General features: G+C 49.2%; 91 protein-coding genes and 1 other annotated feature (2 of these 92 cut by a window edge). Of the genes, 23 read left to right on the top strand and 68 right to left on the bottom strand.

What is annotated here, in order from left to right:
• The 9 genes from leuA to GGC63_RS07270 all read right to left on the bottom strand — a co-directional run.
• Positions 1-649: the start of a 2-isopropylmalate synthase gene (gene leuA, locus GGC63_RS07310; protein WP_192701724.1), read on the bottom strand. The gene continues 1,022 nt to the left of window position 1, outside the view; 649 of the gene's 1,671 nt are visible here — the first part of the coding sequence; it begins with the start codon at positions 647-649; its stop codon lies beyond the left edge, outside the window.
• 83 nt (positions 650-732) lie between these two features.
• Positions 733-997: a binding site (T-box leader), on the bottom strand.
• Positions 998-1,083: 86 nt separating this feature from the next.
• On the bottom strand, positions 1,084-1,617 hold the full coding sequence (locus tag GGC63_RS07305) for a DinB family protein (protein WP_192701723.1): 534 nt from the start codon (positions 1,615-1,617) through the stop codon (positions 1,084-1,086).
• 94 nt (positions 1,618-1,711) lie between these two features.
• The gene (locus tag GGC63_RS07300) at positions 1,712-2,578 is read right to left on the bottom strand and encodes a tetratricopeptide repeat protein (protein WP_192701722.1); all 867 of its coding nucleotides are present in this window, start codon (positions 2,576-2,578) and stop codon (positions 1,712-1,714) included.
• A gap of 21 nt (positions 2,579-2,599) precedes the next feature.
• Positions 2,600-3,556: an ATP-binding protein gene (locus GGC63_RS07295; protein WP_192701721.1), complete on the bottom strand. Its 957-nt coding sequence runs from the start codon at positions 3,554-3,556 to the stop codon at positions 2,600-2,602.
• 166 nt (positions 3,557-3,722) lie between these two features.
• Positions 3,723-4,421, bottom strand: a complete 699-nt coding sequence (locus GGC63_RS07290) for a hypothetical protein (RefSeq protein ID WP_192701720.1) — start codon at positions 4,419-4,421, stop codon at positions 3,723-3,725.
• A 35-nt stretch (positions 4,422-4,456) separates the two neighbouring features.
• Positions 4,457-4,750, bottom strand: coding sequence for a hypothetical protein (locus GGC63_RS07285; RefSeq protein ID WP_079909336.1), 294 nt, complete (start codon positions 4,748-4,750; stop codon positions 4,457-4,459).
• Between the two features lie 158 nt (positions 4,751-4,908).
• The gene (locus GGC63_RS07280; RefSeq protein ID WP_264082016.1) at positions 4,909-6,366 is read right to left on the bottom strand and encodes an MDR family MFS transporter; all 1,458 of its coding nucleotides are present in this window, start codon (positions 6,364-6,366) and stop codon (positions 4,909-4,911) included.
• Positions 6,367-6,575: 209 nt separating this feature from the next.
• Entirely contained in the window at positions 6,576-7,493 is a 918-nt protein-coding gene (locus GGC63_RS07275) for an NAD(P)-dependent oxidoreductase (RefSeq protein ID WP_192701719.1), read from the bottom strand.
• A 172-nt stretch (positions 7,494-7,665) separates the two neighbouring features.
• Entirely contained in the window at positions 7,666-9,096 is a 1,431-nt protein-coding gene (locus GGC63_RS07270; RefSeq protein WP_192701718.1) for a serine hydrolase domain-containing protein, read from the bottom strand.
• 309 nt (positions 9,097-9,405) lie between these two features.
• Between GGC63_RS07270 and GGC63_RS07265 the strand changes: the two genes are divergently transcribed.
• Together GGC63_RS07265 and GGC63_RS07260 are read left to right on the top strand one after the other, a co-directional pair.
• Positions 9,406-11,190: an ABC transporter ATP-binding protein gene (locus tag GGC63_RS07265; protein WP_192701717.1), complete on the top strand. Its 1,785-nt coding sequence runs from the start codon at positions 9,406-9,408 to the stop codon at positions 11,188-11,190.
• Between the two features lie 17 nt (positions 11,191-11,207).
• Complete coding sequence (locus tag GGC63_RS07260) at positions 11,208-12,923, top strand: ABC transporter ATP-binding protein (protein ID WP_192701716.1); 1,716 nt, start codon at positions 11,208-11,210, stop codon at positions 12,921-12,923.
• A 196-nt stretch (positions 12,924-13,119) separates the two neighbouring features.
• On the opposite strand, the gene GGC63_RS07255 is transcribed toward GGC63_RS07260, so the two are convergent.
• The gene (locus tag GGC63_RS07255; protein WP_179135907.1) at positions 13,120-13,287 is read right to left on the bottom strand and encodes a hypothetical protein; all 168 of its coding nucleotides are present in this window, start codon (positions 13,285-13,287) and stop codon (positions 13,120-13,122) included.
• Positions 13,288-13,384: 97 nt separating this feature from the next.
• Here GGC63_RS07255 and GGC63_RS07250 point away from each other — a divergent pair, with 97 nt between their 5' ends.
• Positions 13,385-13,555, top strand: a complete 171-nt coding sequence (locus GGC63_RS07250) for a hypothetical protein (RefSeq protein WP_179135906.1) — start codon at positions 13,385-13,387, stop codon at positions 13,553-13,555.
• A gap of 104 nt (positions 13,556-13,659) precedes the next feature.
• Here GGC63_RS07250 and GGC63_RS07245 read toward each other — a convergent pair whose 3' ends face one another.
• Positions 13,660-15,618, bottom strand: coding sequence for a heavy metal translocating P-type ATPase (locus tag GGC63_RS07245; protein WP_192701715.1), 1,959 nt, complete (start codon positions 15,616-15,618; stop codon positions 13,660-13,662).
• Positions 15,619-16,162: 544 nt separating this feature from the next.
• On the opposite strand from GGC63_RS07245, the gene GGC63_RS07240 reads away from it, so the two are divergent.
• The 3 genes from GGC63_RS07240 to GGC63_RS07230 are packed head-to-tail and all read left to right on the top strand — an operon-like array spanning position 16,163 to position 19,877.
• On the top strand, positions 16,163-17,257 hold the full coding sequence (locus GGC63_RS07240; protein ID WP_192701714.1) for a GerAB/ArcD/ProY family transporter: 1,095 nt from the start codon (positions 16,163-16,165) through the stop codon (positions 17,255-17,257).
• On the top strand, positions 17,254-18,732 hold the full coding sequence (locus GGC63_RS07235; protein ID WP_192701713.1) for a spore germination protein: 1,479 nt from the start codon (positions 17,254-17,256) through the stop codon (positions 18,730-18,732). Before GGC63_RS07240 ends, GGC63_RS07235 begins: the two co-directional genes overlap by 4 nt.
• The gene (locus GGC63_RS07230) at positions 18,729-19,877 is read left to right on the top strand and encodes a Ger(x)C family spore germination protein (RefSeq protein ID WP_318780997.1); all 1,149 of its coding nucleotides are present in this window, start codon (positions 18,729-18,731) and stop codon (positions 19,875-19,877) included. Before GGC63_RS07235 ends, GGC63_RS07230 begins: the two co-directional genes overlap by 4 nt.
• A gap of 93 nt (positions 19,878-19,970) precedes the next feature.
• Here the strand turns inward: GGC63_RS07230 and GGC63_RS07225 are convergent, their stop codons facing one another.
• The 14 genes from GGC63_RS07225 to GGC63_RS07160 form a co-directional block, all read right to left on the bottom strand.
• Positions 19,971-21,368: a S1C family serine protease gene (locus GGC63_RS07225; protein WP_192701711.1), complete on the bottom strand. Its 1,398-nt coding sequence runs from the start codon at positions 21,366-21,368 to the stop codon at positions 19,971-19,973.
• Positions 21,369-21,699: 331 nt separating this feature from the next.
• Positions 21,700-22,251 carry a GNAT family N-acetyltransferase gene (locus GGC63_RS07220; protein ID WP_192701710.1) on the bottom strand — a complete coding sequence of 184 codons (552 nt, stop codon included), beginning with the start codon at positions 22,249-22,251 and terminating at the stop codon, positions 21,700-21,702.
• A complete protein-coding gene (locus GGC63_RS07215) occupies positions 22,251-23,858 on the bottom strand; it encodes a sensor domain-containing diguanylate cyclase (RefSeq protein ID WP_192701709.1) in 1,608 nt (535 codons plus the stop codon). Before GGC63_RS07215 ends, GGC63_RS07220 begins: the two co-directional genes overlap by 1 nt.
• A gap of 208 nt (positions 23,859-24,066) precedes the next feature.
• Positions 24,067-24,813: a Cof-type HAD-IIB family hydrolase gene (locus GGC63_RS07210; RefSeq protein ID WP_192701708.1), complete on the bottom strand. Its 747-nt coding sequence runs from the start codon at positions 24,811-24,813 to the stop codon at positions 24,067-24,069.
• A gap of 42 nt (positions 24,814-24,855) precedes the next feature.
• A complete protein-coding gene (locus GGC63_RS07205) occupies positions 24,856-26,034 on the bottom strand; it encodes an ROK family transcriptional regulator (protein ID WP_318780996.1) in 1,179 nt (392 codons plus the stop codon).
• The gene (locus tag GGC63_RS07200) at positions 26,012-26,644 is read right to left on the bottom strand and encodes a YdcF family protein (RefSeq protein WP_192701707.1); all 633 of its coding nucleotides are present in this window, start codon (positions 26,642-26,644) and stop codon (positions 26,012-26,014) included. Before GGC63_RS07200 ends, GGC63_RS07205 begins: the two co-directional genes overlap by 23 nt.
• Before the next feature lie 104 nt (positions 26,645-26,748).
• Positions 26,749-29,937, bottom strand: a complete 3,189-nt coding sequence (locus tag GGC63_RS07195) for a phosphodiester glycosidase family protein (RefSeq protein WP_192701706.1) — start codon at positions 29,935-29,937, stop codon at positions 26,749-26,751.
• An 85-nt stretch (positions 29,938-30,022) separates the two neighbouring features.
• Positions 30,023-31,369 (bottom strand): ABC transporter substrate-binding protein, encoded by a 1,347-nt coding sequence (locus GGC63_RS07190; RefSeq protein ID WP_192701705.1) that lies wholly within the window; start codon positions 31,367-31,369, stop codon positions 30,023-30,025.
• A gap of 54 nt (positions 31,370-31,423) precedes the next feature.
• The gene (locus tag GGC63_RS07185) at positions 31,424-33,919 is read right to left on the bottom strand and encodes a phosphodiester glycosidase family protein (protein WP_192701704.1); all 2,496 of its coding nucleotides are present in this window, start codon (positions 33,917-33,919) and stop codon (positions 31,424-31,426) included.
• Between the two features lie 90 nt (positions 33,920-34,009).
• Positions 34,010-35,134, bottom strand: coding sequence for an SGNH/GDSL hydrolase family protein (locus tag GGC63_RS07180; protein WP_192701703.1), 1,125 nt, complete (start codon positions 35,132-35,134; stop codon positions 34,010-34,012).
• 298 nt (positions 35,135-35,432) lie between these two features.
• The gene (locus tag GGC63_RS07175; protein ID WP_192701702.1) at positions 35,433-36,746 is read right to left on the bottom strand and encodes an ABC transporter substrate-binding protein; all 1,314 of its coding nucleotides are present in this window, start codon (positions 36,744-36,746) and stop codon (positions 35,433-35,435) included.
• A gap of 288 nt (positions 36,747-37,034) precedes the next feature.
• A complete protein-coding gene (locus GGC63_RS07170) occupies positions 37,035-39,353 on the bottom strand; it encodes a chondroitinase-B domain-containing protein (protein WP_192701701.1) in 2,319 nt (772 codons plus the stop codon).
• A 106-nt stretch (positions 39,354-39,459) separates the two neighbouring features.
• Complete coding sequence (locus GGC63_RS07165) at positions 39,460-41,289, bottom strand: glycoside hydrolase family 97 protein (RefSeq protein ID WP_192701700.1); 1,830 nt, start codon at positions 41,287-41,289, stop codon at positions 39,460-39,462.
• A 109-nt stretch (positions 41,290-41,398) separates the two neighbouring features.
• Positions 41,399-42,763 carry an MATE family efflux transporter gene (locus GGC63_RS07160; RefSeq protein ID WP_192701699.1) on the bottom strand — a complete coding sequence of 455 codons (1,365 nt, stop codon included), beginning with the start codon at positions 42,761-42,763 and terminating at the stop codon, positions 41,399-41,401.
• A 244-nt stretch (positions 42,764-43,007) separates the two neighbouring features.
• On the opposite strand from GGC63_RS07160, the gene GGC63_RS07155 reads away from it, so the two are divergent.
• Positions 43,008-43,922, top strand: a complete 915-nt coding sequence (locus GGC63_RS07155; RefSeq protein WP_192701698.1) for an aldo/keto reductase — start codon at positions 43,008-43,010, stop codon at positions 43,920-43,922.
• Positions 43,923-44,100: 178 nt separating this feature from the next.
• Complete coding sequence (locus GGC63_RS07150) at positions 44,101-44,991, top strand: cation diffusion facilitator family transporter (RefSeq protein WP_079909313.1); 891 nt, start codon at positions 44,101-44,103, stop codon at positions 44,989-44,991.
• Positions 44,992-45,303: 312 nt separating this feature from the next.
• Here the strand turns inward: GGC63_RS07150 and GGC63_RS07145 are convergent, their stop codons facing one another.
• From GGC63_RS07145 to GGC63_RS07080, 14 genes are all read right to left on the bottom strand, one after another.
• Positions 45,304-46,437 carry a glycoside hydrolase family 88 protein gene (locus GGC63_RS07145; protein WP_192701697.1) on the bottom strand — a complete coding sequence of 378 codons (1,134 nt, stop codon included), beginning with the start codon at positions 46,435-46,437 and terminating at the stop codon, positions 45,304-45,306.
• 11 nt (positions 46,438-46,448) lie between these two features.
• A complete protein-coding gene (locus tag GGC63_RS07140) occupies positions 46,449-48,311 on the bottom strand; it encodes a heparinase II/III family protein (protein ID WP_192701696.1) in 1,863 nt (620 codons plus the stop codon).
• A gap of 79 nt (positions 48,312-48,390) precedes the next feature.
• Positions 48,391-50,004, bottom strand: coding sequence for a response regulator transcription factor (locus GGC63_RS07135; RefSeq protein ID WP_192701695.1), 1,614 nt, complete (start codon positions 50,002-50,004; stop codon positions 48,391-48,393).
• Positions 50,004-51,827, bottom strand: coding sequence for a sensor histidine kinase (locus tag GGC63_RS07130; RefSeq protein ID WP_225948009.1), 1,824 nt, complete (start codon positions 51,825-51,827; stop codon positions 50,004-50,006). Before GGC63_RS07130 ends, GGC63_RS07135 begins: the two co-directional genes overlap by 1 nt.
• A gap of 110 nt (positions 51,828-51,937) precedes the next feature.
• On the bottom strand, positions 51,938-53,311 hold the full coding sequence (locus tag GGC63_RS07125; RefSeq protein ID WP_079909308.1) for an ABC transporter substrate-binding protein: 1,374 nt from the start codon (positions 53,309-53,311) through the stop codon (positions 51,938-51,940).
• A 135-nt stretch (positions 53,312-53,446) separates the two neighbouring features.
• On the bottom strand, positions 53,447-54,280 hold the full coding sequence (locus GGC63_RS07120) for a carbohydrate ABC transporter permease (protein WP_079909307.1): 834 nt from the start codon (positions 54,278-54,280) through the stop codon (positions 53,447-53,449).
• Between the two features lie 40 nt (positions 54,281-54,320).
• Positions 54,321-55,259 (bottom strand): carbohydrate ABC transporter permease, encoded by a 939-nt coding sequence (locus GGC63_RS07115; protein WP_079909306.1) that lies wholly within the window; start codon positions 55,257-55,259, stop codon positions 54,321-54,323.
• A gap of 172 nt (positions 55,260-55,431) precedes the next feature.
• Entirely contained in the window at positions 55,432-56,118 is a 687-nt protein-coding gene (locus GGC63_RS07110) for a class I SAM-dependent methyltransferase (protein ID WP_192701694.1), read from the bottom strand.
• 170 nt (positions 56,119-56,288) lie between these two features.
• On the bottom strand, positions 56,289-57,623 hold the full coding sequence (locus GGC63_RS07105; RefSeq protein WP_144027800.1) for an Nramp family divalent metal transporter: 1,335 nt from the start codon (positions 57,621-57,623) through the stop codon (positions 56,289-56,291).
• Between the two features lie 265 nt (positions 57,624-57,888).
• Entirely contained in the window at positions 57,889-58,161 is a 273-nt protein-coding gene (locus GGC63_RS07100; RefSeq protein ID WP_306293512.1) for a hypothetical protein, read from the bottom strand.
• A 103-nt stretch (positions 58,162-58,264) separates the two neighbouring features.
• Positions 58,265-59,578 (bottom strand): DUF4129 domain-containing protein, encoded by a 1,314-nt coding sequence (locus tag GGC63_RS07095; protein ID WP_192701693.1) that lies wholly within the window; start codon positions 59,576-59,578, stop codon positions 58,265-58,267.
• On the bottom strand, positions 59,575-60,684 hold the full coding sequence (locus tag GGC63_RS07090; protein WP_192701692.1) for a DUF58 domain-containing protein: 1,110 nt from the start codon (positions 60,682-60,684) through the stop codon (positions 59,575-59,577). Before GGC63_RS07090 ends, GGC63_RS07095 begins: the two co-directional genes overlap by 4 nt.
• Entirely contained in the window at positions 60,681-61,646 is a 966-nt protein-coding gene (locus GGC63_RS07085; RefSeq protein ID WP_192701691.1) for an AAA family ATPase, read from the bottom strand. The genes GGC63_RS07090 and GGC63_RS07085 overlap by 4 nt, the downstream gene beginning before the upstream one ends.
• A gap of 204 nt (positions 61,647-61,850) precedes the next feature.
• The gene (locus GGC63_RS07080; protein ID WP_192701690.1) at positions 61,851-62,393 is read right to left on the bottom strand and encodes a YhcN/YlaJ family sporulation lipoprotein; all 543 of its coding nucleotides are present in this window, start codon (positions 62,391-62,393) and stop codon (positions 61,851-61,853) included.
• Positions 62,394-62,590: 197 nt separating this feature from the next.
• On the opposite strand from GGC63_RS07080, the gene xerS reads away from it, so the two are divergent.
• A complete protein-coding gene (xerS, locus tag GGC63_RS07075) occupies positions 62,591-63,676 on the top strand; it encodes a tyrosine recombinase XerS (protein ID WP_079909299.1) in 1,086 nt (361 codons plus the stop codon).
• A 99-nt stretch (positions 63,677-63,775) separates the two neighbouring features.
• Here xerS and GGC63_RS07070 read toward each other — a convergent pair whose 3' ends face one another.
• The gene (locus GGC63_RS07070; RefSeq protein WP_192701689.1) at positions 63,776-64,858 is read right to left on the bottom strand and encodes a rod shape-determining protein; all 1,083 of its coding nucleotides are present in this window, start codon (positions 64,856-64,858) and stop codon (positions 63,776-63,778) included.
• A 336-nt stretch (positions 64,859-65,194) separates the two neighbouring features.
• Between GGC63_RS07070 and GGC63_RS07065 the strand changes: the two genes are divergently transcribed.
• From GGC63_RS07065 to GGC63_RS07055, 3 genes are all read left to right on the top strand, one after another.
• Positions 65,195-65,530 carry a hypothetical protein gene (locus GGC63_RS07065; protein WP_192701688.1) on the top strand — a complete coding sequence of 112 codons (336 nt, stop codon included), beginning with the start codon at positions 65,195-65,197 and terminating at the stop codon, positions 65,528-65,530.
• On the top strand, positions 65,517-65,984 hold the full coding sequence (locus GGC63_RS07060; protein WP_079909296.1) for a hypothetical protein: 468 nt from the start codon (positions 65,517-65,519) through the stop codon (positions 65,982-65,984). The genes GGC63_RS07065 and GGC63_RS07060 overlap by 14 nt, the downstream gene beginning before the upstream one ends.
• A gap of 422 nt (positions 65,985-66,406) precedes the next feature.
• Positions 66,407-67,480 carry a glycosyltransferase family 61 protein gene (locus GGC63_RS07055; protein ID WP_225948008.1) on the top strand — a complete coding sequence of 358 codons (1,074 nt, stop codon included), beginning with the start codon at positions 66,407-66,409 and terminating at the stop codon, positions 67,478-67,480.
• Between the two features lie 125 nt (positions 67,481-67,605).
• Here the strand turns inward: GGC63_RS07055 and GGC63_RS07050 are convergent, their stop codons facing one another.
• The 7 genes from GGC63_RS07050 to GGC63_RS07020 all read right to left on the bottom strand — a co-directional run bounded on the left by GGC63_RS07050 (position 67,606) and on the right by GGC63_RS07020 (position 79,042).
• Positions 67,606-69,393 carry a hypothetical protein gene (locus tag GGC63_RS07050; RefSeq protein WP_192701687.1) on the bottom strand — a complete coding sequence of 596 codons (1,788 nt, stop codon included), beginning with the start codon at positions 69,391-69,393 and terminating at the stop codon, positions 67,606-67,608.
• Positions 69,394-69,667: 274 nt separating this feature from the next.
• Positions 69,668-71,719: an acyltransferase family protein gene (locus GGC63_RS07045; protein ID WP_192701686.1), complete on the bottom strand. Its 2,052-nt coding sequence runs from the start codon at positions 71,717-71,719 to the stop codon at positions 69,668-69,670.
• Between the two features lie 306 nt (positions 71,720-72,025).
• Positions 72,026-73,705: an ABC transporter substrate-binding protein gene (locus tag GGC63_RS07040; RefSeq protein ID WP_192701685.1), complete on the bottom strand. Its 1,680-nt coding sequence runs from the start codon at positions 73,703-73,705 to the stop codon at positions 72,026-72,028.
• 108 nt (positions 73,706-73,813) lie between these two features.
• Positions 73,814-74,710, bottom strand: coding sequence for a carbohydrate ABC transporter permease (locus GGC63_RS07035; RefSeq protein WP_079909291.1), 897 nt, complete (start codon positions 74,708-74,710; stop codon positions 73,814-73,816).
• A gap of 19 nt (positions 74,711-74,729) precedes the next feature.
• Positions 74,730-75,698 carry an ABC transporter permease gene (locus GGC63_RS07030; protein WP_225948007.1) on the bottom strand — a complete coding sequence of 323 codons (969 nt, stop codon included), beginning with the start codon at positions 75,696-75,698 and terminating at the stop codon, positions 74,730-74,732.
• A gap of 196 nt (positions 75,699-75,894) precedes the next feature.
• Entirely contained in the window at positions 75,895-78,207 is a 2,313-nt protein-coding gene (locus tag GGC63_RS07025; protein WP_192701684.1) for a helix-turn-helix domain-containing protein, read from the bottom strand.
• Between the two features lie 265 nt (positions 78,208-78,472).
• Complete coding sequence (locus GGC63_RS07020; protein WP_192701683.1) at positions 78,473-79,042, bottom strand: FAD-dependent oxidoreductase; 570 nt, start codon at positions 79,040-79,042, stop codon at positions 78,473-78,475.
• A 183-nt stretch (positions 79,043-79,225) separates the two neighbouring features.
• Here GGC63_RS07020 and GGC63_RS07015 point away from each other — a divergent pair, with 183 nt between their 5' ends.
• Positions 79,226-79,711 carry a hypothetical protein gene (locus tag GGC63_RS07015; RefSeq protein WP_192701682.1) on the top strand — a complete coding sequence of 162 codons (486 nt, stop codon included), beginning with the start codon at positions 79,226-79,228 and terminating at the stop codon, positions 79,709-79,711.
• Positions 79,712-79,868: 157 nt separating this feature from the next.
• On the opposite strand, the gene GGC63_RS07010 is transcribed toward GGC63_RS07015, so the two are convergent.
• From GGC63_RS07010 to GGC63_RS06980, 7 genes are all read right to left on the bottom strand, one after another.
• Complete coding sequence (locus GGC63_RS07010) at positions 79,869-80,855, bottom strand: zinc-dependent alcohol dehydrogenase family protein (protein ID WP_192701681.1); 987 nt, start codon at positions 80,853-80,855, stop codon at positions 79,869-79,871.
• A 90-nt stretch (positions 80,856-80,945) separates the two neighbouring features.
• Entirely contained in the window at positions 80,946-81,212 is a 267-nt protein-coding gene (locus GGC63_RS07005; protein ID WP_192701680.1) for a YciI family protein, read from the bottom strand.
• Between the two features lie 98 nt (positions 81,213-81,310).
• A complete protein-coding gene (locus tag GGC63_RS07000; protein ID WP_192701679.1) occupies positions 81,311-82,195 on the bottom strand; it encodes a helix-turn-helix transcriptional regulator in 885 nt (294 codons plus the stop codon).
• 695 nt (positions 82,196-82,890) lie between these two features.
• Positions 82,891-84,117, bottom strand: coding sequence for an MFS transporter (locus tag GGC63_RS06995; protein WP_225948006.1), 1,227 nt, complete (start codon positions 84,115-84,117; stop codon positions 82,891-82,893).
• Between the two features lie 125 nt (positions 84,118-84,242).
• On the bottom strand, positions 84,243-85,409 hold the full coding sequence (locus GGC63_RS06990; protein WP_192701678.1) for an iron-containing alcohol dehydrogenase: 1,167 nt from the start codon (positions 85,407-85,409) through the stop codon (positions 84,243-84,245).
• Between the two features lie 333 nt (positions 85,410-85,742).
• Positions 85,743-86,510 (bottom strand): metal-dependent hydrolase, encoded by a 768-nt coding sequence (locus tag GGC63_RS06985; protein WP_192701677.1) that lies wholly within the window; start codon positions 86,508-86,510, stop codon positions 85,743-85,745.
• Positions 86,511-86,673: 163 nt separating this feature from the next.
• On the bottom strand, positions 86,674-88,065 hold the full coding sequence (locus GGC63_RS06980) for an MATE family efflux transporter (protein WP_192701676.1): 1,392 nt from the start codon (positions 88,063-88,065) through the stop codon (positions 86,674-86,676).
• Between the two features lie 246 nt (positions 88,066-88,311).
• Here GGC63_RS06980 and uraA point away from each other — a divergent pair, with 246 nt between their 5' ends.
• Entirely contained in the window at positions 88,312-89,580 is a 1,269-nt protein-coding gene (uraA, locus tag GGC63_RS06975; RefSeq protein ID WP_192701675.1) for a uracil permease, read from the top strand.
• Positions 89,581-89,695: 115 nt separating this feature from the next.
• Here uraA and GGC63_RS06970 read toward each other — a convergent pair whose 3' ends face one another.
• Positions 89,696-90,931, bottom strand: a complete 1,236-nt coding sequence (locus GGC63_RS06970) for an S-layer homology domain-containing protein (protein WP_192701674.1) — start codon at positions 90,929-90,931, stop codon at positions 89,696-89,698.
• Between the two features lie 483 nt (positions 90,932-91,414).
• Between GGC63_RS06970 and GGC63_RS06965 the strand changes: the two genes are divergently transcribed.
• On the top strand, positions 91,415-92,395 hold the full coding sequence (locus GGC63_RS06965) for a metallophosphoesterase family protein (protein ID WP_192701673.1): 981 nt from the start codon (positions 91,415-91,417) through the stop codon (positions 92,393-92,395).
• A gap of 27 nt (positions 92,396-92,422) precedes the next feature.
• On the opposite strand, the gene GGC63_RS06960 is transcribed toward GGC63_RS06965, so the two are convergent.
• A complete protein-coding gene (locus GGC63_RS06960) occupies positions 92,423-92,815 on the bottom strand; it encodes a hypothetical protein (protein ID WP_079909277.1) in 393 nt (130 codons plus the stop codon).
• A 212-nt stretch (positions 92,816-93,027) separates the two neighbouring features.
• Between GGC63_RS06960 and GGC63_RS06955 the strand changes: the two genes are divergently transcribed.
• Entirely contained in the window at positions 93,028-96,321 is a 3,294-nt protein-coding gene (locus GGC63_RS06955) for a DEAD/DEAH box helicase (protein ID WP_192701672.1), read from the top strand.
• Positions 96,322-96,414: 93 nt separating this feature from the next.
• Here GGC63_RS06955 and GGC63_RS06950 read toward each other — a convergent pair whose 3' ends face one another.
• On the bottom strand, positions 96,415-97,230 hold the full coding sequence (locus GGC63_RS06950) for an SDR family oxidoreductase (protein ID WP_079909275.1): 816 nt from the start codon (positions 97,228-97,230) through the stop codon (positions 96,415-96,417).
• A gap of 231 nt (positions 97,231-97,461) precedes the next feature.
• On the opposite strand from GGC63_RS06950, the gene udk reads away from it, so the two are divergent.
• Positions 97,462-98,091 (top strand): uridine kinase, encoded by a 630-nt coding sequence (gene udk / locus GGC63_RS06945; protein ID WP_192701671.1) that lies wholly within the window; start codon positions 97,462-97,464, stop codon positions 98,089-98,091.
• On the opposite strand, the gene GGC63_RS06940 is transcribed toward udk, so the two are convergent.
• The 7 genes from GGC63_RS06940 to GGC63_RS06910 all read right to left on the bottom strand — a co-directional run bounded on the left by GGC63_RS06940 (position 98,048) and on the right by GGC63_RS06910 (position 105,630).
• Entirely contained in the window at positions 98,048-98,341 is a 294-nt protein-coding gene (locus GGC63_RS06940; protein ID WP_192701670.1) for a hypothetical protein, read from the bottom strand. The two genes, udk and GGC63_RS06940, sit on opposite strands and share 44 nt — an antisense overlap.
• 94 nt (positions 98,342-98,435) lie before the next feature.
• A complete protein-coding gene (locus tag GGC63_RS06935) occupies positions 98,436-100,742 on the bottom strand; it encodes a thiamine pyrophosphate-dependent enzyme (protein ID WP_192701669.1) in 2,307 nt (768 codons plus the stop codon).
• Positions 100,743-100,790: 48 nt separating this feature from the next.
• A complete protein-coding gene (locus GGC63_RS06930) occupies positions 100,791-101,801 on the bottom strand; it encodes a 2-oxoacid:acceptor oxidoreductase family protein (RefSeq protein WP_192701668.1) in 1,011 nt (336 codons plus the stop codon).
• Positions 101,802-101,906: 105 nt separating this feature from the next.
• On the bottom strand, positions 101,907-102,464 hold the full coding sequence (locus GGC63_RS06925) for an NUDIX hydrolase (RefSeq protein WP_192701667.1): 558 nt from the start codon (positions 102,462-102,464) through the stop codon (positions 101,907-101,909).
• Positions 102,465-102,604: 140 nt separating this feature from the next.
• Positions 102,605-104,128 carry a flotillin family protein gene (locus GGC63_RS06920; protein WP_192701666.1) on the bottom strand — a complete coding sequence of 508 codons (1,524 nt, stop codon included), beginning with the start codon at positions 104,126-104,128 and terminating at the stop codon, positions 102,605-102,607.
• A 14-nt stretch (positions 104,129-104,142) separates the two neighbouring features.
• Entirely contained in the window at positions 104,143-104,676 is a 534-nt protein-coding gene (locus GGC63_RS06915; protein WP_192701665.1) for an NfeD family protein, read from the bottom strand.
• Between the two features lie 72 nt (positions 104,677-104,748).
• Positions 104,749-105,630: a LysR family transcriptional regulator gene (locus GGC63_RS06910; RefSeq protein ID WP_318780995.1), complete on the bottom strand. Its 882-nt coding sequence runs from the start codon at positions 105,628-105,630 to the stop codon at positions 104,749-104,751.
• A gap of 227 nt (positions 105,631-105,857) precedes the next feature.
• Here GGC63_RS06910 and GGC63_RS06905 point away from each other — a divergent pair, with 227 nt between their 5' ends.
• A complete protein-coding gene (locus GGC63_RS06905) occupies positions 105,858-106,469 on the top strand; it encodes an ankyrin repeat domain-containing protein (RefSeq protein WP_225948005.1) in 612 nt (203 codons plus the stop codon).
• A 39-nt stretch (positions 106,470-106,508) separates the two neighbouring features.
• Positions 106,509-106,964: a nucleoside deaminase gene (locus tag GGC63_RS06900; protein WP_192701662.1), complete on the top strand. Its 456-nt coding sequence runs from the start codon at positions 106,509-106,511 to the stop codon at positions 106,962-106,964.
• 23 nt (positions 106,965-106,987) lie between these two features.
• Here GGC63_RS06900 and GGC63_RS06895 read toward each other — a convergent pair whose 3' ends face one another.
• The gene (locus GGC63_RS06895) at positions 106,988-107,881 is read right to left on the bottom strand and encodes a LysR family transcriptional regulator (protein WP_144027773.1); all 894 of its coding nucleotides are present in this window, start codon (positions 107,879-107,881) and stop codon (positions 106,988-106,990) included.
• A gap of 114 nt (positions 107,882-107,995) precedes the next feature.
• Between GGC63_RS06895 and tkt the strand changes: the two genes are divergently transcribed.
• The gene (gene tkt, locus GGC63_RS06890) at positions 107,996-110,014 is read left to right on the top strand and encodes a transketolase (RefSeq protein WP_192701661.1); all 2,019 of its coding nucleotides are present in this window, start codon (positions 107,996-107,998) and stop codon (positions 110,012-110,014) included.
• 76 nt (positions 110,015-110,090) lie between these two features.
• Here the strand turns inward: tkt and GGC63_RS06885 are convergent, their stop codons facing one another.
• Together GGC63_RS06885 and fucU are read right to left on the bottom strand one after the other, a co-directional pair.
• On the bottom strand, positions 110,091-110,900 hold the full coding sequence (locus tag GGC63_RS06885) for a hypothetical protein (RefSeq protein WP_144027772.1): 810 nt from the start codon (positions 110,898-110,900) through the stop codon (positions 110,091-110,093).
• 79 nt (positions 110,901-110,979) lie between these two features.
• On the bottom strand, positions 110,980-111,414 hold the full coding sequence (fucU, locus tag GGC63_RS06880; RefSeq protein WP_079909263.1) for an L-fucose mutarotase: 435 nt from the start codon (positions 111,412-111,414) through the stop codon (positions 110,980-110,982).
• 177 nt (positions 111,415-111,591) lie between these two features.
• Between fucU and GGC63_RS06875 the strand changes: the two genes are divergently transcribed.
• From GGC63_RS06875 to GGC63_RS06865, 3 genes are all read left to right on the top strand, one after another.
• The gene (locus tag GGC63_RS06875; RefSeq protein WP_192701660.1) at positions 111,592-112,824 is read left to right on the top strand and encodes an NAD(P)/FAD-dependent oxidoreductase; all 1,233 of its coding nucleotides are present in this window, start codon (positions 111,592-111,594) and stop codon (positions 112,822-112,824) included.
• A gap of 79 nt (positions 112,825-112,903) precedes the next feature.
• The gene (locus GGC63_RS06870; RefSeq protein WP_192701659.1) at positions 112,904-113,485 is read left to right on the top strand and encodes a class I SAM-dependent methyltransferase; all 582 of its coding nucleotides are present in this window, start codon (positions 112,904-112,906) and stop codon (positions 113,483-113,485) included.
• A gap of 86 nt (positions 113,486-113,571) precedes the next feature.
• Complete coding sequence (locus GGC63_RS06865) at positions 113,572-114,558, top strand: YpdA family putative bacillithiol disulfide reductase (RefSeq protein ID WP_192701658.1); 987 nt, start codon at positions 113,572-113,574, stop codon at positions 114,556-114,558.
• 182 nt (positions 114,559-114,740) lie between these two features.
• Here the strand turns inward: GGC63_RS06865 and GGC63_RS06860 are convergent, their stop codons facing one another.
• On the bottom strand, positions 114,741-115,343 hold the 3' portion of the coding sequence (locus GGC63_RS06860; protein WP_192701657.1) for a phosphonate ABC transporter ATP-binding protein. Its footprint extends 126 nt past the window's final position; the window shows 603 of its 729 coding nt (coding positions 127-729); the start codon falls outside the window, past its right edge; its stop codon occupies positions 114,741-114,743.

The following is a 115,343-nucleotide window of genomic DNA, read 5'->3' as shown; positions in this document are numbered from 1 at the left end:
TCGACATGGATACCGTTGCAGGAAGATTAATAATAACCGGGTTCTTCGCTGTTGGCTGCCATACATCGAGTACGCTATTGCAAATGTCCAGCGCAAAATCAATTTCTGTACCTGTAAAGCTTTCCGGCGAGTACTGGAACTGGAAGTTCCCCTCGGTTTCCTCCGCACACTGCTTCAACAGCTTGGCGCCGGTCAAAGCGATATCGATAATTTCTTCCTTGGATTTGCGGAATACCTGCTCCCGCTGTGCCACGGATGTCGAGTTGTACAAATGGACTACGGCTTTTTTCGCGCCCTTCAGCGCTTCAAAGGTTTTGCGGATAATATGCTCTCTGGACTGGGTAAGCACCTGGATGGTTACATCGTCAGGAATCAATTCCTGTTCGATCAAGGTGCGCAAAAAGGTAAATTCCGTTTCCGACGCTGCGGGAAATCCGACTTCGATCTCCTTGAATCCGATATCTACAAGCAACTTGAAGTATTCCAGCTTCTCCTCCAAATTCATCGGAACGATCAATGCCTGATTCCCGTCGCGAAGGTCGACGCTGCACCAGGTCGGCGCCTCCGTAATATATTCCTTCCTGGTCCAATTCAAGCTGGTTACCGGCGGCATAAAATATCCTCTAGCGTACTTTTCAACATGTTTCATGGTTTATCCTTCCCTTCATCCATTTCTGCGCTGATTTGTCAAATAATCGGACGGAATGCAAAAAAAGCCTTTCGTCTCCACTAAACAGAGACGAAAGACTTTGACATCTTACGCGGTACCACTCCGAATTCATGCCATAGTCGGCATGCCCTCTACGGATACGGGTTCACAAGCACGGATAACCCTTGTATCCTCCTGATGATAACGGTCAGGCTCCGGCTCCACCTACTGAACTGGTTCAGCGAGCAACTCCAAGGCGAGTTCCGATATTCCCCACGGCTGTTTCACACCATCCAACAGCTCTCTGTTCGCTAAGAAAATCGTACTATTCCTTTTCAACGTATTTGTAATGTTAGGAATAATGTTATATCACCTATACTATTTGTGTCAAGTGTAATCTGACGTATCCCCGTTCTATTGGATAAACAGGATATTTAGACACGCGCCAGATAGGCTTTCAACCGGTCTTTTTGAAGCAGATGATGGCGGTAGTGCATCTCGACAAGCGCGAACCATTCACGAGCATTTAATGCGCCAAGTCTTGGATGCTGCGCAGTGTGACTTAGATTAGCATCTGCAAGCAGCGGCTCCAATTCCTTCATTCGACGGATCACAGCGCGCATCCCATCCACGATTTGTTCCTTACTTTCCGGCTGGGAAGGCGTATACTGCGGGGATGCCGGAGCCTTAATCTGAATAGGGGGAAATCCGCCCAGATCGAATACCGCCTTGCCGGCGTCCGTTTTCCCCTCGACCGTGTGAACCGGTTCCTTGCTTGTCAAACATGTATCAGCATTTCGAAGCTGCATGTAGAGAGCGGAGTTGATCAAATGTACGTACATTTGTCCGAGAGACCATTCCTCTTCACCTGGTTGCTGCTTCAGCTGCTCCAAGGGATAGCGCTCTAATTCCTCCAGATAGTGACCGGTTAACGTTTCCATGCTATTTACAATCTCATTTGCGCTCATATGATTAGACAGCTCCTTTTCACTAGTTAATGCCATTGTACAAGATGATTACTGACAACAGTATGTCAGTTGTATGAAGGCATATGACAGGAGCTCAGCTTCGTCTCTTCCATCCGAACACTCGCACATGAACGATCCCTTTGGTAAGCCAATGCGTGACTATATAAAGAATGATAAATACGAGTAAAAGCGGTTTAAATAACAGCCAGGCCAAGGCCCAGCACAGCCAAATTTGCCAACTCTTCATCCTGCGAAAAAGTTTGCCGGGCCAGAGGAAAATACGATAAAGCAAATAGCGGTGCTGTAGAGCCTCCAGATACTCATCTTGAAATTGCTTCGATTCAGGATTCATCCGTACCGCATTGCGCATATACGCCTCCTGCAGGTCATAATCCCCGCGTTTGGATGCCGCCCAACCCAGATATAGAAGGACATAGGCATTTTCCGTATCATATTGAATGGCCTGCCGGTCCAATTGCCTTGACATTTCATCGTTGCCGAGCAGGGCTTCTACATAGCTCAGCGTGGCCAAATAAAGCGGAGATTCCGGTTGAAGCTCCAAGGCGGACAGCAATTGCTCCTTTGCTTCCTGGTATTTGCCCTTTTTATTCAGCCGATTTGCATGCAAAAAATAATAATGCGCTTCATACGGATCAATGCGCAAGGCTTCCTGAAGCGCTTCGTGAAATTCCGCTTCTTTCTCCGTTTCATAAAAGACGCCGACACGCACGTACCAGGCCAGCTCGTGCTCCGGATCCCGTTGAATCGCCTGATTCGCCCAATGAAGCGCCTTCTTATGATCGTCCATCAGAAGGTAGATTTGGGCATTCAAAGCGTACGCGTCCGGATTATCCGCATCCTGCTGAAGCACTTTTCCTACTTCATTCAATGCTTCCTTATATCTCTTCCAGGCTATTAATTGATGAGCCGAAGCAAAGGCGGCTTGAATCGATGGTTCCAAAGCTAGTGCCTCCCCTCGTCCCTACTTGATGCCCGTTTTTTTGATGTAGTCCAGAATGACTTGATAATCCTGGTTGACATCGCTAAAGGTCGCGTAATTTTTGGCGGTTGCGAACCATTCCAGCGTTGTTGCTTTTCTAGATTTTACTGACCTTCTTAGATCCTCCTGTGTGATAGGCTGAATCTCCCCGGTCTCGAAGGTCCGTTCCATAGCGGAATCAACCGCATCCTTGACGATTTGCTCCAAATCCGCACCGGAAAACAGCTTCGTTTCAGCGGCAATTTTGGCTAAATTCAGGGATTCGGCCGGTTTTCCGGATAATTTTAGCTGAAGTATCGTCTGCCGTTCCGCTTCCTCCGGAGGAGGTACGAAGACAAGGTGATTGAATCGGCCCGGGCGGCGCAGGGCTGAATCCAGATACCATGGAGTGTTGGTTGCTCCGATCACGAATACGTTGTCGTTATTGGCTTGTAACCCGTCCAGCTCCAATAGCAGCTGATTCACCAGCATACGATCATGATGCTGCCTCATTTGATGGCGGCTGCCGCCCATGGCATCCAGCTCGTCAATAAAGATGACGCAAGGCTTGTTTTCCCGCGCCTTCTGGAATATATCATGCAGGTTATGCTCGCTCTGACCGACATACATCGAAAGAATGGCCTGAAGCTCGATATGCATGAAATTGGCATCGATTTCACCCGCCACCGCCCGGGCGAGGAACGTCTTGCCGCATCCCGGAGGGCCGTACAGCAGCAAGCTTCCTCCCGCTTCCTTCCCGTACGCGGCGAATACCTCCGGCTGCTTCAAAGGCAGAATGAAGCTCATGCGGATTTTCTTCTTTACTTCATCCAATCCGCCGACGTCTTCAAATGTTTCTTTCGGCTTCTCAGACTCTACCAAAGAGTGGCTATCGTTATTAAATTGAATGAGTTTTAATTTATTGCGGCGCCTTTCATTCACTTCATCATGGTCTGACATAGTTTCCCTCCTATTATCAATGATGATAATTTTACCATATTTCTACCTGTTGTCGACTAGGTCTATCTGCAGATTTCTCAATAGCAAAATAGGAGCATGCGCTTATGGCATCCTCCTATAATCAGCAATTCATTACGATGAAGTACTCAGCAAGAAGTACTTTTCGTCAGGGTAGCTTGCGGTCCAGCCAGGATAAGATCGGACGAAGCGTCATGGTCATGTTCGTATCGCCAGTCTCATTCACATAAGGGGCTTGCGTACGAAAATAATCCGGGTGGTTCCCGACTAGAGGGATCTCAACAATCTCGCCTGGCGAATAAGCAACCGATTTCCAAAGCTTGACGCGTCCAAACTGGCGCACCCAGCCGCCCCAGCGTCCCAATCGGGAGACCGGATCTTTCTTCCCTCCGCTTCCCATGGCGGACAGATAAAGCACACGGTCCTTCAGCTCGGAGGAAACAGGGCATTTGGGAGAGCCGATCTGAACGACAAGCGGTGAACCGTAGCCTGCCTTCGTCAGCTGACGTGCGAGCTGAACGGCACTCACGCCACCGCCGCTATGCCCGACTAACAACACGGTACAGCCAGATTGTGCCGCTTCCCATACGGCCTCCCGGACAGCTCCCGCTCCGATCGAGGACCACAATCGCTCCTGAATATCCGTCAAATCGCGAAATATCGCCGCCAATTGACGCACCAAACGCTGCGACCAATCTCCGAATGGGTAGACGGACTTCGATACGACGCGATAACCTCGATTACGCAGCTCAGAGGACAACTCCTCGCGGAAAGGGTCCATAAACCCGGGGGCTGTCGCGATGCCTGCCAATGTGAACAGCGCAATACCGGCAGCAGCTTGTTTCATATGACTGCCCCCTTATGATGATAAGAGCCCTGTTCTTAGCATTCACTAAATTCTATAGCATTAAAGTCCGAAACATACACCAGCGCACTGTCCGGGCGATGAAAAGCAGTGGAATACAGATCCTTAAAAGGCGTATCGGTCACAGCAATCCGGTTATCCCTCTGCTTCCATTGTTCAAGCACTTCTTTGGATATTTCAAACGGCAGCAGCGGCTTCACGGAACGTTTACTATGTACGACAATCATTTTGTTCCCATCCATCGCTATGACCACATTATTTTTATAAGTCATTTGTAAATGCTTCTCTTTTTCTGTTTGATATACGCTCATACGTTCCCCTCCAATTGTATTGCTATTATAAAGCATCGCGAGAGGAGTAGCAATGTATTTTCGCGAATTAGGTACTTGGACATGGGCAATTAGGTGCTGCATGACACAAAAGAGAAAACCGCTTATCGACGTCCTTCCGTAAGAAAAACCGCTGCGCATTATGCGCCCGCGGTCTCCTTTTCTTTTTTGGATAAAACCTCTTTTTTCAAAAACCAGCAGACAAAAAATGCAGCTATGACGAAGCCGAAGGAGATGGAGAACATGTGCTGAAATGCATGAGCAAAAGCTTCCTTCACTTGTGTCACCAGTGCCGGTGAGATTCCCGCCGGAATACCCCCCGTTTCGATATGCTCGGCAGTACCCGGGGGAAGCTGATCGCTAAGTCCGGCAACGCCGTTCTTAATATTTCGGGACAACATACTGCCAAAAACGCTCAATCCAATCGTCGCGCCCAATGATTGAAACAGCTGAACTGTCGATAGTGCAATTCCGCTATCTCTGGAATCTACCGATTCCTGAACAATAAGGTTATCTCCGCCGAAAAGCGCTCCTAGACCCACACCAAGAATAAAGAAGCTGACGATGATGAACCATACGGTCGTACTGACCTGAATCTGCATCAGCAGAAAGAAGCCGATAACCGGAAGCAGGAACGATACGATAAATAGCTGACGATAAGCGACCCGTGTAATCAGAAACCCGTTCACAATGCTGGACGGAATGGCCCCCGCCATGAAGGCCAGAGTTAAATAACCGGAAGCCGTCGGCGAAAGACCCATGACATTCTGGGCGAAGAACGGGAAGGACGCTATGCCGCCCATGATTCCCATCATCAGGATAAACACGAGTATTGACAGGACGACCACATTTCTATTGGTAAACAAACTCAGCGGAATCATAGGCTCTTGAACTCTTGATTCGATCAGGACAAACAATCCGAACAAGAGCAAGGACAGCGACAATAAACCGATGATGACCGGCGAAGACCAGGTGTACCCCTGATTATCAATCAATACCGGGGCAAGCAGAAGCGAGAATAGTCCGAGCACAAGCGTCGTCGCTCCGAACCAATCTACGGAACGCTTCTCCTCTCCTCTTGATTCCTTCATTCCAATCGTCAGCACCGCCGCAGCTAACAATCCGACGGGAATGTTAATCAGAAACACCCAATGCCAGCTCATGTTTCCAACCAGATAACCTCCCACGGTAGGTCCCAGAAGCTGCGGAAGAATCATCAGAGGGCCGATGAGACTTTGAATCTTGGCTCGCTGCTCCAACGGATAAGTCTCTCCGAGAATGACCAGGGCCAAAGGCATGAGCCCTCCGGCGCCGATTCCCTGGATCCCTCGTCCTATCAGGAGCCAAGTCATGGAAGCCGCCATACCGCTTACAATGGACCCAGTGATAAATAGCCCCATGCAGATCAGATAGACCCTTTTGCGTCCGTAAATATCGGCCAGCTTGCCTATTATGGGCATGAACATGGTAACGGCAAGCATATAGATTCCCGCCACCCATCCATACAATGATAACCCGTGCAGCTCACGAATAATCGTCGGCATGGCGGTCGATACGATGGTTTCATCCAATTCCGCAAAGATTAGTCCCAGCATCAAACCGACCAGTACCAAGGTTTTGTTGTTTGATTGTAAAATGGCAAATCACCTCAATTCAAGAATTGCCTTTATCTTACATTGCTATTTTAAACTGAATGTAAACGGAAATTAATTTTCATTTTATGCAGAGAACCACGAAAATTATAAAGCCTGTAATTCAAACAGGACCGCAAAGCCAATGGCCCTGCGGTCCTTTATTTCTCCATTTATTATGATTCCCGGCTGCCAATCGTTGAATGGGTCCATGCCTCGTAGCATTTGGCAATCGCGCTCATATCCTCCGCTCCCCAGCCGCTGTTGCAAGCAATTTGGAAGATTTGCTGAACAGAGGCTTGCATCGGTACCGGCACCTGAAGCGACTCGGCGAGACGACCGGCCAGCTTCAAATCCTTAAACATCAGCTGCGTCATGAATTGGGCGGAAAAGTCTCTTCCCAATATTTTCGGCCCCTTCATCTCGGCCATTCCGCTTCGTCCTCCTCCGCCAGCCAAGACCTCGAGGAACAGCTCCGGGTCGCCGCCGGATTTTTGAACCAGCATCAAGCTTTCCGCCAATGCCGTCAAATTCGCTGCAACGAGCATATTGTTGGCCAGCTTGGCATTCGCCCCTGCCCCGCTTGCTCCCATGTAGACGGCTTTTTTGCCCATGGCGTCGAACAGCGGTAAGCAAGCCTCATAGGCTTCGCGCTTGCCGCCGACGATAAATGTCAGTACGCCGTCGATAGCTTGCGGTTCACTGCCGGTAACGGGAGCATCCAGCATGTCGACGCCAGCTGCGGATAGCTTCTCAGCCAGCATTTGGCTGGTCACCGGATAAATCGTGCTGCAATCCATAACGATCCGCGGCTTGGTGCCGGAATTGGATTGGCACACGGACAGAATTCCGTCCTCGCCCAGGTAGACTTGCTCTACCGCCGAGTCGTCGGTAAGCATGGTGATAACGATATCGGCCTGCGCCGCTGCCTCCGCCGGAGAAGCTGCGATGGTCACCGCATCCAGCCCCTCAAACGACGACGCCCGCTCCCGGTTCCTATTATAAACGATCAGCGGGAATCCCGCTTTATGTAGATTCATGCTCATTGGCTTCCCCATCGTGCCAAGCCCGATAAATGCAACTTTCATAGTCATAATATGCACTGCCTCCTATTGTAACTTGTCGTCTGCCTCTTCATTATAACACGATTTAACTACCAGGTTTTACCCGCTTCTCCTTCACTCGGGACCCAAAAAAACGCCCTTGCAATCGCAAACAGCGTTTCTGAAGGAGAGGGCCGCTTTGCTTCATGCAGCCCAAACCCCTTTATATGGAGAACCGTTCATTCAAATACTCGACCTGATCTTTATAATAAAAGCCCGCAGGCACCACTTGTATGCTCAAAAGCCCCTGCTCCCATCCGCAGGTAAGAGTAAATTCCTGTGTCAATTCAAATAGGGTCGTCTGAATGACTAGGGTCTTCTCGTCGGTCCAAGCTCCTGCGCTAAAGCCTTCCAGTCCCAGGAACGGGTCCTTTCCGCTTCGCCAATCCATTAAGCCAAAATCCAGATCGAGACGCTGCCCCTTGCCATAAAAGCTCAGACAGCCGCTTTCCTCTGCAAAATGAAATTCGCATGCCTCGAAATCAAACGCGTTGCTGTCAAGCTCGATTTGTTTGCCCGATAACGCCTCCATCATTGGAGAGCTTATCTTGCCCCTTGGCATCGTCAGAGTTAACTTGTCCAATTTTGTGATTAGTGACGTATAAGTACTGCCGTTTTCCGGAAGCGCCTCATCTTGTATCGCAGGATACAGCGTTTCCCATAAGCTATCGAGTACTTGCTGCTGACCGTCACGGTATTTCATCGTATTCGCCGTCGATACGAAGACAGCCTCCTTCTCGGGAATCACTACGACAAGCTGGCCTCCGGCACCGAACGCACTATAGGAATTGTAACGGGTCCGCCAAAACTGGTAACCATACCCCAATGGCCCGTCCAGAAGCATTTTGGCGTTATTCGTATCAGCATGTTTGGCGGTGCTAAGCTCTACCCAGCCTTCAGGGAGTATCCGCTTATCCTCCCAAATTCCTTGCTGCAAATAAAGCTGGCCGAATCTGGCCAAATCTTCCGTTGTGCATTTGATGCCGCTTCCCCCTTTGTTGATTCCCAGAGGGCAGCTCTCCCATTCAATCTCCCCTATGCCGATAGGGTCAAAGAGTCTTGTTCTCAAATAATCGTGGACCGTCATTCCGGTCACTTTTTGCAGGATGGCACACAAGGTATGCGTCCCCGTCGTGTCATATGCAAAGCTGGTCCCTGGAGGATGGCTCGGCTTGGTGTTTAGAAAGGATTCCACCCAATCCTGCACCTGGGTATTGGTTGATTTGGCATGAGCGGTCTGCATGGCCAACAGATGCTTGATCCGCATCATTCTTATGTAAGGATGAACCTCACCTGCCAGCTTCTCGGGAAAATAATCGGCAACAGCATCCTCCAAAGTGAGGAGCCCTTCTCCTATGGCGATGCCAATGGAGGCCGACGTTACGCTTTTGCTTACCGAAAAAGCTTGATGAAGCTGCCTCGCGCTGTAAGGCTTATAATACCCTTCCGCCGCTACCTTCCCATATCGCAGCACAGCAAAGCTGTGAAGATGAATTTGTTTCTCCTGAATGCTATCTATAAAGTCGATAATCGCCTTGGAGCGAATGCCAACCGACTCCGGTTGAACCCTTGCCAGCTCCGTTCTGTTCTTCATACCATCTTCCCCTTTCATTGTCCCGGTTCCGGTTTTTCATTATACTACGGAAAAAGTGAAGAATCTTTAGTCCAATCCGCTGGAAAACGTGAAAAATTTCGTGTAATTGTTCATTCCTCTTCTCTATTCCGCCTGTTCACCCCCATTATGGTGAAATATCCCATTAAATTACTATACAATAGGGATGATGTATGAAAACGGTCTCATACGGCCTGTCACAGGTAATTCCTGATAAATTATAAGATAGACAGTACAGACAAAGCCAACGATAATAAGAATGGATAACGTTTACAGAAAGAGGGAATGGGATTGGAAGCATTGGAGGATCAGCGGGGTAAGGCTGAAGAGAAGAAAAACGGCAGGTATTATTTCGGTGTTTATATGTGGCTGCTATCCTATATGAAGCCTTATGCTTGGCAGATGACCTTATTCATTATTTGCGGCTTGATTATCTCCCTGTCTCAGATGGGGATATTCCGTGTACTGCAGTATATTATCGATAATATTATTATGGCCAGGGACTTGGAGAGATTCCGGTACATCGTGCTGGTTCTGGTAGGCGTGCTCATCTGCATGTTCGGCGCCATGGCGGCTAACAACCTGCTCTCCAGGCTTGTGCGCGAGAAAGCATCGAGGGATTTGCAGTATGCTTGTATGAAGCAGCTGCGTCGGCTCGGCTTTTCCTATTACGAAAAGCATGGCGTGGGAGAAACCCTGTCCTTGCTCAATACGGACGTACAATCCGTTCAAGGAATTTATCAGCGGCACTTCCCCAATCTGGTTAACAGCGGGCTTATGATGCTGGTAGCCTTCGGCTTTGTCATTCATACCAACGCAATTCTAATGCTTGTCACGATGCCGTGTTTTTTTCTGTATTATTTGATCGGACCTTTTTTGCAAAAGAAAACGGCTTATTGGGGCAAAATCGCCAGGGAGCGGCGTACCGACTGGAACCGGAAAATATACGAGAGTATTTCCGGGCTGACCGAGATGCGCGCTTACCAGCGCGAAGCTTGGGACTTGGAGCGTTACGACGAGAAGCATGAGCATTTTAATACCAGTCAAAAAAAGCAGTTTATTTTTCGAGGCGCCCGCGCCTTATCCCGGCAGCTTTCCTCGTTTGCCGGCATGCTCGTTATGTTTATTTGCGGAACTTATCTGAACCGAAACGGAATGCTGACGGTCGGTGAATTTGTCGCCTTCGTCATGTATTACCAGATGATGAATCAGAACTCGGCGCAGATCGTTCAGATCCTGGTGGATCAAAGCCTTGTTCTTCATCAAGGCGAGAAAATTAAAGATTTCATGGCGCTTCACCCCGATGTAGAAGACCCGAAGGAGCCCGTCATCCTTCCTTCCGTTCGTGGAGAGCTCAAGTTCCGGGATGTCCATTTTGGCTATGGCAGCAGGGAAATACTCAAAGGCTTCTACCTCCATGTTCAGGCCGGCGAGCGGATCGCCTTTGTCGGACCGACAGGTAACGGCAAATCCACCCTGCTCAAGCTGATAGGAAGGTTCTATGATCCCACCGGCGGCGAGATCTACCTGGATGGCGTACCGCTGCACCAGCTTTCGTTATCTCAGCTGCGGGATTCCATCGGATATGTATTTCAGGAAACTTATTTGTTCGGGTCTACAATACGCGACAATATCCGCTTCGGCTCCCCGGAAGCTACTGACGAACAGGTTGTGGAAGCCGCTCAGGCAGCCAATGCCCATGACTTCATCATGCAGCTGAAGGATGGCTACGATACGCCGGTCGGTGAAAGAGGCGTTAAGCTGTCCGGAGGCCAAAGACAGAGGATCTCCATAGCGAGGATGTTCATTAAAAATCCGAGGATTATCTTATTGGACGAAGCGACCTCAGCGCTGGACAATGTGAGTGAAATTGAAGTGCTGAAAGCGCTGGATACTTTAATGCGGGGACGCACAACTGTAGCTGTTGCCCATCGTCTATCAACCGTTCGTCATTATGACCGGATTATCGTGATCAAGGACGGAGTGGCCGCGGAATCAGGCACCTATGACGAGCTGGTCGGCAGCAAGGGCTGGCTCTACGAGCTTGAATCCCGTACGGCGGCCGGAAATCCGTAGAGAAAGGAGGCTTGCGAATGACAACTATCAAATGGATATGGGGATATATTTACCGAAGCCGCAGGATGGTGCTGATCAGCATCGCTGTCCTTGCCCTGCAGCAGTGTATACAGCTGATGTCACAGGGATCACAGAAATTTTTCATAGACGACATCTTGGTGAATAAGCACTATGACAAGCTGCAATGGGTGCTTTACTATTTAACGGCTACGAGCCTGGCGGCATACAGCTTGAATTGGATCGGGAATTACTTGACGAGGGTTAATCAATTAAATATTCATCGCATGATGGGAACCAGTCTGATGGCGATCATTCAACGCAAGCCCGTAGCTGAAATGCAGAACCAGCGGACAGCCAAATGGGTTCAATATTTTACAAGCGATATCCAGCAGGTTTCTGATTTTATCTCACGTGACTTGGCCAAAGGGATTCAGCAGGTAGCGGGAACTGTATTTCTGATCGGCGTCATAGCTTGGGCGAGCCCCCTCATCCTGCTTCTTGTCGTCTTTTTTAGCGCCCTTTATATCGCTCTTGGCCGCTATTACGGCCCCATTATGCGAAATCAGACCAAAGAAATGCAGGAACGCCGCGGCGATCTGCTGGTTAAGATCGAGGAAGGTATTTCCTCTACCCGAGAGATCATTGCTTACAACCGGCTGGAGTGGGAGGAAAAGCTGTTCCGCAATACGTTCCAGATTTTTTACGACAAGGTTATGCAAAATGGGAAATCGACCAACTCGCAGCTCCTTCTTAGCAATACCGTACAGTGGCTCGGGAGACTTGGCGTACTTGTAATTGGCGGCTATGAAGTCATCCAGGGTCATACGACCCTCGGCACTTTCGTCATCGTATACCAATATTCCAATCAATTGTTCCAAAACTTCCAGAATGTATTCAACTTCTTCATGAATATGTCCAGCCGGCTCGCTTTCGTAGACCGGGTTCGCGGACTTTTCGAGCAAGAACAGGCTTCGGAAGGAACGAAGAACTTGACGGGAGCCGTGCGCAGCATTCGATTTGAACAAGTCTCCTTTGCTTATTCAGATGAGGGACAGCAAGTATTGAACCATTTGAATATGGTTATGGAAACGGGAGGCAAGATAGCGATCGTCGGAACGAGTGGCGGGGGCAAATCCACCATAGCGCAGCTCCTTCTCCGGTTCTATGAGCCTACCCAAGGTACCATACGGATCAATGGAACCCCTCTGTCCGAGATTCGGTTGGAGCAATGGATGAGCAGAATCTCCGTCGTGTTTCAGGAGCCTTTCCTGCTCCCGGACACGATTCGCAATAATCTGCTGCTCGGCCGGGATTTAACCGATGATGAGCTGTACGAGGCTGCCCGTATTGCGCAAATTCATGACTTTATCGAATCTCTGGAGGAAGGTTACGAGACCGTCATCGGAGAGCGCGGCTACACCCTTTCCGGAGGTCAGAGACAGCGGCTTGCCATTGCGAGAGCCATCATCAGCGACCCGGACATTCTGATCCTGGACGAGGCAACATCAGCGCTGGATATGGAAACAGAACGAGTGATGCAGGAAGAACTCGATCACCTTCGCAAAGGCCGCACCACGATTATAATCGCACACAGGCTATCGACCATTCGCAACGCGGACATCATTTTCGTCATGGATCAAGGAAAGCTGGCGGAGAAAGGCACGCATGAGGAATTGATAGCGAATGGAGTGATTTATAAGCAGCTCGTCGCCTCCATGGCGGAAGCGTCCTAATGAAGCGGGAGGCGTCATATACTTTGTATATGCATGCCTCCTCCTATTATATTAGGCTCTAACGTCGACATAAGCTGAGTGAATGGGAAGGCGAGTCTCCCTCCCCATACCGGAACGCCGCTCAACGACAAAAAAGAACAGGCATAAAAGCTCCCTGCTCAAGTGTCAACAAACCAAATCCTTCTTCTCACCTGCGCTAATGAATGCCAAGAATGACATTTTTCAAGCGCTCCAGCTCCTCCCTCTTCGTCCTGGCGTTCATTCTGCCGTTAATATTTCTTTTCCTCCTGCATTCATCCTCGATCATTTGGAGCTCTTTAATCCGGGATTCAATCTCCTCTAACACATCATGTACGGTATTCATTTATGCAGCCTCCCTAAAAATGATCTTGATCATTTGGATAAATAGGTTATAATCATGATAATGATTATCATTAACTTTTGGCTAAGGAGTCGTGACGATGAGTCTTCTGCTTCCGGTAACTACTCTCATTCTCATTGGGATAGGCGCATTCTGTATCTTCGTCTCCATGGAAAATGACCGTCTCATTCGGGAGTCGACCCGAAGAAAGCGTCAGGCGCTGCTCTCAGCCACAGCATCCCTCTCCTTCAACGAGAGCGCTGAACGCTAACGGAAGATTGCATTCCAGACAGGATACAGCGTCGGCTGCTATGAGAGCCCGGTAAAGAAGGCGCCCTATACAAGGATAAGGACGCCATTAAACTTCTCCCTACTTCATTGCGGAGAAGAGGATCTTAATAACCGAAGTCCGTTCAATATCACAAGGATCGTGCTTCCCTCGTGGCCGACGACACCTAGCGGAAGGGCAATACCTTGCAGGAAATTGGCGGCTATCAATACACAAATGACGGACAGAGCAAATACGATATTTTGCTTAACAATGGATAAAGTTCGCTTGCCAAGAGTGATCGCGTTGGCAATTTTATCGATATCATCACTTAACAATACCATATTGGCCGTCTCCAAGGCCGCATCGCTGCCTGTCGTACCCATCGCAATACCGACCGTCGCCGTTGCCAGGGCCGGTGCATCGTTGACGCCATCCCCAACCATCGCAACATTCCCGTAAGCTTGCCTTAATTCCTTCACCAAGCTCACTTTATGCTCGGGCAGGAGCTCGGCATATACTTTATCGATACCCGCTTGAGAAGCGATAGACTGAGCCGTTTGCTGCTGGTCACCTGTCAGCATAACGACTTGAACGCCATGTTTTTTCAAGGCGGCAATGGACTGCTTCACATTCGGACGTAGCGTATCCTGCAGTGCAATGATCCCTGCGGCGCCTTGTGAATTATGCATGACGGTCACGGTCTTGCCTTCCCGCTCCAATCGATCTATGGTCTCCGAGATCATATCGGTCAACATGCTTGCATCCAAAAAGGCGGGCTTGCCGATTTTCCACTGCTCCCCCTCCCATTGAGCCTGAACCCCCCACCCCGTATAGGTCGTGAATTCCGACGGCCGCCGGATCTGCAGCTCCATCTCCTGCGCTTTTAATACAATTGCCTTCGCTAGCGGATGCTCCGACAAGCTTTCGAGACATGCAGCAATATGAAGCACCTGGGTTTCGTTATACCCTGGAAGCGGAATAACATCTGTAACAACCGGACGTCCCATCGTCAGTGTACCTGTCTTGTCAAATGCAATAACTCGAGTGCGTGCCAGATTCTCGAGATGGGCGCCGCCTTTGAATAACACCCCTTTACGGGCACTGTTCGAAATAGCGGAGAGCATGGCCGGCATGATCGAAGCGACTAAAGCGCAAGGCGACGCCACCACAAGAAATACCATAGCTTTGTATAAGGACTGACTCCACGTCCCGTGGAATACAAGCGGCGGAACAACGATCAGCAGCACGGATAGACCAATGATGGCTCTGGCGTAGATCCGTTCGAACTTTTCAATAAAGCGTTGGGAGGCCGGTTTCTCGCTTTGTGCCTCTTGGACAAGTCGGATAATCTTCGAGAACAACGTCGATTCGCTCGGTTGTCTAACTTCTATAAATAATGCGCCTTGGCCGTTCAGCGTGCCAGCGAATACTTCATCCCCCGCCCCTTTGTCTACCGGAATCGATTCTCCCGTAATAGAAGCTTGATTAACAGAAGAGGTTCCTTCCGTCACCATGCCGTCTGCCGGAATGCGCTCTCCCGGTTTGACGACCACAAGATCGCCAACCTTCAAATCCTCAATCGCTACCACATGTTCTTTCCCATCACGATACAACACAGCCATCTCCGGCTTCAAATCCATTAGGGCGGATATATCGCGGCGGCTTCGGTCCATCGTATAGCTTTCCAGCACACCGCTGAGGGAGAAAATAAAAATAAGTACGGCTCCTTCCGCCCAGTAACCAATAGCTGCCGCTCCGACTGCAGCAACCAGCATTAATAAATTGACATCCAGATCCCGTTCTGCAAACAGCGTATGCAAGCCTTCCTTGGCCTTGACATACCCCCCCACCACAAAGGCCAGAGAATATAATACTATGGCTGCAGTATGGGACATACTATCTATCCCCCAAGCGGCTGCAATGAGGATCCCGCTGGTCAGTGCGGCGAGAGCTTCGCCGTATCGGCTTAACCAGCTTTCCTCGTTAGCCAGGCGCTGTGCTTTCTGTTGGGATAACTCCTGTTCATTGGCTTCGTTGTTGGCGGATGAATAAGCTGTAATCATTTGAGTCACTCCTTCTCATTGAGAATGAATTCCATTATTACTGTCCTTAAAATGGCACATGCTGCTCCTTGTGGGGGAGCAGCATGTGGACCGAGGGAAACCTCGGATTCTTTCTATGCAATTGGCTGGTAAAAATGTTTTATTTAGAATTATTATAATCTGTAACAAAGCAATTGTAAATGGGCTAATGCCCATGGGGTCTGTTAAAAAACCTATCGGACTTGAGCTAATGCCAATATACTCCGGTGGAGTATTCCCCTCCAGCCACTATTTAAACCCGTGAAATGGGATTATATTAGCGGTAATTTCACAGGTTTCAAAGGTGGACGTAAACTCCTCCGAGGCATACCCCACCTCCATATGTAGCATAATTCACGCAAGCCAGGGTTTTTCAACAAACTAAATGGGCTGATGCCCATGCCATGCTTCGTTTTTCGTACATCCTGCCAACGCATACCCCTTCCCACCATTGGACATTATAAGGAACATATTCCAGTTTAGTTCACCGCTCTACTAACGTTACCAACGAAATGAGATATAGGATATGGATATGTCGAATACGAAGATCAGTCTTTTGCAAGCCTTCATGATCTTGATGCTCATGAATGGCCTCACGAATCATGTCATCGTCAATCCCATGATCCTGGATGCCGCAGGAAGAGATTCCTGGTTTTCCGCGGTACTTGCCGGCGGACTCTTTTTCCTCTGGTGTTTGATCCTGCTTTTTATTATCCGTAGATCAGGACACCAGAAGCTTCGGCCTTGGCTGGCTTCTCAGACGAACACCTTCCTGTCCTGGGTCCTCATCTCGCCTATTGTGGTTCAGCTCTATCTGATTGGAAATACAACTGTTGTCCATACCTCGATCTGGACGGTGACGAATTATTTGCCGGCAACGCCCAAGATCATCCTAACAAGCGCCTTAACTCTCGTATGCTTTTATTCGGCGATTATGGGGATTCGAACGATCGCCATTTGCTCGGGCATTCTTCTGCCATTTGTAGTCATATTAGGAATATTCGTCGCTGTAGCCAACGCGCCGGAGAAGGACTACCATTTGCTGATGCCTTTTCTGGAGAAAGGAATGGAGCCTGTAGTTCAGGGGATGGTATACGCAGGCGGAGGTTATGTTGAAATGATCATCATTCTACTGCTGCAGCACCATGTAAAGCAGAAGATCAAGCTCTGGAAGCTCCTTTTGTTTGCAATCATCATGGTATACATAACGATAGGTCCTTTGATTGGCGGCATCGTGGAATTCGGGCCGGATGAAGCGGCCAAACAGATGATTTCGCCCTATGAACAATGGCGTCTTGTACGGCTGGGCGATTATGTGGAGCATGTCGATTTTTTATCCGTATTTCAATGGCTCTCAGGGGCTTGCATCCGGATAAGTCTTGCTCTATTTTTGCTTGCCGATATCCTTCCGACCAAAAATGCCAAGATGAAGCATCTTCTCATTCTGATCGTTGCACTGAGTTATGTCGCCACTTCCTTTATTCCTATCAACCAAAACGAATATTACTTGTGGATGTACCATCACTATTTTCCTGCCTTCTTAGTCGTATCATTCTTTACTTCACTGGTATGGGGAGCTGTTTCCCTGATCAAAAGAACCAGAAAGGAGGAAGCCACATGAACGAGAACCGATCCCGGACCCCTTCGTGGAATATCCACGCTTTAAAGGAATTGTTCGTTCGTTCCTCTGACGTTCAATTGCTGGAGCACCATTTTTCCGAAGCGGATGATTCGGTAGTCTGGCTAATTTATGCTGAAAGTCTCTGCGACTCCAAGCAGCTTGGCACCGACATCCTTCCGGAATTAAAAGAAATCTATTCGTCCAAAGGCTTTGCAAATTTTACCGAAACCAATTATTACGGTACGCTGCCTTTTATTCCTTTCTCGCAAAAAGCTTCCGGGGAGTTTATCGTGGAGTCCGTATTTCAGGGCGACCTTATCCTTTTCTTCCCCCAGACGAATTCCTTATTCAAGCTGAATATTTGCAACGTACCTGGCCGAAAACCTGAAGAGTCGTCGGTAGAAATCTCTATCAAAGGGCCCAAAGATGGATTTACCGAAGAAATCTCAATGAATATTGCTCTGATTCGCAAAAGAATCCGAAGCAACAGCCTGTGCTGTGAAACCATGATTTTGGGCCGAAGAACACGAACGAAGGTCGGGATTATGTATATCGATGATATACTCTCTCCTCAAGTGCTTAGCGAAATCCGCAAACGCCTGAAAAAAACCGATGTGGACGGGATCTACAGCATCGGGCAGCTTGAAGAGCTCCTTGGCGACGTGAAATATTCACTGTTCCCTTTGCTCGACTTCAGCGGACGTCCCGATTATGCGGTTGCGTCTCTGTTGGCGGGCCGTTTTATTCTTCTTGTTGACGGGAATCCGTTTGTTCTTGTTGCTCCCGCTACATTCTCATTGATCTTAAAATCGCCTGAAGATATTCATTTCAACTTTCAATATGTTTCGTTTGCAAGATTAATCCGGCTCTTGAGCTTTTGGCTCTCGGCCTTTCTGCCGGGCTTTTGGGTCTCTATTGCCGCATTTCATCAGGACCAGATTCCGTTCCGGCTGATGGCTACCATCTCGGTATCCCGTCTGGGGCTCCCTTTTACCGCGCAGATTGAGATGCTTATCTTGCTCATTCTCCTCGAGATATTCAGGGAAGCAGGAGTTCGGTTGCCTACCTCCATCGGGCAAACCTTGACCGTAGTCGGAGCCCTTGTAATAGGTGATGCTTCTATCCGAGCCGGATTGGTATCTCCTTCAGTAGTCGTTGTGGGTGCTGTAACCGCGGTAACCGGCGTAACCCTGGTCAATCAGACCCTGAGTACCGCTCTCAGTACGATCAGGTTGTCGGTATTCATTGTTTGCTCCGTACTAGGTCTGTACGGTTTTATACTCAGCATCATCCTGCTTACCTTTTACATGTCCAAGCTTTCATCCTTCGGCGTCCCTTATTTGTCACCGCTCTCCCCTCCAATACCCAAGGACATCTTGAAGTCGTTCTTAAGAAGTCCATGGAGCAAGCTGAGAGGAAGACCCCGTGTTCTCAACACCGTGGATCCGGATCATCAGGGGGAACAGGAACCGTGAAGCTTAGAAAAGTACTTCTCATTATTCTCGCATGTCTATTGCTGCCGGGATGCTGGAATTCGAAAGATATTCAACGGATGGCCTATGTTACGGCTCTGGGGCTCGATTATAAGGATGGCAAATATATTTCTCACGTCCAAATATTGAATTTTGCCGGCGTCGCCAAAGTCGAATCTACCGAGATTGGGAAAAATATCCCGATTTGGGTAGGAAAAGGCGAAGGGACGACCGTTACCGAATCGTTCAATTCCATCTATGCCACATCGCAAATTCGTGTGTTCTGGGGGCACGTCAAAGCGCTTATCATTTCGGAAAATTTACTGAAGCACGGTGATAAAATTAAAGAAGCCTATGATATGCTTAACCGTTACAGAGAAGTTCGATACAATATTCTTCTTTATGGAACCAACGATCCGCTTGAAGAGATACTGTATCAAAAATCCATTCTTAATTTCTCGCCGCTGGATTCCATTATGGATACTCCTTCCCAAACCTTTTCACAGCGCTCTTTTATCGTTCCTCAATACGGTTATAAGTTCATAGCACATATCAACGAACCTGGTAACCCGGGGTTCCTTCCTTCCTTGTCCATTGACAGGCAAAGCTGGCAGGAGGACAATAAGCCAAAGTCGCTATTGAAAATCAATGGGGCGTATTTTTTTCGAGAGGGAGACATGATCGGTTGGCTTTCGGAAAACGACCTAACCGGCTACCGATGGCTGCAGAGAAAGCTGGAACGCTCCCCTATCAATATCCCTGATGATAAAAATCCAAAAGCAGCTGTCGTAATGCTTAATCCCAAAGCGAAAATTCAGTCTGTATTTCAGAACGGAAAACCCAAGTTCAACATTTCTGTCAAAATTGAATCCTACATAGACGAGATGATCACGGATATTTCCGAGCAGGAATTGGAGGAGCAGGCGGCCAAAGTCATAAAAAAGGAAATCCGATACTCCTTTACTAAAGGAATAGAAAAAAAACTCGATGTGCTTAGGCTGGATGAAGCTTTGTACCGTTCCAATCCGAAACAGTGGCGGGAGGCTCACCAAAATAAGGAATTCATTCTTGACGAACAATCACTGAATCGTATTGATGTTACGGTGAAGCTGCTTCACACGGGGAAATATAAAGGCAGGGTCAGCTAATACTTGTTAATAAGATTAATAATTAATTATATTAATTTTCTGCATAAGCAAAAAAGCCCTTTTCGAGGGCTTTTTTGTAAGAAAGACGGCCTGTTATTTTTGTTGTTGAGCGTTTTTATCACCGACTGTGACGGTTACTTCCTGCTTATTTCCGTTACGCATAATCGTTACTTTAACCTTGTCTCCGACTTTGGATGCCTGGATGATTTTGGTCAAATCGTCCTTGTTTGCAATCTCTGTGCCGTTTACGGCAATAATAGCATCATAAGGTCTTAAGCCTGCTTCAAAGCCTGGAGTTTTGGGCTGGACATCAGCGATTAACGCGCCTTTTGTGCTGGTCAAGTTCAGGTCGGACAGCATATCATCTGTAATATTTTGAACACTCACACCCAGATATGGCGCCGGTTCTTTTGGAATTTCCACGTTGTTTTTCAGATTTTCCAGCACAGAGCTGATTGTGCTTGTAGGAATGGCGAATCCGATGCCTTGTGCTTCGGCGCTTACCGCCGTATTAATTCCGATAACCTCACCGTTCATGTTCAATAACGGACCACCAGAGTTCCCCGGGTTAATAGCGGCATCCGTCTGGAATAAATGTTTATACTCGCGGGTACCTTTTTCATCCGGAATACTGATTGGACGCTCTTTAGCGCTGATTACGCCGGAGGTTACCGTATAATCAAAATCATAAGGGTTGCCGATTGCTACTACCGAATCCCCTACCCGAGTGTTATTGGAATCACCGATAGGCAACGTTGGGAACTCTTTGTCACCCTCGATCTTCAGAACAGCCAGGTCAAGATCATAGCTGTTACCAAGCAATGTGGCCTTGAACGGCGTATCGTATCCTTGTACAGTGACTTCAATCTCATCCGCACCGTCGATGACGTGTTCATTAGTTAAAATATAGCCGGAGGATTGAAAAATAAAGCCGGACCCCATACCGCTGGACTGCAGAGCACCGTCATTCGATTGTGACTGTCTGTCGCTTCCGCCTCCATTATAGCCAAAGAATTGGCGGAACAAAGGATCGTTATACATCGAATTGGTTCGGGAATTGTTAACCTTGACCTTCGTTTCAATCTTGACGACTGCCGGACTCGCTTGTTTGGCAATGTCCGCGATACTGCCTCCTGCAATCGAATTGGAATAGGCTGCGGTTTGCGCCGACCCGCTCGACGTTACGGAGGAGCTGGCTCCGCCCGCCGCGGCAATATTCTGAGTGAATAAGTTATATTTATCCGAGACGAACATCAAACTCCCAACAACCACTGCACCGGCCAAAAAAGCCGCCAGACTGCTTTTCAAAGTGCTGCGTTTCTTCGTATCATAATGCCCTGCCGAGTTCAAGGTCACTTTACCGGAATTAAAAAACGGGCTTCGAATTGTTTTTTCTGGCTGGATCCACTCCGTAACAGGCTCTTCAACGGGTGATTCCATTGTCTCTGCCTCAGGTTGAGCTTTATATTCTTTATCGTAATTGTTTTCCATTGTAAAATACCTCCCATATGTCCGTGATATGAATTCGTTCACTAGCCATCGGCTATGAATTTATAATAGAATTCGTACCTTAAACGCACTTTAAAATTAGTTAAATAGGAGGTAAAAGCCTGCAAGTGGCGTCGTTACTGAAAAAAAGCTTGTTTGAGCCTCTCATTTGCTAGACGAGGCTTGTCTATCAGACGCTATTTTTAAGCTGGGATTAATCCTCAAAAGTACCGGTAGGACAAAATAAATAGGGCATTGCTGCTCTCTAGCATAAAAAAATCCCCCCTACTTCCTGCAAAAAAGAAAGTAAAGGAGATTCATAGGGCTGCTATATTTACTTTTTAAAAGTAACGGACTTTTCATATTTGCTGAAGCCGTCTTGTTCCCCTTTATAGGTGTAGCCGTTTCGGCTGTAAAATTGGTTTAATTGCGGACTGCTGGCAATGCAGTCGAGCCGAACAATGGTTTTCCCATCAAAATGGATTCCTGAATCGCACCATTGCAGGATAGCTTGTCCGAGGCCTGAATTTGCAAATTCGCGTTTGACCGCAAGCCGATGGATATAAACGGCACGATCCTCCGGGTGCGCTTCAGCGCCCCAAAGCTTATAATCCCATTCACTAGGCTTCTGGAGCAGCATGACTACACCTGCGATACTTCCCTCTTTCTTGCAGACGAATACATCGCCGCGCCGTACTGCTTCCACCGTATTGTGGGAGTCATGACCTTCCAGCAGCCCTCTCCATTGGGATGATCCTTTGCTGCGCAGCCATTCCGCAATCTCTATAAGCAAAGCCATGATAGCCTCAGTATCTTGGGGTTGAGCCTGCACCATTATGCTATTTTCGCTGATTAGATGATCATGAATAGTAAAAGCTTGGTTCATTAGCGCAAACCTCCTTCTTGGTTGACTTCCGTTCGATTTCTCCCTTTCCGTTTCGCCTCGTATAGAGCCTGATCGGCCAAACCCAGCAGCTCGGAAGGCTCTTGGGCCTGGGAGGGATACTGGGCCAGACCGATGGATAGAGTGCATGTCCTTCCAATAGGGTTCTCGGTTGTCTCAAAAGCAAGACGTATCCGTTCCGCCGTGGCGTAAGCATCTGACAGGGATGTCCCCCTCAGCAGCACGACAAACTCTTCACCGCCATACCTGCAGCTAATATCCTCTTGGCGCAAATAATGATGCAATAGTTCTGCAAGATGATTTAATACAGCATCCCCTGTCTGATGGCCGTAAGTATCGTTTATCATTTTAAAACGATCGATATCCATAATCAACAGAGAGAAGGCCGTAGTCTCCTCTACCCATTGCTTCATAATTTTCTCAAGCGATCTGCGGTTCATTAGTCCTGTAAGCGGATCGATGGATGCTTCCCTCGCCAATTGATCTGTATGCGCCTCTATATGCTTCAGGGCGTTCCCTAACGACTTTGCCAGCAAATCGGCCTCAAAGTTCCAATAACTGCCGAAGGAGGGAGCGCGGCTTTGTCCGCTTTCATAATCACTGACCTTCCTTGCCAGGGATACGAATGGGCGCGTCAAGCGGCAGGAAAACCAGATGGCAATTAAAAGCAAAAGAAAAGTCGACGGCACAAAGTAGATTAGAAGCTCCTTCGTATAGTACTGAAGCTGATTATCGACGGCCTGCTTGGGGGAGACGACGACAATCCCCCATCCATTCGAGGGAACTACGGAATAACCGGCTAGCTGAGACACCCCCCGCGTGTTCGTAACCTGCTGCTTGCCACTCCGTCCTTGGGTAATTTGGTTTACGACCGGATTGGCAGATACCAGCTCCCCTACTCGGCCCAATTCGGGATGAAATAGCAGATACCCATCCGAACTGACCACATAGTAGTAGGAGCCGTACTCATCAATGGAAGAGCTGCCGAAAACCTGGCTGATCACATTAGGCTCCTGAAGGTAGATCGTCCCTAATAAGTAACCCCGGAATTCGCCCTGCTGATCGAAAATTGGTTCGCTCATCGACACGATCAATCTATTCGTAACCGAAGTGACGTAAGGCTTGGACAGGTACGGCGTCCTCAGCCTTATCGTACTCCTTGCTGCCTCGGTCAATACAACCGTTCCTTCGATCCTGCTGAGCGACGACGGTGTCGCCGCATGAACGCGTCCCGTCTCCTCCACCAGTACGATAGAATTGAAGAACCGGCTGCTATTTCTCAGCAATTCCAGCTTTTGATTAACATCTTGAACGGTCATATCCGGATAGTTCCGAAGGGTTTCAGCCGAATAATGCAAGCTCTCTTTCATGGTTGTGAAAATGCCGTCCATGGACATACTCATTTTGTTCGCAGTGAAGGAATTTAGATTCAGAGTGGTTTCTGTTAAAGATTTTTTCTTGGAATGAAAGGATAGAACCAGGAGAATCGTTGCGGTAACCAAGATCGTTAAACAAACCATTCCCGTGACGAGCGTAGTCAAGCTCACCTTTTTTTTCTGGCTGATTTGAAGCTCTCGAAGAAGGGACATGTATCCTCACCAGTAGTTAGATTAATAGAACAACATGTGTATTATACAATAGATAGGGATGAGGTACACAGATCTAAACAGGACTTAAGATAAAATTAATGTGACGATTCCTTTGAAAATCACGTTGCTCAGCCCCCAGAGAATGGTAAAAGCCCCCAGACCCAAGAAATCCTCTTAGGCTGAGAGCTTTTTGACATCACCTTATGGATTAGACCGCTAATTGAAAAATATGTTTCTGAATCGCTTTGGCAACCCCATCCCGCTCATTCGTGTCCGTTACCGCATGGGCCGCCCGCTTCAGCTCCTCGTCCGCGTTGCCCATAGCAACCCCGAGGCCGGCCGCCTGGATTAACCGGAGATCATTCATATTATCGCCAATGGCCATGACCTGCTCCATTCCAATGCCCAGCTGCTCGCATACGATGCGGACGCCGGATTCCTTGGAAATCCCTTTGGGGGAGATTTCAATATTTACCGCCGCGGAGCGCGTAATCTCCAAAGTACCCCAGCTCTCAATAATATCGCGAAGCCGCTGTATTGTGTCCAGATCATCATGGCGAATGCCGAACTTCATCCAGTCGCGTTCAAACATTTGCTCCGTCCAGTTCCGCTTGCTCGTCAGGCTCTCTACGCTGTAGCCCCAATAATGGGCACCCCATTCAACCGCTAATTGCTGGAGCCTAAGCACATGATCACGATCGATATATACCCGCTTAGCGAGCACCTCAGGACGTTCCCATACCTCGGCTCCATTGACAAGAACCATTGGGGTCTGCAGTTCAAGCTCCTCCCAGAATGACTTGGCTGTCTGTGTGCCGCGGCCAGTCGCGAAGATCACCTTCACGCCTGCCTCGACCGCCCTATGAATCCAGGCCTTCGTTTCTTCCGTTATCGTCTTGTCCTCCGTTAATGTCGTTCCGTCTAAATCCAGTGCCAATAATCGGACTTGCGGCATTTCCGCACCCTCCCAAATCTTATTTGGATCAACCGTCTTACTCTATAGAGATAAGCTTTCGAGCGGCACATCAAAAAAATGATTCACGACAAGGCCGCCGGCCGATGTGGATTCATTCGGGGTTTGCGGCAAGTAAACCAGCTTGACTCCCCGGCATGATTCCGGAATGGTAGAATAAATCCGCTTCTCTAGCGGAGTGAGAAGCCGTGTCCCCAGCACATCTATCATCTTGCCGGTCAGCAGCACATGATCCGGATTGAAGAACGTGATTACGTTGCTTATCGCCGTTCCTATCGCGGGCTCAATCTTATTCAGCAGCGCTGCGGCTTGCTCCTCCCCCGCATCCAGCTGCTCCGCAAAGCTCTCCGGCGTATATCCGGCGTTGCGCTTCAACCCGCTGACCGAAGCTAAGGTGGTTAAGCAACCCCTGGCTCCGCAGTGGCATACGGGCGTTTCTTCGGGTGCAAACGCCTTATAATGGCCGAATTCACCTGCGACATGCGAGGAACCCGTACATAGCTGTTTATTCAAAACAAGAGCCCCGCCAATGCCATAATCCAGCTTGATCGTCACATTATTAGCCGAATCCGCCAAACGCCCTTTGAGATTCTCCACGATGGCCAGCAGGTTGGCGTCGTTCTCCAAATATATAGGAACATTGTATCGCTCTTCCAACCGTTCCTTCAGAGGGAACTCCTTCCAGCGGAGACCCGGGGAATAAATGACCACTCCTTGTTTGGAGTCGACAAGTCCTTGAATGCTGCAGCCGATGCCTTTGAGCTGGTGCGGCTTCGGAACTCGTTTCATCAGCTCATCGACGATTTGGATGATGTACTCAAGGGGATGCTCCACATCACGATAAGCCTGAACCTGCTCCTTGATTTCGTGAATCGTATGGTGCTGGAAATCAATCAAGGTTCCTCTGACGTATTTCACTGCAAGCTCAATCCCAATGGCGTACATCTCCCCGGTCTTGACAACGAGCGGGATTGGCTTTCTTCCGCTATTGCCGGCAATAGGGTCGGTTTCGAGCAAATAATCGTCCTCAAGCAGCCGGTTCACAATATTGGTGATCGTTTGTTGGGTAAGACCCGTTTTCTCCGCCAGCTCCACTCGCGAAATGGGGCCTTCAGTATAAATCAGACGCAGCACTTTCTGCTGGTTGATGGATTTAAGAAGTTTGTTGCTAGTCGTTCTTTCAGGCTTCACGGGATGCAGCACCTTTCTTGCTCCCCATCATCTGGGGAGATTTCATATTCACCGCCTTTTCCAGCCATGGAAGGGTAAGGCGAAACGCCCGGATTTCTTGAAATGTCAGCCTCCACTGAAGCCGCAGAATGCTGCTCCAATTCCGCTCCGCGTACAGTGAAGCCGTTAATCCAAGCGTCTTCATTATATACCGCATTCGCCGCAAATGAAAAGAATTGGAAATTAACACAAACGTACTTAAATTTCGCTCTGTAAGGATCAGCTTGCAGTTCACGAGATTGTGGACCGTATTGCGGGAGCGGGATTCCAGGATCATTCGTTCTACGGGAACCCCTTGGTCCAGCAAATAACCCCGCATAATCTCGGCCTCTGTCCTATTGGATTTCACGGCCCCGCCGGATAGTACCAGATAACGGTAATGATATTCGCGGTACAGACGCAGAGCCGCATCCAGCCGTTCCTTTAGCAAGGGATGAATTTGATTGCCATCGCATCGGTACCCTAGAACAATTAATGCATCTGCAGACTCCTTGCTTCTTCTGCAGGAGTGCATCCACACAAAATACGTCAAAGGCACAGCCGCAATGATGCACAGCATCGTCATTAGTGCTATTTCCCACATCCTGCTGTTCCTTTCCGATTGATTAGTGCCTCAATGTGATTATAAATCAAATTGATTAATTACATAATACGATAAAACCATCCCTTCGACAATCCCTTATTTACCTAGCTCTGCTGTTCCCTTCCCTCGTTCAATTTCACCTGCTTGAGAACGCCGGTTGATAGATTGCCGCTTGTATCCAAGGCTTGCACGAGAACCTCATAGAACCCGTGCTTTAAGCTGCTTGCCTCCACCCTGGTAACACCTGGAGGAGCGAACAGTTCAACGCTCCGTTCCTTCTTGTCATTGCCGCCTTTGGGTGAAATGACAACACGCGTTCCAGCATAATCCTTATCCTGTGGCGGTACGAAGGTCACCTGAATGGTATGACTGTGACCATATACTTGTAACGAAACCGTATCCCCCGGCGGAAGAGTATCTTTGGCAGTTAGCAGTGGTACGGCACCGCTGCGTGCTGAGTTCCCCGCTGCATCATACGCTTCAACCTCGACCCTATACGAAGTGTAGCCGACCAAGTCATCCATCCTATAACTGCATTCTTGCTGGCAGCGATCTGACAGGATAGTATCTACCGGCTGGTCATTACGGTAAATACGATAACCTTGCACACCTATATTATCTGACGCCTGATTCCAATGGATCGTGGCAGTATGGTAGGTTACATCGGTTACCGTAAGTACAGCCCCTCCGTTCCAAACAGGAGGCAAATGATCCGGTGCTTTAACCCGGAATGACCATTCTGCAGCAGGGATTGCGTATGTTCCCGCCTTATCCGCCGCCTCGATTTTGATATGATGATCCCCTTCCGACAGATCGGAGCCCGGTAAGACAAGAATCCGTTTACGCTCCGGATCATAAGTCGCGTTCACCGAAACACCATCCACTACCGCAATGATAGAAGACGGATCGACGCCGCTTCCCTCATCCGTCACTTTCACGCTAATGGAAGGACTCAGTCCTGTAACCTCCGCCCCCGGTGCCGGTGTCAGATCACTGAACACAGGACCTGTTACATCTTCGCCCAAGTCCATATATTCCGCTCTCAGATTGTCCAGATATACTGCGCCTTTATTTTTGTTTGCCGGGTCTGATTCACTGACAACGATGTATCGAACCTTCAAAGGATATATCGTATTCTCCGGTACCGGAGCCGTCACGTATTTCCAGCCGGTCCAATCCAGCGCTCCAGGCTCAGTAAGGTCAAAAATCCTATTGGTTCCGCTGCCGTCGGTGACGCCAAGTCTCAAATAATGGCGATTCGAATCGCCGTAGACCCACAATCCAAACCGGTAAGGCTTCCCTTCCACTTCTCTTCCTATTTCTCCATTCTCATCTAGCAAGTTGACATAGGCATTGGAAGTACCGCCTTTTCCCATGAAATCATAAGTGAGCTTTAAGGATTTCGTCCCGTAGCGAACGGGATTAGGCCTGGCTACAGCATTAATTGTTACGGAGCCTGCTACGGCATTCGCATCCTTGGTTTGCATATGATCCGTGCTTTCGAACGGCTCTAGCAGCTGCGGAAGCTTGCCTACCTGAACGACGGCTTCAGCACTCACCTGACCGAATGAGGCGTGAACTTTGCCGTCTGCAGTTCCATAGACTGCCTGCAGCCTCCCGTCGCTTGTCACCGTTCCTATTGCACCCTCCACGGACCAAGCTAGCCTCTCCGGAGAGATCCAGACTCGCTGGCCTTCGGTATTGAAGGCTTGAGGTTGAAATACGGCAACAGCTCCCGGCTCAATTACGGTCGGATTCGGTTCAAGAACGAGTCGATCCAAGGCATCGACTACGGAAACATTGATCTGCTTCATTACGCTTCCGCTCTGAACCGTCAGATGCCCGGTGCCTGGCGTCAACGAGGCCGTAAAGCTTCCATTGCGGTCCACGGTTCCTACAGCTCCCTGGACTGACCATTGAAGCTCCTCCCTGGAAACAGGTACGCCATTCCCATATGCGTCCCGGCCTTTGACCTCGAACTCCACCCTGCTTCCTGCGGCAACTTGAAGCGGAGCTTCAGGGTTCACAACAAGCGTATTCAACGGACCTACCGGTGCGGTAGTGATAATCGCAATAGCATTGCCTACCGCACGGTCATGACCATCGGAAGGCCGGTTTAACAGACTGGGGTGCATACCCCCCGGCTGCCGGACGTAATAAGTTGTCGAGCCCCCGCCATCGATATTGATTGCATTTTCCATCCCAAGGCTTTGTAAGTAATAAGCGCCTTCGGCCATCGTGATTCCATCGGAATGTCCCGGCTGTCTTCCGTCCACCGTTAGAAGATACAGCTTCCCTTGCTTTGTGGCGACCATTGTTCTGGGGTGTCTATCGCTGGTATTGGCATCGGCGGGATCAAGCACGGTTGGAGACACGACCCCGTTCTTCAGAAGAACATACCCCAAGGTTGAATTTCCCGAAATGACTTGTTCCGCTTCCCCGAAGCCTTTGGAGAACGAGATGTCCAACCGCAGCCGTGTACCGACCGCGAGCTTCTGCCGTACCCAATCCGCCTTGGAGCCGGTAGCGGACAAGACGAATGTCCCCGGTTCAATCGGTGTATCCGAGGCTTCCGATATCGACTCCACTACACCGCTGACCGGCTGCCCCGGAATCAGCTTATTGGCGGGGTCATCCGCACGAATGACCGCTTCGATGCCGCCGTCCGAAGTTCTGGTGGAGCTCCCGAATCTCCAGTTGTACAAAAAAGCGTGATTGGTATGCGTCGCAACACGGGTCCGGTTAATCATCGTCAAGGTAAGCGACTCTCCATTATCCTTGGTCAGCTTGGAGGTCATCGTTACATTCTCTTCAAGCTTAACCGAATGATCCGGCATAATGGCCATGGCAATCTTGCTCGTCGACGGTGAGCTTACCAATTCTCCATTCGAAATCATCAAGCCCGAGGGTACGCCTACCGTACTGAAAAAGTCCCCGTTCGTACCCGCTACGGGACGCTCTCCCTGCTGTTCAAGCTCCCCCAGCATTTGGCTGACGGTTGCGGCTGCGGATACCTCTCCATGTGACGAAACCGCTTCCACCTTGGCATAAGGGTTGGCAGGATCAACTTCAAGCAGATGAACTGATTCCCGCAAGCCATTCCCAATCAAGGTACGGCTTGTATGGAGGACGCCTGGTGCAACGCTATACTGCTTCTCGTCCAGAGTTTGCCATTGGACCGCTTCTGCATGTACTATTCCGGCATCCATCCGTACATTCACCGGTGTCGCCAATACGGCCGCTGTAATGAAACCTGTAACGAGATAACGCCATACTTTGCTCGTTCGCTTCATGCGATGAATCTCCCTTCGATTACTTAAGTTGGGTTGACGAAGCCGATTCGCCGGAATCGGCCTCGCAGTACCTGGGGCTGCTTAGCTATTTCTTTCTGGCCTGCTCACTCTGTATATATTTGGCTGCTTTCTCGTTAGCCTCACGAAGGACGGTGTTGATGTCTTTTTTGTCAAAGATCATTCCAGTTAAGGCTTCACGCAAATATTTATAATTCTCATTGTCATACTCCGAGTTAATAGGAGCGATTGCCGGCTTCACCTTAAAAATGCCTTCCAGATTCTTTCCCTTATAAATATCGGTGTTGGAAGCGAACTGCTTTTTCAGCTCAGGATCATTTAATATCGTTAAATTGTTTCCTTTATTCATTTCCTTTTGCGATTCTTCACTGATCATCGTCAAAATAACGCGGTACGCCGCTTCCTTGTTTTTACTAGTCGGCGGGACCATCAAAGATTGGAACTCAATCTCCCTGCCCACCCCCGGCTTGTCGTCGAACACCGGATGACCGACCACATCCCAATTGAACCCGTTGCCTCCCTCATTCAGCTGCGGAAGACGGCTCGTAATGGCTGCAAGCCAGGAAGGGAACATCGCCAGCTTCTGGTCCTTCATGAAGTAGTCCACGCCGTACTGGAATTTATTTTTGGGGTCGATATAGCCGGGAATCTCGTACATCTGCTTCAGCAGGCCGAACGTTTTCTTGTAGCCCTCCGTATCGAATATCGGTGCTCCCTTATCATTCACAGTTCCTAAGGAGTACCCTCTGGAGAAAGTACGCTCCGAGCCGGGATCGAAGCCAAGGTATTGGATACCGTTTTCTTCGCGCGTCAACCGCTTGGACAGCTCGGTAATTTGATCCCACGTCATGCCGTCAGTCGGATACGGGACCCCGAAGCGATCAAAAATATCTTTGTTATAGATAAGAACGCCGTAATTGAGTGTGTACGGGATGCCGTACAGCTCGCCGTTTTTGCCGTAGGATTTGATCGCGTTAATGGCTTGAGGCTCAAATTTGCTTAGATCAACCCGATATTTTTTCACAAAATCATTCATATCGCTGGCAACACCGAGCGGGAGCAGATCATTCATATAAAAATGCGTTGTGGCAATCAGGTCGGGAACTTCCCCCGCTGCAATCATATCCGAAAGCTTCGTCCCTTTTATGAGCTCAATATTAATGTTCGGATGCTTCTTCTTAACCGTACCGAACAGCGCATCGACATCGTTGGGCGTATTGATAGCCGCATAATGGGAATACAGCTTAAGGGTGACCGGCTCTGTAATCGTAAGCTCTTCCGGCGCAGTGCTGCCGGGTTTGGCGGGATCGCCGGTCTGCGGGGATTGTGCCGGCTTGCTGGAACAGCCCGTGGCTGCTGCAAGAGCGGACAGCAGGATCAGAATAGCTGCTGATACACGTTTTCTTTGCTTCATGATCAATCTCACCTTCACATTGGATTTTATTAATGGAATTAATAATTAATATCATTAGATGATTTGAAAGCTCCAAGTTGCAGCTGGAAGAGCCGCATTACGCATCATGTCTGCCGCTTCGACAGTCACCCGGTGAACTCCCTTTTCCAGCGGTTCCAGCGGCTTGCACTCTAATATCCCCGTATCCTTGCAGAAGGTGTGCGGAAGGACAGCATCATTCAACCATACTCGGATCGATGCGGTATCCACGCCGCTTTTGCTATCCTTCACCGTTACTTGAATCAGCGGGCAGCAAGTTGTTACTACCGAATGGTCTGAAGGCCGCATACCGGAGAATTCCGGACCTTCCACATCCTCATCAAAATCAACATACTCCGCCCTGAAATGATCTAAATAAAGCACTCCTTTATTCTTCTTGGCGTCATTCGCTTCCTCTAGAACGATCGTATGTACACGTATGGGAAGCCTGGTGTTCTCCGGGACCTCCGTACAGACATATTTCCAGCCCTTCCAATGCAGGCCATCGGAATCTGTGAAATTCAGGAAGCGTCTAATGCCGTCTGCATCCTCTATTTCCAAACGCAGCCCATGGCCGCTGCCATCTCCGTTAACCCAGAGCCCGAAGCGGTAAGGGGCTCCCTCTATCTCGTGCCCTCGGTCTCCAGTTCCCTTCACAAATGTCATCCGGGCCTCGGATATTCCCGGCTTGCCTGTAAAATCATAGGTCCACCTGCCTGAGAAGGTGCCGAATCTTACGGGAGAGGGTCTTGCCGCCTTCGTTATCGTGACGGATCCCACGACCGTATTTACCTCCTCGGTTCCGATCCCGATCAAGCTTTCAAAGTCGGCAATCATGTAATGAGATTTGCCAACGTGGACATCGGCAAACGTGTGAATGCCACCCAGACTCGCCTTCACGCGGCCTCGGCCGCCAACAGGGCCAGCAGCCCAGTAACCCGGCTCCTCCCACTTCCCAATCTCGCCTTCCGTCGAACAGGACAACAGCTCATTGGATACGAGGACCTCATTTCCATCCGCATCAAAAGCCTCCACACGGAAAGTCAGATTACCTCCCGGCTCCACTTCAGCTGATGAGGGCACCAGCTTTAAACGGGCCGCCTGATTCGTAATGAGTACCGGAACGGATTGAACGACATTGCCGTAACGGACGATGATTCGGCCATCGGCCGGCACCGGACCGACCATCCATACGCCTTTTTCAAGGATGGATCCTATGCAGCCCTCCAACGACCAGTGCAGCTGTTCTCCATCCACGGGTGATGCATTTCCATAACGGTCTTGGCCTTTTACCTGAAACGCGACCTTGCTCCCCGTCATAGCACGTACAGCAGACGGAATTACAATAAGGGTATCCAGCTCTCCCTTTGGTGCCTTAGTAATGATAGCCAACGCATTGCCGATTTCCCTCTCAAAGCCGTCCGACGGTTGATTCACCAGCGTTGCCCGCTCATCTCCGGGCCGACGAATGTAGCAGGTGGTTGAACCTCCCCCATCCAGATTTATCGCGTGCTCCATCCCCTGTTCCTGAAGGAAGCAAGCTGCTTCCAATAGTGTCATCCCGTCGGAATGACCCGGCTGTCGGCCGTCAATAGCTGCAAGATACAATTTTCCTTGCTTGACAGCTGCAATAGTCCTTGGATGCCTGTCGCTGTTCAACCGTATCCGCGAGTCCAGTAAGACTTCCGGAATCTTTCCGTCTTTAAGCAGCATGAACGCCAACGTAGAATTGCCGGACAGCACCTGTCGGGCATTCTGAATTTCTTTGTCATATTGTATTGATAGTGTAAGCGCCGTTCCTGGGGCAGCCTGCTCCAGAAAGGCTCTGGCCTTCCAGCCCGTTAGAGAGAGAACCCAACTCTTGGCTTCCATCGGGGAATCGGCAGCTTCTCCAATGGATTGCACAATCCCCCGAATGGGCACCCCCGGATACAGGTTAACTTCAGCCTCATTCGCTGCTACTATGGCTTCGATCCCCCCGGCCGGCGTCCGGGTTGAATCGCCGTAGCGCCAAGTGTACACGCAGGCTTGATCGGTCTCGCCAGCCTTTCTGGCACGATTCACCATATCGACCGACATGTTGTATCCGCTTTCACAATGCACCAAGGCACTCATCCTGACCGACTTTTCGAGCTTTATCGAACCGTCGTTCATCATAACCAGTATGACCTTGGTAAGCAGCGGAGAGGTAATGATCTCGCCATCGACCATATGCAGTCCGGATGGAACCCCTGCATAGCTGAAAAAATCTCCGTTAAATCCGGCCACACATCGTTGTCCCTGCGTTTCAAGCTCATGTAGCAGATTTCCTACCGTCTCCAAACGGACAACTTTTCCTTGGAAAGACACTGGTCTAAGCTGTACCAACTCGTGGGACGGGTCCACTTCCACCATGTGTACGGCTTCCCTCAATGTCCCCTTGCTTACTTGCTGTCGCCAATAACGAACTCCCGGTGCTGTGCTCTCCTCGATTTGATCGATCCGCCAAGCCTGTCGTCGCCTCTCCTGCATCATCTCTACATCTTGAGACAAGGAATCGCCTCCTGTTCCGTTGAATCGAATTCGGAATTGATTATAAATCAATTTGATTAATTATAATAGTACGACAACAGGCTCGAATGTTCAATCCTTATTTTCTGAATTAACAGGCTTTTCAGATAAGATTTGCTTAAGCATGGGATAGATTCCTTGTGCCATCCTTGTAAATCCGAGATCATTGGGATGGACTCCATCAACGGTGCATTCGTCATAGGATCTTCCCAGCAGGCCCGAGCCGTCTCCAAAAAACAGCAGTGAGTCCCCTTCCTGGTTTAATCGCTCGACTACATGGCGCGCAAAGTCGCGTTTGACTATTCGCTCCTTCCGTTTGGACGGATCGTAGCTTTCCCTGGCATATGGAATTCTGGACAGGACCAGGATAGGCACCTCCGGCTGCATCTCCCTGTAGAGTCGTATAAACGGCTCTAAGGTTTCACAGTATCTGTCCGTACTGCAATTGGCCTCATAATCCAGAACGAAAGCATCCACCCGCTCTATACTGCGAATGATCCTCGCGAGCTCAGGCTCTCCTTTGCCATTGCCGGAAAATCCAAGATTGACGACCTCACGCTTCAACCGTCTGCCCAGCTGTTGGGTGTAAGCAAGCCCGGGTCTGCCGGCACAGCCTCCCTGGGTGATGGAGGTGCCATAGAATACGAGACGGCCCTGGCCATCATAGGATGCGTCGTACTCCACCAATGCTTCTGGAGGAAGTCCAATCTCTACTTCCAATACGCTTTGATAGAGAGGAAAATGAAGCGCCACAGGACGAAGCTTGCCACCTTTGGCTCCTTCAAACAGTATGCACTCATAGGATGTATCGCTCAGCTTCATCCGGCTAGTCCCAGCATAACGTTCCCGCCCAGCCTCACCAATATATGCGTCGAATCCATTCTGTCCGGTAGCAGGCATATGATCCATGGATGCAGGGCCTCCGAGACGCACATGGATCGCAAGGCGGTCCGCATTGGTCCGAAACCGGATTTGACCGCCCGCCGTACAATTAGCCAGACGGTCGACTGCAGCAGGGAGCGGTTCAACGGGACGAATCGGCAGCCGCCGAAATAACCCTTCCTCCCGGAGCCATGGAAAGCCCAGAACTTGAAACGGCAGGGCAAGCGGTGTGTACCAGCTCCATTCTCCCTCCGCCTTTCTGACCGCCATATTTGCGTCAAGCTGATGGGCCCGAAACGGTTGATTCCTTGTCATACCCTTCACTTCCCTTTCACATAAGGATTTGGCGCCCCTTGATGCACCTGATTATTCCTTATCATACAATAGGTATTCTCCTATGGCATCACTCTTTCATGAATTTAATCAAATTGATTTATTAAATATAAGATACCTTTCCTTTGTTAATTCCATGTTTTCCCGGTTTGAAGATTTTGTTAATCTACTACAACCGCCTTATCTACTAGGTAATCTTTGTCCACCTTCCGCCATATCACTAGTACTAATCATAGAAAAAGACCAATCAGCACGGGTCTGATTGATCTTTTGGGCTTGGTTATTTTTTCATCAATTGCTCGATATTTTTATTAATGGTCTCTTCCGCTGTCCGCAGCGCCGTATTAATATCGACGTTGTTTTGAGTTACTGCCGTTACCGCATCGTTCATCGGCTTGCTGACCGCACTGCTGTCCAATACATGAAATTTCGGCAGCGGGGCCATTTTATTCTTGAAGATGGCATCCAGATTTTTGCCTTTCAGGCTTTGATAGTTTTCACCCAGATGCTTGCGGATGTCTTTGTTGGTTTGAACGGGGATTCGGCCTGTTTTGGCTACTTCCGTCTGCACCTCCGGAGAAGTCGTCAAAAATTTAATAATCTCAAACGCCTCATTCTTGTACTTGGTTTGTGAAGATACCATAAGAATGTGTGCGTCAACCTTGGCTCCAACGCCCGGTTTGTCCGGGAATGACGGTGTGCTCACGATATCCCAGTTGCCGGGGTTGCCCGCTTTTGCAGCCTCCTCCAGCTTGGTGACGACATCCGTCCACCAGAAGTTATACATCGCCAGATTGCGATCTTTGGTAAAAGCGTCCATCGGCTTCATCTTCGGGTCCATATTAGGAATAGAGCTGACATCCTGCAGCACGGACAGCACCTTGCGGTAGCCGTCGTTGTTCACCAGCGTTTTGTTCGTTGCCGTATCGATCTTCTGCAAGCTCAGCTGGCTTCCTAGCGTATCCCAGCTCCCGGGGTTCAGGCCCTGATAATTCACTCCGCTGTCGCTGCGTGTAAGCTTGCGTGCCAGCTCTACCGCCTCATTCCATGTCATTCCGTCCTTGGGATAAGGTACGCCGAACCGGTCAAAGATGTCCTTGTTGTAAAAAAGGGCCGTTGTTCCCATGTAAAACGGGAGTGCTACCAGCTTGCCGTCACGGAATCCCTTTAATGCATCGATTACAACAGGCTCGAAAGCCGATAAATCAACGTTATTTTGTTTGATACGATCATCTATTTCCAGCAGCATCCCCGTATCCGTAAGATTAGGGATAAAGTAAAAGCCCGTTAACAGGATATCTGGTATATTCCCGGCGGCAATTCTGTCGGTGATTTCATTGCCCTTCGCCTTCTCGCTGCGCTCCAAGGTTACATTCGGGTACTTCGCTTTCACCGGACCGGCGATCAGCTTCTCAAAATCGTCCTGAAGCATAGGCACCTCTGTAAATACGGTAAGTGTGATCGGATCGGTACCGATACTGTTCTTGGCCTGTCCTTGATCATCAGGAGCGGCCGCCTCTTGTTTGGCGCAGCCTGCCCCAACCCCCATAGTGAGCACTAAGGCCAGCATACTTGCAGCCCATTTGTTATTCATGTCTTATTCCCCTTCCGTTTTCTGCTGTGTTCTCTATTTTGGGGTACAGCAAAGCAAGCGTTTGCATGTACAAATGAAAACACTTTTCCAATCATAAACATCATTCAGTAAAAAAAGATACTTCAGAAAAATGCAACCACAACAGGCATTTTCCTTTGTGCCGTTTGCACTTACATCATTCTACATGAAGTTTCCTATCTTTAAGAATGTACAAAGTTAACTATTATTTATATGAAACTAACCTATCAGCAAATGAAACGAATATCCCCGGAATTCCGGGGATAACCGTTATAATAAAATGCTCTCGCCCTGCTCGGAGTACCACTGCACATGATAAATTCTTATGGCATGATTTCGCTCATTCCCATGTCCAATGATCCGCACATAACGGGCGTGTACCGACTTGAACCGGACGGATTCCTGCTCACTGCAGCTGATTCCGCGCACAAGCTCCTTCCAATCCCACCCGTCCTGAGAGGCTTCAACCGAGAAGGAGTAACGTTCGTCGCCGCCTCTTGTGAAGCCAATGTCCACTCCCCCAACCTCAACAGCTCGTCCCAGATCGTATCGGATCCATTCGCCATCACCATAGGATATCCATTGTAACGCAGGGTCTTCGTGTAAAGTATGGCGAGGAACATGACCATGCAGATGTCCTTCCGGGGGAATCGTCATCAGCTTATGAAACCGGCTCGCCGTTACTTTGAACAGCTGTCTTGTTTGATCCAGGATGAGTTCCTGGTTGAAAGCAGTCAAATCCTCACTATTGTCCGATAACGCAACGATGCCCTGTTCATGCTTGTACAGGCTTTTGCCCATCAGCTCAGCTGCCTCCCTGACGTCAATGTATAGAGCCCCTCGTCTTACCCTGGAGTGCAGCGGAACCACTCTCATGCTCTCCCCGCTTCTGACAACACAGCCGTCCGGTCGAATGGTCAGTGCTCTGTCTTGCCCCCGAATTTGAATTTCGTTGGTTTCAACGTTTTGTGAAGCCTCAAAGCCTAATCGGTGAGCCAAAGACAGGACAGGAATGTACAAGATCTCCTCACGTTCAAATGGACATTGCTCACGCTCGATGACATGGAGCTTCATTCTCCAATTTCGGACAAATATATCGCTGCTGCCAGCGCACAATACCCATATATTTTTGCTCGCGTCCCAAGGAACGGACTCCACGGTGGCAAACTGATCTCTCGGCTGAAACAGCGGACTGCCTTCCTTACGCTTCGACTCGGCCCAATCTGGGCCGACCTCATCGGCGCTTAGCGGAGCCTGGCCACCCCATACCCCCTCTTTCCCCCGATCCACACTGCGTACGTATCCGGTGTTGCCCAAGGCCTCAGCCTGCAGCTCTTGATGAACAAAGCCAGGTGGTAGCAACGCCGCCTTATCAGGTACATTCATTTGGTTATTGGCGTAATAGTTCGGGGCAAACGTAATCTCCATAACCTCAGGATCCTGATCAGCGAAGGTAAGGGATTCCCCTCGTTCCTTGACGATCACATTGTCCGAGATTTCATTCCGCTCGGGCAGCAGTATCCGTTGTTTGGACGGCCATGCGGTTTTGTAGCCGATGCCGATGTCCATATCGAAGCCTTGATTATGGATCATCTGATTATGACTAATCGTGTTATTCCGGGACCAGTTATATACAGGCACGCGACCCAAAGGTGTTCCTTCGCGCAGAATCGGCTGCCAATCCGGCGTTAACGGTTCATCTATGTACTCCCCTGACATGACACTAATGGCGAACCCTTGGAGTCCGGATAAATAGTTATGACTTATCACATTATCTTCGCCTGTGATGCGAATTCCTTTGGTTCCACCCACATTACCCCCAAGAAACCAATTCCCTTCCACTACCGTAGTATGGCCGCTTCGGATGACAAGCCCGCCGATGGAATCCTTAAATGTATTGTTCCGGATCACATCATGGTTTGACTTGATCGAGATAACCTCTTCACATTCGCCGTCTGCCCTTTCGAATAAGTTGTTTTCGATGACGACATGCTCACCGCCTGCGCTTCCCGGCTCTCCATCGCTTCCTATGCCCATCACCTGAATGATCTCCAGCCCATTGATCCCGTACGCGGGGACATCGACAAAATAATTCGTGTGGATCCGGTTATAGCTTGAATATTTCATGCTTCTCATGAGCTGGCCCGCATGCAGCTTCCCTTTAAAGTAGCAATGGTCCACTTCGTGGTGGGAACCGTCGATAGTGACCCAGAACGTTTTGATATCTGGCTGGCTCGGAACGAAGTCTATGATAGCCGTATTGGTTAATCTGCAATGATGCGAGTTTTTCATAAATCTTATGATCGTATGACTTCCGTTGTTCCCCGGCTGAAGCCCTTCTTTAAAGAACAGCCCGTCGACCACCAGATGCTCTCCGGCAAAGGTTAATGTTGAAGCCCCGGTCACGATGACTTCTCCGGCTGTTTCCGCCTTCAAGGTAATCGGCTGTTCCCGGGTGCCGCTTACGTCTAGTTCCAGTTGAATATCATCCCAAATCCCATTAGCCATGACGATCGTATCGCCCGGTACTGCCGTTTGAATTGCTTTACAAAGACTATCTTTATCGGTAACAAGCATTTGTCCTCTCACCCTGTATCCTCCTATTACATTGACTTCCAAGCTGGTTCAACCACTCTTCGGGGAGCCCGTTAATAAAAAAAGGGCGCCTGGTTTGATCCCGGCCCCCCCGCCGATGTTATACTTTCACCAATCGGATTACGGCGCCTCCGTTGACTCTTAACGGCAAGTGCAGCGAATCGGCATTCGTTACGATAACCGTACGAATCGTAATATCGGTAGAATGCTTAAAGCGGTAATGATCCAGATTGCCAAATACTTCTTCATAGATTTCGGCCTTATACGAGGCAGTTTCATCCAGGAAGCGAAGCTCTACATGGGCTGTTCTTCCTCCGGCAGCACAAATCGCACCGACGTACCAATCTTCACCGCTGCGTCTAGCCATAGTGACATAACGTCCGGGATATCCTTCAAGCAGCAGGGTTTGGTCCCAAGCAGCAGGTACTTGTGACAGGAATGGCTTGCCTCCGCTTTCCTGATAGGCTTCGACGGAATCGGCAAAGTTTTGCACTGCAGATTCAAAGATGACGGATAAAGCCAATTGATGACAATGTCCGGTCCGGGTTAGTCTCGACAAGGTTACAGGCGTATAATCCATGGAGCCTACGACATTTCGGGTGAAGGGGACCGTACAGTTATGAACCGCATTCGGCCCTTCGTTCAGATCATTCTTCCAATATTCCGCACCGAAGATGCCTTCCCGCGTCATGACATGCGGCCAGCGCCTCTGCTCCCCTGATGGTTTCGTGGATCCGTGATAGTTAATCATCAAACGGTGGTCCATGGCAGCCTTCGCTATCATATCGTAGACCTGGATTCTCTCTTGGGAGTCGCTGTCAAAAAAGTCGACTTTAATCCCCTTGACCCCCCAACTGGCCCATAACTCCAGCTTGCTGCGGCATTCCTCTTCTTCCTTAATTCGCTTGTAGTGCGTCCATAACCATATGCCCACCCCTTTGGACTCGGCATATTTGACCAGCTCAGGCACATTGGTCGTGCTTTCTTCCCGGTCCCATCCGCCGTCGACAAGCGAATATTCCCAGCCCATTTCCGCTGCAAAATCTACGAATTGGACCTGTTTCTCATGATCCTTGCACGATTGGCTGTCGGAATGCCAGGACCAAGCGGAGCGTCCCGGACGAATCCATGACATTCCCTCGATTTCGGAGGAGGGGTTCAGGTGAAAAACCAGATTGGATTCGACAATCTCCGAAAGCCCGGTCCCAATAATGGCAGTCCTCCATGGCGTTGCCAACGGCGCTTTCGCAACATTAGGTCCCGGCTGGTCCGGAGCAAATGCAAGCTCCAATGTACGCGCTTTCAATTTGCTCACCTTCACATGCGAGGCACAATAGCTTCCATACACGGCAGCCTCCGTAAGAAGCATCCAGGCCGCATTCCCCACCTGAAACAGCATCGGGAAGGCATAGTCGGACTCGTCCATCGTCTCCAGCATGCCAAGATCGTAGGTCCGTTCGTAGCACTCCATCCATTTCTGCGCCCAGACATTGACTAACGGCCCCTGTGGAAGAACGAAGGCGGTAGGTTCTGACAGAATCTTCACTTCTTCGCTTCCGGGCAGCTGATAGCGAAAAGCGATACCGTCATTGTAGGCACGACATACGATTTGAAGCTCATGCCCCATTTTGTTGAAGAACAGTGTGAGCTCATTCGCATGATTCACATACCGGCTGGTTTTCCCGTGGGGAAGCGTATACTGATCGTTGATAATTGCCGATACTTTCCGGCTGAAGGACAGCTCCGCGGTGAAGTCCACATCCTGCGTAACAAGACCTAGCGGAGAGCGGTCCAGAATGACGCTGTGTTCATGGATCACATGATAGTACAGCGCTCCCTGCTCGGTCATCTCGATGTGAAAGTGAATGTTGGCGTCTGGTGAACTAAGCACCCAGCTTTGCTTGGTTATACTTTCGATTGATTGTTTCATTATTGAGCCCACTCTCCTCTAGAAATAAATCCATCTTTTCTTTTAAACCAAAGGGATGCAGCATTAACCATTAGTCTCATCCTATGTCAAATGATGCAATGGTTCAATGCTACAAACTCACTTGTTTTTGTCCCAGACTAACGTTTTCTGCAGGACTTTTGAGCCTGCCCCTTTTCTTCCAGCGGACAGCGACCAGAATCCCGCGGATGGCTTCATCTAGAATCATGGCCGTATAGATGCCCGTAATCCCCCAGCCCAAAGCAATGCCGAAGTAATAGGAGCAGGCGGCGGCAACGAGCCACATGGAGGCCATATTCGTCGCTGCGGTAAATCTTGTATCCCCCACCGCATTAAGCGAGAATGAAAACGCTTGGTTGACCATCTTCAGCGGCTGCAGCAGGACATTCACCGCCAGCAAGGGCACTGCAATCTTCAGCACTTCAACATCCGATGTAAACCAGCCAAGAGCAGTCCGACCGGCGAGCCACAGGACCAAGGAGGTCATCACTACGTAGGCAAGCCCCGACCATAATGCCGTATAAGCGCTCCGATAGCATGCTTCGAAGCTGCGTGCACCATACAAATGACCGACGCGGATTTGCGAAGCCATGGCCACCGACATCCCGACAAGCCAGGGCAGCGATTGAATGGTGTTCATATACGTATACGAAGCTAGGCTGGCGGCACCCATGGAAGCCACCATGGCAAAAATTATGGCTTGGGAATAGTTCCAGGACGCTGCATTAATAGACATCGGCCAGCCGATTCGCCATACTTCCTTCACAAGCGCCTTGTCGAACCCTTTCCAATCGCTTTTTACAAACCCGGGTTGAAATGCCTTGAACATTACGGCAAGGCTGCAGATGAGCGCAGCGGTACGGCTGACGACGGTAGATATCGAGACTCCAAGAATCCCCCACTCCGGAAAACCGAAGGCACCATAAATAAAAGCGTAATTCAAGACCAGATGAATAACGTTCATCCCCATCACGATAAGCATTGGCGCCCTTGTATTTCCCGTATTTCGAATGATAGCCGAAGATGCCGCATACAAGGAAAGGACGATCGTATTCGACCCTACGATGCTTAGGTAAGTGCCTGCCAGCGGAAGCACCTGCTCCGGCGCTTGCATGAACCCCAGGAGCCAGTCAGCATAGTAAAATATAAACAAGCTTAAGATGGCTCCGACTGCGAGATTGGCTTTTATCGTAATGGCCGCCGTTCGCCGGGCATGCTCCGCCTTCCCCGCCCCCAGCTTTTGAGCGATGACGATGCCGGCTCCGGAATTGATCAGCATAAACATGACGCTGGTCGCATTCAGGACCTGATTGGACAAGCCGACAGCCGAAGATGCGTAATCCGAAATATGGCTAACCATTAAGGTATCCACACTGCCCATTAAAAATTGAAGAAGCATTTCGATTGCGATAGGCCAGGCCAAAGCCCATAACGACCACTTTTTCTTATCTGTCATCCCTCGACTCCCCTTTCGCTGCCCGCCGATCATTCTAAGAATCCGCTTGATCCGTATGGGCTCCATGCTGCAAACCACTACAGTATAATGAGGCACGTTTCGTTATCCTATAGCGAGAATTCACGAGTTTTTGTCGAAAACTCGGCAATTCCATGCCGCTTTCCTACAGCAGCACAGCTTTCGTGTATAATAGAAAAGCATAATGATTCGGCATGGCATGATTATTTCAAAGGAGTGATATCGAATGATTTACCGCAATTTTGGCAGCACGGGCTGGCAGGTGTCCGCAGTTGGCCTCGGTACTTGGAATATTGGCAATCAATGGGGAGACGTAGACGACGCTACCGCATATGCAACCATTCGCACTTCCATAGACCATGGAGTGAACCTGTTCGATACTGCAGAATCCTACGGTATTCCCAACGGGCTATCCGAGCAGCGGCTTGGCAAAGCATTGGGCGGGGACCGGCATAAGTCTTATGTCGTCTCCAAAATAGGACATTTCGGCAAGCGCACGGGACAAGGGGTTCCGCTGACGACCCCGGATATGATCCGTCTTTGCGCCCACGCCTCCTTGCACCGGTTGAGAACGGATTGGATCGATGTCATGCTCTGTCATGTCGGGGATATTCAGGACCCTTCCGTGTTTCTGGAAGGCTTCGAAATCTTGAAGCAGAACGGGGAAATCAGAGAATACGGAATATCTACCAATAGCCTGGAGGTACTGAAAAGATTCAACGTCAACGGAACCTGCCGCGTTGTAGAAACCGATTACTCTTTGTTGAACCGGGAGCCGGAGAAGGAGTTCCTCCCTTATTGTGAAGAGCACGGAATCGCGGTGCTTGTTCGCGGGCCGTTGGCGATGGGATTGCTGTCCGGGAATTATACCGAGGATTCCGTCTTCACGGATAGCGTACGGAGCTCGTGGAATGAAGGCGAGGCGGGACGCAAGCAATTCGTGGAACGAATCCGCAAGGTAAACGAAATCCGCAGCGTCCTGGATAAGGACGAAGATATGGCCGAAGCCGCCCTGCGGTTTGTGATCTCTCGACCGTCCGTTGTTGCTATACCAGGTGCCAAGTCGCCGCAGCAGGCAAGCCTTAACGCCATGGTAGGCCAACGCTTATTCACACAGGAACAGATGAACAGATTCAGATAAGGAAAGCGCCCTTTGCATCTTCCTTCGCAATGATGATATAATTGGTAAATGCTGATGATTAGCCTCAGCTGATAAGCAAGGAAGTATGTTATTTTCAAAAAAATATCCAACCCTTGCCCGATTTCGGTCAAGGGTTTTTGTTTCCTTCGGGAAAAAGTTCTGGTGGGGGTCACAACGGATGTCTAAAGGTAACCATTCTTCAATTATTGCGGCCTGGATCAGCCTGGTGAGCAACGTCGCCCTGACACTGCTCAAAATTATTGTCGGGCTCTTGACCAATAGTCAGGTGCTCCTGGCCGACGGGATTCACAACGCGGGCGATGTCATCGCTACTGCCGCTTCCCTCACATCCATGAACATTTCGAAACGGCCTGCTGACGAGGATCACCCTTACGGTCACGGCAAAGCGGAGGTGCTGAGCTCCGCCTTCGTATCCATCATTTTGGCTATCGCCGCCTTATACATTGCTTATGAAGCGGTGATGGCCTTCTTCGAGGAGCCGCGGCCGGCCAGCTATATTGCCCTTATAGCGGCCGTAATCTCCCTGGTCTGGAAGCAGCTGCTCTATGCCTACACCATCCGGATAGGAAAAAAGGTGAACAGCAAAGGCTTGATCGCTACGGCCTATGATCATCTTGCGGACGTTTATGCCTCCATCGCGGCGGTTGCCGGTATCGGGCTGGCGCTGATCGGGGAAGCCTATGACATTCATTATCTCGCCTACGGCGATCCGTTGGCGGGGATTATCGTCTCCATACTGGTGCTGAAGCTTGCCTATCACATGGGCCTGGAGTCGTTCAACATCTTGATGGAAAAGGCGGTGGATCAGGAGCAGCTGGATGAGTACATTGCATTGATCTGGTCCGTTCCCGAGGTGAAGCGCATCGATCGCATTCGTGCGAGGGAGCACGGGCACTATGTCTTGGTCGATGTCCGGCTCAGTATCCCAGGCGAAATGACCATCCAGCAAGGACACGATATCTCGCGGCAAATCAAGCAGGTGATTATGAGCAAGCATCCTGATGTGGATGAGGTGCTGATTCATATCAATCCATGGTATGCTTCCTGAAAAAGGAAAAGAAGCTATCCTCAGAGTCTTCCTGAGGATAGCTTCTTTCTGTTGAAAAACCTGAAAAGCTGGAAAATAGGCATGGTACCCCGGTGGGGTATTCCCCTCCGGCCGCTGTTGTTCTTGGGAAATTTTGATTATACTCGCATTATAGCGGGGATTTCCCAAGAACAAAGGCGGACGCTATCGCTCCTACAGGGAATACCCCACCTATCACCTTTCGCATTTTTCCATAAGATAGGGCTTTTCAACATGGAAGCCATCCGCGGAGTCCTTCCGAGAATGGCTTCTTTTTTGCGCGAGAAGCGCTTTTTACCAGAATTGCACCGTATGCCCTTTTAACCGGCTCAATCCTTCCACATAGAAATAATCACCGTAAATAAGAGGAACATCCATATTTTTTTGCTCCGGATAATGGCTTGTACCGTGAAGGATCAAGCCTTCTTCCTTCTCGTTATCCCAAGCTCCGTAATTGGTATATAAGGATTCTAGGATCGCTTCGCCTGCTTTGAAGTAGGAAGAGCCTTCAAGCGGTGAGACCAGGTCCGCCAGCAGGAGCAGTCCGCAAGCCGCACAAGCCCCCGCGGAGGAATCGCGGTACTTCGCTATTCCCTCCGGCAGACGGAAATCCCATAAAGGCACATGGTCCTCGGGAAGCTGGGAAATAAAATAATGCGCCACCTGCTTCGCTGCATTCAGGTACTTCTCTTCGCCCGTATGCTGATAGCTTAAGGCCATGCCGTACAATGCCCACGCCGTGCCGCGGGACCACCCGGATTCAGGCGCAAAGCCCTGCCCTCCCAGCGCCTCAATGCGTTCGCCTGTGTGCTCATCGAATCTAACGATATGGTATACCGAGCCGTCCGGGCGGATGAAATGTTTCAGAACCGTATCCGCATGCTCCTGGGCCAGGTGCTTGTACCTTGGATCACCGCTGACTTCGGATGCCCAGTACAGGAGCGGCAAGTTCATCATGCAATCGATAATGACCCAGCCTGCATTGTTCTCCCCTTCCCGCCAAGGGTTCCAAGCGCGGATAAAATTGCCTTTCACATTGAAGCGTGCCGCAAGCAAATTGGCCGCTAATAATGCGCGGCGCTTGGAATTCTCCTCCTGAAGCAGCTTATAGCGCGCAACGCTGGTCAAAGTCCACATAAAGCCGATATCATGATCCAGCTTATAATAATCGGTCATCACCTGATCTAATTGATCCTCGCATTGCTCTGCGATCGTTTTAAACTGCTCATTCTTCGTGTCGCGGTAGAGCAGCCACAGCAAGCCCGGCCAAAAACCCGCCGTCCACCAATAAGCCGGCTCCAGTACATAGGTTCCATTCACGCTGGCATGGGGAAAATGAGCCCCGATTCTCTGGCTTGTTCTGCCCACTTTGTCAACAGCAGCCTGCCAGGCTTCCTCTACCCAAGGACCTTTCACAATAACGGTCATCTCTAGTCCTCCTATAATGATAAAAGTTCGAATTCAAATTGTACCGAGCTCTGCTGCTTCGGCTGAAGAAGCTTGAAGTCGATGGCGTACACCTTGCGTATCTCGCCAAAATGATCCGTGTACTCCAACTCCTCGATTGTCGGCTGAGCGGCAGCCGCGTCATATCCGACATGAAGACGAGCCTGATTCCCTTGAATATACAGATGGCTGCCGTCCATAACGGGTTCGATCATTGTGATAAACCTTTCTACAATCTCCTCAGGCATCTCCTTAAACTCATAGGAATCTTCCAGCACCAGCCTAGGCTGTTCGGTCTTATGCCAAGTGAGTCTGCGAATCAGGCTTTGGAGCCCCGGCTCATCATACGCGCCGGATAAGTCCATTGTCAGCTGTTCTCTGTCGACACCTGACACAGCCTGCAGATCAGAGGCGCGGTGCTCCGCTCCCGGCTCCTGCATCCGACCGTTAATGATCGGAACCGAATGGCCAAGAGAGCTGTTGCACAAATACGAGTAACGATCAGGTCCAAAATATTGCTTCGTATACATGCCGCAGCCAAGGTCGGCCAGGAACGTTTCCCCTTGCGAATGAATAATAAAATGTCCTATATCGTTATGATTATGAGGCTCATCGTTATGTCCGCCCTTGGCCGCAAAGCTGAATGAGCCATGCTCATTCACATATCTCGAGACCAGCCACTGTGCATCCTGTAAATAATAGGACGCGTTCCCCCATGGTTCGCCGGCAACCGCCTTGTCCTCACGAAACCATAGCAGATTGCGCAGCGCGGTCGGCCAGCGGTTACAGTGGTCCTCCGTATAGCTGGTGCGCAGCGACAATTCCGGAATTTCCACATCCGGATAAATCCGGTTTAAATAATGGGTCAGCCCCATATGAATTCTCGCTTGAGGCATCGAATCCGAGAAATTGACGACGGAGGTTCCGCTTAGGAAGCATTTTTGCTGAAACAAGGCGATCCTGTGGATCTTCTCATCCGAGAACAAATGCATCGCTCCGGCCGTTCTTTTCTTCAGCAAATCGGCGAAAAATACAAAATAGCCGAAGCCGTAGTACCAGTAGCCGTAGCCTTCCGTCGTGGCTCCGTCCTCCTTGAACCCCTGCATATAGGAATCCATCGTCTGCAGTACCCGTTCCAAAATCAGAGACAGGTCTTCATGATCCTTCATTAAATGAAGGGCCGCTGAACCGACAGACCCGGCGCAGACCGCCGCCCAGTTATGGGTCGCCTTCTCCCAATGAAACGGTCCTTGATGAATATATGGCCAAAAAATACGCCTATATACCTCATGAACGATGCGGTTGCGAAGCAGCCGCGGCAATCTGTGCTCCGTCAGCTTCAGAATCTCGCTAAGAGCAAACCCGGTTTCAGCGGAAAATAGATCGATGACATGGGCGTTCCCCTGCAAGTCTGTCAACGGTTGGTGCAGGGAATAGGCGCTTTCCCCTGTCGTTTCGGGCGTATTGCCCACATGGGCAGGCAAGCACCACGTATACTCATTGCATATAGACCAAATCGTTTCTTCCAGAGCTTGCTGATAATCGGAGCGCTCCGGCTCGAGCAGCGACATGATGGCGAATGTGTTCAGTCTTTTTCTAACCTCAAAATAGACCTGTTCATATTCCAGTCTCGTACCGCTCTCCGTAAAAATGCGAAACAGCTGGTACGACCGTTGAGGCTCCTGCTGCTCCAGCAGCTTCTCGGCTTCATCGCGGACCTCATCCAGCATAGGCCGGTAGATCCCGGATGCTCGGACCCGGCTCCACCAAGAAGCCTGTTCTTCATCGCAAAACAACAGAGAAGATGTCTCTGACGATTGATTGTCCAGTACTTGTTTGATCTCATTACGGTTCATCGGGCGCCTCCGCAGTATTAGATTACTGTCTCTATCATACTACCGATTCGCCATACATAATGAAATTATTTTGACTAATTCAGGATGATTTTTGACCTCTATATTCCATAGGGGTGACACCGACGGAATTTTTAAATATTTTAATAAAATAGCTCTGATTGTCATAGCCCAGCATCTCGCATATTTTGCCCACCGGATGGTTCGTTTGATCCAGAAGCTCCTTGGCGCGGTTCATCTTCATACGCGTGACGTACTCGATGAAGGTCTCCCCCGTTTCCTTCTTAAACAACCGGCTGAAATAGCTGCTGTTCAAAAACAGATGGTCGGCCACCTCCTCCAGGCTGATCCGTTTGTCCAAATGAAGCGAGACGTAATGACAGGCCTGAACGACCTCCGATCTTTTGCGCTGGTCACCGATGTCGACTGCTAGGGCAATCACGGATTGAAAATGCTCCACCAGCCACTGCTCCAGCTCAAACAGCGAGTCGATCTCCAATATTTCTTTATGAAGCACATCGACTTCATACGTCGATCGAAAGTACTGCAGGGATTGAAGCTTCAGCTTCAGATCCAGCAGCAGCTTCAGCACCCAGTCCTTTACCTTCTCCGGTTCAAAGGCATGCTCCTTTAAAAATTCCATCCAATGCCTGACCGTCGGAACGATCGTATCCGTATTTTTCTCAAGAATCATTTCCTTGAGCTCCGTACTGGCTTGATCATACCAGGAGAACAGATCAATATTGCCCTGAGATAATGTTTTTTTCTTGGCAATGCTGCCTTCTTCCATATAAAACCGCTGGACGGAGCTGGACCTGAGCTGAATTAGCGCCGCCTTGATCTCCTCCGGGCTATGACTGATATCGCCAATGATGAATGACATCGATATTTTCAAAAATTTGCGCAGTGCATCCTGAATCCCTTTCATTCTTATCGCCGCTTCATCGAACGGATTGACCTTCAATGTGGATTGGAACGGGAACAAGAAGAACGATTCCCTTGTCCCGTAGGCAAAATGGACGGCAGGCTGCGTCTCCCTCCCGCTCACTTCATCGATCACATTATCAATGGCAAACCGCAAAATATCGTCGGACATAAACCTCTGTTTGGCCGTACGGTATGCGTCAATATAGCCTATAATCGGCAGGCAGGCCATTCCCTTCAAGGAAAGCTCCAACGAACGGGCCTCCTCAAGCCAATCCTGGGGATCAAGAATCGGCTGCTGCAGGGTACGCCGTATGAACTTTTCCTTCAGCAGCTCCTTGTTGCGGTCTACCATATGCTGCAGCTGATGCTGATGCGTTTGTACACGTTCCTCTTGATCGAGGCTGGTTTTGAACTGCTGCAGCAGCTTCTCGAGGTCGGCAGGGTCCAGTGTATCCTTCAGTACATAATCCTGTACATTGAGCTTAACCGCCTGCTGGGCATAATAAAATTCATCATGGCAGGATAAAATAGCGACGCGGAGGTTGGGCTTGCGCTCCTTCAGCTTTCCGATCAATTCCAGACCGTTCATCTTAGGCATCCCGATGTCCGTAATCAGAATATCCGGCATTCCCAGCTCCGCCTGCTCCAAGGCAACTGCCCCATTCTCATAACAGCCCTGAAGCTTGAGACCAAACTCATCCCAAGCTATGGTCTCCGATAAAAATTCCAATACAGGGTAATCGTCATCCACAAGCATGACTTTGTACATTACTCTTTCGCCTCCAAGCTTGGAATGAACATCGTGATTCGGGTCCCTTTCCCCGGTTCGCTTTCCATCTTCATTTCAAACGCTTCGCCATACGTGATGCGCATACGTTCATAGACATTGGATAAGCCGATACTGGAAAAGCCCTTGTGCTTCTCCATTTCCATATGCCCTTGTTCCTTCGTTTGTCTGATTCTTTGCTGAAGCCTGTTCAATGTCATGGTGTCCATCCCCGCTCCGTTATCCTCTACATACACGATAAGCGTAGTATCCTCCATCCAGGCTTTTACTTTAATGATGCCGCCGGATTGGCTCAAGCCATGAATCAATGCATTCTCGATCAGCGGCTGAAGAAAAAATCTCGGCACCTTCTCCAGCAATGCGTTAGCGGATATATCCGTCTGGAGCAGCACCTTCTCCTTCTGGCGCATATTCATGAGCTGGGTATAATCCATAACGATTTCAACCTCTTCATGCAGGGAGATGAGTCCCTTATCCTGATTGATCGTCATCCGAAGCAGCTTGGACAAGGAACCGATCATCTCCGCACTTTCCTTATCCCCCTTGAACATCACCTTCATCCGAATCGAGTTCAGTACGTTGAACAGAAAATGCGGGTTGATCTGCGCCTGCAGCATGTCCAGCTCCGCTTTGCGCTTGCGCGCCTGGGTATCGGAGATCTCTTCTATCATTTCATTGATTCTGTCCAGCATCTGGTCGAATAAGTAGCCCAACCTTCCGATCTCGTCTCCTCCGCGAATTTGGGAACGGACATCCAGGTTCCCCTTTTGCACGCTTAGAGCCACCTTCCCTAAACCGACTAGAGGCTTGGTGAACGTTCTCAGCAGATATAGAAGCAGAAGCAAGAAAACGACAAATGAAATCAGCTGAAGCGTCAGCACATTGGTAAAGATGGATTTAATCTTATCAATGGCCGACTTATAAGGAGTCAGAGACACCAGCTTCCATCCCGTGAATAAGGGCTCCTGGGTCAGCAAGTAATCCTCCTTATCCCCGTTTACTATGTGGGAGGTGATTTGCTTGCTTGTCTGGTTATTCATTGGAAAAGGGAACGGTTTGCCGATTTGGTTCACATCATTGTGGGATATGATCACATTGTTGGCGTCAACAATCATAAATTCCTGGCTATCCGACAGCTTTTCAAAGTTTTGCTTCATCTGATTTTCCATGATGGTCACGATCACATAGCCGTAGATTTGAAATCCTTCCTTCTGCCGTAATGTCCTTACGACCGACAGCTGATAAGGATTGGTTTCTTTCTCCGAAATAAATACGGTCGGGGATGCGCCTACCCAATACGAGTTAAAGCCATAAAGCTTATCCAGCTGAGAAAACCAAGGCTCTTTAGTCATATCAATTGGATTATAGTCATATACAGAATAACTCGAGTAATAAGCCCCGTTGGACAATATAATGGTGACGTAGCAATGTTCCCCGCCGATAGTAATGTTATCGATCGCATTTCTGATTTTGCTTTGGTCATTGAACTCCTCATATTCCGCATTAGGCCCGGTATACGAGATTCCGCTGGCTTTGCGCTTCATGATGGAGCTCAATTCCGAGTCATTCTGGATCATGTTCGCTACATTGAGCATATATTTGAGCGAGTTGGTCACATAATTGTTAACCAGCTGCATCGATTCCTGCGAGTTGGAGATGGCCTGCTGCTTCACCGCATCCTGCGTTACATAATTATATAGGATGAGAGAAAAGCAGCCGGGAATCAGGATGCAGATGATCGAGGTGAACATCAGCTTATAACGAAACGAGCGGGATGAAAACCATTGACGTATCTTTTTTCTCATATCGCAGTCACCCGCTCCTTCTTGAACGTTTTCGCAAATCTTATGTACAACGAACAAAAGAAGAGGTAGGCTTGGAGCCACCCCTCCTTTTCTTAATATGACCTTAATACTTACTTTTTATTGGAAGCAATAATGCTATTTACCCGTTCTTGAGAAGCTTTAACCGTTGTATCGATATCCTGCTTGCCCAGGATCAGCTTCTCGAATTCTTCGTTAACGGCTTTATATACCTCTGCTTGGTAAGATACAGGAGGTACAATTGCCGAAGATTTCGCATTGGTCAGAACGCTGATCAAGGAAGCTTTGTCTACTTTCTCAGGGTTCTTCGTGCCGCTAAGAATCGTATCGATAATTTTGCCAAGGTCTTCTTGCTTCACTTTGGACCAGGACGGTACGTTTTTACCTTGCACCAATTGGCCGTCTGTTGTTAACCAACGAATGAACTTGTAAGCTTCATCTTTATGCTTGGAAGCTGCTGCAACGGACATGTAGTCTGTAGTTACCGTAGCATATCCGCTAGGATCGCCAGGGTTGTTTTTAGGGAATGGAGCTACAGCAACGTTAAAGTTCAACGGAACTTGCTCCGTACCGCCCAACTCCGTATTCATCCAGCTGCCGGTTACGATCATAGCAGCTTTTTGATTAAAGAATTGCGTACGGTAATTCAATTTTTGGGAAAGCATGTCCGCATAAGGAGTAGCGGATTTATCTTCTTTCTCCATTTTAACACGAATTTCTAGAGATTTCTTGAACAATGGGCTGTCCATGTTGGAAGTTCCGTCCGCTTTGATGAACTCCGGATTTTCCGCTTGGTTTTCCATTGCCAATTTGGCGTAATCCAGCCATCCGCCGTTTTGCGGGCCATGGAAGTAAGTACCGTACACTTTATTAGCGCCTTCACCTTGGGTCATTTTCTTAGCATAATCCATGAAATCATCCCAAGTCCAGTCGGTCGGAACCTTCAAGCCGGCTGCATCCAGCATGGTTTTGTTAAGAAGCACGTACCAAGGATTGAATTTGCCTGGCAAAGCGTAGTATTTACCGTTCAGCTTCGTGTCTACCTTGTACTCTTGATCGACTTTGTAGCCATCTTTAGTGATGTAATCGTCAAGCGGAGCTACCATGCCGAGAGCTACACGCTGTGCATAGCTGGCTGCGTCACTGAACATCAATACGTCCATATCTTCGCCTGAAGCGGCTGCCAAGTCAAGCTTCTTCAAGGCTTCCTGGGTATCGCCTTTTTCACTCAACCCGATGACATTCACTTTAATACCCGGATTTTGCTCCTCATATGCAGCAATCGTTTTTTTCCAGTTGTAGTTAGCTTCCGTACCATACGTATAAAAACGCAGCTCCGTTGTTTTGCCTGCCGCGTCTCCGCCCTGAGCACCCTTCTGGTCTCCGGCGCCGCCTCCGCAGCCTGCCAATACGCCTAACGCCATGACGCTAGTCAATACGCCTGCGCCTACTTTTTTCTTATTCATCTTCTAAGTACCCTCCTCGTTGGAAACTGCCTGGTTGTTTGCATCAAGCTTACACAGTGATTGTACCAATTCCTGTAGGTCGAGCCATGCGCGAATTTTGACTTATTTACAATTTTTTTGACTTTTCTTGTCGAATTATCCCTTAACTCCGCCCATTGCGATACCTTCAATAACACTTTTTTGACCAATGATGAAAATAATCAGCAGAGGCACGATCGCCGACACAGCTGCAGCCATGATAAGGGAATAGAACTCGCCGCTTAACGATGTGAACTTTTGCATGGCCAATTGAATCGTGAACAGCTTGTCCGTACGCAGGAAGATCAGAGCGTTCTGGTAATCGTTCCAGGTCCAGATAAAACGCAGGATCGCGTACGTTGCAACCGCCGGACGAACGAGCGGCAGAGCAATATTCCAGAAGATTTTCCAGTGGCCTGCCCCGTCGATCTTGGCGGACTCAATAAAATCATTATGAAGCCCCATGAAAAACTGACGCAGCATAAACGTTCCCAAGACGCTGAAGCTTCCGATAAGAATAAGTCCGATGTGATTATCAAACAATCCGATCCAACGGTACAAAATAAACTGCGGAACCAGAACGGCTTGCGATGGTACCATGTACGTAGTTAATACAATAAGGAACAGCCATTTGCTTGCTGCAAACTGCACTTTAGAGAACCCGTAGGCAGCCAAGGCCGATACGGTAACGGAGATCAGTGTAGTGACGACCGTAATCTTGATGGAGTTCCAATAATATAGATAGAACGGATATTGCCCGAACCAGACTTCTTTATAGTTATTGATAGCATTCCATTGCTTAGGAATCCAATCGATTGGGAAGTTAAATACATCGGATTCCATTTTGAAGGATGCGGAAAGCATCCAAATGAACGGCATTAGAAATAATATACTGATAGCGAACATGATAATTGTAAAAATCAATTTTTTGGGGCTAAACGGTTCCCTCATAGTATTCCCACCTTCTTTTCGTTCAGTTGCCTGTAGACGATTAGTAATTTACCCATTTTTTCTGGCCGATCCACTGCAGGAACGTGATAATCAATACGCAGAAGAACAATACCGTTGCCATAGAGGATGCGTACCCGATTTTCAAATTCGTAAATGCGGTGTCATACAAATACCAAACGATCATACTCGTGGATTGAATAGGTCCGCCTTGCGTCAAGACAGCGATCAAGTCAAACACCTTAAAGGTTGAAATGATACCGGTAATGAGCAGGAAGAATGTAGTAGGCGACAGCATAGGAACGGTGATGCTTTTGAACTTGACCCAGCCCGAAGCTCCGTCAATGTCGGCCGCTTCGTACAAATCCTTAGGGATCGATTGCAAGCCTGCAATGTAGACAATCAAGTTAAACCCGATGGAAATCCAAACGGAAATCATCATCACGGAAATAAGTGCATAGTTCGGATCGGCAATCCATTTGGGCGGATCCGAGATTCCGATCGACATCAGGAACTGGTTCACAGGACCGGAAGACGGGTGAAACAGAACTTGCCATACGATAGCGACAGCAACGACACTCGAAATATAAGGCATGAAGTAAGCGACTTTAAAGAAGCCCTTCCAATAAACCTTCTTGTCGATGATAATAGCGAGTACCAGCGATATGATTAAATAAATAGGAACCGTAAGCAAAAATATAGCGTTGTTGCGGAATGACTTCAGGAACGTCGTATCAGTAACGAGCTTCTGAAAATTATCCAGTCCCGCCCATTTAAACCCTTTGAAGCCCATGATAAAGTTCCAATCCGAAAAGCTCAGCACGAATGTTGCCAAAATCGGAAGCAGTACCAGGATCGTTACCCCGATGAGCATTGGACTTACGAATAAAAATCCTGCTAGCGTTTCCCGATTCTGAAGACCTCTCTTGCGGCGTTTCGTTATTTGCTTATCTGCCGCTGCAGAAGGCGAATTTGTATTCATGATGCTATCACCTCAACTTCAATAATGTTGAATTTATTATAATCAATGCCTTGGCGATATATTTAACGCTATTTTGATTACCTTGTTGACGATTTTGACTTTTTGCGACAGGATTCGTGTTTTGCGGCTAAAAAAAACCGCGAGGTTCCCCTCACGGCCCAAATGCTTCCTATTAAGCCTTCGCAGGCTTTCTTGCATGAAAAACAGCGAACTCGTTGTATTTATAAACACAGTCCGCATCGGCGAAGCCGGCTTCCTGCAGCCACTTGATTTGCTCATAAACGGCGGCGTTCCGATCCAGCTTTCTTCGCTCGATGGCCGCCTCCACCGCATCTTGGGACAATCCATTGGAGCGAATCCAGCTCTCCCATTGTCCTTGATATGCTTGCTCCATCCAGGGTGTCTCCCCTTTGGCCTGATCCGCGTTCACAAAAACACCGTTTGTTTCCAACAATCCAAACAATTTGTGGAATAACACCTGCTTCTCCGGATGAGTCAAGTGGTGAATCGATAAGGAAGAAACGACGACGTCATAGCTCCCTTCGAAAGGATATTGCGTATAATCGGCTGCGATATATGCTATCCTATTGTTTCCCGCAAACCTCTGCCGCGCCAGCTCCAGTATCTTTTCGCTTACGTCGATCAACGTGACCTGGGCCTGCGGGAATTTCAGAAGCATTGCTGCCGTAAGAAGCCCCGTTCCAGCCCCGAGATCAAGGATGCGCGGTGCTTCCTTCGAGCTCTCTGTCCACCGCACCGCTGTTTCATAGAAATCGTCAAAGCAGGGAATCAATTGTCTTCGCTGCTGGTCGTACTCTCGTGCAGCCTCATTAAACTGCTGCCTAATGCTCTCATTCATCCTTATTCCTCCGATCTTTCGTTGTTACTCTCATTATAAAGGCAAACAGCTCGATTGTGAAAATATATAAATACTATAGATTTAATAGTTTATACCTATTACTATGATGTAAAAAAGGACCAGGTTCATCCAGAAAACGGGATGTCACTTGATCCAGTATGAATACTCAATTATTCCAGAAAAAAGGTTTGGAATAATAAATAGGCATTTAATACGGCAATAATACCGGTAACAATCCAAGACAACCATTTAACCCAACCGGCGTTTACAAACTCGCCCATCTTCTTCTTATCATTCGTAAACTTCACCAACGGTATAACAGCGAAGGATAGTTGAAGGGACAAAATAACCTGACTAAGGATCAGCAATTGAGCTGTACCCTTCTCCCCGGCTATTGCAGTCACGATGACGGCCGGGATAATGGCAATCAACCGGGTAATAAGCCGGCGGAGCCAACCGGGCAGCCGAATGTTCAAGAAGCCTTCCATAACGATCTGCCCAGCCAAAGTACCGGTTAACGTCGAGTTCTGCCCGGATGCGAGTAGAGCGACTCCGAACAGGATACTGCCAAGTGTTGTACCGAGTAATGGTGTCAGCAGCTGGTATGCATCCTCAATATCTGCAACCTCCGTCAAGCCGGCTCTATGGAAAGTAGCCGCGGATAAGATTAGAATCGCCGCATTAATGAATAAAGCGAAGAACAAGGCGATCGAAGAATCCCAGGTAGCATATTTAATCGCCTGGCGCTTCCCTTCCCGTGTCTGATCGAATTTACGGGTCTGGACAATCGAGGAATGCAGATATAAGTTATGAGGCATTACCGTAGCCCCTAATATACTAATGGCAATGTAGAGCATCATTGGGTTGCTGATGATTTCGGTTGTTGGAACGAAACCTTTGGCAATGCCGCCGATGTCGGGCTTGGACAGGAACATCTCCGTCAAGAAGCAGCCGCCGATAGTTACAATAAGGATAATAACCAGCGACTCAATGAACCGGAAGCCCTTGTTCTGCAGCAGCAGGACGAGAATGACGTCGACCGCTGTAATCATGACCCCGTACAGCAGCGGAATGCCGAACAATAGCTTCAGAGCTATGGCCGATCCGATGACCTCCGCCAAGTCACAGGCCGCGATTGCCAGTTCACAAAGGATCCAGAGGGTAAAAGCTACCGGTTTATTATAATGATCTCGACAAGCTTGAGCCAAGTCTCTGCCAGTGACGATCCCCAGCTTGCCGGCCAGCGCCTGCAGAAGAATAGCCATTAGGTTGGAAATCAAAATCACCGAAAGCAAGGAATAGCCGAACATCGAACCGCCCGCAATGTCGGTAGCCCAGTTCCCCGGGTCCATATACCCTACGGCCACCAAATAGCCGGGTCCGACAAAAGCCAGAAACTTCTTGAGCCAGCTTCCTGTTTTCGGAATTTTCAACGAACGGTGGACTTCGGGCAGTGATGGACGCCCTCCGGGCAATCTCCATCCGTCGTTAGCGACATGCTTCATTTGCGCTTTCTCGTTCATGCAGTCTCACCTCTTTTATAGTAACGGCGTAATGCGCCAAGCTAACTTTTTTGTCCCAGGGCAACATTTAATGTGCGAAGTCCCCTATCTATTTCTCAAGTATATGATGGTGCAAAATAAATGTTCCTATGATAGTGATTGTACTCGGTAAAATATTTTTGTCAAGGGAAACATTTTAAGTCTCCGGAAAGACAAACTGCTGTCCGGAGCGGACAGCAGTCATTTAACGGTATTCTATTTCCTATTGTTATTTCTGCAGCTTGCTCTTGGCCGCTTCCACCAGGAAGTCATACCATTCATCATTTTCCTCGAGCAAATCCTCGACAGCCAGAATATCCTCCTCACTGCCGGATTCCTTGGAGAAAAATAAACCATAGCTCCATTCTTTGCCGTTCTTGCTGAACAGCGTGATCTCATAAGGCAGTTTATGATCTTGAACCTCAAACTCAACCTTCCCGACATACCCTTCTTCCTTGCTGTATGTCATCGATGCGGCCAATACGTTAATCAGTGGACTCACCCTTCCATTAATCGGTCATGCTTCAGAAATTATAAGGGATAAGCAGGCGGCATTTCAACAATTTCACGTATGCCTCTGGCTATATCCAGCCAACAGCGAAAGCTCATTTCTTCTTGTCAGCCCATTGCTTAGCCATCGTAAGCTCCTCATCGGTGACCGGCTTATCACCGTACCGCGCTTGCTCATATAAGTTCAGCAAGGCATCTGCTGAAGAAATCTCTTTACCGCTCCACTGCTCAACCTCCGAGCTCGTCTCCCTTGGCGTCAGGAAGCTTTTGAACAAATATCCCCGCCCCATGGATTGCCAAAGCCAGTTCCGGTACAGGTATCGTATCCGCTGTTTATTATCCTGCAGATCCTCCCACTTTTCCCGCCCCGATCCGGCAAACATTCGCTTCCATCCCGATAACAGCTTGTCATTAAGGGCTTCCCAGTCCATTAAGCTTTCCACATCGTCCTCGTAGCCGATTTTGCTGGTTCGTTTCCCCTCAGAATGAAGCTTGCCTGCCAGCCAGCTTAACAAGAGTCTGAACAACCGGGGAACTCTCCGCAGTACAAGATATACAGCCAATAAGCAGCCTAGGACAACGAGGCCTCCCACGACGAAATACATGATTTTCTGAAGCCATACGAGCCATAAGGCAGGCTCTTCGCTGCCTGACAAATTCATCGGCACCTTCGGGGGCGCTTTAGGCGTTTCCGGAACAGGCTGCTCCGCAGAACCGCTGAACAAGGCTTGCAGCCAATGAAGGGACTGATAAAGAAGCCACATGACGGCTTCTCCCAGCTGGCGGAACAGGACAACCAAAAGAATAACCGCCAGGACCAGCAAGACCAGCAGCCGATTTTGCCACATCATTTCCGCCGCAATAACAGGCTCTTTATCCCCCGACAGCGTCTCCTGCTTCATGTTCGATTCATTGGCAGCGAACAAGGTGATGATCAGGGAGACTAATCCTCCCCACAAAAGATAAGGCATATAAGGCTCGAACGACTCTACAAAATGCAGAACAACCGAGCTGATAAAGTATAAAATTAAGCCAAATACATAAAAATTGACTGGAAAATAGATATCCCAGGGGATCCACACAAGCCGGATTCCGCGATACACCGTGATGAAGCTGACAAGAAGCGATACGATAGCCACGTAGGAGCTTCCAAATAATCCATAGGAATACATCGCAGCCAAGCATACGGAAGCAATCAGCTGCAGATAGGCACGCCTCATAGGCAGAAGGTGATTCAGCATATAACCGGCTCCGTACCCCAAAGGAAGGGTTATGATCCACAGAAGCCTTAAGGATTCCGGAATCAAATAGACAGCAGCCGTAAGCAGCACAGGCAGAACAAGCAGCAGCTCAATGCATCCCTTCAGCAGGATGGTTCCGGTACGAACGATCAACCCTTGAGAATTCATGCCGGTTCCCCCTCCTGATCTGCCCTTCTGTGCTCTTGTTCCAGGAACAGAGTATCGACCGAATTTCCCTGATAGCGCAGCTGCTCGATGGGAGGCTGCATTTTGTCGCTGATGTAAGCGGACAGAATGAGGATATCCTGGTTGGCCGCCCCTTTGTCCGCCTCCTCCTCCAATAGCGTATCGAACGGGATGCTTCTGGCGACCACAATCCTGGCCATCGCTTCCAGCAGGAAGGTCATATGCTCGGTCCCGCCGCCTGCCTCCACTCTAACTGGATCCCTTGAATCCACGGAATGAGCATTGGTAGCGAATCCAACCTCCATCCCAAGATCAATGGCATGCTGAGCAAGCGCCGCGGCGATGGATAGCCCTTTTTCAAACATGGCTTCATCATTTACCTGGCTCCACATCTTCTCATGATCCTCCACGTTCAAATAGATCATCAGCCGATGGTCCGCCGTGTAGTCCCGCTGATGAACCTGCAGCCGGCCGCTTCGTGCCGTCGCCTTCCAGTTGATCCCGTTAAGCGGATCGCCATAACGGTACTCCCTCGTTCCCGATATCATGAACGGATCTTCGACGATCCAGCGGCGGACAACCAGATCCCCTTGCCAGCTGTGAGATGGGAGCGTCAATTCGTCTAGCTGCGCCAGCTTGGGATAAACCAGCAGCTCTGCGTCCAGCGACAGCTTCAAGGTGTTGCGGTATAGTCCCACCAAATCGCCGTAGGTCAGCGAGGCCGTGTTCAATCGGTAGCATCCGCGCTTGCTGCAATAGATGCGATGCCGTCTTGTTATTTGCGTGAAGGGCATTAAGCTGAACAAGCTCTTGTGATTCTGGAACAAGGCTCCATTGTTAATATCCAGGTTGGCTTGACTGTAAAAATGCAGCCCGGCATGAATGAGGGATTCCAATCTAAGCCACGGCACCGGCAGGATATGACGATTGGCGATACGCTCGATCATTTCAGTTTCTTCGCCTTCAAAGCATCCCCTGGTACTGAAGTATCTTTCATAAGTCAGACCTCTATGTCCCAGCATTTTGAACAGAATAACCTGAAGGACCAGGATGGCGAGAGTAATGAAGAGCAGCCAATGAACGCTCATTCGTTGTTCACCAGCTCCGGTTCCGTCGGTACGGCAATCTCATGCAGGATGGAATCCATGATGGCTTCGGCCGTCTCATAGCGGGAACGATGCGACCCTTTGACGATGATCCGATGAGCCAGAACCGGCTTGGCCATCCGCTTCAAATCGTCCGGTGTAACAAAATCCCTTCCTCTGAGCAGGGCATGAATCTGTGCCGCTTTCAGAAGCGCCTGGCTCCCGCGCGGGCTGACACCGGTTACGACCTCGTTATGGGTTCGTGTTTTCTCAACGATTGCCAGCAAGTAGTTCAGCAGCTCGTCGTTTACAGCTACCTTGGAGTAATGCTGCTGCGCGGCGACAATCTCCTCCGCTTCGGCTACACTCGTAATAGCCTCCAGAGGGCTGCCTTCTTTAAAGCGCTTCAATATTTGCAATCCTTCCTCTGCCGACGGATAGCCCATCTTAACCTTGAACAAAAACCGGTCCAGCTGGGCCTCCGGCAGCGGAAACGTACCCTGATTTTCAACGGGATTCTGCGTTGCGATAACCAGGAAGGGAGCCTCCAGCGCTCTTGTCTCGCCGTCAATGCTGACCTGCCTTTCTTCCATACATTCCAGCAGGCTGGACTGCGTTCTTGGTGTCGCCCGGTTGATTTCATCAGCCAGCAAAATATTCGTAAATAACGGGCCTGGCCGGAATTCGAATTCCCCCTGCTTTTGATTGAAGTAATTAATACCGCTAAGGTCAGAGGGCAGCAAATCCGGGGTGAATTGTATGCGCTTAAAATGGCAGTTTAAGGATTTGGCCATCGCTTTAGCCAGCAATGTTTTCCCGGTACCGGGGACATCCTCGAGAAGAATATGACCGGATGCGATGATGGCAATAAGCAGCTTCTCGATGACATCCTCTTTTCCTACAATCACTTGGTTGACGTTAGCTCTAATATTTTGAGCCATCGCCTGAATTTGCGTTAACTGCATGACGGCATCCTCCTACTATAACTTGTCGGCACGGAGCCTTTTTCAAGATAACTCTACCATATTAGAAGCAGGTTGGATATTCACATGCAGCAAAAAAGTTTGCGGTTACCGTCTTGTTGTGCTTGAAGCAAGGGTCAGACGCCACAATACAAAAAAAAGCAGCCCGAATAGCGTGCTGAACGCACGTTAATCGGGCTTACGAAATTAATGAGCGGTAGGAAACACCCGGCGAACCATCTCGGCAAATTCCTGGACGAAGCCGGATACCGGTCTTCCAGCGCCTACGTCTGCTGCATAGTTAGTGACACGTTGGACGAAGTCGGGGTTGGTCGATACATACACATTGTGGATATTCGGATCTGTGGATTTGACTTGTTGAGAGATTTGATTCTCTACATCCCGTGATAACGGGCCGTTGCGATCCTTCATCATCGCCGCTACATAAGCATTATGCCGGGAGACAAGCACCGTAGCGCTGCTTACGCTAGGAATTTGGGAAATCCTTTGAGCCGCTTGATGCGCAATGTTGATGTGCTCTCCAGCAGCTGGTGACGGTGCAGAAGATGCCGATGGAGATGGAGACGAAGCTGGTGACGGCGACGGACTGGCCGCTTGCTGATGTACCGTATTGTTGGTGTGGGTGTTCGGTGCAGGCTGCGCTGTTTTTTTGTTGCAACCTGCCATGACGCCTACTACCAAGCAAGCAGACATAAGGCAGATCATTTTCTTGGTTTTGCTGTGTGGCATGAAGTTATCCCCCTTCTAGATAATCAATGGTTAGTATGGTTAATCATGTCCGGTTTCATGCGCGGCTCCAATCCCGTCGGACTACCCTTCACTCCAAATCTGTTTTATACTAAGCTTCATAAGCATTTGGTTTCTTTTGCTAAATGAGCTGTGGTTGAATCAGTGAGTTCAATGAATTGAAATGGAGGTACACGGCTATGAACATCTTGAAAATCAAAGACCGTCAGGAATTGGACAAACGCGTGCCCTCTATGCCTTGGTATGTAGAGAAGTTCATTAATTACAAGCTGCCTGACCTGTCCCCTTCTTCTTTGCTGGAATATGTGCGGGACTACGAAACGTTCTTCTCCTGGCTATTGGCGGAAGGATTGGCGGAGGGAGCCTCCATCAAAGAGGTTCCGTTGGAAGCGCTGGAAAAGCTTCATATGGAAAGCATCGATAACTTTCGCATGTTTCTTTCCACGCGGACCGAAAATACAAACAGCAAAACAACGATATCCCGAAAGCTGTCCTCGCTCAGGTCGTTATTTCACTACTTGAGTCAAATTGCAGAGGATGAGAATTTCTACCCCCTCTTAAAGCGGAACGTAATGGCCAAAGTCGAGATCAAGCGCACTCATAAGCCCAAGGACACCGCGGCTAAGCTCGAAGGGAAATTGCTTCAGGAAGAGGAAATTCATGAATTCATCGCCTATGTACATAGCGGTTATGAGCAGGACATAGCCAGTAATAAGCAGGCTCTTTACTCGTACCGGCAAAACAAGGTTCGCGATGCCTGTATCGTGACGCTAATATTGAATTCAGGCTTGCGGGTGTCTGAAGTGGTGAATTTGAACGTGGATGACATTGACTTAAAGAAAAAGGTGACGCATGTATACCGTAAAGGTAAAAATGACGATACCTTCAAAACCCCCGTTTATTTCCGTCAAGAAGCTATCGATGATCTGACGGCTTATTTAGAGCTGCGGCAAACGCAGTATAAAGCCCCGAAAAAAGAAAAAGCCCTCTTCTTAGCCATAGCCAACGGCAAAAAAGAAGGCGAGCGCATGACCAAACGGGCGATTCAAGCAATGATCATCAAATATGCCAAGCATTTCGGCAAGCCGTATTTATCCGTACATAAGCTGCGCCATTCCTTTGCGACAGATTATTATTTGCAAAATGATCTATACAAAACCCAAGAGCAGCTGGGTCATGCATCGCCTGAAACGACGCAAATTTACGCGCATTTGACCGATAAAACAATGGCCGAGGCCATTGATATGCGCAGAGCTGAATCGTAAGCCGTCTGAGCGGTTCAGGTCTGTGATCAGCCCCCAAAATATGGTAAATTATATTACAAAAAAGAGCAGCTATCCTTATAAGGATGCTGCTCTTCCCTGTTATTCCGCCGCCTGCTGATTCACAGGCTCCTTCTCTTGGTAGCTTCCGCCGCCTGCTGGCTTCCAACCGGAGGCTGACCTGCTGCCACGCGGAGTCCGGATATCATACTCCAGCATTTTTCCAGCGCCCAGCGCCGTGCATTCCTGCGGACGGTCCGCCAGATGAATCGGGATGCCTGTTTCCTTCTGCAATCGGGATGCCAATCCCTTGAGCAGCGATCCGCCCCCGCACAAAATAATGCCTTGCTCGATAACATCCCCCGCAAGCTCTGGAGGGCAATCCTCCAAGGTACCGCGTATCGTGTCTACCATAATTCCGATGAAGCTGTCGAGCAGCCTATAAATTTCCATTGCGGTAATCGTAACCGTCTTAGGCAGGCCCTCGATCAGATCTCTGCCCCGGATATCCATCTGCTCGCCCGCTTCCGGTTTTTCCACGCTGCCCAAGCGAATCTTGATATCCTCCGCCGTACGCTCACCGATCTCCAGATTATAGGTTTTCTTTACATATTCAATAATATCTCTGTCGATGGATAAGCCGCCGCGGCGCGTGACTCTGCTAGAGACAATGCCGCCTAAGGAAAGAATAGCAACCTGAGCGGTGCCGCCTCCAATATTCAGAATCATATTCCCCATCGGCTCATCTACCGGAAGACCGGCTCCCAAAGCCGCTGCGAGCGGCTCTTCTATTGTAATGGCTCTATTGGAGCCTTTATGAACAACCGTTTCCTCGACCGCTCTTTTTTGAACGCTGGTGATCCCGCAAGGAATCGAAATAAAGACCTTGGATTTGCGCAGCCAGGTGCGTGCCTGGATTTTTTTCATAAAATGCTGAAGCATTGCCGTAGACCAATTGTAATTGGAAATGACCCCTTCCTGCAGAGGGTAGATAATTTCAAGACTTCCCGGCGCACGTCCGATCATGGCTTGAGCCTCCGCCCCGAAAGCCTGAATTTCGCCTGTAGCCTGCTTCACCGCAATGACGGACGGCTCCTGTAGAACGATTCCTTTTCCATGCTGATATATCACAGTATTCGATGTCCCCAAATCGATACCGAATTGAAGCTCCAATGCATTAAACATGATGTATCCTCCGTTTCAAACAGGTTAATCGAAGCGTAGGATTCAGAAATCCCCACTGTATGTATTGCGGATCTTGCTGCGGTCATGGAGATCAATGGCTTAAAAAATGATATTTACCGTAATTACCGCTTGCGCTCCGAGTGTTATACTCTTCGTCCGGCGTGTCGATCTTTCGGGGGTTTTTTTGTGGTATTTATTTACATACGCACCCTTTCCAGAGGAACATTGACGAATTTTTGCTTTAAGCCCCATGAAAATGTCGATTCTTCCCGAATCATATAAGGTGGCGACAATAATACATAAGCCGTAACCAAACTACAACGGAGGTGCAAGTCCATGGGCAACGCCAAAAGACTGCTGCAGCGCCGGCTGGATCAATGGAAAAATGCGGCAACACAATTTATTGCCGGGCCGGAAGAAGTTGAAGAAGAGCCATCCCTTGAGCTAGACCCGGAATTATTAGCCAAGTGCCGGCAAATGGCCGATGCACAGCAAGTTACCGTCAGTGAAATCGTAAATCAGATCGTTGAGCAGTATTGGACCTTGAAAAGCAACGAGCTCCTCGTTCCTATATCCCGTGAACAGCTGGATCGCAATCCCCTTCTTTATCTGGACGGCTTGTCGGAGCGCAGCATCAATCTGTATGGAGATACCCAATATGAACAACATTGAACAGACCCATCTTGCCCAGGCGGTATATGTTGACCAGACGGCATTTATGTCCTTTATGAATCCTCAGGACCCTTATTATTCCAAAGCTCGCACCTTGTTTCTGGACTTGGACGATATGGACCGAACACTGATAACAACCAACTATGTGCTATTCGATACCCATCAATGGCTTAGAAACCAATTCGGGTTTCAACAAGCGCAATTTTTTCTTGAAACAGTAGAGCAAGCCGTGCAAAAAGGAGTTTTAACCGTGATTTCCGGCTGCTCCGAATTTGAGCAGGAATCCAAACGGCTGCTGGTGGATTGCCCCGATCTGCAGCTGTCCCTGAACGAAGCGGTCACCGCTGTCGTCATGATTACTTACCAGATTAAACGTATCTTCACGTTTAACCCGAGCTATGCCTTTTTGCCCAAGCTGGACTCATCGATCAAGGTGATGCCAAGCGTATGGTGAGATGCTTTTCCATGAAGATAGAGCCTGATGCCGAGGACTCGGTAATCGGGCTCTTTTACCTTAAACATAGAAAACTTAACGTCCTTCCCCCCTTTGGTACAATAGATCCCAAATCGTTTCGAACACCAAGCCCCCCCCTTCTCTCTCCCTAGGGACATGAAATAGGATTTAGGGTCGTATCTGTTGTCCGCATATGTCCATTTCCTAGCTAGAAAGTAATGCATAAAATAACTGAAGACTTTTTTAAGGCGGTGGTGCTATGGATTGGGAGTCTCATAACACCCGATTCATTGTAGAACAGGCTCCTGAATTACGCATAATCTCATGACGAAGGGTCCGTAATCTAGGCATCGCCGATTCGCATATGATTATGGAAAAGTTGAATACTTTGCTCAAATGCATAATATGAGGAGGGATAAATATTGAATGAATTTCCCAACACATTTTGCGAACATACTAAAGATTGGTTTATTGAAAACCAACTGCAACACCTTTATAAAGTCATTTATCCCGGCGAAAGCGTTCATTTTCAAATCCCAAAAGGGCTGGACCCTCCACGATGGGGTACGGAGCTCTTCTTTAAGGAAGCCTTTGTAGCCCAAATACCGAAGGGACGAGTTGTTACGTCAAATTGTTATGCTGTTACCCCCGATAATCTGCGAATGCGTGACACGGAGTTGAACTATCCATTCGACTTTACTACTCTGCCTCAAGCGGAGTATACGGCAGAGACGGTCGCCACGCTGATCTTCGGATATAATTTACCTGAGATTAATTTCTTTACCCATGGCATATATGGGCATTGGTTCTTCGATATTTTGCCGCGAATTCACTTGTTGGAGCAAAGCGGAATCTTAATCGATAAGTATTTGATCGGAAAGCTCCATCACCCCTTTCAATACGAGTCATTAAAGATGCTTGGATTCCCTATGGATAAATTAATTCAAGTAGAAAAGCGTGATTTTCATCTTCAGGCCGATAATTTAATCGTTCCTGCCGTACCTTTTATGCTTGGGGGGACTCCAAGCTGGGCCTTTCGTTATATCAGTCAGCAATTTAAAGAACATACTCCTGTTGAGAAGATGCACGGATTTGAGAAAATATATATCACTCGGCGTGATGCAAAGTACCGGTTTGTTGCCAATGAAGACGAAGTCATGGGCTTCTTAAGCACGAAAGGATTTAAGCAAATTGTTCTAACACCTATGTCCACTCGTGAGAAAATCTCCCTTTTTTCCTCTGCTCAGGTTATTGTATCTCCGTTCGGAAGCGGGAACGCAAATATTGTGTTTTGTAATCCCGGCACGAAATTAATTGAGCTTTCACTCCAGCAGGTAGTTGATCCTTACTTTTGGATATTAAGCAATCACGGTAAACTTGAGTACTATGAGCTGATATGTGATATAGAGCAACCTCCGAAGCCAACAGCAGCGGGGGATAACATTATTGTTGATATTGAAAAGCTAAAGCAAGTCTTAGAATTAGCCGGTATTTAGGCCTTATTTTATGAACTGCTCAAAGATCCCCTTTCGCTTAAACGAAAAGGGGATCTTTGCTTTTTACGCAAACATCCCCTAAAAGATCTATCGATACAATCTGCTGCTGTTTGATTTTCATGTTCTCATTTCATGGCGGTGATGATCCCGCGTATCGACGGCGCATCCGGTGTAGGTTGATAAGAAACATTTTGAAAGCCCAATTTGTTCAGAGCGCTCTTTAAAAAAAGAAAGTTGAACCCGAACCCATCGGGGGGATACCCAAGACGATTCTCACCCCCATAATAGACTACTGCAGGTCTATCTAAGTCATGCAAGTCGAGTATCGATTCAATAACGATACGCTTCTTGGCAATCGTAGCTAAGCGTTCAAGAAGATGAAACGGGTGCCTCGTCTGATTAAGAATTCCGCGCACCACAACCCAGTCATAAGATAAATTGGATGTCCTCATGGTATCGAATTGTTTAGGGTACATTACTTCCACTCGAGAAGCAAGTTCTTGTTTTGCATAAAGAAAACAATAGCTGTCTCCATTGACGATGCAGGTTGTTTTTCCAGCACCCCTTAATTCTGATTCGAATGCATAGAATCCATCACCATCGCCGATATCAAGAACCGTCTCTCCTGGTACTAATCCGGCAAAAATAATATCTGCGCGTGCTTTGAACACTTCATAGGGAGCAACACCAGGCATTACACGACCATTTGCTAGTTTTATCGAATCGAACCAACGAATCCCTTGATGAAACGGAATAACAGGTAGCTTTGATGTGGCCATGAGGGAGCTGCTATGGGCCGTGTTCCTAATCTCAATCGGATTTTCGCCGCTAAATAATGCTGATGCAAGGGGACCAGAAAGCAAATTTTGGCGCCATATCCTTTCGCAGTAATTGTTAGAAAAGTAGTACGGGATAGCCTCTTGTTCAGATCTTATTTTGTCAATCCATTTACAATCACCCTGCAGTATTCGTTCTATCACAATGCGTGCTTCTGATATCCCTTGGGTTGCTCCTGCGATATCCTTTTGCAATAATCGTCCTAACAAATTTTGTTTATAAAACACAACGGGTGTACCGATAATAGCTGCTTCGATAGGAGAATAATGAACATGCCGGGGCTCTTGCGAGTGATAATACAGTAGAGCACAATCCTTATACAAATCGATAAGTTCTTCATCACTTACATGGCCAAGAACATTAGGATCATTGACAGAATTTTTTTGTTGTCCAATGATAACATGGGGAAGATCTCCGAAACTCTCCTTAAAATTTTTGTATATTTGGGCATAATAATAGTTATTATCATTAATATTTGGGCAGACAAATAATATGCGTTTATCTGTACCACGCCAAGTATTTTTATGCTTCCAGTAACTCTCGTTTAATCCGAGCGGCAGAAATACGGAACGATTTTTAAAATAAGGAGTTTCACATTCATCTAGCTGTTCATAACCTTTGCCGAACCAGAATCGATCTTTTACAGCCTCTAACCAAGAATAGACTCGATCCCCCATTTGAAGATGTAAGACCTTATCATAGGAATAGTCAGCTTGTAATCCGAAAGCACGAAGAACAATCTGTCCTTTATACTTGGTTACAACCTCTTGAAAAGGATAAGTTAACGGCATTGTAAAAACTGAACCAAAGTACGTATTAACAAAAAAAGTAATGTCGTGCCGCCAAGGATCAGAGTAAAAGTTAAATGAGTTCAAAGCATTAAGGACATCTTTGGGCACGGTTAAATCGGAATCAGCGGAGTAATCTACAGAACCGCTTCTAAAGGTCGAAACATCATCAGGTATTATTTTGGGTGTGAATACCTCAAAACCTAGCGAACGAAGTAAAGGAACCTCATAGGACATTAATGTTTTATGATTTAATAGCCACAGGATTCGACGATTTTTATTTTTCATCAACACCCTCCTCTTTCGTAATCCGATTTCGGCAAATCCATTTTATTCTGGGCCAAGACAAAGAAACGCCTAGTTAAAATTGATTTTTTCTTTAGTTGCATCATATTCATATTCATTCGCAGGCGAGCTCGACATTAGCCTGGGTCTCTGTAAAAGAAAACCGGGAACGGAATCAAAGAAATCGAGAGGGTATGGCTTACAGATGGTTAGATGAAATTTTTGTATCAAAAAAGCCTGCGTCCCCTCATTAAGAAGGCTGCAGGCTTATGTACATTCAAGAGTGTTTTTGCAGCGCACCGGCTACAAGAGAAGCATAAAATTCCGAGCCTTCCGCTTCCAGATGAACGCCGTCTGGAGCAAAGAAGCTGCTCTTGCCTTCGCTCGCTGCATACCAGTCAACCAGGGTTACCTTCGGATGGGTTTCAGCGACCTCGGCAATGACGGAGTTAACCTCATCCTCCCATTTGCGCGGGACTCTCGTGTTCACAAGGATGATTTGCTTGGCACTATCCAGCGAATCCAGCATTGACTCCAGCTGCTTTTTATTAAATGGACCGTTCGTGCCCAGCTCAATAATAACCCGGCTTCCGAGTGTACCCGATTCTTTATGCTGGTCGATAACATCCGCCGCTTCAAGGAATTGCCGCCCCACCTTGCCGTCAACGACAATACCCGGGAGAAGCTTCTCCAAATAGGGTGCTATATCCAGCATAACTGAATCGCCGATGGCCGTAATGCCTTTGCCCGGTGTCTGTTGAGGAAGCGTTGCACCTTCAGATGGCTTAGATAGGGGATTCGAATGGTCTGCGTCACCGCGCGTGTCCGGCTTTGCGGTATCCTCCGGATGCCGGCTTGCTTTCTCAGGATCATCGGTTGTTCCCGCTTCTTGCGGCAGAGGCTGATCGCTTTGGGAAGATGCCCCATCCATCCTGGTGTCTGTATGATCAGCTGGGGGGATGGCTGTCACTGGGACCGATCCGGCATCCTTCGATATCGGCTGAGCCGTTGAAACGTTGGACGCCAGGTTGTTGGAGCCGTATACGGCACTGACCGCCGTTTCAGAAGATATAATCGGCTCCTGCGTCCCACCGCTGCTGATTCCCGGCGTAGCATCCGTCTCACGCTGCAGCAGCCCGATGAACAGGAAGCCGACAAGAAGAACCGCGCATGCGACCGGAGTCCAGCGGACCAGAGAAAGCCGTTGGCGCGCGCGTCTTCGGATGCCCTCCTGTGCCTTCAGACGGTTCCAGGAACCGCGGCGAATCGGCTCCTCGACGTAACGCCATGACAAAGCGGCCAACAATATCGTTACGACCACTTGTATTGCTGCCCGAGTGAAATCCGGCTCATTGCTATTAGCAGGACTGCTCATGACAATAATCGGATAATGCCATAAATAGATACCGTAAGATCGGACACCAAGCCAGCGCAGAGGCTTGCATCCTAACACCTTGCCCAGCCAACTGACCGGGTGGGCAAGAACCGCCACCACCACTGCCGCTGCTACAGACAGCAGCGCTAGACCGCCACTGTACAGGAACTCGTCGTACTCATTCGTCTGCCAAATCATGTACAATAAAATGATTAATGCAGTGAATCCCATGGCATCGAGTACGAATTGTGCCCGCTGCGTCACACGGGGCGTCAGCCGCCGGCTCTGCCATACCATCGCCAGCGCCGCCCCGATGAGCAGGGCGAAGACTCGCGTATCAGTGCCATAATAGACCCTGCTCGGATCGGTCCCGGGCACATAAAGAATCGCCATGGCGATCACGGATACCAAGGCCCCAAGCAAGGTAACCCCTACGATTGGTCCTCTTCGGGGCATGCATCGCAGGGCAAACAGGAGCACGATCGGCCATAACAAGTAAAACTGCTCCTCAACGGCTAACGACCATAAATGCCCTAAAGGGGAAGGCGGGCCGAAGCTTTCAAAGTAAGACACTTTATGATAGATGAGCCACCAGTTGCTAACATACAACAGTCCAGCAGCAACCTCTTCCCGCAGCGCAAGAAGCCTGGACTTATCAAAGACGGCGAGCCAGACCACAACAGCCACAAGCATGAGCAGCAGCGCGGGAAGAAGCCTTCGAGCCCTGCGCATCCAAAAGTCCTTCAGATCGACAGTTCCCTTGCTCTTCCACTGCGCGATGAGCTGATCCGTTATTAGATAACCGGATAGAACGAAAAAAATTCCGACTCCGAGCAGTCCGCCCGGAGCCCATTTCATATTCAAATGATAAGCAATGACGGCAAGCACCGCTATGGCTCGCAGACCATCGAGTCCTGCCATATATCTCCCTTGACCGACAACCGGTTTAGGCATGACGAATGCCCCCTTTGCGATAGGGCATTCCTTGTTGGTTTTGGCTCATCTTATTTCTTTCCTTTCGATCGCACATGGGGCGTCATTCATCTCAGCTGTACCTTTACTATACACAGTCGCGAAATGGAAATCGTTACGAAAGGATTACATCTTTTCTTTCACATTTTACAGACTCCGAATTTCAGGCTCATTTATCTTATTACGCTGTTGGAACGGAATCAATTGGAACTTTTGTTCGCAATATTTGGCAAGCAAAATCGCCCTTAACTCCCTGTATTCAGCGGGTTTAAGGGCGATTCTCGTTACTTATTTTTTCTTCTTGAAATTAGCGTCATAGGCTGTCTGATAAATTTCCAGATATCTTTTCAGATTCATATTATCCAGGTTCTTCACGTAGGCATCCCAGTTTTTGTCAATGTCCGAATCGCCGGTTATGAAGCGCGCCATCATTTCCTTCACATGATCCAGAATCGTCTTCTCCAGATCCGCCAATTCCGAAGCCTGATCCGCGGTAAAAAAGACTGGAGGCATCACTTTCTCAATCGGCATTTGCTTCGGCTCCATCTTGGTCTTGGTTTCATTATACAGGATGACCTCAAGCGGCTGCTCCGGGTTCGCCACCTCGCCCAGCCGGAAATCATTGGAGCGATAGTTCGGTCCGGTCTGCGACCAGTTAACGTTTTGTACGCCGCCCCATGGGGTCAGCTGCTTCCAGATAGCCGGCTTGCCGTTAATGCCGATCTCCCCTTTTTCCGCGTAGCGCCATTCTACGCCCTCACGGCCTGCATACCATCTGAGCGTCGTATCGGGTGTATTGTACAGGAAATCCGCCAAGCGGAAGGCCGCTTCTGGATTTTTGGCGTTTTTGGTTATGACATACTGCCCGTTTCCAACGACATAAGGATGGTAAGCTGCGGTCTGGAAGCCGCTAGGTCCCTTCAACGGAGGGACCGCTACATAGGTTAGCCATCTTCCGCTGCTGCCTCCCAAAGTGGTCAGGGAGCCCATATTATGGCCGGAGGAAGCTCCCAGAATGACGGTGTCCGGATTTTCACCCAATTTTTTCAATTGGTTGTTATCTTGAGTCAATGCTTGCGGATCGATTAATCCTTCGGCATACAGCTTATGAATGTATTTCAAGCCTTCCTTCCACTCCGGCTTATTGTACGGCACCGACACCTTCCCGTTATCCAGATACAGCTTTTTATCGCCATGGTCATAGATGAAGGCGTTCATAAGGAAGGAGTCGAGCATCTGCGTGGAGAACAGATTGCTGCTGGAAGCCTGGATAGAGCCGGACAGCGGGATTTCATCGGCTTTGCCGTTGCCGTTGGGATCTTTGGTCTTGAAGGCTTTCAACACTTCGTAGAACTCATCGGTCGTGGTCGGCATCTGCAAGCCCAGCTTATCGAGCCATGGCTTATGAATCCACATTCTTTGCTGATACATGCAGTGATAGCATTCATTTACCTGCGGCAGCGCATAGATTTTGCCATCTGGAGCCGTGATCAGATCCTTGTAAAACGCATTTTCCTGAAACATCTTTTTCATCTCGATGCCGTACTTGTCAATCAGATCATTCAGCGGAAGAAACACGCCTTGGCTCCCATAAATCATCATCTGTGTCGGCGATACGCCGAAGCCCATAATTACGTCAGGATAATCGCCGCTGGAGAGAACCAGATTCAGCTTTTCCGTCGCCGATTTTTCCGGGGCTACCTCCCAATCAATATGGATGTTCGTTTTTTGCTCTAGCCATTTCGTGAACTCGTTGGTTGCAAAGTCCTCAACGGACGAGCTCCCCTTGACCAGTACCTTGATGGTCGTCTTTTCGTTGGTGATAGGAAATTGCCCCGGCGGATTCACCGCGACCTGTGACGACTTCGAAGGATCGGAAGGCGGAGCTTCCTCCTTCCCGGAGCAAGCGCTTAATACGATTCCCATACTTAGCAGCAGCGAGAGCGAGATGAGCGTTATTTTTCTCATTTGAACCCCTCCTAAGAGTTTCGCGGAGCGAAACTGACTTCGTAAGCATCAACTTTGAGTTTCGCGTAAGCGAAACTGACTTAGTAAGCATCGACAGATAGCCTCTGGCTACCCCTTCAACGATCCGATCATAATCCCTTTAACGAAATATTTTTGGACAAACGGATAAACAACCAGCAGAGGCACCGTTGCAACAACGATCAACGAATATTTCAGCAGCTCTCTCAAGCCCTCCCGCTTGGCCTGCTCCGCAACGTCCATCAGCATGTTCATATCCACGTCATTTTGCACAAGGATATCTCTGAGCACGAGCTGCAGCGGATATAAGCTCTGCTTTTTCAAATAAATCAAGGCATTAAAATACGAATTCCAGTGGCCCACCGCATAGAACAAAGCAATAACCGCAATAATGGGGCCGGACAGCGGCAGCACAATTTTCCATACAAATTGAAAGTCCGTGCAGCCGTCTAACTGCGAGGCCTCAAGCAGCTCGTCAGGAATCGTCGTTTGAAAATACGTTCTGGTGATAATCATATTCCATACTCCCAGCGCTCCGGGCAGTAGCATCGACCATGTCGTATTCAGCAAGCCCAGGTCCTTGACCAGCATATAGGTTGGAATCAAGCCGCCGGAGAACATCATGGTGAAGACGAACAGGAACATGAACACATTTTTGCCGTAAAAGTCTTTTCGCGACAAAGGATACGCAGCCAAGATCGTCATAACGACATTAATCAGCGTTCCCGCCACCGTATAATAGATGGAATTCATAAACCCGCTCCAGATCAGCTTGTGCTTGAATACCGCACTGTAGCCCTCCAGTGAAGGATGAACCGGCCACAGCCAGACCTTGCCCGATATGACGGCTTCCGAGCTGCTGATTGAAGCGCTTACAACATAAATCAAAGGATACAATATCGTAATCAAGAATAGTGACAAAATCGTATAATTGACCACGGTGAACACCTGATCGCTCTTCGTTTCCCTGATCGCCGTAGGTTCCAACGCCTGCTCCTCCCTCCGCTTACCATAAGCTGGCCTGTTTTGTTTTTTGGGCAATTTTATTAACCATGATAAGTAAAATCAGATTGATGACCGATTTGAACAAACCGATAGCCGTAGGATAAGAATAGTTCAACGCTTGCGAGGTCAGACCGACTTTGTATACATAGGTATCGATCACCTCGGAGGTGCGAATGTTCAGCGGGTTCTGCATCAATAGCACTTTCTCAAAGCCGACGTCCAGCATATGCCCTGTATTCATGATCAGCATAATAATTGCTATTGGCATGATCCCCGGAAGGTCGATATGCCACATCCGCTGCAGCTTGTTAGCTCCGTCTACGACGGCCGCTTCGTGCAGGGCCGGATCGATGCTTGCCAACGCGGCCAAATAGATGATGCAGCCGAAGCCTACACTCTGCCAAATGCCCGACCACACATAGATGGATTTAAAATATTCCGGCACACCCATGAAATTGATCGGGTTCAGCCCTATCAGCTTGAGCACATTATTCACGATGCCGTTCCTCGGCTCCAGGAGCTCGAGAATGATCCCTACCATGACAACGACGGAAATAAAATGCGGTGCATAGGTTATCATTTGCACGGATTTTTTGAACAGCTGATTCTTCACGTAATTCAGGCTAAGCGCCAGGATGATCGGAAACGGGAAGCCTGCCACCAGGCTGTACACACTGAGCAGGATCGTATTGCTCATTAATCTCCAAAACTCATAGGAATGAAAAAAACGGTCGAAGTGCTTGAAGCCCACCCACTCGCTGTCCCAGATTCCTTTGGTCACAATAAAGTTTTTGAAGGCAATTTGAGCGCCGTACATCGGAACATACTTAAAAATAATAATGTAAATCAATGGAAGTGCTATTAATGCATACAGCCTCCACCCTTTTCGTATTTTGGTGAATGGCGTTCGCGCTCTTGCTATAACGCCGGCTCCGGTTTGCACGCCTGATGTTTCTTTAAGCGCTTCCAATGGCTCACCCCCTCATTCTGTTTTTCTACGGATAGCGGATTATCCTGTCCAGATTCAAACGCTGCCGTCGTCCTTTCTCCACCTTACTCATCAGCGGTTTAGACGTAAATAGGATTGTGTGCAGCTCTATGTGCAGCCGTTCAGAACGGCTTATGTGCATTGTTTCATATGATATGCAATGGTTCAGAAAGCGCATTCAAATTACCTTAGAGCTGCGAAATGCTGTGGTGCTGACACCATTTATTCGTTTGAACGCCCGGCAAAACGTGTTAGAGGAGCTGTACCCCACCCGAACGGCAATTTCAAATACGTGCAGATCGGTCTCAGCCAGCAGCTCCCTTGCAAGCTTCATTCGAAGACCCTCCAGATAATCGGAAAAGTTGATGCCCGTCTGCTCTTTAAAAAATTGGGATAAATAGCCTCTGGAGATTCCCATTCGCTCCGCAACGGAATCCAGACTGATGTCCGGATCGGTGAAAGTCTCCTGCAGCAGGGCAATGATGCTGTCCAGCAGCTGCCCGTTCTGGCTCTTTTTATGATCATTGACGTAATTGCAAAGCTGCCGGTAAACGGCTGTATACGATAGATATTGCTTTTCCAGACCTTCGTAAGATGTCAATTCCGTAGTGACCAATTTCAGCTTATCCTGCAGAATTCCTTCATTCAGCCCCATCTGCGGCAAAAGCTTAATCAAAGTGCCTATCATCTCGTTCATGAATAATTGCAGCATGGGAACCGACAGACGTCTCTCTACAAAGTTGATTCGATGCAGATCGGTCAATACGGACTCCACCGCGGCATATTCGCCTGCCAGAGCCAGGTTGCTGAGCCGGATCTCCAGATCTGAAGGATAATAATACCCGCTGTGCTCCTGCGGTATTTCATCGTAACGGGCAGCGCCGTTTTGATTTCTCCACGATAAGAATTGAAGCGCCTGCTTCGCTTCCTCAAAGGATCGGGAAATATGCAGCAGCTCTTTGTATATGCCCCCGATGGCAAACCTTGTCCGCACATTCAGCTGTGCAAGGATCATTTCACCCACTCCGGGAAGCGCTTCTGCCAGGTACGTTAAATTAGGGTCAGGAATGTCTCTCCCGTACGCAATCAGAAGCGCAATTTGATCCTCTGCGAGATCATGCCAGTACATGCTGACCTTAAGCCCGCCGCGAAGCATTTCTTTGATCATCACCCTTTTGAGGTCAAGCTCCTCCAGAGAGGAGGCGTCGAATCCGCCGTCATACCCTTGCAGCTGAACTATGACGACAGAATAGTGGCTTCCCTGCGCTTCAATGCCAACATGCTGCAGCAGCACCGATGTATCCTTGGCCGAGAGAAAATCCCCTTTCAGCAGCCTCTCGAATAAAGCCGCTTGCAAGTAGGGAGCATGCTTTTTCATCTTGTCCGTCAGCTCATGATTGTTATCGATAAGCCTGGATACGGACTCCCGTATGAACCGGTAGGCATCGGGACCGGTCTCTGGTCTGCCTTCCATTCGTTCCATGATGGTTTCCATGATCGTTCTTAACGGGCGGCTGTTTCTGTAGGCGATCAGATAGGCAATCAACAGACCTGACGCAAGGAAGATAAGAGTCATGGCAAAAATGATTTTTTTGATATAAAGGACCTTTTTCAAGACAATATGATCCGGTTGGGCAACCAAGTACGTCCAGCCGTTGTACGATGAGGTGGTGTAGGTGATCCGCATGGGCTGGTTGTCTATCTGCTCCAGCATGCTTCCTTCCTTACCCGCCAGCTTGGAGCGCTGAATCCAGCTCACCGGTGCGTCAGAGGCTGAGGTGCTGATCATTTTCCCGTTCTGATCGATGATGTATGCCCAACCGCCGCCGGACAAATCCAGACCGCCCATCAGCTTCTGTACCTCCCGGTTGTCTATCGTAATCACAACGGCTCCTTGGGGGTAGCCGGGATAACCCAAGGAATGAATGTAGGTTAACAGAGTATACATATTACCGTTAACAATCACTTGATGGGACGGGAGCATACTGCGCTGCTGGTAAGAACCGATAATCATGTCTTTCCAGCTGTCCGCATCCAAGCCTACATAACGAAATGTATTGTAAAAATCAAACAGCCCGTATGTGGAATTTTCCGTAAATACGAGCTCGCTGTTCTTGTAGATAACAAAATAATGGAAAATAAAGTTATTGGTGAGGCTGAAATTTTGGATGGCTTTGCGGGTATCCCAAATGCGGTTGATGTTGGAGCCCTGGAACGGTTCGCGAATATGCTGAAACTGCATAATTCTCGTATCGTTAACGAGCTGGATGGCTATGGAGGAAAGCTCGGCCAAACGGCGGTCCAGGATGTCCCTGCTTTGCTGCAGAACATTCATATTCCCGGCCGTCACTTCCTTCTCCATCTCATGAAGTGTTTTATAGTAGATGATCCCTCCGACTAACAGCGGCAGCAGTAAAAACAGCAGATTGGGCACCAATAAACGAATAAACACCTGATGACTGCCCGCTTCCCGACCTTTGAATCTCCACATTTCGAATCTCCTCCATGCCCGAGACTTGACTCCATTGTAAAGGACTTTAGCGAGACCGACAACGAAAGATTACGTCGAAAGATACGCTGAGCTTTGTCGAAATTCATGCCCGAATAGCCTCAGAAGGGGTGCCATGGATTCGAGTGCGTTAAGGCACTCTGCGGGAAGCTCCGATTTGTATTACGCCATCATGCCAAAAAAGACTGTCCGCAGCAGCAAACTGCTGACGAACAGCCTTGAGGTTCTTTTACTATAGGTTAATAAATTAAGAGCCCTTCTTAATTACATCATGGTCTACATAACGCTCGCCGTTCAGCTCGCTGATAACGTTAATGGCTACCTTGGCACCGTCACCGGCCGTAACGATGGTATGTACACTGACACCCGCCGCCGTACCCGCTGCCCAAATGCCGGGAATGGACGTTTTTCCTTCCGGAGATGTATCGATGACGGTCTTGATTCTAGGTTCGGTACCGTCTTTGGTTTGCAAGCCGATATGCTGCGCCAGATCGACGAGGGCACCGGTTGCCAGGATGACATGCTTGCCTTCGTAACGCTCGTTTTCTGTCTCGACCTGAAAGCCTTCCCCTGCTTGGGTTACATTGCTAACCTTGGCATGCACCAGCTCGGCGCCGAATTTCACCGCCTGCTTCTGGCCAATCTCGACCAGCTCGGCCCCCGTCATTTCCATGATGCCGTAATGGTTTTCCAGCCAAGCGCGTTTGGTCATGCTCTGGTCACTGTCAATTAAAAGCGTTTTCTTCCCTGCTTTCGCTGCGAACAATGCGGCGCTTCCGCCTGCAGGCCCTGCTCCGATAATAACAATATCATACATGCTCGATACTCTCCCTTCATATTATCATTCGATGTCTAATGATGCCTGTCCATCCAAATACCATGCTACACAACTTGGAATGGAATGTCAAAATGCATTTCAGGCATCTCTTTCCATCCCATCAATAATATGCTAAATTAATTTCAAATCTACCCTACTATATCAGGAGGAGACGTACATTCGATGAACCGGAATCAATGGCAGCAGTTAGAGAACGGGATTTCTGAAGAGGAGCTGGCTTCTTGGAAAGCATCGATAGACGATGGCGGCTATTCCGCCTTTCACATGCTTTTGGAAGGGTTCAAGAATAAGCTCAAGCAATTTCAGGAGAGCGATTCGGACGCCGTCATCTCCTGGATTACCACGGCTCGGGAATTATTTCCCCAGCCTGAGCGGTTTAGTCCCTCTTGGTCCCAGGTCTGGGATGAATTGCAGCAAATCGCCGAGGTTAAGATCAAGCTTCTGCAAACCGTTGCGCCCGGCGAGCGGGAGGGAGAGTGGCAGCTTATTCTCGACAATCCGCATACGATTCAGGAAGTGGTATGCCACACAGGATTGTCATTTCATGAAGCAGCCTATCTCTACAGCTATTTCCGGCCGGGACTGCAAAAAAATGAGTACATACGGCTGCAAAAGGTTCAAAGCATGTACACGGAAATCGGTTCTTAACCCGATATTGACCATAGGAAACGCACAAAAAGCGCCTTTCTCTCGACAGCATCCGTGAAGACCTTAACGGTTTTCAACACGGAATGTCGAAGGAAATGCGCTTTTTATCGAGTTCTGCGCTTACCCGGGAAATGGTTGAATTTCGCGGGAAATTTTCTTACCAAGCAAAGACGGTCTTACCAGATTGCCCTGGGGCCGTTGCCGCAGCTATCGCCTGTTGATAATCACTTATTGCAAATCGCGCCCCCGGGGCATCCAACTGCAGCAGGCCCTTATGAACAAGCTCCATGATGCTGACGAACGGCTCGTGCCATTCCTGAACCTCTGCCTTCTCCACCCAATGACGCAGCCAGTACATGGCAGGACGGATCCCCGTTGTCCGGGCTAAGCGAACCCAATCGACCGGAATTCCGGATAGTAGGCCGACACTCACCACTATGCCTCCAAAGGAGATGCAGCTTGCCAGCTCCTCAGCCGCCGTACCTCCGAGGGAATCGATTCCGAATCCAGCCCCTCGCCCTTTCGTTATATCCATAACCGCTTCATGCAGTGATGTTGCAGATGTATTTATAACATACTCAGCCCCCTTAAGCAGCAAAGCTTCGGTATGTAGATCATTTCTTACAGCCGCAATTATGCGAAATCCAAACACTTGGGATAACTGAGCAAAGATCCGCCCTATGGAGGAGCCAGCTGCGTTGATCAAGACGAAGTCGCCCTCTGCATCAGCCAGGTACTGTTGACACAGAAGCCAGGCAGTCACCGGGTTAATGTACAGCTGGGACGCAGTATCATCGGAGATCGTGTCCGGGACAGGAACTGCCAGCTCCGCTGGTACCCGCACATAGTCCTGCCAAGTACCCTCTCCCCTGAGTGATAGAACCCGCCGGCCAAGCATGGATGCAGATACATTCCTTCCTGCCTCCACCACCTTTCCGACACCCTCATACCCGGGAATCATGGGAAGGGCAATCCGATGTGCGTAAGCTCCTTGGATCGGAATCAGATCAGACGGATTGATAGGGGAGCTTATCATTCGTACCAGCAGCTCACCCGGCCCGGGCTGTTCCAAGGGCTTATTATGAAGCTGAAGCACTTCAGACGGATGGCCAAACCGGCTGCAGCTTAAGTAGTAGGCATTCATGCTTTTCATTCTCCTTAACCGTTGTAACAGAATAGAAGCCGATTTCTCTGCGTACAGAAAAATCGGCCTGGGATCACCTATGTAGATTACCTAGTCGGCCAGCACCATGTCCCACTCATGAATTTCATAGCCTCTGGCCTTGTGAATAACATAAGGATCATTCAATGCGAAAGCCTCTACCGCTTCCAAGGATTCCGCTCTATAGATGACCATTCCTCCGGTACCGTCAACGAACCGTCCGTTGGCAAAAATATGTCCCAGGCTGCGCATTTCTGACAAATATTCGAGATGCTGCGCGCGGTACGTTTGACTCTTTTCTTCATCGAGCATGGGCAAGAATACAACATAATGCTTCATCGTCAGCTTCCTCTCGCAACTCTACTAGTAAAATTTATCCCTCTATTATATGATAAACCGCTCCGAATATCTAATATCGTTTCTTCATTCTCGCTTAGTTATTGGCCCGCCGCCGCGTGGTCAGCCTCTTCCCATATATCCGTACTGATCGGATAAACCGCGCTTTTGCGGAACTGTGAGGGGGATATTCCTTTCTTCTGATGGAACAGACGGGAGAAGTAAGACGTGGTCCACCCCAGCTTTTCGCTGATTTCAGTGACAGTCCACTTCGTTTCCTCCAAATACTCCATCGCTTTTTCCAGACGCTTCTCCTGCAAATACTGCATAGGGCTCATGCCGATATGATCATTGCATATTTTAATAATATAATGCGGGTGAAATCCAAAATGATTCGCAATGTCCATTAAGGATAGCTTCTCGGACAAATGCTCGTTGATATAAGCTGCTATCGGGAAATCCGAATAGGCTCCGTCCTTCATTCTGGAGGCATCTTGTATTTCCGCTCTTTGCCCTCTGCTTTTTTGCAGTAAGGACAGCAAGGTTCCCTTAAAGCCGGAATCTATCCGGTACAAGGTTAACGGGTCGGGACATTTGCTGAATTCCATCGTTAGCTGAAACCACTGCTTTAAATCAACCAGATCGTCATTCGTGCATGTGCCGTAGGTCGGGGATTCGGCAATGGCGTGTACCAAGCCTTCGTCGTTAAGCTTGAACTTATAATCTACGGCAACTGACTCTTCTTTGAAGTAGAACGCGTGTCTCGAATTAGGAGGTATTAAATAATAATATCGCCCGGCTACGGGATACAGGCTGTCGTTGAACTGCATCTCGCCGCTGCCTTTGTGGACAATGACCAGCTGGTGAAAATGTTCATGCACATGAGGTGAAATGGCTCGCTGTTCCGAATAATCATTTCGAGCAATCTGCAGCATAGTTAACTGAGCATCTCTCAATAATTGTTTGGATTCGTGGATCATCTTCATGTCTCCTTCTCCCTTGTCTGGTCAGATTTGATACGATGACGGAGTGCATTCCCCTTTTTTTTGAAAAGGGTTTCAAAAACTCTTAGCGATGCCTCCTGCTCTAGAATAGACCAACAAGGCTGCATTTGGGAATTGGGAAACTTATTATCGTGTTATGCTTTCTTACGATCATCAGCTTAAAATAACACCACAAAACATAGCGAGTCTGTTGAGAAGCCTAGAAAGCCGAGTTATGATCAACATACCCCTGTGGGGTATCTTGTTCCCGCTTGAGGAATGGGAAGATCTGTTCAACATGAAGTAGAGTAAATGATAAAATGACGTTGTGGAGGTGTATAATTTGCCGATTTTTACTATAATTGCATTTTTTATATTGAGTGTGGCGGTTTTATCATTACTTATTGCTATCTCAGGTAAGCGACAGTTTTATTGGATTTCCGCCCTCGGGATATATGTATTCAGTTTTATAGCAGGATTTTCGATAGGACAACTAACCGTTGGTTTAACATTGATACCACTAACTTTGGCAATTGGTTGTTATTCAGGTTGGATAAAAACAAGAGTAGATTACTTATTGGCCGCAGGAGTTGGCTTTCTATTAGGAGTTATTGTTGTGATATTTGTTCATTTTTTAACGTCGAACCTAATAAAAAAAGACATCCTCTCTCTAGTAAGAGCAGATGTCTATTTAGCGCCTACTTTACTAAGGAAGCGGCATTGTCTTGTCTCTTGAGCCTAGTCTTGGCAGATTTCAGTTCAGCCCGGCTCCAAACGAAAGTAAGCACGAACGCGACGACACCGATCAAACCGGCGAAATAAAAGCCGCTTCTTAGCCCGCCCCATTCATTAATCCATCCCGCCAGGAAAGGTCCGGCGAACATCCCGACGGCATACACGGCCTGATAGAATCCCATCGCGGTCGCCTGCTTCTGCGGATGAATCTTTTGAATCGCCAGCGTCAGCATGAGGGGGAAATAAATGCCCTGGAAGAAGCCGTTCAGCATTTGTGTGATTACAAGGCCGGAAAAGCTGCTCACCATGGATATGGCTGTAGTACAGGCCGCACTGAATAGAAAAGCGATCAGCACCAGGTTCCACGAGCCGAATTTCGGTGCCAGCCATCTTCCCGAAATGTAGTTGCTGAAGGCATGCGGCACCATGAATGCGAAGACCAGCACGGTCAGATCGAGCTGGCTTGCCCCCAAAGCCAAAGCATGTGAAGGCGTGAAGCCAAACATCGTAATAAACAAAATGCTGTGGGCTAATATAGAGAGCACAGATACTTTAAGTAGCAGCGGCTCCTTCATGACCTGAACAAGATCCTTCAGCTCAATCGGTTTCCGGGATACTGCCTGTTTCGGTTCAAAAATGAAGAAGCTTGCCAATAAGCCAGCCGCGCCGATTATGCTGCCAAGCCAAAAGGTAGAGTTCCAACCCCATTCCTTCACCAAATAACCGCTGACGCTCATTCCGATCAATTGACCGCTTGCCGTCAATAAGCTGATCAGGCTCATGGCTCTCGTGGCCTGCTCTTGGCTGAAGTAGCTGGCGTACAGTACGGTGAACGCAGCCCAAGTCGAAGCCCCGATCCCGGAAATAAGACGTCCGGTCAAGATCCATCCGAGATGTCCGCCAAGCGCGAAGCACAGGCAGCTTATCGTCGTCCCGATCATTCCAATCATAATAAAGGGCTTCCGCACCTTCATTCTGTCCGAGGTAATACCTAGCGGAAGCCTAAGTATAATTTGAACGAAGCCATAGCTCCCGAGTACTAATCCGGCGAAGCTGTAAGTTGCCCCCATATGGTCCAAATACGGCGACAAAATAGGAATATACGTATACAGGGAAGCCCAGTAAAACAAGGTCACCAGAATAAAGATGAAATGATGCCTTCGGGACGGCATAGCTTGCTTTTCATTCATGTTGATGTCTCCTTGAGATTTGCTATCCACACTATAGTACGGTTTAGGCCGATTGTAAATCCTTCTTTCCCTGACTGCGAAAAACGCCGGCTCCCTTAGGGACACCGGCTTCATACAGACATGACTTACAGGCTCATCTCCAGGATGGATCGTACATCCGATTCGTGCAGCGCCTTGAAAGAGCCGACAGGACCGAAACGAACGGTTTCTTTGGCCATCCGGTCCAGCTCCTTGGCGTCGATGTTCAGCTCGCTTAGACGGCTGGGAGCCCCGATTCTGGTGAAATAATCGCGTGTTGCCTGAATCCCTTCGAGTGCGATCTGCTCATCGGATTTGCCCGCAGGATCGACCTGCCACACCCGAACGGCAAATTGAACAAATCGGTCTAGCCTCTCTTTGTAGACGTATTTCATCCAGTTCGGGAACAATACCGACAGCCCTTCAGCATGGGCTATATCATATATCGCACTGACCTCATGCTCAATCATATGGGTTGCCCAGTCATTTTCCATGCCAACACTGATCATCCCCCCATTCAGAGCATACGTGCCGCAAAGCATCAGATTCGCTCTGGCTTCTTCATGTTCCGGGTTATGAAGAGCTTTTTCTCCATTTTCGATAACGGTTTGAAGAATAGATTCACAGAAGCGTTCCTGAAGAGGCGTATTCGTCGTCCGGCTGAAATATTGCTCGAATACGTGAGACATCATATCGACAATACCGTTCACAGTCTGATTGCGAGGAACGGTATAAGTAAGAGCGGGGTCCAATATACTGAAAGCCGGATAGCAGTGAATGCTTCCAATCGCTTTCTTCAGCTGATCCTCCCAGTTGGTAATTACAGCGCTTCCGTTCATCTCTGAGCCCGTTGCCGATAAAGTAAGTACCGTCCCCAAAGGAAGAGCGGAATGGATGTCTGCCTTCCGCATGAAAAAATCCCAGACATCCCCTTCATAAGGTACACCGACCGCGATCGCTTTTGCGGCATCGAGCACACTCCCTCCGCCTACCGCAAGAATAAATGGAATGCTGTATTCCCGGCATATAGAGATACCTTTTCTAACCGTGCTTACACGCGGATTCGGTTCCACGCCCGGAAGCTCGTGCACCTCAACGCTTGCTTGCTGAAGCAGACGCATAATCCGGTTGTACAAACCGGTCGTTTTGATGCTTCCGCCGCCATAGACGAGCAGCACTTTACTGCCGTATTGCGATACGGCACTGCCTAGTTGGTCGAGCATCCCGCTGCCGAACATGATGCGGGTCGGGTTGTGGAATTGAAACGGATTCATAGTTGTTATCCTCCTTCAAAGGGGATGCTTCCCCTTGTTTATGGTAGTAGTGCTGAAGAATCTCCCCTCATTATAGCTTTGTGAACCAGCATTGAAAATGACTGACCTGAACCACTCTAACTATCCTTGCCGTAAGCTGCTTCCCCTATGGTCACCTATAGAAACAGCCACCAAGCCTTTTCCATGGCCTGATGGCTTGCTCCTGCTCCACTCCACTATTGCCTGATAATTGGAATATCTCTGTTGATTGCCGCATATTGCGAGCCCTCAGTCTGGTTTTACGGCGTTCGATAGTCCGGCCATCCATACAATTAGTTCATTTCAATCGTTCTATTAACCCGTAATAGCTCTCTTGACCTGTTCCCATAATCCGAAGCCGGCTTGTCCCATAGGAATGACAAATGCTTTCCACGCGAGGACGAAGGTCAACGTAATGCACAGGCTTTCCACTAGAAAGCCGCTGAATTTCCCGGTACTCATTAGAGGAACGACCAGCTTCCACTTGGATGGCGGGAACGGATGGATCCCCTGTTTCGTAAGCACATCGCATACCAGATGAAGCGAGTAAGATAGAGCACCGGCTATCCATAATTTAACGCCAAGCACCGTCGAGGCATAATAAAGCAGACCTCCCCACATCAAAATCCCGTAGATGGAGTGGGTTAATCCCCTGTGCGGAAGAATGGCGCATACCATAAGCAGAGCTCCGACTGTTCCTAGCCAGGGTCCTGCAAAGGCGCCCAGATACAGCAGCAGCCCTCCCAAAAGAATCATAAGGAGCTGGCGAAACGCCCGCTGATTCACAAGACACATAATCAATAACAAGGCGCCGGCAGCATAGCTGTACGGAGTAAGAAACGATTCCCAGTAAGCATAGATCATAAATCCGATACTAACCAGCGCGAACAGCCATCTTAGTTTGGTCAGCAGCCCTTTGGGCAATGTTTTTTGCAGCAGCAGACTGTTAGGTTCGTCTATATCGGGCAGCAGCGAGCTGACTATCGCTACGGCAACTGCAGGGATCGTAACGCCTTGACCGGTCATTTGCAGGATCGATAAGGTCACCCCAGTACTAACTATCAAGTGGGTTCTTCCCGTCATAACTAAATAAACTCCTTTGCCCGCTCCATGAAGTATAGCAGGATGTATTGCTATATTGTACCATAAAAACGAAATCAAGGCGAACAAACGTACGGTTTCACATGTAAAAAAAGAAGCCCTTGTTAATAAGGACTTCCTAGTGTGAACCCGTGCTGCACTTGAGTTAGTTCGCTGCCTGCGTCTTCTTCGCTGTCAGCATCTTGGCATCCTTCCAGTTCCCCCACACGTAGTACCAGATCGAGAGTATAATACCGATCGTAAATCCGATAGGGAAGCTCCACCAGATGGCATCCAGGCCGTATTTTCCGCTCAAAAAGTACGAAATAGGAATCCGAATACACCATAAGGCCAGGAACGTGGTTAACAACGGCACCATAACCGCCCCGGTTGCCCGAACGACCCCGGACACGACAAATGTAATGCCGAACAGAATAAAGCCCCACAGGGTGATCAGGTTAATACGCATCCCGATGTCGATCGCTTCCTGATCATTCAGGAAAAGACCGAGCGCCTGCTTATTGAACAGGTAGATCAGACCGACCAATACGCCGGTCATGACGAAATTGATTATAATCCCCATCATCGTCGTTTTATGGACGCGATCCCACTTGCCCGCTCCCACATTTTGCGCTGCCAGTGTCGAGACCGCTCCGCCTATAGCCATGGCCGGCATCTGAACGTAGCTCGATAGCTGCATCGCCGCGCCAAAAGCCGCCGTAGCCACGGAGCCATAACCGTTAACCAGGTTAATTACCGCGATAGCGCTTGTTGATACGATCAGCATTTGCAGCCCCATCGGCACGCCTTTTTTTACAAGCGATCCGATAATTTGACCGTCAAATCTCAGATAAGGCAAATCCTCGCGTGTGATTCTTAAATAATGCTTTTTACGATAGAGGAATATGATAAGACACACCAGGCTGGCAAACTGTGCGATGACCGTCGCGACGGCAGATCCGGATATTCCTAAAGCCGGGACGGGTCCCCAGCCGAAAATGAACAGCGGATTCAATACGATATCCAGGAACGTGGAGATTAATAGAAAATAAAACGGCGTTCTTGCGTCTCCCGCTCCGCGCATGATCATCATGATAAAGTTGTACACGTACATAAACGGCAAGCCGATGAAAATAATACGTAAATACGAAATGGCAAAATCCATAGCGTCAGGCGGTGTATTCATCCCGCGCAGGATGGCCGGGGAAAACACCAAGCCAATGGCGGTTATTACCAAAGACAATAATAGAAAGAACAAGGCGCTTGTTCCGACTACCCTTTTAGCCTGCGTTTCATCCTGTGCTCCTACACTCTGTCCGATCAGGATCGTAGAAGCCATTCCGATACCAAATACCAGGCTCAGCAGAAAAAACATAATATTGTTTGCATTGGATGTAGCGGCGAAGGCGCTCTCACCCAAATAGTTGCCAACCCATATGGAATTGATCGTTCCGTTCAGCGATTGAAGAACGTTCCCCATTAGCAAGGGCAGCGAAAATAAAAAAAGCTTTTTTCCAATAGATCCTTCCGTTAGCGATGAGTCCATCTGATAGGCCATAGTTCACTCTCCCAGCGCAAAGGGCAGCCATTAGCTGCCCTAAACTTCTTTTACAGACAAATTATTTACCAATAAAAATAATTATATCCAATCGAACACCTCACGTAAAGTCCAAGTATATAGGATGATCCATGACATCGAATGTGACAAAAATTTTAAAAAACCGATTCCAAACGACACTTTCTTCTGATACTATAGTGAAAGTGTTTTTAGATCCGAAATTATTCTATCTCAAGGAGTGTCATTATGCTGCAACGTGAAATTCAAGTTGACGAACGTCCGCCGCTGCTACAGAGCATCCCTCTGAGCTTACAGCATTTGTTTGCGATGTTCGGCTCCAATGTCCTGGTGCCTTTATTGTTCAAGGTAGACCCGGCAACCATCCTGCTGATGAACGGTATTGGAACCCTGCTCTACCTGCTCCTGTGCAAGGGCAGAATTCCCGCCTTCCTCGGGTCCAGCTTCGCCTTTCTATCCCCGGTCTTCGTTGTCCTGTCAAGCCAGTCCTATGGTGCGGCACTTGGCGGCTTTATCGTAACCGGTATCATCTTCATCCTGATCTCATTGCTGATCAAATTTATAGGCACCGGCTGGCTCGATGTCGTCTTTCCTCCGGCAGCCATGGGAGCTATCGTTGCGGTTATCGGTCTGGAGCTGGTGCCTACGGCAGCCGGAATGGCCGGTTACATCAAGCCTGCAGACGCACCGGCAGATTGGAGCTTCGATCCGAACGCGATTCTGATCGCAACGGTGACATTGCTGATTACGATCATAGGCAACGTCATGTTCCGCGGCTTTCTTAAGATCATTCCTATTCTCGTTGGCATCATATGCGGTTATGTCGTAGCCTATTTCCTAGGCTATGTGAAGTTCGATGCGGTAGCTCAAGCATCCCTGTTATCTTGGCCTACTTACTACAAGCCGGAATTCAGCCCAAGCGCTATTGCCATCATCGCTCCTGCCGCTCTGGTCGTAGTCGCCGAGCATATCGGCCACCTGATTGTAACAAGCAATATCGTCGGCAAAGATTTGTCCAAAGAGCCCGGATTGTTCCGCTCCTTGCTCGGTAACGGAATTTCGACCGTCATCTCCGGCTTCGCAGGCTCTACTCCCAACACTACATATGGCGAAAATATCGGCGTTATGGCCTTAACCCGCGTATACTCCACTTGGGTTATCGGGGGAGCGGCCGTCCTTGCCATCCTGCTCTCGTTCTGCGGAAAGCTGGCAGCCTTGATTACTACAATCCCAACTCCCGTTATGGGAGGCGTATCCCTGCTGCTGTTCGGAGTTATCGCGGCTTCGGGAATCCGGATGCTGGTAGAGACCAAGGTCGACTATTCCAAAGCGACCAACCTGATTTTGACGACCATTGTACTGGTTATCGGAATCAGCGGGGCTACGGTGACTATTGGCAGCTTCGCGCTTAAAGGAATGGCGCTCGCTACCATTATTGCCATCCTGCTCAGCTTGTTCTTCAAGCTGATTGAAACCTTAAAGCTTTCGAATGAATAAGACACGCAACAAGCTCTTGTAAATATTACGGCTTTGCGCTAAGAAAAAGACATGCCCTAAAGCATCATTGCGGTGCTTAGAGCATGTCTTTTGATTATATGCGAGTAGATATGCGTTATCCGTTTTTCTCCAATATGGAGAATACTATCGTCTCGCCGTCGCTTTCAACATGAACCTCAACAGCATAGGCTCCGACCTGTACAGTATGCGTTTCCACAGCCTGGCCTAGAACTACCTCGTTATAGACCTGCAGGAACAAATCATCGAATGCCATCGCATCGAATGAGAACAAGTAATTCGTGAACGTCTTGATCGCTTCCTGATTCCTTGCCAGCATCCCCTCTTGCACATGCACCGTGACACCGTAGGTTTTATACTCCGGCTCCAGCCACAAGGATACCTCTTCACCCGATACGGCAGAGGCGCTAGATTTACTCAAGTCCTTCGCTTTCGCCTCCGCATCCTTATACAGCTTGAGCGTCGTCTCCTCCAGATCATAGTTCGTTCCCCGGCGTTTTGCCGCTTCCTGCAGCACATCATAAGCCTTCAGCATTTTCTGATCGGGAAAAATCAGCTTCTTGTAGCTTCCGTCTTTGGCAGGAACGATCTTCTCCAATGAGTTATCCGCCGTTTTCACGCTGATACGCTTATCCTTATGTACAATTCTTTCCAATATGGTCAGCGCTTCCGCCCGCGTCACCTCCCGGCCGATTCCGAAATACCCGTTCGGATAACCTTCCATGATTCCTTTCGCATAGGCTTCGGCAACAAACCTCTGCTCGCGCGGCTTCGCGCTCTGAAGGTCCCCCATGACAGCCGCTGCCGCCATGCTGTACTGTTCATTTTCCAAATACTCGGTTTCCTTCGCCGTATAGTAAATGACCTCGGCAACCTGCTCACGCCTCAGCTTTGCTTTGAAATCCGGAAATTGGCTTTTGCTTATAAACTGCAGATCGCTGGCTAAATCGATGTAAGGCTTCGCCCAATAGCCAACCGTACTCGGTTTAAAATCAAAGTTCCGGTAATCCTGCTGCAAAATGTTGCGGTTCCCTGCACTTAATGACTGTGTGAACTCATTTGTCCATTTGCGTTCCCCATTCGGATATACCTGGGTGTACGATAGCAGCAGCATTTTAATAAATTGATCTGCCGTTACCGGATCATTCGGCCGGAAGGTCCCGTCCGGAAAACCGTCCAATATTCCTTCATCTACCAATCGCGTAATCGTTTGTTCCGCCCAATGCCCCTTCACATCTTGAAAAAGCGGTTTTTCAACCGGCTGACCCCACGCAGTTCCAGATAAGCCCGTAAATAAGGCCATCGAGACTGCCATCCAACGCAACATCTTCATCCTGCTTATGCCCTCTCCTCTTTGTCGGTGTCGAAATTTGTTGTTTCGTGTTGATACCAAACCATCTTTAAGAATAAAGGCAAATCTGTGAAATGGGTATTCACCAACAATCCTAAAATCAAATGGATGAAGTTATGGCGAACATTAGTTCGAAAGTCTTTCCGTCCGTGTAAAAAGTCTCAAAAATCACTTCCATTCCCTGTTAAAAAACCTCTGCTTTAAAGCCCATAAGCCAAAATAACCATATTTTTGAACCTTTTTACCTCTTTATCCACTTCATCAAAACTCTACACGGAGCTTACATTCTTCGAACATTCAAGCATTAGGCTAAACAAGAAGTCTTGCTGGCAACGACTTGTACGTAAGTCAGCTCTTCAGTAAGTAACAAAGGATAAGGAAAAGGCGGCAGGAAGGTGCCTAACGTGGAACAAAACGTTTCTTTCTGCAAATACTACGGGTAATTAAGGCAGAGGAGGCAGACCCATGAAGAAAAGGACATTGTACGTCACGTTAATCATTGGTATCCTGTTGTCGTCCCCGCAAGCCGCATCACAGGCTGAAGAAAAGCCGATCCTGTCTTTTTCCGTACTTAGCGATATTCACATCCAATCGTGGGATACCCGAGCGCAGGACAAATTCAAAGCGGCATTAACCGACCTGCACCGTATTAATCCGGAGGAAGATGCACTGATCTTGAACGGCGATTTAACCGATGGCCGGCAGGAGGATTATGATAAGCTGCAGGAGCTGCTTGGCAGCGTACCCCACCCAGATGCGGTTTACTCAACTATGGGGAATCATGAATATTACCAGGCTTGGCATGGAGCAGAGGGGCAATGGAGCGAAGCAGGCTTTCCCAACGGGGAGACGGAAAAGGCTTCTATCGAGCGTTTTTTAAAGTTTAACGGGGTGCCAGCTGTGTATTACAAAAAGCGGTTGAAGGGTTATTCTTTCATTTTCCTCGGTTCCGAGCAGTACCGGCAATCGGACAGCGAGAATCGCGAGGATGCTTATTTATCCCCTGGGCAGCTGGATTGGCTGCAGACGGCGCTGCAGAAGGAGGCCTCGAATCACCAGCCGATCTTTGTCTTCCTACACCAACCCCTGCCGAATACCGTCTCCGGAACCACCGGCTGCTGCGTCAATAACAGAGCCGTGATCCAGCACGAGCAATTAAAAAAGATATTGTCCAAATACCCTCAGGTCATTCTGTTCACGGGACATACTCATTGGGAATTGAAGCTACCTGATACCTTGGTGAAAAACCGGTTTGTCATGGTCAACTCTTCTTCTGTAGAACAGCCATGGACCGGTGATGCCAGCGGGGCCGAAAAACCATTGGAGCCCGAAGCCAGCGAAGGCTTGTACATAGAAGTCAGAAAAGATTCAGTGACGATCAGAGGCCGCGACTTCTATAAGCAGCGCTGGATTCCTGAGGCCCAATTTGTTATAAAGAATCGTTAGGAATCATGTCGCGGCATTCCAATAATGTTAGACTACCGCACTAAGGCCGCTGTATTGAGAGATAGCCAGCAGCAGATCATGATGAATGGGAAGAATGAATTGTGCCGATCCGAGTGGAAAGATGCCACTGCGATTATGAAGAATCGCTTGTTGAGCATGAATTTTGTAATGAGGCATGCCTGCTGACATGTTCATCAATTCACTTCCTTGATTGCGGCGGTTTTTGAACGTGATAGCTTTCAATTCGGCTATGTCAAAAGGGACGATACTGACGATATCTTCGAGCTTGATGTGATAGTTGACATGCGGCTTCTGGTAGACCAATTCCTTCGTGGATACGGTAATACCGAAGTCTCTTTTTTTATGAACCAGCTTTAAATCCCCATCTATGGACTTGATGTGAATAAATGAATCATTCATAAGTATTCCCTCCTTAGACTATTAGACAGTGGAATCATCCTCTTCTGCCGGGCAGTTCAGGCGAGAGCATAAAAATAAGCTTTCAAGAAGCATACCACAATCCTCCCTAATGTTCCATGCTTGCTGACTAAGAACATCCGTTCTTTTCTTTCTCCGGATTTCTGCTATGATAGAAGATAACGATACCGGAAGCGAAAGAAAGGATTTATTCCATGAGCCTACAATTGACAAGCAAAGTCATCAAGCAGTTGTGCGGCCAGCTTGCTTACGACAAAGGGGATGCCTATTATCGGGCAGGTAAGGCCTCTTTGTTCCATTACGATCCCTGGACGGCCCTCTTCGAAATCAAGGTAGCCGAGGACAAAAAGAACCTGCTGCATTGTACGGTACAATTCGATCGCCGCGGCAATGTTCTGGCAAAATGTACTTGTCCCACACTGAAGTCCTACGACAAATATTGTAAGCATATCGCCGCAGCCTTGCTGTACATTCAAGCAGCCCGCCGTGACGGTACGGTTGAGCTTGAGCCCCAGGAGACTTCGTCCGAGTCTGAAGAGCTTCCAAGCATTGCTGATAACGGTTCAGCAGCGGCAGACGCACATATCGTGGGAGACATGCTGGGCTTGTTCGCCGTGAAGCCGCTTCGAACCGTTCGAGCAAAGTCCCTTCTGGATGAGAGGGAGCCCCTTCAAGTGGAGATCCTTTGCAAGCCCTTCGCCTATGGCTACCACAAGTATATGTTCGGCGTCGAAATAAGGCTGGGACCCAAACGGTTATATATCGTTCAGCATATAAGGGATTTTCTTGACAGGCTTGAACGCGGGGAAGCCGTGACATTTTCCCCGCAATTCACATATGATCCGAAGCTGCACAGCTTTCAACAGGAGCACGATGCGCTGTTTCGGCAATTGATCGAGATCCATCGGCATGAGAGCATGTATCGGGAAACAGCCGGCCGGACACCCGGAACCGTTCCTCATCAGTCTAACGATCGTCTGCTCCCGATCCCGCCTTTTTTCTGGGGGGCACTCCTCCCTCTGCTCTCTTCCGCTCCATCAGTCAAGCTTGATATGGGCGGTCGCCTGCTTGACGGGCTTCAGCTTAGCAGCGAGCCTCTGCCGGTTAGCTTTGAATTCGATCGTTCATCGACGGATTACGTGTTATCCGTTAAAGGCTTGGATCAATTAATGGTCATGGAAGCTTATGAAGTCGTGTTGTCAGAAGGAAAGCTGATCCAGCTGAAGGAGGATTCCTGCAAAAGGCTGTCGCAGCTGAAGCAGATGCTGGAGTCTTCTCAGAAGCAGACGATCCTGATTCAGGCCGGGCAAATGGAATCCTTTATGGAAACCGTAATTCCTGGCCTCATGAAGCTCGGCTCCGTCCATATTTCGAAGGCGGTTACGGAGCGCATTACACAGATGCCTTTACAGGCCAAGCTGTATCTGGATCGAGTCCGTGACCGGCTCCTGGCCGGACTGGAATTTCATTATGGCGAAATCGTCATCAATCCTTTGGAGTCACATCGCCCTCATGGGGGGACGGACCATATCCTTTTGCGCGACGGGGAACAAGAACGACGCATTCTGGAGCTGATGGACCAGAGTGCCTTCGTCAAGACGGAAAGCGGCTATTTCATGGAGGATGAGGAAGGCGAATACGATTTTCTGTACCATATCGTTCCCGAGCTGGAAAAGCTCGTCAAGGTGTACGCAACCTCCGCCGTGAAAGTCAGACTTCTCCTTACGAATCCTCCACCGAAAATCATGGTGGATGTGGATGAACGTACAGATTGGCTGGAATTCAAATTCGATATTCAGGGCATTCCTGAGTCGGAAATTCGCTCCCTGCTACAGTCTCTGGAGGAGAAGCGCAGGTACTACAGACTGCCGAACGGTGCCTTGATGCCTCTGGAAAGCGAAGAGTTCCAAGCGATCGTGAACTTCATGAACGAAGTTGGTCTACGCCAAAATGACCTTAAGGGAACGGCCTTCCAGCTGCCTGTCACCCGCGCACTTCATTTGACCGATTCCCACACCCGCAATCATTCGATTCAGCTGGGCAAATCATTCCGAAGACTTCTGGAGAATCTGCGCAATCCGGACCATCTTGAGTTTCCCGTTCCGGATAATCTGGATTCAGTACTGCGGGATTACCAGAAGTACGGGTATCAGTGGTTGAAGACGCTAGCCCATTACCGCTTCGGTGGTATTTTGGCTGACGACATGGGGCTTGGTAAGACGCTGCAAAGCATAGCTTTTCTGGTGTCCGTGCTCCCCGAAATCCGAAGCCAGAAGGTGCCCGCCATCATCGTTTCTCCGGCCTCGCTGACCTATAACTGGCTTCATGAGCTGAACAAGTTTGCTCCTGAGCTCCGGGCCCTTGTCGTGGACGGCACTCGGGCAGAGCGAAGCCGTATGGTAAAAGCCGCACATCAGTATGATGTGATCATTACATCCTATCCGCTGCTGCGAAGGGACCTGTCCATGTATGTGGAGCCGTCGTTTCATACGTTGATCCTCGATGAGGCTCAGGTATTCAAGAATCATACAACCCAGACTGCACAAGCTGTAAAAGAGCTCCGGGCCCAATATCGGTTTGCTCTTACCGGGACACCGATAGAAAACCGCTTGGAAGAGCTTTGGTCCATCTTCGACGCCGTCTTCCCCGGCTTGTTCGCCAGCCGTAGAGCATTCAGCGAGCTAACCCGGGGCCAGGTCGCCCGCCGCGTCAGACCTTTTCTGCTGCGCAGGTTAAAGACGGATGTCCTCCGGGAGCTGCCGGAGAAGATCGAGTCGTTGCAAGCCTCCGAGCTGCTGCCGGAGCAGAAGAAGCTGTACGCAGCCTATTTGGCCAAGCTTCGGCAGGAAACGTTGAAGCACCTGGACGAGGACACCTTCCAGCAAAACCGGATCAAAATACTCGCCGGATTGACGCGCCTTCGCCAAATATGCTGCCATCCCGCTCTCTTCGTCGAAGATTATGCAGGCAGCTCCGCCAAGCTCGAGCAGCTTCTCGATATCGTGGAGGAATGCCGCGGCGCCGGGAAGCGAATGCTCATTTTCTCTCAATTCACAGAAATGCTGAAGTTCATAGGCAAGGAGCTCGGGTATCAGGGGATTCGCTATTTTTATCTGGATGGTGATACGCCTACCCGCGAACGTGTAGAGCTGTGTAACCGATTTAATGACGGTGAGAGGGATTTGTTCCTGATTTCCATGAAAGCAGGAGGTACGGGTCTCAACTTAACCGGAGCAGATACGGTCGTGCTGTATGATTTATGGTGGAATCCGGCTGTCGAGCAGCAAGCGGCAGACCGTGCCCACCGTCTCGGTCAGAAGAGCGTTGTGCAAGTCATTCGTCTCGTCAGCCGGGGAACCGTGGAAGATAAAATGTACGAGCTGCAGCAACGAAAGAAGCATCTGATCGATGAGATTATCCAGCCTGGTGAGGGATCCTTATCCTCCTTATCCGAGCAGGATATCCGCGAAATCCTAATGATAACTTAACCCCACAAAGTGAAGCATTGGCTCTGAAGCTGATAATACAAGAAGCCTTGCCTAAAGGGGTCATCCCTATAGGTCAAGGCTTCCTTAACATGCCTAGATCAAAGATTCCGCGCCATCAATGAACAGCTCTGTACCCGTAATATGGCTTGATGCGTTCGATGCCAGGAAGGTGACCAGGTCTCCGACCTGTTCCGGCTGCCCCGGAGCATGCTCCAGAGGCTGGTTTCCTTCCGGATATTTCACGGGGATTTTGATCTTTTGCAAATCCGGAGTCGGATGCGTGCTTTCACTGATATGTGTCTGGATAGAACCCGGACAAATGACATTGACTCTTATCTTGTAGCGGGCCAGCTCTAGCGCGGCCATTTTGGCAAATGCCATTTGACCCGCTTTGGATGTGCTGTAAGCGGACATGCCGAAGTTGGAGAAGACACGGTTTCCGTTAATGGAGCTCGTGACTATAATGCTGCCTCCCTGCTCTTTCATATAAGGAATCGCGTACTTTACAGTGAGGAAGGTTCCCTTCAGATTCGTCGTAAGCGTATGATCCCACTCATCCGGATTCATCGTTTCAATCGGCGCAAGCACACCGTTAATACCGGCATTGGCAAATACGATATCGACTTTTCCCCATTTCTTGGCGACCGATTCTATCGCTTCCCTCACTCGATCCGGGTCAGACACGTCGACATCGGCAGTAAGAGCTTCGGCATTCAAAGCTTCGATTTCACTCTTGACCTGCTCCGTACGGCTATCCTTTAGATCCAGCAGCCCTACCTTAACCCCTTGCGCTGCCAGCGCCAGCGCCGTCGCTCTCCCGATACCTGAGCCTGCGCCTGTGACTACAGCTACCTTATCCTTTAGCTCTGGGTACATCGCCTTCGGTTTTTGAATCGTTTGCGTATTCATCTCTGCACCTCAATTCTTCGTAGTTAACTGACTTCCAAAGACAAGCTTATTTTGCCATGTTTCACAACAATTATGAGGTTCTCGAAACCGGAGCGAGTTTATGCTACAATACTTGAGTTGCAAGAACTCGTTCGTTTCTTTTTACCCTGATTGGAAGCTTCAGAAACCGGAAGATGAGGCCCAGAATCAGCTTATGGATAACGCACATATTTTAAGGGGGATCTACTATTCATGCTTATCATCGGTATCGCAGGAGGGACAGGGTCAGGTAAAACTACCGTCGCCCGGTCGGTTATCGACAAGCTTGGCAGCAGCCAGGTTACCTTTATATCGCAAGACAATTATTATTGTGATCACAGCCATCTGAGCTTTTCTGAACGGGAAGCCATCAATTACGACCACCCGCTGGCGTTTGATAATGGATTGCTGTTAGAGCATCTGAAGCAGCTCAAGCAAAATCAACGGGTTTCTTCCCCAACTTATGATTTTTCTACACATTCACGCTCGATAGTAACCAAAGAGCTTCAGCCTAATCCCATTGTCATTATCGAAGGTCTTCATGTATTATCCGATGAGCAGCTCCGGACGATTCTGGACATCAAAGTGTTCGTCGATACGGACCCTGACGTACGCATTTTGCGAAGAGTGCTCCGAGATATTCAAGAGCGCGGCCGGACGATCCAATCGGTGTACGATCAATATTTGACAACGGTCAAGCCTATGCATGAAGCGTTTATTGAACCGTCTAAAAAATATGCCGACATCATTATTCCCGAGGGCGGTCATAACGAAGTCGGCATCCAGCTGCTTACCATTCTTACGGAGAAATACTTACAGTCATCTTCTGTGTTTCCTCATTGAATGAGAGGATGAGGCGCGGATCATTCTTCAGCTTCACATTGCACAGCTTTAGATCATGATCCGATAGCTCCATCAGCTGCCAATCTCCGGTTTCGAGCACACCCTGGGAACGTAAAAAATCACTGTAAGCAGCTCGGGCTTCCTCCTCATCATCCCAAAACTTGGTACCATAGTACGCCAATTCATAAGAATTAATAAGAGTGCAGGTAAAGATTTGAGACGTTTTGTCGTGCTTCAATACGAACGGCAATAGGATGTCCTCCTCACAATTTATAAAGCTTTACATAGAAAAGGCACGATCTCCATCGGAGATGGTGCCTTTTTTCGCGCTTGGAGCAGATAACTTATAGATAAGGGCTTTCATGCTTCGCCTTCAGCATGTTCCAGCGGCGTTCGACTTCTTCCTCGAACAGCTTGTAGGATTCTTCATACTCCGGCTTGGTCATATGCTTCGTCTTGCCCATCGTTTTCAACCAGTCGGATAATGGGATCTTCTTGCTCTTCTCCTCCGGATTGTAGGTGATATTCGTGACTCCGTGTTCCACCTCGTATAACGGGAAGAAGCAGGAGTCCACCGCGGCGCCGACAATATTGGAGCCTTGCTGATCCTCGGACAGCCAGTTCAACGGACAGGCGATAAGGATTTTCCCATACACCAAACCTTCATTTTGCGCGTACCATTGCGCTTTGGCCGCCTTGCGGACAAGGTCCTGCGGGAAGGCTTCGGAACCGGTAAACACATAAGGAATATGAGTCGCGGCCATAATTTGCGCCGTATCCTTATGGTGGAACACTTTGCCGCCCTGCTTGGAGCCTACGTTGGACGTCGAGGTTCTATGGCCCATCGGCGTCGAGTAGGACAGCTGGGCTCCTGTGTTCATATAACCTTCATTATCGTATTCCAGAATGATCATTTTATGGTTCCGCAGCGCGGCTCCAATAGCAGGGCCCATACCGATATCCATCCCGCCGTCTCCTGTAATCATAACAAAGGTGAAGTCGTCCTTCAGATTGAGCTCATCGAGCTCTCCCCTGCGTTTGCGCTCCCAGAACATCTCGACGACGCCGGATAACGTAGCCGCGCCGTTCTGGAACAGATTGTGAATGTAAGTGGCCTTGTGCGCCGAATAAGGATAACCGGTCGTTACGACCATTGCGCAGCCCGTATGGAACAACGCTACGATATCCCCTTCAATGCCCTTGAAGAACAGCTCCAGGCCCGAGAAAATCCCGCATCCCGGACAGGCCCCGTGCCCTGGCGCAATGCGCTTAGGCTTCTTGGTCAAGGAACGGAGCGGCGGAATCCGCACATTCAGCTTGCCTGTAGCTTCGTCCGGAGTAACGGTGATAAGTCCTGTTTTCAGGTCCTCGTATTTCATCGGATTCAAGATCCTCTTCGGCGCTTTAGCCGGATCGCCGGGTGTATGCCCGTAGTAATCAAACGGGACCTCTACCGTGCCTTTTTCCACGGCTTCAATAGCAAACCGGAACAGATTATGGCCGTCCTCCGCATAAAAATCTTTGCCGCCCAAGCCGTAGATGCGGCTTATAACCATCGTATCGCGGTTGCCGTGAGTAAACAATGCCGCCTTGATTTCGTTGACCATGTTGCCGCCGTGACCGCCGTACGAGTCCGCCCTGTCGCCTACCGTGACCGCTTTAACGTTCTTCAACGCTTCGGCAATCGCCTTTTGCGGGAACGGACGAATCATATTCGGAGCGATGGAACCGGCTTTAATGCCTTGAGCACGCAGCTGATCGACCACATCCTTAATGATCTCTGAAGCCGAGTTCATCAGGAAGACGGCCACCTCCGCATCCTCCATCCGGTACAAATCGAGAATAGGATAATCGCGTCCCGTCAGCACGGCATACTCTTGGCGAATCCGGTCATACACATGCTCCGCGTTGTACATCGCCACGGACTGCTGATAACAGTTGTTGATGTAATCCGGTTCATTCATGTAAGGACCTACGGTAATCGGATGATCGCGATCCAGCGTATCGGCAAAGCCTGTAGGAGGTCTTTCTCCCACAAAGGCATGGACGTCCTCGCGATTGGCGAAGGTTTGTACCCGGCGTTTTTGGTGGGAAGTGAAATAACCGTCCGAAGCTACCAGTACCGGAAGACGGACTTCGGGGTCTTCCGCAAGCTTCAGCGCCATGATGTTCATGTCATAGACAGCCTGAGGATCGCGGCACATCAAGATAGGCCACCCTGTGTTCAAAGCATAGTACAAGTCGGAATGATCCCCGTGAATATCGAGCGGACCCGATACGGAACGGCATACGAGGTTCATGACCATCGGAAACCGGGTTCCGGATTGGACCGGCATTTGTTCCAGCATGTATAAATAGCCGTTGGCACTTGTCGCATTAAACACGCGGCCGCCCGCAGTCGATGCACCGTAGCATACGCCTGCCGAGCCATGCTCTCCATCTGCCGGAATCAGCTTTATGTCATGCTGGCCGTTAGCTTTCATCAGATCCAGGAATTGCGCTACTTCTGTAGATGGTGAAATCGGAAAGTATCCCATGATGTGGTAATTGATTTGATGCGCTGCATAAGCGGCCATTTCGTTCCCTGACTCATATACAATACGCTGCTCCACTGTACCTTGAGAAACCTCTTTCTTAATCTCAATTGCCAACTGGAATTCCACCTTTCAGGTAAGCTGTTATCTTGATTGACAGAAAGCTCATCCGTTCACGGCCAGATCAAAGCGATGCGGAACACGATGCTGATCGGCATAGCCGTCCGTTTCCCTTGCGCTAGACAGCGCTTCGGTCGGGCACGCCTGTACACACTTCAGACAGCCTTTGCAGTATTGATAGTCGATGCCTTGCAAAAACATCTGCGGCCGCCCCTTCTTATCAGGCTGTTCGTCCCAGACGAAGCAAAAGTCCGGGCAGACCGTATCACAGGCAGCACAGTGTATGCATTTGTCATCGTGAAAGTGAGGCATCATTCCCGCGCGGGAAATGCTCAAATCCTTCAAAATGCTGTTGCCCGGGTTTGTGACAAGACCGCCCATCGGCTGTGTTTCGTAGCCCAGGACCGGCGTGTCCTGACGGACAAACGAAGGCATTTGTGCGCCTTCCGGCAGTTCGAAGTTTTGGAAACGAACCTCGTTGTAACCCCTTTCAAACGTATTTAGAGCCGGTTGAACGGCTTGCGGGTATTTTTTCTCGAGAGACTTGCGGATTACGTTCTTCATTGTGTCCGGATTCAGGAATGGACAGAGCCGGAACAATGCACCTAACATCGCCATATTCACACGGTTCTTCTCTTCAATCGAAATGCCGATGGCGTCGATAACCGCAATGGTACCGCCCATCATTTTCAATTTTTCCTTGAGCTCTTCAGGCTCTTTGGCGGAATTGACAAGCACAAGGCTGTCCTCGTAGATCCCGCTTACGACATTTACCGTTTTGGATAATGATTCATGAAAGATCCCTACCACATGAGGTCGTTCCACAGGCGAAGTATCACGTATATTCGTATCGTTATCACAGAAGCGAATATGCGCTTTGACGGCAGAGCCTTTTTTCTCGGAACCGTAGGAGGAGAAGCTGACGCCGTTTAATCCGACGCCTACCACTCCTGCTTCAGCCAGCATCTTTCCTGCCAGGTTGGCACCAAGTCCCCCTATGGATTCCAGACGAATTTCAAAAAAGCCAAGCTCGTTCTTTTTAGGTAACGTAACCATTGCATGACTCCTTTCGAGAATGGACTGCAGCAAGTAGTTTTCTAAATACTATTTATATTCTAAATAGATCGACAAATTCCTCTCTTGCCAAAAACTTTTTTCCAGTTATACCCGAAATAATCCATTTCCGTTCAATGGGATGTCCGTTTCCTTATCCGGAAGCAGCCCGTCATTCCTTCCGTTCACGGCTACATCGACAAGCCACTTCGTGAAATTGGCCACCTGCATGGTTTTCATTTCTTCCAGGGAGAAAAATCCGGCCCCGTCCACCTCAACACCATCGGCCTTCGGCTCTCCTTCTACATATTCCATTTCAAAGGCGATATACACATTATGAATATTGCGGGGCTGGTCGCGTAAGGCAACGATCCCCTTCACCTTCGTATGAACGCCGGTCTCCTCCAGAACCTCGCGCACAACCGTCTCCTCTATCGGCTCCAGCTGCTCGATATAGCCTCCCGGGTTCGTCCAATTTCCTTTGCCGGGCTCCTGCGCTCTGCGTACCAGAAGCACTTTATCATCCTTGATGACCAGCGCTCCTACACCGATGCTGTAATTCCCCCAATGAACCGCATTGCAATTCGTGCAAACCCGCCGATCGACACCGTCCAGCTGGCGCGTCTCCATAGGATGGCCGCAGGACGAGCAATAATTAACCGACATGCTCACACACCTCCTTTACTATGTATCGTACCTGTCTGAATGCAAATCTTAAGAAACAGTACTACTATAGCTCGTTTACTCCAAAAAGAAAACCCGCACACCGTACGAAATCGTACGTGAGTCCGGGTTATCGGGTCATTTTATTTCTTATCGGTTCCAGGTTCATCCGCCGAAGCGGCAGCCTTCTGTTCCAGCGTTGGGACGGACGGGGTGCCGGCACCTCGGTTCGTCAGGCCTTTGACCAGCTTCTCCAGGTCGATGCCGCTGACATTTTTCAACATCTCCGGCGCTGTTGCCATCAGCGAGGTCACATAGTTGCTGACTCTCGCTGCGCCTTCCCCATGCCCGGTATCTACAACCGTCAGCTTGTCGATGCCTTTAATAGGCTCCGCGACCTTACCGGCAAGCTCCGGCAGCATCTTGACGATAATATCGAGCACCGCTGCTTCGCCGAACTTCTCGAACGCCTCAGCCAGCTTCTGCTTGGCTTCCGCTTCCGCAAGACCGCGCAGCCGGATAACCTCTGCCTCCGCCGTACCTTTGGCACGCTCCGCATCGGCAATAGCCAGACCTTCCAGCCGCTTCTGCTCGGCATTCGCCTTCGCTTCCGCTTCAATGCGATATTTCATCGCATCAGCCTCATAAATTCTTTTAGCTTTATCCGCCTCGGCTGCTTGCTCAACAGCGTAACGGTCAGCATCCGCCTTCTTTTTCACCTCGGAGTCATATTGCTTTTCGCGACGAAGAATTTCTTTTGTTTCCAGGTCGATCTCACGATCTTTACGAACAAGCTCAACCTTCATCTGCTCTTCCACCACGCTTTGCTTCGCGCGGGCTTCATGAATATGGTAAGCCTGATCCGCTTCCGCTCGGGCTGTATCCTGCTCCCGCTTAAACGAAGCGACCTTCAGCTCTTTTTCCTTGGACGCTTCAGCGATATTGGTATCTCTAACCAATTCGGCCTTCTGCCCCTCTTCCTCGGCTCTCGCCTTCTGAATCCGGGCATCACGAAGCGCTTCCGCTTCTGCAATTTCGGCGTCCCTCTTGACCGCTGCAATACGAGGTTTCCCCAAGGCATCCAGGTAGCCATGCTTGTCGCGCAGATCCTTAATCGTGAAGGAGACGATCTGCAGACCCATTTTTTTCAAATCCTTGGCCGCTACGCCCTGCACCTCTTGAGCGAATTTATCCCGGTTCCGGTATACCTCCTCCACCGTCATCGATCCGAGAATGGCACGCAGATGGCCTTCAAGCACCTCCTGCGCTTCGCCCTTCAACGCTTCCGTCGGTTTCCCCATAAACTGCTCGGCCGCTGTAGCGACGTCTTCTACAGAGCCTCCGATTTTAATAATAGCGACACCGTCGGCCATAACGGGAACCCCTTGCTCCGTATATACCTCCGGCGTAGACACATCCAGCTTGTGTGACAGCAGCGACAAAAACTGCGATTGCTGGAATATCGGCAAAATAAATGCGCCGCCTCCCCGGACAATTTTAATTTTACGCCCGGAGTCATCCGTCATCACGTTCTTGCTTCCAAGGAACGAACCCGTGACAATCATAGCTTCGTCCGGGCTTACCGTCTTGTAGCGGGCCCAGAACGCAAGACCGAGGACAATAATGACACCCACTACAATGGCAGGTATAACTAAAGGTTCTGGCATACGACATTTCTCCTTTATTCCAATTTATCTAAACGGGCTACGAGCAGCGTACCGTCCTTGACTTCTACAGTAACTACTTTCGTGCCTGTCTGGATTTCTTCCCCCTCATAGCTGGCGGCAATCTGGTTCGTGTTGCCCGCTCCCATACGAAGCATCACTTCTCCATATCCGACAGAAGGAATGGTGACGGATACCTCCGCAATTTTGCCAACGGTATCCTGAATGGAAAAGGCGACGGAATTTTCGCTGTTTTTCATCGGCTTAACATACAGAAAGTAAATGAGCACAGACAGAAGGACTGCACATACGGCGGAGCCTGCCAGCACCGCAGCCGTTCCCCAAACCGTGTACTTGGTCAGCAATATACCGGCGCCTCCCCATACGGTGAGCCCGCTAAAAATAACCATCGGTTGAAATGCATGCATATGGTGTGCCGACATGAAATCAAAGATCCCATCCAAAGCGCTTCCAAGCAAATCGCCAAGTACGACAGTAATGAGCGCAAACAGCACTCCGGTGATGAGAAACCCCCAATATATGGAAATCATGAGCATCCCCCTATTCGACATTTAGGTTAGCTTCATAAATTAATACGCTCTTAAGACAGGAAAAGTTTCAAATCATTTCCTTTTTTCTTTAAGCTCCTGCCACAGCTCGATAAAATGCTTTGCCCCCTGGGACAAATAATGATCCTTCAGCCATATAAAGTCCGATGAAGCGGTCCACGTCTCGTCCGCGATCCGGCAGATCCGGATGTCACTCCTTCTGTGCAACCGCAGAACCGCTTCGGGTAGAAGCGCACTACCGAAGCCGGAAGCGACCAGCTCGAGCAGCATGGCAATATCCGAGCATTCACATAAGATATGGGGCTCCAGTCCGCGGCGGGAGAGCTGATCCACAATCTGCTGATATAGGCCGAGACCATCCGTGCTTGGCAGGATTAATGGAGAACCGCCTATGTACTCGTAGCTGACCTCCTCTGGAGGCTGAGGTCCGCTTAGAGCCGTGACAAAATAAAACGGTTCCGATTGAAGATGAAGATAGCTGAAATCGCTCAAATCGACCGGAAAGCGGATAATGGCCAGCTCTATGGCCTTTTCCTTGACCAGCCTGCACAATTGCGCCGACTCATTTTGTTGTATTTTATAGGTCATTTCCGGATATCGCGCCTTGTATTCCACCAGAAGCCCGGGCAGCTCTTCCGAAGACAAGGTATTTACACCCAGCGCGAGCCTCCCTCTTAGACCTCTTCCGGTTTCCTTCACCTCCAGGCGGGTCTGGTCCATCATCTTCTCCATATTCAGCGCATGCTTATACAGAACTCTCCCCGCCTCCGTTAGCTCCAATCCGCGTGCATGCCTGACAACCAGCGTTACCCCTAGCTCCTCCTCCAGGTGCTTGAGCTGCTGGCTTAGCGGTGGCTGGGCCATATGCAGCTTTTTGGCGGCTGCTGAAATCTGCTTGTGTTCCGCTATGGCGATAAAATATCGCAGCTGCTTCATATCCATACGCTCTCCCCCGATTTCCATATATAAAATGTTATCTTAATGAATTTTATAAATATTTTTCATATACCTGTCCCCATGCTACCATAAGGCTAACCCGGTGCAAAGCGAGGTTAACCGCAATGAATCGATGTCTGCTCGTTATCATGATCCTTTTTTTATCAAGCTGCGAGAATTCTTCCTTACAGCAGCCTATACCGAGTCACGAGGAGAGTGTGGAATCTATGAAACCAACGGATCAGCAAACGGAACAACTAACGTCTTATGCCGAGCAAGGGAACAAATCAGGGGTTGAATTGCTGCTTAAGCAAGGGATCGATATCAACGGGCATGATACCTTAGGAAGAACGGCGGTTCTTGCTGCAGCCCACGGAAGGCAAACGGATCTTGTGCAATATCTGATCGAGCAGGGAGCCGATGTGAATATCCGCGACAACCGCAGTGACAACGTACTGCTGTATTCCGGAGCCGAAGGGCTTCTGGAGATCGTAAAGCTAGCTTTGTCCGCCCATGCCGATACAAGATTGACGAATCGCTACGGCGGTACCGCGCTGATTCCCGCCTCCGAGAGAGGCCATGTGGAAGTAGTCAACGAGCTGCTCGAGCATTCGGACATTCAAGTCAATCACATCAATAATTTGGGGTGGACTGCGCTTCTGGAGGCGGTTATTTTAAGTGACGGCGGACCAAAGCATCAACAAATCGTCCGCAAGCTGCTGGCGCATGGCGCTGACCCTTCCATTCCCGACCGTGACGGTGTTACCGCATTACAGCATGCACAAGCGCGCGGGTACAAAGAAATCGAACGGATGCTGATCGAAGCCGCCGCTAAATAATGATCCTGTTTTTCGAATACCATAGGGGGTATTAACAATATGGAATCTTATATGAATAAAGCTATTGAGCTTGCCTACCGTAACACATTACACCAAGGAGGAAAGCCCTTCGGGGCCGTTATCGTCAAGAACGGAGAAATCATTGCTACCGGGGTGAACGAGGTTCTCTCCACAAATGATCCAACCGCACATGCCGAGATGCAGGCTATCCGCCAAGCCAGCCGGGTATTGAACAGCCCGCAGCTTACGGATTGTGAAATCTATGCTTCCGGACAGCCTTGCCCCATGTGTCTTGCGGCGATTTATTGGTCAGGTGCCAAAGCCGTATATTATGCCTACACCGAAGAGGATGCCGCAGCGATTGGACTCAGCACCAGGCATGTTTACCAGCAGCTGTCGCTCCCCATGGAGCAGCAGACACTTCCCATTACAAGAATCGCACCTATGACAGAGCGTAACCCGATGCAGCTTTATAAGCAGAGAAACAACTTGTAGCTATTACAGTCGGCGTGGGAGAATTAGAACGTCTCTACGTGAAGGTACTGTTCGAAAAATGTCCGTGTTGCCGCAGACAAACGCCGGTTTTTCAATAAGGCGATGCCGATTTTGCGCTCCGGTATTCGTTCCTTCAGCTTGATCTCCGCCAGCTTTCCCGCTTCAAGCTCTGCCTGAACGAACTGCTTTGTAACGAAGGAGATGCCTAGGCCAGCTTTGGCAAATTCAATGAGGAGGTCGACGCTGGCCAGCTCGATTTCCGGTTCTATCGCGACCCCGTGGGCTTGACCAAAGTCCTGAATAAACCGGCGCGAGCTGCTGTTCCTGGAGAATAAAATGAGCGGATACGCGGTTAACTCGGTTAAGGATAGCTCTTGCTGCGCCAGTGGAAAATATCGGGGTCCGGCAACGAAGCAATCCTGTACCGTGATCGTTTCAAATACTTTCAAGCTGCTGTCCTCCACCGGCATGCGGACAATGCCAAAATCAATTCTGCCCTCCTTTACGTGCTGAATAATTTCCGGCGTCGTTCCATGCACCAGATCAAGCCGGATTTGCGGGAAATCGTTACAGAATCGGCCAAGGGACGGCAGCAAAAAATATTTGCACAGCGAATCGCTGCTTCCAAGCCGCAGCTCGCCCCTCGTTAAATTGTTGAACTCCGCAATCTGGCGTTCCCCGCTCTCAATGAATTGAAACGCCTGCTCCACCTGCGCGAATAACAGCTGTCCTTCCTCGGACAGACGCACTCCCTTCGCTCCCCTGTAAAACAAGGTGACGGCAAGCTCCGTCTCCAGCTGCTTGATGGCGTGACTTACGCTGGGCTGCGTAATGTACAGCCGCTCGGCGGCGCGCGATAAATTCTGCTCCTTGGCAGTCCAATAGAAGGCACGGTACAGCTCCAAATTCGCGATCATGCTATTACTCCCATCTATACTTGATATGTATAATATCGATTTCATATATACCTCTGCCCTCCATTATAATCATAGAAGAGCACGACTTCTACTTTAAAGGAGGATGTTACACGAATGACCTTAATCCAACAGAGCATTCAGCAGAAAGCGATTAACACCATCAGAACGCTTGCCATCGATGCCATCGACAAAGCCAATTCCGGCCATCCCGGCATGCCGATGGGGTCAGCCCCCATGGCATACGAGCTTTGGACAAATTTTATGAAGCATAACCCCGGCAATCCGCAATGGATCAACCGCGACCGCTTCGTGCTGTCGGCGGGACACGGCTCCATGCTGCTGTACAGCCTGCTTCATCTCTTCGGCTATGATCTCCCTCTTGAAGAATTGAAAAACTTCCGCCAATGGGGCAGCCTGACTCCAGGTCATCCGGAGTACGGGCATACCGCAGGCGTCGACGCGACAACCGGCCCTCTGGGACAAGGGGTAGCCATGGCTGTAGGCATGGCTATGGCCGAGGCCCATTTGGCCGCAGCCTATAACCGCGAAGGCTTCGACATTATCAATCATTACACCTATGCGATTTGCGGCGACGGAGATATGATGGAAGGCATCTCTGGAGAAGCGGCTTCCCTTGCCGGTCACTTGCAGCTGGGCAAGCTAATCGTATTCTATGACTCCAACGATATTTCTCTGGACGGTGATCTTAGCCTCTCCTTCTCCGAGGACATCCAGCAGCGCTTTAGCAGCTATCGCTGGCATGTTCAGCGGGTTGAGGACGGTAACGACCTCGAGGCTATCCATAAAGCCATCTCCGCTGCGCAGGCTGACCCTCGTCCGTCCCTGATCGAGGTTAAAACCGTGATCGGCTACGGCAGCCCTAACAAGAGCGGCAAAGCGGGTGAGCATGGTTCACACGGCGCGCCGCTGGGCAAGGACGAAACCGCGTTAACCAAACAATTCTACGGATGGCCAAGTGAGCCTGACTTCTACATTCCGGAGGAGGTCAAAGAGCATTTTGCCCGCTTCCAGCAGGAAGGCGCTGCGCATGAAGCAGCTTGGAAAGCCAAGTATGAAGAGTATCGTCAAGCGTTCCCTGAGCTGGCAGGACAGTTCGATACAGCCGTCAGCGGACAGCTGCCCGAAGGCTGGGATGCGGCCTTGCCATTATACTCGACAAGTGATAAGGCTATTGCTACCCGCTCCGCCTCCGAGAATGCATTGAACGGACTCGCCAAGAACGTTCCTTACCTTCTAGGCGGTTCAGCTGATCTCGAGACCTCGACCAAGACGAATATCAAATGCTCGGGCCGAATGACCCGCGACGATTACAGCCAACGCAATATTTTCTTCGGCGTACGGGAATTCGCCATGGGGGCTGCATTGAACGGTATGCTTCTCCACCAAGGCGTTCGTGCCTTCGCGGCGACCTTCTTCGTATTCTCCGACTACCTGCGTCCGGCCATTCGCCTTGCTTCCATCATGAAGCTGCCAGCCATTTATGTATTTACGCATGACAGCATAGCTGTTGGAGAGGACGGCCCTACTCATGAGCCTATCGAGCAGCTGACCGCCCTGCGATGCATCCCGGGCATCACGGTTCTGCGTCCGGCAGATGCTAATGAAACGAGCCTGGCATGGAAATATGCGTTGCAAAATCAATCGGGACCGGTTGCGTTAATCCTGACTCGCCAAGCGCTGCCTATACTCGCCAACACCTCAACCCTGGGTGCGGAAGGCTTAAAGCGGGGAGCCTACGTCATCTCCGATGCTGCGAACGGCAAGCCTCAGGCACAAATCATAGCAACAGGCTCCGAAGTGCAGCTGGCGATCGGAGCGCAAGAGAAGCTTGCAGAGCAAGGAATCCACGTCCGCGTCATCAGTATGCCTAGCTGGGAGCTGTTCAACAAGCAGCCTCAAGACTACAAGGATTCGGTCATTTTGCCGGATGTCGAGGCCAGACTGTCGGTGGAAATGGCATCCCCTCAAGGCTGGCATCAATATGTCGGCATCAAAGGCGATATTATGGGCATAGACCGTTTCGGCGCATCCGCCCCTGCCTCTCTGGTTATGAAAGAATACGGGTTTACCGTGGACCACGTTGTCGCACGCGTTAAAGCGCTTCTGGGATAACTGTAAATGCATCATATTAAGCAAATAAGCCGAGGTTCCTCGTAAGGAGGAATCGTCGGCTTTTTTCTTATCTGACTTATTTTCTTTTGAGAGCAAGCATCTGGTACACTTCCCGCGAATCACCCTTCAGCACCTTCTGTGCGGTATTCATTTGGCTTGAACCGTCTCCGTCCAGGAATATGCCATCCACGAGGCGGTGCTTTCCGATTTTCTCCACGATTGCCGTACGGAACTGCTCGACCGTGCAGGGCTTGTCCGTAACGATAAGCCACAGGTTTTGCCTGTCATCATATACCGCGCCTGACCGGAGCCGCGGCTCGTCAAACGCGGGCATATCTTCCGCCAGCGCTTGGTGTACCCACTGGTCGTCATGGCCGAGAGACATGCTGACTCCTCCCTGCGCCCAGTAATGCTGCCTGTCCGTCACTTTAATCTGATGGGCGTCCTGTACCACTTGAACCGAGAATTGACGGGTAATCTCGTCCCATATTAAGGTCCCTTTAGGATAATCAATGTTATACCAGCCGGAGCCATAATCGTCCTGCTCGCCTTTTAGGGGCTGATCGTTGATGACCGCAATGCTGAGCAAATCCCCGTTCCAAAAAAATCCGCCGTTAATCCCGAAGTCCGGCGTCACAGATACATTCGATGTGATCGGCTTTAGCACGATGTTGTCCGGAACCGTTTGGATCGAATACAATTTCACTCCGTTGGATGCCACCGTTTCCTGGTAGGTATAGTGCTGTCGCAATGGAAAAGTAGAAGACGGCTGCATAACGGAATAGATGACCGCGATCAAATTGCCTAGCAAAAAAGCGGCGGCCAGCATGGGATAATGCGACCTGGCCGGCCAACCGGCGACCTTTCTCAGCATATGTGCTACCATACGATGGCTCCTCCGTCATTCCAGTTTCATAGAATCAACAAGCTATGCTCTATTCTATGAAACTTCCAACGCATTCATGCTAGGATTCGGCGACAACGCCTTTTTTCAAAATTAGGTTTGCGTACAATGCGCGCTCTCCCGTCGCAATCACTGCGTACGCCTGCTTGGCCCGTTCGTAAAAAGCAAAGCGCTCCACCTGCTTAAGCTCTCCTGCTTGAGGATCATGCTTAGCTATCAAGGCTCTGTATTCATCCCAAATGACGGGGACAACCGGATCACCGGGAACTACCTCCATCAACGCGACGGCATGGTCAGCATAAGTATCGAGCGGAAAAAATGTCAATATCGCGTCCAATAGCTCTGGAATCGCGTGTCCGTCGCAGCGGATTAAACGCTGAGCGTGGCTTGCCGCCGGAAAATTGCCGTCGGCCAATACAATCTCGTCGCCATGACCCATTTCCATAAGAACCTTTAACAAATCCGGGGACAAAATGGAAGGAATTCCTTTTAACATCGTAAACTTCCTCTCTATTCGGACTGATTCTTATCTATCCTAAACGGACGCAGAAGAAATTGTCAATACGTACCAAAACTCGCCACATGCCATTGGATAGTCGGAAATATGAGTTGAATAATAACAAAAAGCGGTGAAACCATATTAGAATCAACAGATGGAAAAGGAGCCCTTTATATGGATTTATTCACCGGGAAGCTGCTATGGCCGGATACGCTGCCCCAACCTCCTCAATATCCCTCTCTGGAAGAGGATATTACCTGTGATGTGCTGATCATTGGAGGCGGTGTGGCCGGCGCACTTTGCGGCTATTATTTAATGAAGCAAGGAGTGAACGCAGTCCTTGTGGACAAGCGATCCATAGGGGCAGGCACGACGGCGGCCAATTCCGGCATTCTTCAATGCAGCAACGACAAATCGTTGACATCCTGTATCCATTCCTTTGGCGAACAGAACGGCGTCAGATTCTATCAATTGTGCAGAGATGCCGTGAATGAGTTAGGTAGAATCTGCGCAGAGCTGGATCTCGATGCGGAATACCTTAAAAGAAGCTGTCTCTATGTCGCATCCCAAGAGAATGATCTGGCGTCCTTGCGCAAAGAATATGAACTGTTGCATCGGTACGGCTTTTCCGTAAGCTACTGGGAAGAGGAACAGATCTCCCGCTCCTTCTCTTTCCATAAGCCCGGGGCTATCTATAGTGAAGGCGATGCCGTCTTCAACCCTTACAAATTGGCTAACGGATTGATTGAGATCTTATCCAGGAAATTCGGGCTGCGAGTGTATACGGATACGGAAATTAGAAGCCATGTCGCCTATGAGAACCATCTCGTCTTTCATACCAGAACGCGCAGAACCATTACGGCAGCCAAAGCGGTGATTGCAACCGGTTATGAAGCACAGATGATGAAACGGAATCCGAATGCCATGTTGGAAAGCACGTTTGCTGTCGCTACACAGAGATTAAAAGCTTTCCCGGGATGGTACGAGCAATGTCTCATCTGGGAAACCGCCCGGCCTTATCTATACATAAGAACAACTGCCGATAACCGGATCATTATTGGAGGAATGGACGAAGCCACTGCCAACGCGCAAGAAAGAGATGCCATGCTCCTGCGCAAAAAAGAACTGCTGCTGGCCGAAACGATAAAGCTTTTTCCTGAATTGGGCCGTCTCCAAGCGGAGTATTCTTGGTCCGCCACCTTCGGGTCCACACATGACGGGCTCCCCTTAATAGGGACCCAGGAGGAGTTCCCGCATTGTTACTTTGCTCTGGGATACGGCGGCAACGGAACGGTCTACTGCACGATCGCCGGACAAATCATCAGCTCCTTGATAGCCTCAGGCAGCCATCCGGATGCTCATTTGTTCCGTTTTGACCGGCCCTCCAGGCAGTTATCGTATTCTTAAGAAACTTTTCAGGTAAGTTTCATGTTCGGCCTTCCAGTTTAAGATATAATGGATTTATCTGAAAAAGGAGGACAAGGGAATGAATGCCAATCTGCCGTCTGCGGCTATAGAAAAAGTAAAATTCTTTTATCAATTTATTCGTACCCCCAGAACTATCGGCAGTGTAACTCCAAGCTCACGATTTTTGACTAACAAAATGATTGATAACGTGCCTTGGAGTGAAGTAGGCAGCGTAGCCGAGCTTGGCTGCGGAACCGGAGTCATCACGCGCGCAATCCATGAAGCAATGAAACCGGGGACGAAGGCAATACTTTTCGAAAAAGATCCTTATTTGCACAAGCAGCTCGCGTTTCAATATCCTGTTTCGAGCACGTATTTCGATGCCCTGAGCTTGTCCAAATCTATTCGTCAAGAAGGGCTGGAGCAAGTCGATTGCATCATTAGCGGCTTACCGTTCGCCAATTTTCAGCCTGCTTTCCGCGAAGCATTAATGGAGCAGATTTATCAATCGTTACAACCAAACGGCTATTTCATCGCTTTTCAATATTCATTGCAAATGAAAAAGCAGCTGCAAGCGTATTTTGATATTTTGTCGATTCAGTTCGTGCTATTGAATGTTCCTCCCGCTTTCGTCTATGTGTGCCAAAAAAGGAGCTACTGACTTGGCAGACTTACTCTTGATCGGTTACTATAAAAGTGTAATCTACATACGTCTGATCGTAATCGACAAGCGAGGTGTTTCCCTAAATGGAGGAAGTTATTATCGTCGGGGCCGGCCCTTGTGGCTTATCAGCGGCTATTGAGCTGCAGAAAATCGGCATCAACCCGCTCATCATTGAGAAAAATTGCATCGCCCATTCCATAAGCTTATATCCTACTTATATGCATTTTTTCAGCACGCCGGAGCTCCTGGAGATCGGCGGCATTCCATTTACAACGCCCAATGAGAAGCCTTCCCGTCTGGAGGCGTTGAACTATTACCGCAATGCGGCTTTGCGCAGCCAGGTCAGGGTTCAGTCTTATCATTCGGTTGATGCCGTTCGCAGACAGGATGACGGAACCTTCCAGCTATCGGTAAGCGACCGTTTCGGCAACTCCTCCACGGCTCCGGCACGTTATGTGATCGTCGCTACAGGATACTTTGATCACCCGAACCTGCTGGGCATTCCGGGAGAAGAGAAGGAGAAGGTCACTCACTACTATCGCGAAGCCCACCCGTACAGCTGTACGAAGGTTGCTATTATCGGCGGCAATAATTCCGCCATCGATGCGGCTATGGATCTTCTGCGGGTAGGAGCCGAGGTGACGGTGGTTTATAGAGGCGAAGAATACTCTCCCAATATTAAGCCATGGGTGCGCCCGATATTCGAGAGCATGGTGAACAAAGGTAAAATCCGCATGATGTTCCGTTCCCAGGTCGTTCGGATCGAAGACCGGCATATTACCATTAACGAGAATGGTTCTGAAAGGCAGCTTGACAATGATTTTGTCCTTGCGCTGACCGGATTCCGTCCCGATCGGTCCATGCTGACCGAAGCGGGTGTCAAACTCAACGACGAACGAACGGCGCCTCGCTATAATCCGGATACCATGGAAACCACCGTCAAGGGCTTATACATAGCAGGCGTTGCCGCTTCCGGCAATGACGCTAACGAGGTGTTCATTGAGAGCGGCCGTCTTCATGGCGGCATGATCGCCCGTCATATCGCTTCACAAGCTTTACTGGATACTTAAACTGTACGACAGATGACATTGAGAAAACGGTCCTATCAGCCTAGCTGTCAGGGCCGTTTCTTTTTTTAGAAAAGAGTCCAAGCGGGCTTTGACCACAAAAAAAACTGCCCCTTCATCCTAACGATGATTCGGGACAGTTCTATTCTTTATATTTCGGTTAAAAGACAGTCACTTCTGCATAGTTAAAAAATAAGCTCTTTTTCCCTCTGGGTTAACCTTCTCCCTGCAATGTCCACCACGAGCTTGCCGCCGGATAATCCCCAAATGCGGGATCCGAACTTCTCGGCCAGCTCCAATTGATGAAGACTGCAGAAAACCAGGACCTTATCCTTCCGGCAAATATCCTGCAGGTCCTCCAGCACCTTGATGGCGGCTTCCGGATCCAGACCGGAGACCGGCTCATCGGCATAAATGACCTTGGCCCCGCGAATCAATGCTTTGGCAATTGCAACCCGCTGCTTCTCGCCGCCGCTAAGCTTTTCTACAGGCTCATGAGCCTTATCCAGCAAGCCGACCTTGTCCAAATAATCCATCGCCGTCATATGATCGTCATTGGATGTCGTTCCGGTCAGAATGCGCCACCAGGCCTTGTGTAAAAACAAACCGCTCAGCACATTTTTCAGTGCGGACTTCCGCGGGTTGAGGTTAGGCTTCTCTTCCAAATAGGCCCAATCCTTGCGAAGCTTCAGCTGCTCCAAACCGCGCACACCGGATATATCTTTGCCTTGGTAAATGTATTGGCCTTCGTCCCATTTCATCTTCAGGGACAGGCAGCGAAACAGCGT

This window comes from Paenibacillus sp. OAS669 (assembly GCF_014873645.1).
Taxonomy (GTDB): Bacteria; Bacillota; Bacilli; order Paenibacillales; family NBRC-103111; genus Paenibacillus_S; species Paenibacillus_S vulneris.
Note: the sequence above shows the minus strand (reverse complement) of the source record. Positions and strands in the feature narration are given on the sequence as shown.

Excerpts from the sequence above, each read along its gene's own strand:
- GGC63_RS07095 (WP_192701693.1), bottom strand. The coding sequence starts at position 59,578 with ATGAATTCTCAAGGGTTGATCGTTCGTACCGGAACCATCCTGCTGAAG.
- GGC63_RS07290 (WP_192701720.1), bottom strand. The coding sequence starts at position 4,421 with ATGAAACAAGCTGCTGCCGGTATTGCGCTGTTCACATTGGCAGGCATC.
- GGC63_RS07255 (WP_179135907.1), bottom strand. The coding sequence starts at position 13,287 with ATGAATACCGTACATGATGTGTTAGAGGAGATTGAATCCCGGATTAAA.
- GGC63_RS07085 (WP_192701691.1), bottom strand. The coding sequence starts at position 61,646 with ATGCAGTTAACGCAAATTCAGGCGATGGCTCAAAATATTAGAGCTAAC.
- GGC63_RS06930 (WP_192701668.1), bottom strand. The coding sequence starts at position 101,801 with ATGGTTACGTTACCTAAAAAGAACGAGCTTGGCTTTTTTGAAATTCGT.
- GGC63_RS06995 (WP_225948006.1), bottom strand. The coding sequence starts at position 84,117 with ATGAATGAAAAGCAAGCTATGCCGTCCCGAAGGCATCATTTCATCTTT.
- GGC63_RS07010 (WP_192701681.1), bottom strand. The coding sequence starts at position 80,855 with ATGAATGCCTACTACTTAAGCTGCAGCCGGTTTGGCCATCCGTCTGAA.
- GGC63_RS07195 (WP_192701706.1), bottom strand. The coding sequence starts at position 29,937 with ATGAAGCGAACGAGCAAAGTATGGCGTTATCTCGTTACAGGTTTCATT.
- GGC63_RS07155 (WP_192701698.1), top strand. The coding sequence starts at position 43,008 with ATGATTTACCGCAATTTTGGCAGCACGGGCTGGCAGGTGTCCGCAGTT.
- fucU (WP_079909263.1), bottom strand. The coding sequence starts at position 111,414 with ATGTTAAAAGGAATTCCTTCCATTTTGTCCCCGGATTTGTTAAAGGTT.
- GGC63_RS06980 (WP_192701676.1), bottom strand. The coding sequence starts at position 88,065 with ATGGCCTATCAGATGGACTCATCGCTAACGGAAGGATCTATTGGAAAA.
- GGC63_RS06865 (WP_192701658.1), top strand. The coding sequence starts at position 113,572 with ATGGAGGAAGTTATTATCGTCGGGGCCGGCCCTTGTGGCTTATCAGCG.
- GGC63_RS06910 (WP_318780995.1), bottom strand. The coding sequence starts at position 105,630 with ATGAAGCAGCTGCGATATTTTATCGCCATAGCGGAACACAAGCAGATT.
- GGC63_RS07285 (WP_079909336.1), bottom strand. The coding sequence starts at position 4,750 with ATGAGCGTATATCAAACAGAAAAAGAGAAGCATTTACAAATGACTTAT.
- GGC63_RS06985 (WP_192701677.1), bottom strand. The coding sequence starts at position 86,510 with ATGACGGGAAGAACCCACTTGATAGTTAGTACTGGGGTGACCTTATCG.
- GGC63_RS06955 (WP_192701672.1), top strand. The coding sequence starts at position 93,028 with ATGAGCCTACAATTGACAAGCAAAGTCATCAAGCAGTTGTGCGGCCAG.
- GGC63_RS07150 (WP_079909313.1), top strand. The coding sequence starts at position 44,101 with ATGTCTAAAGGTAACCATTCTTCAATTATTGCGGCCTGGATCAGCCTG.
- GGC63_RS07015 (WP_192701682.1), top strand. The coding sequence starts at position 79,226 with ATGAACCGGAATCAATGGCAGCAGTTAGAGAACGGGATTTCTGAAGAG.
- GGC63_RS07130 (WP_225948009.1), bottom strand. The coding sequence starts at position 51,827 with ATGAGAAAAAAGATACGTCAATGGTTTTCATCCCGCTCGTTTCGTTAT.
- uraA (WP_192701675.1), top strand. The coding sequence starts at position 88,312 with ATGCTGCAACGTGAAATTCAAGTTGACGAACGTCCGCCGCTGCTACAG.
- GGC63_RS06905 (WP_225948005.1), top strand. The coding sequence starts at position 105,858 with ATGAAACCAACGGATCAGCAAACGGAACAACTAACGTCTTATGCCGAG.
- GGC63_RS07060 (WP_079909296.1), top strand. The coding sequence starts at position 65,517 with ATGAACAACATTGAACAGACCCATCTTGCCCAGGCGGTATATGTTGAC.
- GGC63_RS06920 (WP_192701666.1), bottom strand. The coding sequence starts at position 104,128 with ATGCCAGAACCTTTAGTTATACCTGCCATTGTAGTGGGTGTCATTATT.
- GGC63_RS07235 (WP_192701713.1), top strand. The coding sequence starts at position 17,254 with ATGAACGAGAACCGATCCCGGACCCCTTCGTGGAATATCCACGCTTTA.
- GGC63_RS07145 (WP_192701697.1), bottom strand. The coding sequence starts at position 46,437 with ATGACCGTTATTGTGAAAGGTCCTTGGGTAGAGGAAGCCTGGCAGGCT.
- GGC63_RS07220 (WP_192701710.1), bottom strand. The coding sequence starts at position 22,251 with ATGAACCAAGCTTTTACTATTCATGATCATCTAATCAGCGAAAATAGC.
- GGC63_RS07050 (WP_192701687.1), bottom strand. The coding sequence starts at position 69,393 with ATGAAAAATAAAAATCGTCGAATCCTGTGGCTATTAAATCATAAAACA.
- GGC63_RS07110 (WP_192701694.1), bottom strand. The coding sequence starts at position 56,118 with ATGAATGAGAGCATTAGGCAGCAGTTTAATGAGGCTGCACGAGAGTAC.
- GGC63_RS07105 (WP_144027800.1), bottom strand. The coding sequence starts at position 57,623 with ATGAAGCATGTCGCTAACGACGGATGGAGATTGCCCGGAGGGCGTCCA.
- GGC63_RS07180 (WP_192701703.1), bottom strand. The coding sequence starts at position 35,134 with ATGACAAGGAATCAACCGTTTCGGGCCCATCAGCTTGACGCAAATATG.
- GGC63_RS07040 (WP_192701685.1), bottom strand. The coding sequence starts at position 73,705 with ATGAGAAAAATAACGCTCATCTCGCTCTCGCTGCTGCTAAGTATGGGA.
- GGC63_RS07270 (WP_192701718.1), bottom strand. The coding sequence starts at position 9,096 with ATGAAGAACAGAACGGAGCTGGCAAGGGTTCAACCGGAGTCGGTTGGC.
- GGC63_RS07005 (WP_192701680.1), bottom strand. The coding sequence starts at position 81,212 with ATGAAGCATTATGTTGTATTCTTGCCCATGCTCGATGAAGAAAAGAGT.
- GGC63_RS07200 (WP_192701707.1), bottom strand. The coding sequence starts at position 26,644 with ATGTGGGAAATAGCACTAATGACGATGCTGTGCATCATTGCGGCTGTG.
- GGC63_RS07045 (WP_192701686.1), bottom strand. The coding sequence starts at position 71,719 with ATGCCTAAACCGGTTGTCGGTCAAGGGAGATATATGGCAGGACTCGAT.
- GGC63_RS06875 (WP_192701660.1), top strand. The coding sequence starts at position 111,592 with ATGGATTTATTCACCGGGAAGCTGCTATGGCCGGATACGCTGCCCCAA.
- GGC63_RS06965 (WP_192701673.1), top strand. The coding sequence starts at position 91,415 with ATGAAGAAAAGGACATTGTACGTCACGTTAATCATTGGTATCCTGTTG.
- GGC63_RS07125 (WP_079909308.1), bottom strand. The coding sequence starts at position 53,311 with ATGAATAAGAAAAAAGTAGGCGCAGGCGTATTGACTAGCGTCATGGCG.
- GGC63_RS07070 (WP_192701689.1), bottom strand. The coding sequence starts at position 64,858 with ATGTTTAATGCATTGGAGCTTCAATTCGGTATCGATTTGGGGACATCG.
- xerS (WP_079909299.1), top strand. The coding sequence starts at position 62,591 with ATGAACATCTTGAAAATCAAAGACCGTCAGGAATTGGACAAACGCGTG.
- GGC63_RS07250 (WP_179135906.1), top strand. The coding sequence starts at position 13,385 with ATGAGTCTTCTGCTTCCGGTAACTACTCTCATTCTCATTGGGATAGGC.
- GGC63_RS07090 (WP_192701692.1), bottom strand. The coding sequence starts at position 60,684 with ATGAGCGTTCATTGGCTGCTCTTCATTACTCTCGCCATCCTGGTCCTT.
- GGC63_RS07000 (WP_192701679.1), bottom strand. The coding sequence starts at position 82,195 with ATGAAGATGATCCACGAATCCAAACAATTATTGAGAGATGCTCAGTTA.
- GGC63_RS06870 (WP_192701659.1), top strand. The coding sequence starts at position 112,904 with ATGAATGCCAATCTGCCGTCTGCGGCTATAGAAAAAGTAAAATTCTTT.
- GGC63_RS07210 (WP_192701708.1), bottom strand. The coding sequence starts at position 24,813 with ATGCCGCAAGTCCGATTATTGGCACTGGATTTAGACGGAACGACATTA.
- GGC63_RS07215 (WP_192701709.1), bottom strand. The coding sequence starts at position 23,858 with ATGTCCCTTCTTCGAGAGCTTCAAATCAGCCAGAAAAAAAAGGTGAGC.
- GGC63_RS07165 (WP_192701700.1), bottom strand. The coding sequence starts at position 41,289 with ATGAAACAATCAATCGAAAGTATAACCAAGCAAAGCTGGGTGCTTAGT.
- GGC63_RS07020 (WP_192701683.1), bottom strand. The coding sequence starts at position 79,042 with ATGTATGATATTGTTATTATCGGAGCAGGGCCTGCAGGCGGAAGCGCC.
- GGC63_RS06950 (WP_079909275.1), bottom strand. The coding sequence starts at position 97,230 with ATGAATACGCAAACGATTCAAAAACCGAAGGCGATGTACCCAGAGCTA.
- GGC63_RS07305 (WP_192701723.1), bottom strand. The coding sequence starts at position 1,617 with ATGAGCGCAAATGAGATTGTAAATAGCATGGAAACGTTAACCGGTCAC.
- GGC63_RS06970 (WP_192701674.1), bottom strand. The coding sequence starts at position 90,931 with ATGAAGATGTTGCGTTGGATGGCAGTCTCGATGGCCTTATTTACGGGC.
- GGC63_RS07065 (WP_192701688.1), top strand. The coding sequence starts at position 65,195 with ATGGGCAACGCCAAAAGACTGCTGCAGCGCCGGCTGGATCAATGGAAA.
- GGC63_RS07190 (WP_192701705.1), bottom strand. The coding sequence starts at position 31,369 with ATGAAGCAAAGAAAACGTGTATCAGCAGCTATTCTGATCCTGCTGTCC.
- GGC63_RS06885 (WP_144027772.1), bottom strand. The coding sequence starts at position 110,900 with ATGGTAGCACATATGCTGAGAAAGGTCGCCGGTTGGCCGGCCAGGTCG.
- GGC63_RS06925 (WP_192701667.1), bottom strand. The coding sequence starts at position 102,464 with ATGTCGGTTAATTATTGCTCGTCCTGCGGCCATCCTATGGAGACGCGC.
- GGC63_RS07260 (WP_192701716.1), top strand. The coding sequence starts at position 11,208 with ATGACAACTATCAAATGGATATGGGGATATATTTACCGAAGCCGCAGG.
- tkt (WP_192701661.1), top strand. The coding sequence starts at position 107,996 with ATGACCTTAATCCAACAGAGCATTCAGCAGAAAGCGATTAACACCATC.
- GGC63_RS06960 (WP_079909277.1), bottom strand. The coding sequence starts at position 92,815 with ATGAATGATTCATTTATTCACATCAAGTCCATAGATGGGGATTTAAAG.
- GGC63_RS07140 (WP_192701696.1), bottom strand. The coding sequence starts at position 48,311 with ATGAACCGTAATGAGATCAAACAAGTACTGGACAATCAATCGTCAGAG.
- GGC63_RS07080 (WP_192701690.1), bottom strand. The coding sequence starts at position 62,393 with ATGCCACACAGCAAAACCAAGAAAATGATCTGCCTTATGTCTGCTTGC.
- GGC63_RS07295 (WP_192701721.1), bottom strand. The coding sequence starts at position 3,556 with ATGTCAGACCATGATGAAGTGAATGAAAGGCGCCGCAATAAATTAAAA.
- udk (WP_192701671.1), top strand. The coding sequence starts at position 97,462 with ATGCTTATCATCGGTATCGCAGGAGGGACAGGGTCAGGTAAAACTACC.
- GGC63_RS07120 (WP_079909307.1), bottom strand. The coding sequence starts at position 54,280 with ATGAGGGAACCGTTTAGCCCCAAAAAATTGATTTTTACAATTATCATG.
- GGC63_RS07025 (WP_192701684.1), bottom strand. The coding sequence starts at position 78,207 with ATGTGGAGATTCAAAGGTCGGGAAGCGGGCAGTCATCAGGTGTTTATT.
- GGC63_RS07240 (WP_192701714.1), top strand. The coding sequence starts at position 16,163 with ATGGATATGTCGAATACGAAGATCAGTCTTTTGCAAGCCTTCATGATC.
- GGC63_RS06895 (WP_144027773.1), bottom strand. The coding sequence starts at position 107,881 with ATGATCGCGAATTTGGAGCTGTACCGTGCCTTCTATTGGACTGCCAAG.
- GGC63_RS07135 (WP_192701695.1), bottom strand. The coding sequence starts at position 50,004 with ATGTACAAAGTCATGCTTGTGGATGACGATTACCCTGTATTGGAATTT.
- GGC63_RS07160 (WP_192701699.1), bottom strand. The coding sequence starts at position 42,763 with ATGACAGATAAGAAAAAGTGGTCGTTATGGGCTTTGGCCTGGCCTATC.
- GGC63_RS07275 (WP_192701719.1), bottom strand. The coding sequence starts at position 7,493 with ATGACTATGAAAGTTGCATTTATCGGGCTTGGCACGATGGGGAAGCCA.
- GGC63_RS07245 (WP_192701715.1), bottom strand. The coding sequence starts at position 15,618 with ATGATTACAGCTTATTCATCCGCCAACAACGAAGCCAATGAACAGGAG.
- GGC63_RS07115 (WP_079909306.1), bottom strand. The coding sequence starts at position 55,259 with ATGAATACAAATTCGCCTTCTGCAGCGGCAGATAAGCAAATAACGAAA.
- GGC63_RS07225 (WP_192701711.1), bottom strand. The coding sequence starts at position 21,368 with ATGGAAAACAATTACGATAAAGAATATAAAGCTCAACCTGAGGCAGAG.
- GGC63_RS06990 (WP_192701678.1), bottom strand. The coding sequence starts at position 85,409 with ATGAATCCGTTTCAATTCCACAACCCGACCCGCATCATGTTCGGCAGC.
- GGC63_RS06915 (WP_192701665.1), bottom strand. The coding sequence starts at position 104,676 with ATGATTTCCATATATTGGGGGTTTCTCATCACCGGAGTGCTGTTTGCG.
- GGC63_RS07175 (WP_192701702.1), bottom strand. The coding sequence starts at position 36,746 with ATGAATAACAAATGGGCTGCAAGTATGCTGGCCTTAGTGCTCACTATG.
- GGC63_RS06900 (WP_192701662.1), top strand. The coding sequence starts at position 106,509 with ATGGAATCTTATATGAATAAAGCTATTGAGCTTGCCTACCGTAACACA.